The 115343-nt window shown below is 45.4% G+C and carries 100 protein-coding genes, 2 riboswitches and 1 other annotated feature (1 of these 103 running past the window's edge); of the genes, 88 read left to right on the top strand and 12 right to left on the bottom strand.

Annotated features, from left to right (window positions below; all coding sequences use genetic code 11):
- The 38 genes from cysK to AC58QT_RS24110 form a co-directional block, all read left to right on the top strand.
- Positions 1 to 479, top strand: partial view of a cysteine synthase A gene (gene cysK, locus AC58QT_RS24295; RefSeq protein WP_497411254.1) — the 3' portion only. It extends 442 nt beyond the left edge of the window; 479 of the gene's 921 nt are visible here — the last part of the coding sequence; the start codon falls outside the window, past its left edge; its stop codon occupies positions 477 to 479.
- A gap of 198 nt (positions 480 to 677) precedes the next feature.
- Entirely contained in the window at positions 678 to 1169 is a 492-nt protein-coding gene (locus AC58QT_RS24290; protein ID WP_171630068.1) for an Lrp/AsnC family transcriptional regulator, read from the top strand.
- A 15-nt stretch (positions 1170 to 1184) separates the two neighbouring features.
- Positions 1185 to 2387: an aminotransferase class I/II-fold pyridoxal phosphate-dependent enzyme gene (locus AC58QT_RS24285; protein ID WP_310501989.1), complete on the top strand. Its 1203-nt coding sequence runs from the start codon at positions 1185 to 1187 to the stop codon at positions 2385 to 2387.
- 77 nt (positions 2388 to 2464) lie between these two features.
- A complete protein-coding gene (locus tag AC58QT_RS24280; protein WP_310502022.1) occupies positions 2465 to 2722 on the top strand; it encodes an aspartyl-phosphate phosphatase Spo0E family protein in 258 nt (85 codons plus the stop codon).
- 64 nt (positions 2723 to 2786) lie between these two features.
- Positions 2787 to 3314 (top strand): hypothetical protein, encoded by a 528-nt coding sequence (locus AC58QT_RS24275; protein ID WP_310501988.1) that lies wholly within the window; start codon positions 2787 to 2789, stop codon positions 3312 to 3314.
- A 37-nt stretch (positions 3315 to 3351) separates the two neighbouring features.
- A riboswitch (cobalamin riboswitch) is annotated at positions 3352 to 3504 on the top strand.
- A gap of 152 nt (positions 3505 to 3656) precedes the next feature.
- Positions 3657 to 4673: an ABC transporter substrate-binding protein gene (locus tag AC58QT_RS24270; protein ID WP_497411253.1), complete on the top strand. Its 1017-nt coding sequence runs from the start codon at positions 3657 to 3659 to the stop codon at positions 4671 to 4673.
- Complete coding sequence (locus AC58QT_RS24265) at positions 4673 to 5710, top strand: FecCD family ABC transporter permease (protein WP_497411252.1); 1038 nt, start codon at positions 4673 to 4675, stop codon at positions 5708 to 5710. Before AC58QT_RS24270 ends, AC58QT_RS24265 begins: the two co-directional genes overlap by 1 nt.
- A 5-nt stretch (positions 5711 to 5715) precedes the next feature.
- Positions 5716 to 6492 carry an ABC transporter ATP-binding protein gene (locus tag AC58QT_RS24260; RefSeq protein ID WP_497411251.1) on the top strand — a complete coding sequence of 259 codons (777 nt, stop codon included), beginning with the start codon at positions 5716 to 5718 and terminating at the stop codon, positions 6490 to 6492.
- A 20-nt stretch (positions 6493 to 6512) separates the two neighbouring features.
- Complete coding sequence (locus AC58QT_RS24255) at positions 6513 to 7670, top strand: nicotinate-nucleotide--dimethylbenzimidazole phosphoribosyltransferase (protein ID WP_497411250.1); 1158 nt, start codon at positions 6513 to 6515, stop codon at positions 7668 to 7670.
- A 31-nt stretch (positions 7671 to 7701) separates the two neighbouring features.
- Positions 7702 to 8268 (top strand): bifunctional adenosylcobinamide kinase/adenosylcobinamide-phosphate guanylyltransferase, encoded by a 567-nt coding sequence (gene cobU / locus AC58QT_RS24250; RefSeq protein ID WP_497411249.1) that lies wholly within the window; start codon positions 7702 to 7704, stop codon positions 8266 to 8268.
- 42 nt (positions 8269 to 8310) lie between these two features.
- Positions 8311 to 9306 carry an adenosylcobinamide-phosphate synthase CbiB gene (gene cbiB, locus AC58QT_RS24245; RefSeq protein ID WP_497411248.1) on the top strand — a complete coding sequence of 332 codons (996 nt, stop codon included), beginning with the start codon at positions 8311 to 8313 and terminating at the stop codon, positions 9304 to 9306.
- Positions 9282 to 10106 carry an adenosylcobinamide-GDP ribazoletransferase gene (gene cobS / locus AC58QT_RS24240; protein WP_497411247.1) on the top strand — a complete coding sequence of 275 codons (825 nt, stop codon included), beginning with the start codon at positions 9282 to 9284 and terminating at the stop codon, positions 10104 to 10106. The genes cbiB and cobS overlap by 25 nt, the downstream gene beginning before the upstream one ends.
- Before the next feature lie 33 nt (positions 10107 to 10139).
- Positions 10140 to 11237 carry a threonine-phosphate decarboxylase CobD gene (cobD, locus tag AC58QT_RS24235; RefSeq protein ID WP_497411246.1) on the top strand — a complete coding sequence of 366 codons (1098 nt, stop codon included), beginning with the start codon at positions 10140 to 10142 and terminating at the stop codon, positions 11235 to 11237.
- Positions 11238 to 11239: 2 nt separating this feature from the next.
- On the top strand, positions 11240 to 12838 hold the full coding sequence (locus AC58QT_RS24230) for a cobyric acid synthase (protein WP_497411245.1): 1599 nt from the start codon (positions 11240 to 11242) through the stop codon (positions 12836 to 12838).
- A 1-nt stretch (position 12839) separates the two neighbouring features.
- On the top strand, positions 12840 to 13409 hold the full coding sequence (locus tag AC58QT_RS24225) for a cob(I)yrinic acid a,c-diamide adenosyltransferase (RefSeq protein WP_497281125.1): 570 nt from the start codon (positions 12840 to 12842) through the stop codon (positions 13407 to 13409).
- On the top strand, positions 13406 to 14347 hold the full coding sequence (locus AC58QT_RS24220) for an RluA family pseudouridine synthase (protein ID WP_497411244.1): 942 nt from the start codon (positions 13406 to 13408) through the stop codon (positions 14345 to 14347). Before AC58QT_RS24225 ends, AC58QT_RS24220 begins: the two co-directional genes overlap by 4 nt.
- A 127-nt stretch (positions 14348 to 14474) precedes the next feature.
- Positions 14475 to 14840 carry an arsenate reductase family protein gene (locus tag AC58QT_RS24215; RefSeq protein ID WP_497411243.1) on the top strand — a complete coding sequence of 122 codons (366 nt, stop codon included), beginning with the start codon at positions 14475 to 14477 and terminating at the stop codon, positions 14838 to 14840.
- Position 14841: 1 nt separating this feature from the next.
- On the top strand, positions 14842 to 15948 hold the full coding sequence (locus tag AC58QT_RS24210) for a site-2 protease family protein (protein ID WP_497411242.1): 1107 nt from the start codon (positions 14842 to 14844) through the stop codon (positions 15946 to 15948).
- Between the two features lie 31 nt (positions 15949 to 15979).
- Complete coding sequence (locus tag AC58QT_RS24205; protein ID WP_497411241.1) at positions 15980 to 17155, top strand: aminotransferase class I/II-fold pyridoxal phosphate-dependent enzyme; 1176 nt, start codon at positions 15980 to 15982, stop codon at positions 17153 to 17155.
- A gap of 90 nt (positions 17156 to 17245) precedes the next feature.
- A complete protein-coding gene (locus AC58QT_RS24200) occupies positions 17246 to 18412 on the top strand; it encodes a DNA sulfur modification protein DndB (RefSeq protein ID WP_310501974.1) in 1167 nt (388 codons plus the stop codon).
- Entirely contained in the window at positions 18412 to 19587 is a 1176-nt protein-coding gene (locus AC58QT_RS24195) for a DNA sulfur modification protein DndB (RefSeq protein ID WP_310501973.1), read from the top strand. Before AC58QT_RS24200 ends, AC58QT_RS24195 begins: the two co-directional genes overlap by 1 nt.
- A gap of 172 nt (positions 19588 to 19759) precedes the next feature.
- Positions 19760 to 19951: a hypothetical protein gene (locus tag AC58QT_RS24190; RefSeq protein ID WP_310501972.1), complete on the top strand. Its 192-nt coding sequence runs from the start codon at positions 19760 to 19762 to the stop codon at positions 19949 to 19951.
- Positions 19952 to 20119: 168 nt separating this feature from the next.
- Positions 20120 to 20347 carry a DUF7667 family protein gene (locus AC58QT_RS24185; RefSeq protein ID WP_497281138.1) on the top strand — a complete coding sequence of 76 codons (228 nt, stop codon included), beginning with the start codon at positions 20120 to 20122 and terminating at the stop codon, positions 20345 to 20347.
- 81 nt (positions 20348 to 20428) lie between these two features.
- Entirely contained in the window at positions 20429 to 23671 is a 3243-nt protein-coding gene (locus AC58QT_RS24180; protein WP_497411240.1) for a glycosyltransferase family 39 protein, read from the top strand.
- A 164-nt stretch (positions 23672 to 23835) separates the two neighbouring features.
- Positions 23836 to 24378 carry an NADPH-dependent FMN reductase gene (ssuE, locus tag AC58QT_RS24175; protein WP_497411239.1) on the top strand — a complete coding sequence of 181 codons (543 nt, stop codon included), beginning with the start codon at positions 23836 to 23838 and terminating at the stop codon, positions 24376 to 24378.
- Between the two features lie 276 nt (positions 24379 to 24654).
- Entirely contained in the window at positions 24655 to 25560 is a 906-nt protein-coding gene (locus AC58QT_RS24170; protein ID WP_497411238.1) for an ABC transporter permease, read from the top strand.
- 30 nt (positions 25561 to 25590) lie between these two features.
- Positions 25591 to 26466 (top strand): carbohydrate ABC transporter permease, encoded by an 876-nt coding sequence (locus tag AC58QT_RS24165; RefSeq protein ID WP_497411237.1) that lies wholly within the window; start codon positions 25591 to 25593, stop codon positions 26464 to 26466.
- Positions 26467 to 26530: 64 nt separating this feature from the next.
- Complete coding sequence (locus AC58QT_RS24160) at positions 26531 to 28144, top strand: type 2 periplasmic-binding domain-containing protein (protein WP_497411236.1); 1614 nt, start codon at positions 26531 to 26533, stop codon at positions 28142 to 28144.
- Positions 28145 to 28254: 110 nt separating this feature from the next.
- The gene (locus AC58QT_RS24155; protein WP_497411235.1) at positions 28255 to 30438 is read left to right on the top strand and encodes a helix-turn-helix domain-containing protein; all 2184 of its coding nucleotides are present in this window, start codon (positions 28255 to 28257) and stop codon (positions 30436 to 30438) included.
- 42 nt (positions 30439 to 30480) lie between these two features.
- Entirely contained in the window at positions 30481 to 32664 is a 2184-nt protein-coding gene (locus AC58QT_RS24150) for an alpha-galactosidase (protein WP_497411234.1), read from the top strand.
- A gap of 124 nt (positions 32665 to 32788) precedes the next feature.
- Complete coding sequence (locus AC58QT_RS24145) at positions 32789 to 33664, top strand: 5'-3' exonuclease (RefSeq protein WP_310501968.1); 876 nt, start codon at positions 32789 to 32791, stop codon at positions 33662 to 33664.
- Between the two features lie 242 nt (positions 33665 to 33906).
- Positions 33907 to 35247, top strand: a complete 1341-nt coding sequence (locus tag AC58QT_RS24140) for an ABC transporter substrate-binding protein (protein ID WP_497411233.1) — start codon at positions 33907 to 33909, stop codon at positions 35245 to 35247.
- Between the two features lie 193 nt (positions 35248 to 35440).
- The gene (locus AC58QT_RS24135; protein WP_497411232.1) at positions 35441 to 37258 is read left to right on the top strand and encodes a sensor histidine kinase; all 1818 of its coding nucleotides are present in this window, start codon (positions 35441 to 35443) and stop codon (positions 37256 to 37258) included.
- Positions 37233 to 38855 (top strand): response regulator transcription factor, encoded by a 1623-nt coding sequence (locus tag AC58QT_RS24130; RefSeq protein WP_497411231.1) that lies wholly within the window; start codon positions 37233 to 37235, stop codon positions 38853 to 38855. Before AC58QT_RS24135 ends, AC58QT_RS24130 begins: the two co-directional genes overlap by 26 nt.
- A 112-nt stretch (positions 38856 to 38967) precedes the next feature.
- Complete coding sequence (locus tag AC58QT_RS24125; protein ID WP_497411230.1) at positions 38968 to 40293, top strand: ABC transporter substrate-binding protein; 1326 nt, start codon at positions 38968 to 38970, stop codon at positions 40291 to 40293.
- Between the two features lie 63 nt (positions 40294 to 40356).
- Entirely contained in the window at positions 40357 to 41235 is an 879-nt protein-coding gene (locus tag AC58QT_RS24120) for a carbohydrate ABC transporter permease (RefSeq protein ID WP_497411229.1), read from the top strand.
- The gene (locus AC58QT_RS24115; protein WP_497411228.1) at positions 41235 to 42053 is read left to right on the top strand and encodes a carbohydrate ABC transporter permease; all 819 of its coding nucleotides are present in this window, start codon (positions 41235 to 41237) and stop codon (positions 42051 to 42053) included. Before AC58QT_RS24120 ends, AC58QT_RS24115 begins: the two co-directional genes overlap by 1 nt.
- A gap of 19 nt (positions 42054 to 42072) precedes the next feature.
- Positions 42073 to 44184, top strand: a complete 2112-nt coding sequence (locus tag AC58QT_RS24110; protein ID WP_497411227.1) for an alpha-galactosidase — start codon at positions 42073 to 42075, stop codon at positions 44182 to 44184.
- Positions 44185 to 44922: 738 nt separating this feature from the next.
- Here the strand turns inward: AC58QT_RS24110 and AC58QT_RS24105 are convergent.
- Positions 44923 to 45777, bottom strand: a complete 855-nt coding sequence (locus AC58QT_RS24105) for an AraC family transcriptional regulator (protein WP_497411226.1) — start codon at positions 45775 to 45777, stop codon at positions 44923 to 44925.
- Positions 45778 to 45954: 177 nt separating this feature from the next.
- On the opposite strand from AC58QT_RS24105, the gene AC58QT_RS24100 reads away from it, so the two are divergent.
- Positions 45955 to 47439, top strand: a complete 1485-nt coding sequence (locus AC58QT_RS24100; RefSeq protein ID WP_497411225.1) for a tagaturonate epimerase family protein — start codon at positions 45955 to 45957, stop codon at positions 47437 to 47439.
- 63 nt (positions 47440 to 47502) lie between these two features.
- Here the strand turns inward: AC58QT_RS24100 and AC58QT_RS24095 are convergent, their stop codons facing one another.
- Both AC58QT_RS24095 and AC58QT_RS24090 read right to left on the bottom strand, forming a co-directional pair.
- On the bottom strand, positions 47503 to 47814 hold the full coding sequence (locus tag AC58QT_RS24095) for a hypothetical protein (RefSeq protein WP_497281166.1): 312 nt from the start codon (positions 47812 to 47814) through the stop codon (positions 47503 to 47505).
- Between the two features lie 52 nt (positions 47815 to 47866).
- On the bottom strand, positions 47867 to 48160 hold the full coding sequence (locus tag AC58QT_RS24090) for a DUF3055 domain-containing protein (RefSeq protein WP_310501957.1): 294 nt from the start codon (positions 48158 to 48160) through the stop codon (positions 47867 to 47869).
- A gap of 201 nt (positions 48161 to 48361) precedes the next feature.
- Here AC58QT_RS24090 and AC58QT_RS24085 point away from each other — a divergent pair, with 201 nt between their 5' ends.
- Positions 48362 to 49375 carry an HRDC domain-containing protein gene (locus AC58QT_RS24085; protein WP_497411224.1) on the top strand — a complete coding sequence of 338 codons (1014 nt, stop codon included), beginning with the start codon at positions 48362 to 48364 and terminating at the stop codon, positions 49373 to 49375.
- Positions 49376 to 49442: 67 nt separating this feature from the next.
- Positions 49443 to 49703 (top strand) — a binding site (T-box leader).
- 56 nt (positions 49704 to 49759) lie between these two features.
- The gene (gene tyrS / locus AC58QT_RS24080; RefSeq protein ID WP_497411223.1) at positions 49760 to 51019 is read left to right on the top strand and encodes a tyrosine--tRNA ligase; all 1260 of its coding nucleotides are present in this window, start codon (positions 49760 to 49762) and stop codon (positions 51017 to 51019) included.
- A gap of 72 nt (positions 51020 to 51091) precedes the next feature.
- On the opposite strand, the gene corA is transcribed toward tyrS, so the two are convergent.
- A complete protein-coding gene (corA, locus tag AC58QT_RS24075; RefSeq protein ID WP_310501954.1) occupies positions 51092 to 52030 on the bottom strand; it encodes a magnesium/cobalt transporter CorA in 939 nt (312 codons plus the stop codon).
- A gap of 306 nt (positions 52031 to 52336) precedes the next feature.
- The gene (locus AC58QT_RS24070) at positions 52337 to 52564 is read right to left on the bottom strand and encodes a hypothetical protein (protein ID WP_310501953.1); all 228 of its coding nucleotides are present in this window, start codon (positions 52562 to 52564) and stop codon (positions 52337 to 52339) included.
- A gap of 244 nt (positions 52565 to 52808) precedes the next feature.
- Positions 52809 to 52935: riboswitch (SAM riboswitch) on the top strand.
- 112 nt (positions 52936 to 53047) lie between these two features.
- Here AC58QT_RS24070 and metA point away from each other — a divergent pair.
- The 9 genes from metA (at position 53048) to AC58QT_RS24025 (ending at position 64454) form a co-directional block, all read left to right on the top strand.
- Positions 53048 to 53992, top strand: a complete 945-nt coding sequence (gene metA / locus AC58QT_RS24065; protein WP_497411222.1) for a homoserine O-acetyltransferase MetA — start codon at positions 53048 to 53050, stop codon at positions 53990 to 53992.
- A 42-nt stretch (positions 53993 to 54034) separates the two neighbouring features.
- A complete protein-coding gene (locus tag AC58QT_RS24060) occupies positions 54035 to 55204 on the top strand; it encodes an aminotransferase class I/II-fold pyridoxal phosphate-dependent enzyme (RefSeq protein WP_310502020.1) in 1170 nt (389 codons plus the stop codon).
- On the top strand, positions 55201 to 56376 hold the full coding sequence (locus AC58QT_RS24055) for a trans-sulfuration enzyme family protein (RefSeq protein WP_497281176.1): 1176 nt from the start codon (positions 55201 to 55203) through the stop codon (positions 56374 to 56376). The genes AC58QT_RS24060 and AC58QT_RS24055 overlap by 4 nt, the downstream gene beginning before the upstream one ends.
- Before the next feature lie 136 nt (positions 56377 to 56512).
- Positions 56513 to 57649, top strand: coding sequence for a cyclic dehypoxanthinyl futalosine synthase (mqnC, locus tag AC58QT_RS24050; protein WP_310501950.1), 1137 nt, complete (start codon positions 56513 to 56515; stop codon positions 57647 to 57649).
- Between the two features lie 442 nt (positions 57650 to 58091).
- Positions 58092 to 59039 carry a putative sporulation protein YtxC gene (locus AC58QT_RS24045; RefSeq protein ID WP_497411221.1) on the top strand — a complete coding sequence of 316 codons (948 nt, stop codon included), beginning with the start codon at positions 58092 to 58094 and terminating at the stop codon, positions 59037 to 59039.
- Between the two features lie 347 nt (positions 59040 to 59386).
- Complete coding sequence (gene thrS / locus AC58QT_RS24040; protein ID WP_497411220.1) at positions 59387 to 61321, top strand: threonine--tRNA ligase; 1935 nt, start codon at positions 59387 to 59389, stop codon at positions 61319 to 61321.
- A gap of 184 nt (positions 61322 to 61505) precedes the next feature.
- Positions 61506 to 62159 carry a 3D domain-containing protein gene (locus AC58QT_RS24035; protein WP_310501947.1) on the top strand — a complete coding sequence of 218 codons (654 nt, stop codon included), beginning with the start codon at positions 61506 to 61508 and terminating at the stop codon, positions 62157 to 62159.
- Between the two features lie 315 nt (positions 62160 to 62474).
- The gene (locus AC58QT_RS24030) at positions 62475 to 63998 is read left to right on the top strand and encodes a methyl-accepting chemotaxis protein (protein WP_497411319.1); all 1524 of its coding nucleotides are present in this window, start codon (positions 62475 to 62477) and stop codon (positions 63996 to 63998) included.
- 75 nt (positions 63999 to 64073) lie between these two features.
- Positions 64074 to 64454, top strand: a complete 381-nt coding sequence (locus tag AC58QT_RS24025) for a hypothetical protein (RefSeq protein ID WP_497411219.1) — start codon at positions 64074 to 64076, stop codon at positions 64452 to 64454.
- A gap of 47 nt (positions 64455 to 64501) precedes the next feature.
- Here the strand turns inward: AC58QT_RS24025 and AC58QT_RS24020 are convergent, their stop codons facing one another.
- Positions 64502 to 65791 (bottom strand): ammonium transporter, encoded by a 1290-nt coding sequence (locus AC58QT_RS24020; RefSeq protein ID WP_497411218.1) that lies wholly within the window; start codon positions 65789 to 65791, stop codon positions 64502 to 64504.
- 272 nt (positions 65792 to 66063) lie between these two features.
- Between AC58QT_RS24020 and liaF the strand changes: the two genes are divergently transcribed.
- From liaF to AC58QT_RS23900, 24 genes are all read left to right on the top strand, one after another.
- Positions 66064 to 67182 carry a cell wall-active antibiotics response protein LiaF gene (gene liaF, locus AC58QT_RS24015; protein WP_497411217.1) on the top strand — a complete coding sequence of 373 codons (1119 nt, stop codon included), beginning with the start codon at positions 66064 to 66066 and terminating at the stop codon, positions 67180 to 67182.
- A gap of 9 nt (positions 67183 to 67191) precedes the next feature.
- Entirely contained in the window at positions 67192 to 68214 is a 1023-nt protein-coding gene (locus AC58QT_RS24010; RefSeq protein WP_497281192.1) for a HAMP domain-containing sensor histidine kinase, read from the top strand.
- Between the two features lie 12 nt (positions 68215 to 68226).
- Positions 68227 to 68877: a response regulator gene (locus AC58QT_RS24005; RefSeq protein ID WP_497411216.1), complete on the top strand. Its 651-nt coding sequence runs from the start codon at positions 68227 to 68229 to the stop codon at positions 68875 to 68877.
- 103 nt (positions 68878 to 68980) lie between these two features.
- Positions 68981 to 69394: a YugN family protein gene (locus AC58QT_RS24000; protein ID WP_497411215.1), complete on the top strand. Its 414-nt coding sequence runs from the start codon at positions 68981 to 68983 to the stop codon at positions 69392 to 69394.
- A 139-nt stretch (positions 69395 to 69533) separates the two neighbouring features.
- The gene (locus tag AC58QT_RS23995; RefSeq protein WP_497411214.1) at positions 69534 to 71123 is read left to right on the top strand and encodes a S1C family serine protease; all 1590 of its coding nucleotides are present in this window, start codon (positions 69534 to 69536) and stop codon (positions 71121 to 71123) included.
- Positions 71124 to 71243: 120 nt separating this feature from the next.
- The gene (locus AC58QT_RS23990) at positions 71244 to 71933 is read left to right on the top strand and encodes a response regulator transcription factor (protein WP_497281199.1); all 690 of its coding nucleotides are present in this window, start codon (positions 71244 to 71246) and stop codon (positions 71931 to 71933) included.
- A 1-nt stretch (position 71934) separates the two neighbouring features.
- The gene (locus AC58QT_RS23985) at positions 71935 to 73428 is read left to right on the top strand and encodes a sensor histidine kinase (protein ID WP_497411213.1); all 1494 of its coding nucleotides are present in this window, start codon (positions 71935 to 71937) and stop codon (positions 73426 to 73428) included.
- A 45-nt stretch (positions 73429 to 73473) separates the two neighbouring features.
- The gene (locus AC58QT_RS23980) at positions 73474 to 74430 is read left to right on the top strand and encodes a 4-hydroxy-3-methylbut-2-enyl diphosphate reductase (protein ID WP_310502018.1); all 957 of its coding nucleotides are present in this window, start codon (positions 73474 to 73476) and stop codon (positions 74428 to 74430) included.
- 36 nt (positions 74431 to 74466) lie between these two features.
- Positions 74467 to 75006, top strand: coding sequence for a DUF2062 domain-containing protein (locus AC58QT_RS23975; protein WP_497411212.1), 540 nt, complete (start codon positions 74467 to 74469; stop codon positions 75004 to 75006).
- Between the two features lie 155 nt (positions 75007 to 75161).
- Positions 75162 to 76205, top strand: a complete 1044-nt coding sequence (aroF, locus tag AC58QT_RS23970) for a 3-deoxy-7-phosphoheptulonate synthase (RefSeq protein ID WP_310501936.1) — start codon at positions 75162 to 75164, stop codon at positions 76203 to 76205.
- Positions 76206 to 76442: 237 nt separating this feature from the next.
- Complete coding sequence (gene glnA / locus AC58QT_RS23965) at positions 76443 to 77867, top strand: type I glutamate--ammonia ligase (RefSeq protein ID WP_236289511.1); 1425 nt, start codon at positions 76443 to 76445, stop codon at positions 77865 to 77867.
- Positions 77868 to 78026: 159 nt separating this feature from the next.
- Complete coding sequence (locus tag AC58QT_RS23960; protein WP_497411211.1) at positions 78027 to 78578, top strand: NADPH-dependent FMN reductase; 552 nt, start codon at positions 78027 to 78029, stop codon at positions 78576 to 78578.
- Positions 78579 to 78703: 125 nt separating this feature from the next.
- Positions 78704 to 80032 (top strand): DUF1800 domain-containing protein, encoded by a 1329-nt coding sequence (locus AC58QT_RS23955; RefSeq protein ID WP_497411210.1) that lies wholly within the window; start codon positions 78704 to 78706, stop codon positions 80030 to 80032.
- An 11-nt stretch (positions 80033 to 80043) separates the two neighbouring features.
- Positions 80044 to 81276 carry a DUF1501 domain-containing protein gene (locus tag AC58QT_RS23950; RefSeq protein WP_497411209.1) on the top strand — a complete coding sequence of 411 codons (1233 nt, stop codon included), beginning with the start codon at positions 80044 to 80046 and terminating at the stop codon, positions 81274 to 81276.
- A gap of 24 nt (positions 81277 to 81300) precedes the next feature.
- Positions 81301 to 81819: a mismatch-specific DNA-glycosylase gene (locus AC58QT_RS23945; protein WP_497411208.1), complete on the top strand. Its 519-nt coding sequence runs from the start codon at positions 81301 to 81303 to the stop codon at positions 81817 to 81819.
- Between the two features lie 70 nt (positions 81820 to 81889).
- Entirely contained in the window at positions 81890 to 82978 is a 1089-nt protein-coding gene (gene serC, locus AC58QT_RS23940; RefSeq protein ID WP_497411207.1) for a 3-phosphoserine/phosphohydroxythreonine transaminase, read from the top strand.
- 593 nt (positions 82979 to 83571) lie between these two features.
- Positions 83572 to 83931, top strand: a complete 360-nt coding sequence (gene nrdI, locus AC58QT_RS23935; RefSeq protein WP_310501929.1) for a class Ib ribonucleoside-diphosphate reductase assembly flavoprotein NrdI — start codon at positions 83572 to 83574, stop codon at positions 83929 to 83931.
- Entirely contained in the window at positions 83918 to 86002 is a 2085-nt protein-coding gene (nrdE, locus tag AC58QT_RS23930; RefSeq protein WP_497411206.1) for a class 1b ribonucleoside-diphosphate reductase subunit alpha, read from the top strand. The genes nrdI and nrdE overlap by 14 nt, the downstream gene beginning before the upstream one ends.
- 21 nt (positions 86003 to 86023) lie before the next feature.
- Complete coding sequence (gene nrdF / locus AC58QT_RS23925; protein ID WP_497411205.1) at positions 86024 to 87010, top strand: class 1b ribonucleoside-diphosphate reductase subunit beta; 987 nt, start codon at positions 86024 to 86026, stop codon at positions 87008 to 87010.
- 58 nt (positions 87011 to 87068) lie between these two features.
- A complete protein-coding gene (locus tag AC58QT_RS23920) occupies positions 87069 to 87482 on the top strand; it encodes a hypothetical protein (protein WP_497411204.1) in 414 nt (137 codons plus the stop codon).
- A 52-nt stretch (positions 87483 to 87534) separates the two neighbouring features.
- Positions 87535 to 88164: a YhbD family protein gene (locus AC58QT_RS23915; RefSeq protein ID WP_497411203.1), complete on the top strand. Its 630-nt coding sequence runs from the start codon at positions 87535 to 87537 to the stop codon at positions 88162 to 88164.
- Between the two features lie 13 nt (positions 88165 to 88177).
- Positions 88178 to 88858 (top strand): polymer-forming cytoskeletal protein, encoded by a 681-nt coding sequence (locus tag AC58QT_RS23910; protein ID WP_497411202.1) that lies wholly within the window; start codon positions 88178 to 88180, stop codon positions 88856 to 88858.
- Positions 88859 to 88883: 25 nt separating this feature from the next.
- A complete protein-coding gene (locus AC58QT_RS23905) occupies positions 88884 to 89624 on the top strand; it encodes a hypothetical protein (protein ID WP_497411201.1) in 741 nt (246 codons plus the stop codon).
- Between the two features lie 57 nt (positions 89625 to 89681).
- Positions 89682 to 91235 carry an MDR family MFS transporter gene (locus AC58QT_RS23900; protein ID WP_497411200.1) on the top strand — a complete coding sequence of 518 codons (1554 nt, stop codon included), beginning with the start codon at positions 89682 to 89684 and terminating at the stop codon, positions 91233 to 91235.
- Positions 91236 to 91297: 62 nt separating this feature from the next.
- Here AC58QT_RS23900 and AC58QT_RS23895 read toward each other — a convergent pair whose 3' ends face one another.
- Positions 91298 to 92011, bottom strand: coding sequence for a winged helix-turn-helix domain-containing protein (locus tag AC58QT_RS23895; RefSeq protein ID WP_310501922.1), 714 nt, complete (start codon positions 92009 to 92011; stop codon positions 91298 to 91300).
- 142 nt (positions 92012 to 92153) lie between these two features.
- On the opposite strand from AC58QT_RS23895, the gene trmL reads away from it, so the two are divergent.
- Positions 92154 to 92618: a tRNA (uridine(34)/cytosine(34)/5-carboxymethylaminomethyluridine(34)-2'-O)-methyltransferase TrmL gene (trmL, locus tag AC58QT_RS23890; RefSeq protein WP_497411199.1), complete on the top strand. Its 465-nt coding sequence runs from the start codon at positions 92154 to 92156 to the stop codon at positions 92616 to 92618.
- Between the two features lie 194 nt (positions 92619 to 92812).
- Positions 92813 to 93067: an AbrB/MazE/SpoVT family DNA-binding domain-containing protein gene (locus AC58QT_RS23885; RefSeq protein ID WP_171630099.1), complete on the top strand. Its 255-nt coding sequence runs from the start codon at positions 92813 to 92815 to the stop codon at positions 93065 to 93067.
- 321 nt (positions 93068 to 93388) lie between these two features.
- Here AC58QT_RS23885 and AC58QT_RS23880 read toward each other — a convergent pair whose 3' ends face one another.
- From AC58QT_RS23880 to AC58QT_RS23865, 4 genes are read right to left on the bottom strand one after another with little or no spacing between them, the layout of a single operon-like run.
- A complete protein-coding gene (locus AC58QT_RS23880; protein ID WP_497411198.1) occupies positions 93389 to 94462 on the bottom strand; it encodes a phosphodiester glycosidase family protein in 1074 nt (357 codons plus the stop codon).
- Positions 94462 to 94893, bottom strand: a complete 432-nt coding sequence (locus tag AC58QT_RS23875) for a hypothetical protein (protein ID WP_310501919.1) — start codon at positions 94891 to 94893, stop codon at positions 94462 to 94464. The genes AC58QT_RS23880 and AC58QT_RS23875 overlap by 1 nt, the downstream gene beginning before the upstream one ends.
- Before the next feature lie 53 nt (positions 94894 to 94946).
- The gene (locus AC58QT_RS23870) at positions 94947 to 96575 is read right to left on the bottom strand and encodes a response regulator (RefSeq protein ID WP_497411197.1); all 1629 of its coding nucleotides are present in this window, start codon (positions 96573 to 96575) and stop codon (positions 94947 to 94949) included.
- Between the two features lies 1 nt (position 96576).
- Positions 96577 to 98403 (bottom strand): cache domain-containing sensor histidine kinase, encoded by a 1827-nt coding sequence (locus tag AC58QT_RS23865; RefSeq protein ID WP_497411196.1) that lies wholly within the window; start codon positions 98401 to 98403, stop codon positions 96577 to 96579.
- 172 nt (positions 98404 to 98575) lie between these two features.
- Here AC58QT_RS23865 and AC58QT_RS23860 point away from each other — a divergent pair, with 172 nt between their 5' ends.
- From AC58QT_RS23860 to AC58QT_RS23840, 5 genes are all read left to right on the top strand, one after another.
- Complete coding sequence (locus AC58QT_RS23860; protein ID WP_497411318.1) at positions 98576 to 99445, top strand: carbohydrate ABC transporter permease; 870 nt, start codon at positions 98576 to 98578, stop codon at positions 99443 to 99445.
- Entirely contained in the window at positions 99445 to 100281 is an 837-nt protein-coding gene (locus AC58QT_RS23855; protein WP_497411195.1) for a carbohydrate ABC transporter permease, read from the top strand. Before AC58QT_RS23860 ends, AC58QT_RS23855 begins: the two co-directional genes overlap by 1 nt.
- Positions 100282 to 100441: 160 nt before the next feature.
- Positions 100442 to 101764: an ABC transporter substrate-binding protein gene (locus AC58QT_RS23850; RefSeq protein WP_497411194.1), complete on the top strand. Its 1323-nt coding sequence runs from the start codon at positions 100442 to 100444 to the stop codon at positions 101762 to 101764.
- Positions 101765 to 101868: 104 nt separating this feature from the next.
- Positions 101869 to 103098 (top strand): MFS transporter, encoded by a 1230-nt coding sequence (locus AC58QT_RS23845; protein ID WP_497411193.1) that lies wholly within the window; start codon positions 101869 to 101871, stop codon positions 103096 to 103098.
- Positions 103099 to 103167: 69 nt separating this feature from the next.
- Positions 103168 to 104118 (top strand): NAD(P)/FAD-dependent oxidoreductase, encoded by a 951-nt coding sequence (locus AC58QT_RS23840; RefSeq protein ID WP_310501913.1) that lies wholly within the window; start codon positions 103168 to 103170, stop codon positions 104116 to 104118.
- Positions 104119 to 104348: 230 nt separating this feature from the next.
- Here AC58QT_RS23840 and AC58QT_RS23835 read toward each other — a convergent pair whose 3' ends face one another.
- Positions 104349 to 105062, bottom strand: a complete 714-nt coding sequence (locus AC58QT_RS23835) for a DUF2161 domain-containing phosphodiesterase (protein ID WP_497411192.1) — start codon at positions 105060 to 105062, stop codon at positions 104349 to 104351.
- Between the two features lie 119 nt (positions 105063 to 105181).
- On the opposite strand from AC58QT_RS23835, the gene AC58QT_RS23830 reads away from it, so the two are divergent.
- From AC58QT_RS23830 to AC58QT_RS23800, 7 genes are all read left to right on the top strand, one after another.
- On the top strand, positions 105182 to 106480 hold the full coding sequence (locus AC58QT_RS23830; RefSeq protein ID WP_497411191.1) for a sn-glycerol-1-phosphate dehydrogenase: 1299 nt from the start codon (positions 105182 to 105184) through the stop codon (positions 106478 to 106480).
- Between the two features lie 212 nt (positions 106481 to 106692).
- The gene (locus AC58QT_RS23825) at positions 106693 to 108078 is read left to right on the top strand and encodes a family 4 glycosyl hydrolase (RefSeq protein ID WP_497411190.1); all 1386 of its coding nucleotides are present in this window, start codon (positions 106693 to 106695) and stop codon (positions 108076 to 108078) included.
- Positions 108079 to 108091: 13 nt separating this feature from the next.
- Complete coding sequence (locus tag AC58QT_RS23820; RefSeq protein WP_497411189.1) at positions 108092 to 109474, top strand: MATE family efflux transporter; 1383 nt, start codon at positions 108092 to 108094, stop codon at positions 109472 to 109474.
- A gap of 25 nt (positions 109475 to 109499) precedes the next feature.
- A complete protein-coding gene (locus AC58QT_RS23815; RefSeq protein WP_497411188.1) occupies positions 109500 to 111710 on the top strand; it encodes an alpha-galactosidase in 2211 nt (736 codons plus the stop codon).
- A gap of 4 nt (positions 111711 to 111714) precedes the next feature.
- Positions 111715 to 112089 carry a cupin domain-containing protein gene (locus AC58QT_RS23810; RefSeq protein WP_497411187.1) on the top strand — a complete coding sequence of 125 codons (375 nt, stop codon included), beginning with the start codon at positions 111715 to 111717 and terminating at the stop codon, positions 112087 to 112089.
- Entirely contained in the window at positions 112086 to 113864 is a 1779-nt protein-coding gene (locus AC58QT_RS23805; RefSeq protein ID WP_497411186.1) for a glycoside hydrolase family 36 protein, read from the top strand. The genes AC58QT_RS23810 and AC58QT_RS23805 overlap by 4 nt, the downstream gene beginning before the upstream one ends.
- A 39-nt stretch (positions 113865 to 113903) precedes the next feature.
- A complete protein-coding gene (locus AC58QT_RS23800) occupies positions 113904 to 114896 on the top strand; it encodes an aldo/keto reductase (protein WP_497411185.1) in 993 nt (330 codons plus the stop codon).
- The last annotated feature ends 447 nt before the right edge of the window (positions 114897 to 115343 follow it).

Raw genomic sequence — 115343 nt, 5'->3', positions numbered from 1 at the left:
AGAATCCGGCGAATCCGAGTATTCATCGCGTTACGACAGCACCGGAGATTTTGCAGCAAATGGAAGGGCACCTAGATGCCTTTGTCGCCACTTCAGGAACGGGCGGTACGATTACAGGAACAGGTGAGGTACTTCGGGAACAGCTGCCGAATATTCAGATTTATGTCGTAGAGCCAAAGGGGTCACCCGTGCTTTCTGGCGGCAGCCCAGGACCGCATAAGCTGGTGGGTACAAGCCCAGGCTTTGTTCCAGCCATTTTGAATACCAGCGTCTATGATGAAATTGTGCAAGTGTCGGATGAGGATGCCATCCAAACGATGAGAGATTTGGCGAGTAAGGAAGGCATTCTAGTCGGCCCTTCAGCTGGAGCCTCGGTATGGACAGGGATACAGGTGGCAAGGAAGTTAGGGGCAGGTAAACGAGTGCTCTGTATTGCGCCAGATACGGGCGAACGGTATTTAAGTATGGATCTCTTTTAGCTTGGTATAAGTTAAATATTGGAAGATAAGAGCCATGTGGAGGTCATCCAATGGCTTTTTATTTTGTCAATCGAAGTGGAATTTTCAAATATATATAAATATTCTGCCATTCTCCGCGATCAGTAATTGAATTAGGACATCGATTCATTGTAAGATGAATGGATGAATGAAACATATCTCAGAAAGGTAGGTTTAACCATGGATACTTTGAAGCTTAAAATTCTCGATTTACTAAAGGAAGACGCCCGCAGGAGCGCGGATCTGATCGCCACCATGTTAGGAACGGCGGAGGCCGATGTTGCGCGAGCGATAAGCGAGATGGAAGCGGATAAGGTCATTGTCAAATACGCGACAGTCGTGAACTGGAGTAAAGTAGATGACGAAAAGGTTACCGCCCTAATTGAAGTGCAAATTACGCCGGAGCGCGGACGCGGGTTTGATGCGATTGCGGAACGGATCTATTTATATCCAGAAGTCAAATCGGTTTATCTTATGTCTGGTGCATATGATCTGCTCGTTGAAATCGAGGGCAGCTCGCTTAAGCAGGTGGCTTCTTTTGTTTCTAATAAGCTGTCACCAATTGACCGCGTACTTTCTACAAAAACGAATTTTATTTTGAAAAAATACAAACAAGACGGCATTATTTTCGAAGATCAGGAAGATGATCACCGAATGCTTGTATCGCCGTAAGGGAGAGGTAGCGCTATGATCAAGGATGAGACTACGATTCAATCAAGCAAAAAATCAATGAAGGACTACCTCGCCCCTGCGGTACGAGAGATGAAACCGTCTGGCATTCGGAAGTTTTTTGATCTCGTAAGCAATAGTAAAGAGGATATCATCTCGCTAGGTGTGGGTGAACCAGACTTTTCAACCCCATGGCACGTTCGTGAAGCGGCTGTGCATTCCTTGGAGCGTGGTAGAACCAAATATACGCCAAACTCTGGTATTCCTGAGCTCCGCGAAGCAATTGCGAACTATTTGTATACGTCTTTTAAAGTAAAATATGAGCCATCCAATGAAGTGCTCGTAACCGTCGGGGGCAGTGAAGCTATTGATCTAGCGCTTCGCTCATTGATTACACCTGGGGATGAGATTCTGATTCCTGAGCCATGTTACATTTCATATTCGCCGATCACTGCCATTAGTGGTGGTGTGCCAGTAGGTATCGAAACATTTGCAAAGGATCAGTTCAAACTGACGGAGAAGGCGCTTCGCGATGCGATTACGCCAAAATCTAAAGTATTAATTCTCTGCTATCCTAGTAATCCAACTGGCGGTATCATGACATATGAAGACTGGCTGCCGATTGCGAAAGTTGTTGAAGAGCATGATCTAATTGTCATCTCCGATGAAATTTATGCGGAATTGACTTACGGCCAGAAGCATGTGAGCTTCGCAGCAGTTCCAGGGATGCAGGATCGGACGATTCTCGTTAGCGGGTTCTCGAAGGCTTTTGCCATGACAGGCTGGCGGATGGGATATGCGTGCGGACATAGAGAGCTTATCTCGGCGATGACCAAGATTCATCAGTATACCGTCATGTGTGCTCCAGTCATGGGGCAAGTAGCTGCCCATGAAGCGTTAACCAATGGATTGGAAGAGAAAGATCGGATGATTGAATCCTATAATCAACGGAGACGATTGGTTGTCAAAGGCTTCCGTGAAGTTGGACTCGAATGTCATGAACCCCAGGGCGCTTTCTATGCATTCCCAAGTATTGTCGCAACAGGGTTAACTTCCGATGAATTTGCACAACGTCTGTTGTATGAGTCTAAGGTTGCTGCAGTACCTGGCGATGTATTTGGATTAGGTGGAGAAGGCTTTCTACGGTGCTCTTATGCCTATAGTGTTTCCCAACTGAATGAAGCATTAGAGAGAATCGGTAATTTCTTGCGGAAATTATAATATTCTTAATAAATTCATATGTTCATAGGAGACGAAAACTGGTATTCTAAGAGTAAGGAGGGATGAGCGTGGCTTTTATGGAGTATCAGCTTACTAACTTTCAGAAGCAATTTCAAATTCGAGAGCAAGAGTTCGGACAGCGATGGCTGACCAGAAATGCCAAGAAGCAACATTCCCTAACTGTACTTGAAGAAGAGATCAATACGTTGCGAAGAAAAATGGAACAGATGGTCATGGAAGGTCGAGAAATGACATCTGATGCGGTTGTTGAATTAAGCACAATGCTGGATCACAAAATAAATGAATATATGACATCTGGAAAGAAAAGTCGGTGAAAACCGACTTTTCTGGCGACTATCGACAAAATAGAGAGAGTACTTAACGGAGGGAATTACATACATGAAGGCAAAATGGTTACTCGGTGTCATGTTAGGAATGATGCTCTTACTTACCGCTTGTGGTGGACCAAAAGCAGATGTATCGGTATTTATGATGGGACCTAACGGGTTTCCAAGTGAAGCGGCTGAGAAGTTGGAACTATCTTTGAAAGATAAGGTTGGGGAGCTTCCTACCGTAAAGCTGAATACATCTCCTATTTTTTCAATGGAAAAGATGATTGTTGAGCTGGCTGCTGGTGGTAACGGCATCTTCATCTTGGGAGAAGAACAGTTCAAGGGCTTGAGTAATCAAGCAGGATTCGTCTCTTTGGATAATACAATTAATCCTTCGGATTACCCGGATGGTGTTATCGAAATCAAAGAAGAAGGCAAAGCAGCGGAAAAGCACTTATATGGTATTCCGCTCGCAGGCAACAAATGGATGAAAGAGCAAGGTTATGAGGGCAAAGGTTTATATGCGTTCATTCCACAGAATGCTCCCAAAATGGACGAGGCCTTGAAAGTGATGAAGATTATTGCACAAAAGTAAGCGAGCGTCTATAATCGACCATAGCTTGATCGTATCCAAATAATTTGCAACTATAGGTACTAGTAAGCTTCCACACGGATGGTTATTAGTTTAGGGGAAGCCGGTTCAAATCCGGCACGGTCCCGCCACTGTAATTCAGTCTTGCGAAAGACGGAAGAGTCAGGATACCTGCCTATAGTGCCGATACAACATCCTTCGAGGAAAAGGATCGCGTTAAATCAGGAAGCAACGTATACGTGTTCGTTGCCCAATACCGCGATTTATCGTCCCCTTGTTCCTCGTGAACAAGGGGATTTTTTGTTTGGATTGAGGATGGAAAATAAAGAAAAGAGGGTTTATGTGATGACACAAAACAAGTTCAAAAAAGGTCTTATTCTTTCATTAGCGGTTGCGACAGCGATCTCATTGGCAGCATGTGCGAAAAAGGAAACGGAAATAACGGATCCATCGAAGCTTGGCGGTTCGGGTACCAAAGCACCAACAACGACAGCATCATCAGCGCCTGTGGCAGCGAAGAAAACGACGTATCCGTTGAAAGTGAAAGATGCGACAGGAAAAGAGTTTACGTTCGACAAAGCGCCAGAACGAATCGTTTCCGTGTCACCATCAGAGACAGAATCACTGTTTGCGATTGGGCTAGAAGCGAATATTGTCGGTGTATCGGATTTCGACGATTATCCGGAAGCGGCTAAAGCAAAGCCAAAGCTAGGCAGTATTACGAAGCCAAACATGGAAGCAGTCATTGCTTCGAATGCAAGCATTGTTTTCTCTGGTGTCTCCATGACGGCTAAAGTTGTTGACGATTTACGTGCAGCGAACATTAACGTCTTTAAAGTGGATCCCAAAACATTAGATGATGCCATGAGCAACATTCTAACATTCGGACAGATTACAGATCATCAAGAGCAAGCGGAGAAAGTTGTCAACAAAATGAAAGCAGACCGTCAAAAAGTAGTCGATGCTGTGAAAGATGTGAAACAAGAGAATAAGAAAAAAGTGTACATGGAGTTTGCACCTGGCTGGACTGTGGGAAGCGGTGTGTTCATGGATGAATTGATCACCCTGTCTGGGGGGATTAACGTTGCTGCGGATAAAGCAGGATGGTATGAAATCAGTGAAGAGAAAATCATTCAACAGAACCCGAACGTGATCTTATTCGCAAATGGAATCGTCGACATCAAAAGTAAGAAGCCGTTAGAAGAAATTATTCGTACACGCGGTGGCTGGGATGCCATTGATGCGGTGAAAAATAAACGTGTGATAGGTCTCGACCAGAACTCCGTAAGTCGCCCAGGTCCGAGATTGACGGATGGGTTGCTGGAAATGGCGAAAGGAATCTATCCTGAATTGGTGAAATAATGAAAAGAAAATTGATGCTTGGGGGAGGAGTAGGATTAATACTCCTTCTTCTTTCTATTGTGGTGAGTTTATCCATTGGCTCGGCTCAACTTCCGCTTTCCCATATTGTGGGGATATTAAGTAAGCATATGCCTTGGTTAGGCAGTCATATTGAAGTGACTTGGCCGCAATCCTCGGAACAAATCATAAATAAAGTGCGAATTCCTCGTGTGATACTGGGTATTCTTGTTGGGGCTGTACTCTCCATTGCGGGAGCTGGTTTCCAAGGGGTTCTTCGTAATCCACTAGCTGATCCCTACTCACTAGGTGTATCTTCAGGCGCCTCCGTAGGAGCTGCTTTTCTTATTTATTTCGGGTTGCAATTCGCTTGGTTCGGGCAATGGTCGATACCAGTTGTGGCTTTTGCGACAGGCCTAATTTCGCTGTTCTTAGTTTTGAAACTGGCACTGATTGAAGGAAAGCTGAAGATGGAAACGTTGATTTTATCCGGCGTCGTCATGCAAGCCTTTCTAGGCGCGATCGTGTCGTTCCTGGTATCGATTTCGAATCAAACCATAAATGAAATTATTTTCTGGCTCATGGGCAGTCTAGCAATGCGCGGATGGTCATATACGTATATGATTTCACCTTATCTCGTAATAGGCGTCGTGATTCTGTTAGGCTATGCGAGATCCTTAAATCTACTTGCACTGGGGGAGCGTCAAGCTGCTCATCTCGGTGTTCATGTGGAGCGTACCAAATTAATCGTGCTGATCGTATCGACTTTAATTACGGCCGCAGCCGTGTCTGTGGCAGGGGTGATCGGCTTTGTTGGATTAATCGTGCCGCACTTGGTGCGACTGTTGGTAGGTCCGGATTATCGACTAATCATTCCTTTATCTGCGATTTGCGGAGGGATTTATGTGTTGTGGGCGGACACGTTGGCTCGAACTCTCCTCAGTCCTACCGAAATTCCACTGGGAGTGATCACGGCGTTTCTGGGTGCGCCATTTTTTGCCTATCTGCTCCATAAAGACAAGAAAACGTTAAGAGGTTGATGACGATGATTAAAGTGGAGCAGCTTTTTCAGAGCTTTCGCGAGCAGCAAGTGCTAGAGAATATGAGCTTTGAGGTTGGGCAGGGAGAGTTTTTTGGAATCATAGGCCCCAATGGGAGCGGTAAATCAACATTGTTACGACTGCTATCTGGCATGGATCCTGTCATCAATGGGAGTGTGCTTTTACAAGGAAAGAAGGTATCCTCCTATTCACGAAAAGACCTGGCCAAGTGGCTTGCTGTGCTTCAGCAGGATGCATTGCCACCCGTTGGCTTTACGGTGCGTGAAGTTGTTGAGATGGGGCGTTATCCTTTTCAAAATTGGCTTGGTGAAGATCGAACAGAATCGAATGGACTCATTGATGCGATTATTAAAAAGCTGGAGTTAGAAACGCTCGTTGATCGAACGATTGAGCGGCTGAGTGGAGGAGAAAGACAGCGTGTTGCACTTGCCAAAGTCATGGCACAGCAACCAAGCTTGCTTATGTTGGATGAACCTACCACCTTTCTTGATATCGGTTATCAGATACAAATGATGGATTATATTCGAAGCTGGCAGGAAGAATCGGCGCTTACGGTTGTAGCCGTGTTGCATGATTTGAATTTGGCAGCGCAGTATTGTACACGATTAATGATCGTGCACGAGGGGCGGGTAACCGCCATTGGAACGCCAGCAGATATCATTACGAGTGAACAAATTGCTGACGTTTATGGAACAGAACCTATTGTTCTCAAACACCCAGTGAGTGAAGTGCCACAGATTTTATTACAGCCTGGTAAATAATGAAGGACCGGAGGAGAAAGATGATGAACCGAATACAACAATTAATTCATGCGATCAAACCTGTCGATCAAGAGTCTGCTCATCAAGCCAATGAGCATTTGAACCAATTGACGAAGCCCCAAGGAAGCTTAGGAAAGCTTGAGGATATTGCGCGCCAAGTTGCAGGGATAACGGGTGAAGTAATGCCGACTTTTGAAAAAAAAGCGGTTATCGTTATGGCCGGTGATCATGGTGTTTGTGAGGAAGGCATCAGTGCGTTTCCAGCGGCAGTGACACCGCAAATGGTGCTAAATTTTCTGTATGGCGGAGCTGCAGTCAATGTATTAGCAAGACATGCTGGAGCAGAAGTGGTTTGTGTGGATATGGGAGTCAATGCGGATTTGGAGCATCCGAATCTCGTGTCGCGCAAAGTTCGAAAAGGCACGCGCAATATGGCGTTAGAAGCAGCTCTTACGCTGGAAGAGACGATTGAAGCGATCGTAGCAGGCAGTGAAATTGTAGACGAATTAGTGGCAAAAGGGTATCGTCTTTTCGCCACAGGTGAAATGGGAATTGGTAATACGACGGCGAGTGCCGCGATCTTGTGTGCGTTGACGGGTGTCGATGCAGGTCTTGCTGTTGGCCGTGGGACAGGAATTGATGATGCCACTTGGCTGCATAAGCAGTCGGTTGTGAATAGGGCGTTGCATGTGAATGGGTTGACTGGGCGGGGTGTGAGTGCAGGTGCGAGTGCAGGTGCAAGTGCAAGTGCAAGTGCAAGTGCAAGTGCAAATGCAAATGCAAATGCAAATGCGAGTGCAGGCTCAAGTGGTGATTATGCACTTGAGGTGTTGAGCAAGGTCGGCGGGTTAGAGATCGCCGGACTTGTTGGGGTGATCCTCGGTGCAGCGAAGCATCGCTGCCCGGTTGTCGTCGACGGCTTCATCTCGTCGACAGCGGCGCTCGTGGCGAGCCGATTAGCCCCGCTAAGCGCGTCCTACATGCTCGCCTCGCACTTATCACAGGAGCAAGGGCACACGAAGGTGCTCGAGTCGGTTGGCCTCGCAGCGATGCTGCAGATGGATATGCGGCTGGGCGAAGGCACGGGCGCTGTGCTCGCATTCCACTTGATCGATGCCGCAGGCAAGATCATGCAGGAAATGGCGACCTTCGAAAGCGCAGGCGTATCGAGAGGGTAATGGTCATAGCAGAGAGAAGGAGGCGGGCACGATGGCGGTTCTGGTAACGGGCGGCGCGCGCAGCGGCAAAAGCTCTTTTGCAGAGAAGCTGGCGATGCAACGCAGCAAGCAGGGGGTGTACATCGCGACCTCCCACATCTACGATGAGGAAATGAGGGAGCGGGTGGAGTTGCACCAGCAGATGAGGCTTCAATCGGGATACCCTTGGGAAGCCCGGGAGGAGCCGTATGCGCTGGGGGCTTGTCTTGAACAGCTGCACGAGAGCAGCGAGAGTGAAGGGGCAGTGGTGTTAGTGGACTGTCTGACACTATGGCTGACGAACTGGCTCCTCCACTATGAAGGCATGAGTGATGCAGTGCAACTTGTTACGAAGCAAATTGACGAACTTGTGGAAGCCGTGTCCTCCTACAGTGGACAACTCATCCTAGTTACGAATGAAGTGGGCGATGGTATTGTGCCTGAATACCCGCTAGGCCGTCAGTTTAGAGATTTGGCCGGACGGATGAATCAGCGCGTGGCTGAAGTGTGCCAGCAGGTATTTTTGGTTACAGTCGGTATCCCGATCGAACTTAAGAGCAGAGCTTACGTAATTGAATAAGTTGTTGGATGCAAATGCAAAGTTTGGAATGGTGAAACCCTAATGTGGATTTATACATGGCAGGAAATCGTCTGGATGACGGCAGCTGCAATTGCTTTGGACTGGATGATTGGGGATCCCAAATGGCCCACTCATCCTGTTATTATAATGGGCCGCTGGATACGCTGGGTCGAGGATAGACTGCATCCCAAAGAAGAGACAAAGAATGGGCTAGTGGGGCAACCCAGATGGCTTCGAATGAAAGGTGCACTGCTCACGCTTTCTACCATCACACTGAGCTTTGTTGTTGTTCTTGTGCTCGTGCATTTTGCAAACGATATTCATCGCTGGTTAGGGTATGCGGTGTCAACCTGGCTGATCTCCACAACGGTGGCGATCAAAGGATTAAAGGACGCCGCGTATCTGGTCTACCGTCCGCTGCGCGAGGGCAATCTCGCGGATGCTCGCAAGTACACCGGCTACATCGTTGGCCGGGATACCGATGCGCTCCACGAGGAGGAGCTCACGCGAGCCGTCGTGGAGACGGTCGCGGAGAACATCGTGGACGCGGTCATCGCGCCCTTGTTCTATGCGCTCATCGGCGGTGCGCCGCTGGCGATGCTGTACCGTGCATCGAATACGCTGGATTCGATGGTCGGCTACCGAAATGACAGATACCGTCATTTCGGCACCGCGTCGGCCCGCTGGGACGACGCGATGAACTGGATCCCGGCGCGGCTCACCGGGATCCTGCTTGTCCTCGTGGCCCTGGCGAAGCCGGGCCTCTCAGCACCTCGCGCGGCGGCGGCAATTCGCCGTTTCGTGCATCTACACCCCAGCCCGAACAGCGGGATCCCAGAGTCGGCGGTAGCCGGGGCACTCGGGATCGAGCTTGGCGGGCTGAACATCTATGGCGGCGCGGCGAGTGAGCGCGCCCGCCTGGGCTGGCCGCTGCGCCCGCGTACGCAGCGGGATATTGTGCACGCCGTGAGCATGCTATACGGCGTCAGTTTTGTAGTGATGGGAGGACTCCTATGCGTCATACTCATGTTTGGGTAGACTGGCTGCGAGCTTGTCTAGCCGCCTTCCAATTCCTAACGCGTCTGCCGATTCCGGTGCAGATTGATTATAACGAGCGCGTGTTTCAGCGCAGCTCCATATTTTACCCCCTTGTTGGTTTTGTAATCGGACTCATTCTTCTGTTCGCTGGCAATCTACTATCCCACGTACTGCCAACCATGCCAGCAGCGGTCTTGCTCCTGACACTCTGGGTCGTTCTCACAGGCGGACTGCATCTTGATGGTCTAATGGATACCGCAGATGGGATTCTCAGTCATCGCCCCCGCGAGCAAATGCTCGAGATCATGAAGGATAGCCGCGTTGGTGCGATGGGCGTTATCGTGTGTGTCCTGCATGTATTACTAAAATTTTCCTTGCTTCATACCATGTTGGATGCGAACCATGCAGCGGAACGAGGAAGTCTCCTTATCCTACTGGCGGTCGTACCGATATGGAGTCGTTGGTTCATGGTGGCAGCCATTCGCATGTGGCCTTACGCACGGCCGAATTCGGGGTTAGGCAGCCTGTTCCGTGGCGTTAATATCACGCATGTCACGGTATCCCTTTTAGTAGCTCTATTAACAACTACGCTATTGATTTTCAGTAGCAGCAGCCTAACAACTTTACCCAACTGGAGCATGATCCTAAGCTTTTTGATCATGACTATGCTTGTAGGAAGTGGGATTGCAGCTTATATCAGCAGCAAGCTTGGAGGACTTACCGGAGATACCTATGGTGCGCTAAATGAGCTGCTGGAGAGCATACTTTTACTTGCCGTCATCATCCTCATTGGTGTGTAAGGTGGGCTCTAATCTTTTTAGAAAGGAATGACTATGATGTTAGAGCGGTACGGTCACGGAGGTGATCTGTGGACGGCGGAGGAAGCTTTCAATCGGCCAAAGGAGCAGTTTCTAGATTACAGCTCGAACATGAATCCACTTGGGCCTCCGGACGTGGTCAAAGAGATTCTGAAAGCGAGCTGGCAAGATATTGTCAAATATCCAGATCCGGCTGTTCGTGAGCTCCGCCGAAGCTTATCACTGAAATACGAGATTGACCCGGATAGTATTTTAGTTGGCAATGGTGCTGCAGAGCTGATTGATTTGATCATTCGTGTAGTGAAGCCAAAGAGGACGGGACTTGCAAGGCCATCCTTCAGTGAATATGAAGAGGCAGTTCACAAAACGGGGGGTCAGGTAACTAACATCCCTTTACTCCCTCAGCATCAGTTCGAACTACAATGGCAGGATGTCGAAGCAGCGCTGCCAGCCCTTGATTTGTTTTTCCTAGGCCATCCCAACAACCCGACAGGTAAACTACTTCCTCAGAGCGTGATAACCAATCTGCTCCAGAGTCAACGGAAGCTTATTCTCGATGAGGCTTTTATGGATTTTGTTCCTCAGGAGTCGGAGCATTCGCTGCTTAAGCTTGCTTCAACAAGCCACGACCTGGTCGTGATCCGTTCGATGACGAAGTTTTATTCCATTCCAGGCATTCGTTTAGGTTTTATGGTGGCTCATCCTGATCTCATCCGGCAATTGCGACAGCAGCAGGTACAGTGGAGCGTGAATTATCTCGCGCAACGAATTGGCTCAAAAGTTCTTGAAGATACGACCTTTGAACAATCCAAGAGAGAGTGGCTCTGCGTCGAGAAGCCTTGGCTTATCGAGCAGCTAGCAGCATTAGGTCTGGAAGTCGCCCAGAGCGATGTGAATTTCCTCCTATTTTCATTCCCTGAATCGATGGGAATTCATATCAAACAAGCGCAACAACATATGGGTCATCAAGGGATTTTGATTCGGGATGCTTCGTTATTCGAAGGGTTAAATGAACGTTATTGTCGCGTAGCCATACGACTTCGGGAGGATAATGAGCGTTTACTCCAAGCCTTACGAAAGATGATGAGTGACTTATCTAGGAAAGGGGAATAGCCATGAGTGAATCACAATCATCGGTTCTCATGATTCAAGGCACAGCTTCCGATGTGGGCAAAAGTATTCTTACGGCAGCCTTATGCCGTATTTTTGTACAGGACGGCTGGTTGACCGCACCTTTTAAATCGCAAAATATGTCCCTCAACTCCTACATCACGTTTGATGGTAAAGAGATCGGCAGAGCGCAAGGTGTGCAAGCTGATGCTTGCCGGATTGTTGCAACGACGGACATGAATCCGATTCTGTTGAAGCCTAAGCAAGACATGGTCGCACAAGTGATTGTTCACGGTAAGCCCTATGCAGATTTGGATGCTAGAACATATAGAGAATCTTATCTGCCACGAGCGGAAGCTATTGTGAAAGAGGCTTTGGCACGCCTGCGCAGTGGGCATGACATTGTCGTTCTGGAAGGGGCAGGCAGTCCAGCTGAGGTCAATCTCAAGGATCGTGATATCGTCAATATGCGACTTGCTGGTTGGGCAGATTCACCTGTCGTGTTAGTTGCTGATATTGATCGTGGCGGGGTTTTCGCTTCGATTGTGGGTACGCTTGAGATATTAACTCCAGAGGAAAGAGACCGTGTAAAAGGCTTTATCATTAATAAATTCCGCGGAGATGTCAGCTTACTGAAGCCAGGCTTGGATTGGTTGGAAGAGCGCACGGGGAAGCCAGTACTCGGTGTAATTCCGTATTTACAGCAGCTTGGTATTGAGGACGAAGACTCGGCATCACTTGATTCTAAACGTGCACAAACCAGAAGATCGCCGAGCCGTCAGGGCAAACAAGATGATCAGTTGGACGTTGCTGTCATTCGCCTGCCTCGCCTTTCTAACTTCACGGATTTTGATCCGCTGCAAGAAGAATCCGACATTCATTTCCGATATATCGATTCGTTAGCAGAATGGGGCGAGCCGGATGTTGTTCTGATTCCTGGAAGTAAGAATACAATGGAAGACTTGCACTATCTGAAGGAATCAGGCTTAGCTGCGAGACTCATTTCTTTTGCTCAAAAGGAAGACGGTTGGATCGTTGGTATTTGTGCGGGGTATCAGATGCTAGGGGTTACCCTTTCGGATCCAGGCAAGTATGAATCCGAGCACGCTGAGCTCGAAGGTTTAGGGCTGTTGCCGACACAAACGGTGTTCACACCGGATAAACGAACAGTACGGATACAAGGCGTAAGCACGATTTTTGCAGAACAAGGCTCGGAACTCCCAATCGATGGCTATGAAATCCATATGGGACGAACGAATTACTTGCAAGATGTTGTTGCTCCATTCCAAATTGTTGAAACCAACGCTGCTGCCTCCTTACCTCTAGAACCCAGCTTACATCCGGATGGAGCAGTCACGTTAGATGGGCGTGTATGGGGAACCTATATCCACGGTATTTTACACAACGATGATTTCCGCAGATCTTGGTTAAATCACATTCGTTTACATAAAGGCTTAACCCCAGTCTCACAAGGACTTCGTTATAAAGAGCGCCGAGAAGCGGCGTTTGATCGATTGGCTGAGCACGTACGAGCTCACTTGGATATGACGCGAATCTATGAGATGATGGGCGTAACACATTTTACGAGGCAGGAGGGGTTCTGAGATGAAAATATATACGCGTACTGGAGATGCGGGACAAACAAGTGTGATTGGTGGTCGTGTGGACAAGGATGATGATCGCGTTGAAGCCTATGGGACAACAGATGAGCTGAATAGCTTCCTAGGTCAAGCGATGAGCTTCATGGATCCTGACAAATACCCAGACTTGTTGCCTGATTTACTGCAGGTTCAGCATGAATTGTTTGATTGCGGTTCAGATCTTGCGCTGTTGAAGCAGGATTTGCGTCCCTACAAGGTAACAGCAGAAATGGTGGATGCGTTAGAGGGTTGGATTGATAAATACGATGCGGAGACGCCTGACATCACACGTTTTATTTTGCCAGGAGGCGGGACTGTATCTTCGACTTTGCATGTTTGCCGCACGGTATGTCGAAGAGCTGAGCGTCTTGTCGTCACATTGGCGCGCACACAGGAGATTAATCCCGAGGTGCGCCGTTATTTGAACCGATTGTCCGACCTGTTCTTCACAATTGCCCGCACAGCGAACTTCCGCGAGGGGATTGCAGATGTGGAATATATACGCAGCGCTGAGGTGTTTAAACGTAAATCATGAGTTATTATGAACCATTAGTATACATTGTTCCGCCAGAGGAAGAAGGCTTCATTCTCAAAACGGTGCTGCAAAAAAGATTGATGGTCTCACGTAAATTGCTGTCCCGCATCAAACTAACGGAACGTGGGATCACGGTAAACGGGGAAAGGCAGTACATCAATATTAAAGTAAAGGCTGGCGACCGAGTGGAAATTCGGATGGAGGAGGAGCAGTCGGAGGATATTCTACCTCAGGAACTTCCGCTGCACATTCTGCATGAAGACGAGCATCTGCTCATCCTAGCCAAGGATGCGGGGATTATCGTACATCCGACACATGGCCATTATGTAAATACGATTGCGAATGGAGTTGTCTACCATTGGCAGCAAGCTGGGATAACGTGTCGTTTCCGCCCTGTCCATCGTCTGGACCAAGAAACCTCAGGCGTGCTCGCTATTGCGAAAACGCCTTATGTGCATCAACAAATTTCCGAGCAAATGATTCAGCATCTCGTGAAAAAAGAGTATCTCGCCTTCGTCTGGGGCACAGTTGCTGCGCCAACAGGGACGATAGATGAGCCTATTGATCGTGATGACGATCAGCCGCATGTACGTATTGTTAGGCCGGACGGATACCGTGCGGTGACCCACTATGAGGTCGTGAAACAGTTCGAGAAGGCGGCTCTTGTCCGGATTTGGCTGGAAACGGGGCGTACGCATCAAATACGTGTGCATATGCGACACTTAGGTCATCCGCTGCTGGGGGATAAGATGTACACATTGCCTCAGTATGGGGAGTTTGCAGCGGAACTAGAAGCTAGCGAACGCTTAAATCGTCAAGCGCTGCATGCGTACAAACTGGGCTTTGTGCACCCAGGAACACGGGAATGGACGGAGTTTAACGCGCCTTTACCGGTCGATTTGTCGGAACTTGAGCAATGGTTAGAAGAAAAAAGGTAATAAAACCGAAACCATTCCAATTTTTGGATGGTTTTTCTTTGCAATTACTTGACTTTCCTTGATAATTAGCCCAAAATTTTAAGTAGTTCTATTTCATCAACATACAGCATAAAGGAGTTATTACAACGTGGGAATTAAAGTGTATGGTTACGATAAATGCGGGACGTGCCGGAGTACTGTAAAGTGGCTGAAAGCACATGATATTGAAATAACAGAGCAGGTCCCTTTATTTGAAACGCCGCCTTCAGCGATAGAACTTGCAGAATTACTTAAGCTCAGTGGTTTAGAAATTAAGAAGTTCTTCAATACATCAGGTGAAGTCTACAAAGAGATGAATTTGAAAGACAAGCTGCCCGGCATGTCACAAGAACAAATGCTAGAATTACTTGCATCGAATGGTCGCTTAATTAAACGACCGATTGTAACGGATGGCCACAAAGTAACAGTTGGCTTCAAAGAAGAGGCATTTAAGGACGTCTGGGCGAAAGGGTGATGTGGACGTGGCAGACAACAAGAAACCAGCACGTAAGAAGTCACCACTAGCCATTGGCGGATTTATCGCTGTCCTCCTATCGCAAGGCAAGCTGCTGCTTACCGCTTTGAAGTTTGGGAAAGTTGGCGGCGCTGTCATCTCGATGTTTATCACGATCTGGGCATACGCTTATTTAGCGCCATTGCCGTTTGCGATTGGCTTGGTCCTTATGATTCTTATTCATGAGTTAGGTCATGTGCTTGCAGCGAAGATGAAGGGATTACCCGTTTCTGCACCCGTCTTCATCCCATTCCTCGGTGCACTGATCACGATGAAGAAAAACCCAAGGGATGCAGCAACAGAAGCCTTTATCGGCATTGGAGGTCCTATTTTGGGGACTCTCGGAGGCGTTGCCGCTTTCGGTGTAGGTGTGTATTTGGATTCAGCGGTGATCGTTTCCGTAGCGTACGCTGCTTTTTACTTAAATCTGATCAACTTGTTGCCCATACATCCCTTAGACGGCGGACGAATCTCAACAGCCGTAACACGCTGGTTATGGTTGGTTGGTTTAGTTGGCGGGCTCATTCTTATTATCTATCTCGATAGTTATTTCTCGAGTAAGATTATTTTCTTAATTATTTGGGCGATGTTTGCCTGGGATTTGTACAAGAAATACGTGCGGTATCGCCATAAAGAAGAACGTGTAACCGTGGCTACACGATTCGAATTTCCAGCCAATCATTTGCTTCAGCAAGGTTATATGATTCCAGGTGAGAGTCATACGCGTGACTTGGACTATATCACCTATTCAGAGCTGCAAGGACCAGGTGCAGGCCGACAAACCTTACATATGTCATGGCCAGCAATTGGATTTGAAGGGCACGCCTATTTGCCTGTACAAGCGATTGTGAAGAGAGTGCAATTGGTAAAAGCAGAACGTATGAATAAAGAGGACGGCTTGCATCTAGGTCTCCAGGTTCAAGTAGAATACTCCCCACTAGGGATGCAAGAGAGTTATTATGAAGTACCCGTTAAAACGCGTTGGAAGTTTGGGATCTCGTATTTGGTATTAATCTTATTTTTACTCTATATGATAAGACTCGTTCATCAGGTCGGTATCATTACCTAACATCACATTTCATATAATGAGGAAGCAATCCATGACATTTAAAGGTTCTAAGCGACTGCAACAGCTAGGCTCGGCTATTTTTTCGGAAGTAGCAGAATGGAAGAGAGAGGTTATGAACCAAGGGGTGGACGTCATAGATTTAGGTATAGGAAGTCCTGACCTGCCTCCCTCTAATCGCATTTTGGAAGCGATGGCTGAGGCCGTGCGCAACCCTGCTTATTACGGATACCCAACTTCGGAAGGAAGCTTAGCCTTTCGAGAAGCTGTTGCTAAATGGTATAACTTTCGCTTCGGGGTGGATCTTGATGCAGAAACCGAGATTCTAACCCTAATGGGCTCACAAGATGGGCTCGCTCACTTAGCGCTTTCACTCTGTGATCCTGGGGATATTGCCATTGTCCCTGATCCAGGGTATCCCATATATTCGGCAAGCCTTGTACTTGCAGGTGTTGAACCCTATTTACTACCGCTGCGTGCAGCAAATGATTATTTACCCCAACTAGAGGACATTCCAGATGACGTGGCTGCTAAGGCGAAATTCATCTTGCTTAACTATCCCAGCAATCCGTTGTCTGCTGTTGCAGATCGTGCCTTTTTTGAGCATTTGATAGCCTATGCCAAGAAGCAGGATTTGCTTGTTGTACACGATCTTGCCTATTCCGAAATGGCTTTTGATGGCTATAAGCCTATGAGTATTTTGGAAATTGAAGGTGCTAAGGAGGTTGCCATTGAATTCCATTCTTTATCTAAAAGCTTCAATATGGCTGGCTGTCGCATTGCATTTCTAACAGGGCATGGGGATGCGGTCAAAGCGCTTAAGACGCTCAAATCGAATATTGATTACGGCGTATTCGGGGCCATTCAGGCAGCTGGTATTGCAGCATTAGAAGAAGATATGGAAAACGATCACACTGTCTCAAGTGTGTATGAGAAGAGACGAAATGGTTTTATTTCGGCATTAAATAATGCGGGTTGGATTATTCCACCACCGAAAGCAACGATGTTTATTTGGGCTCCAATTCCCAAGGGTTGGACGTCTCGACAAATTTCCCGGGAAATGTTATTTCAAGCAGGTGTAGTTGTTATTCCTGGTGATGCATTTGGCGCTGAAGGAGAAGGATTTGTCCGTATTGCTTTAGTGCAAGATGAAGCTCGATTACTTGAGGCAGCAAGGCGTATAGGAGCTTGGCTTCAATCCTTAGAATGAAAGTTAGATATTTTGGCAAAAATAGGAGAATGAGAGACATATTTAGGTGTAAGGTTATGAGAAAATTTATACGTTGAAAGGGGTAAGCATATGGATGCCATTTCTTCACTATCGGAGTTGTTAGCTGAACAGAAGCCGTCATCGTACGTTGAGATTCCCGGGATTTTAGGCCAAACGTTCGGTCAAGCGACAATAGCAGCAACACTACCTATTAGCAAACTATTTTCTATTTTTGAGGTGGATTTAGAAGTACAACGTGCGATTATTCCGCGGAACCTCTCCAAGTTAATTGACTATGTGAATCTATATTTAGAAGATCGCCAGCCTATCTATTTCCCTGGCATTATTTTCTCAGCAAGAGGCGCAGGGCATTATGATGAGGATAATCAGGCTCTTCGACTACAGCCAATCGAGAAATTGTATGTCGTTGACGGCCAACATCGTTTGGCAGCTTTCCAGCGCATTATGGAAACACTGCAAAGTCAGATGGCGCGTGCGAAGGATCGTCGTGAATACGATAAAATGGAAGAGATTACGGAAAAGCTGCGCCGTTTATATGCGTTCCCAATCTCGACTATGACATACTTGGATATCAATGCGCGTCAAGAACGTCAATTGTTCTCAGATATTAACAAGCTTCCTCGTAAGCTTGGTGGGAACTTAGCTGTACTTCGCGATCAACGCCGGTTCTACCATGTTGCGGCAACTGAACTTGCGGCGAAAGCACCAGCTATGCAGAAGTTGACTGTCGACATGTTCTCCGAGCGTGGGAAATCACCGGAGTATCTGTTCTCCTACCACTTGTTAATTGAGATTCTAGTGGGCTTGTTTGAAGGTAGAATGAAATCAGCTGCCCGCAACAACAATTATCAATATGCCGATAAAGATTTACAGGAGCTAATCTCCCTAGCAGGCGGATATTTTAACGGTTTGTTGACTCACCTGCCGTCACCAACAAAGGGTGAAATCGTCTGGTCTGAGAATATCCAAATTGCGTTAGCCCTGTTCATGCACGAAGAAGCAACGAAAACAGGCAGCTTTAATCGCTATGCGCTAGAGCATGCTTTGAAAATATTGCCGCATGTGAATTGGAACAGCATTTATGCTGGGGAAGAAAAAGACCGTCTACCAAGGCGCACGCGGATTATGAAAGCTTACAACCATATTAAAAGCTTCTATCAAGAGCAGAATGCATTCCTAATCAGTGACGCTGACGCTTATAAAGCTAGTTTTGGGAATAAGGAGGACGTGAGCTAATGGAAGGATTACGCCTAAAAATGACTATCCATCCTTTCTGCGAAAGGTTCGGTCTTGCGACTGTAGCCTTGCGCGTTCAGGACTTGCTGAACTATACGATGATTGATCCGATGGTTCAACGGAAGCTGAGTAATATGCAGCGCCGGAAGATCTCCACTTATTTGCAAGAACGTGAGTTGGACCATGTGTTCTTCGGTCCTGTTACGCTATCACTTCGCGAGGTGAACCAGCTCTCCAAAGGAGCGAAGGAGTTCCTCTTGCGTCATGGCTCGAAACTATCCATTCTAGATGGTCAGCATCGTATTCTAGCACTGGGTTATGTGAACGATCAGATGCAAAAAGAAGTACGCCGTTATGAGAAGAAGCTGGCTCTGCTGAAGATTAAACAACGGAAGTTTAGTGACGATGCGGAGATTAAGCAAGAGGTTGAGGAAACAGAAGGTACCATTAATCAACTTGAGGGTAGACGTTTGGACCTGATGGAAACACAGCTTGCTGTGCAAATCTATATCGGCTTAACGGAGGAAGAAGAGCAACAGTTATTCGGCGATATCAACTCCAAAGTGCAGCTAGTTAGTAAGGAACTAGGACATTCCTTCGATTCCATCGATCCGCTTAATCTGGTTATCCAACAAGTTGTAGACCACAACGTGTATTTGAAGGCAGCGGGTGTAGAGAGACGCAGTAACTTGACCTCCTTTAACCGCAACTTTACATGCTTCAGCTGGTTGTATGCGACGGCGACGATGTTATTCTCAGGTAGAATGCAGCCTTCCTATGAATTGCAACGCAAGATTCGACATGATCCATCGACTTATGTGGAAATCTTGCATCAATTCTTCAACACCATCTTGCCAATGATGCCAGAGCAGCCAGGATTAGCGCAATATACTTCCGCGAATCGTGTCATTCAGGAGAGTATTGCCCTGTATGCCAATCGTTTCTTATTCCCGAATGGTGAATATAACGAAGAGTGGACACAGTCCTTGCAGTTGTTAGATGGCTTTGATTGGTCACATGACAATGAAGAGTTGATCTACGTATTCGGTTCTTTGGATAATGGGAAAATCAACCTCATTCACGAGAAATCATTGAAAAAGCATGCAAAACTCGTGCAATTCTTCCTAGAAGGCACGGATTCGGCAACAGATTCAGAAGAAGTATCCTCCGCATAATTGGAGATTGGCGGAAACCTTTCTATCTCAATGAAAGTTGAGAGATAGAAAGGTTTTTTTGCGTTTCTATACCAGACTCTTAAAATATACGCATCTAATTCTGCATCCGTCTATATCAAAAGTTTGAAACTAGCATACGATATCATATAAAGATTGAAGGGAGGAAAACACAATGAGTTGCTCTGTATATGCTACTTTGGCTCATGTTGGACTTGGTACGGTTATTACAATTCATGCAGGTACTACACCGAATCATCAAGGAAGATTTCTTGGTATCCAAAATGGTAATGTTGTAATTGCTAATAATAACGGTGTTGTATTCTATTTCCCAATTGATAAAATTGCTGTCGTTCATATTCCTTAATAATTGTACCCGATGGAAGCAACACAATAAGCAAGAGAGCGGACGAGCTCTCTTGCTTTCTCTTTTCATAATTCATTCAAGTGCGATTACTCTTTTCTGTTTTGAGTCACCTTACTTTGTCCATACTAGCTAATGAAAGCGACTTCACCGGGCAGGGGGCTAAGAGCGATGTTAGCCGTTCATCAACGTATGGCGGAATTATGGACACTACGCAGAGCCCGAGAGTTAACTCGAGGCGAGCAAGAAGAATTAATGCTGTGCATGGAAGCGAATGCGACTTATGTGTGGAATCGATTAAAATTAGAAAATTTATCGCTCTGCGCTTCCATTACAGGAGACTATGAGTGGTTGCATGACATTTGTGAGCGCATCGAAAAGATTGAACCCAAGCACTGACCTAGCGTCGGTGCTTTTTTCCTTTTCTGCAAGAGTGAGGACAGGTATAATGAGAATAGTTCATAGCTAAGGAGATGTCGCATGGTCAGCTGGTTCAAGCAAAGGGGAGTAGCTCCCTCTACATTCGTTTTATTAGGATTCATGCTTCTAATTGCCCTCATACTTAGACTTACTTTGGCACCTACATGGGTGGGCTATGATACGGACGTGCGAACGTTCATGGCATGGGCAGATCGGGCCTATACGGTAGGGTTAAAGGACTTATATACGAATGCCAAAGATTATTTCTTGGATTATCCTCCTGGCTACATGTATGTCCTATATGTGGTTGGCTTTTTACATCATAAGCTGTCCATTCCTTGGGAGAGTAGTAGCTCCTTAATCATCCTTAAACTGCCCGCAATCCTTGCGGATCTTGGAACGGTCTATCTGCTGTTTCGACTAGCGATCAGCAAACACGAAGGGGCACGTACATGGAAGCAGGCGCTCTGGATTGCTGCTTTATTTGCCTTCAACCCTGCCATATGGGCAAATTCTGCGGTATGGGGACAAGTAGATTCTTTTTTCATGTTATTTATTGTGGCCACTTTGTTGATGCAAATGAAAGGCAAACTGCCTCAAGCGGCCTTCTTTATCGCACTTGCTCTTTTACTTAAACCTCAAGCGCTGTTGTTTGGTATCTTCTTATTGATTGATGTGATACGTGCACGCAACGCCATGGTTTGGATATTGAGTGTTTTGACAGGACTAGCTACAATGGCTGTTCTTTCCCTTCCTTTTGCAATTGGCCGAGGTTATGGCTGGATGATTGAATTGTATTCGGGCACGCTAGCTTCTTATCCCTATGCTTCGCTCAACGCGTTTAATCTGTTTGCACTGCTTGGCGGAAATTTTGTAGACATTAACAGCGGTTTCTGGCATATGACTTATAAGTGGATCGGGCTCGTTTTGATGGTGCTGTCCATCCTATACGTCTGTCTACTCTACTGGCTGGGTAAGCAGCGGCGCGGAGCCGTATTGTACATATCCTTCTTATTTATCACGGCAATGTTTATGTGTATGACCAAAATGCACGAGCGCTATTTGCACTATGGCTTACTGCTAGCCTTAACGAGTTTTATTTATATGAAGGATCGGCGGATTCTGTGGCTTTTTATCGGCTTCAGTATCACGCATTTTATTAATATCGGTGATGTCCTCTTGCGAAGCTTTCATCAAGACTATCACATTCCGCGATATAACCCATTGATGCTGACGGTTTCGTGGATCAATGTTATGATGTTTGTCTATGCATGTATATTGGGATGGAGGCTTTTCGTGAAATCAGATCAAGATGGCCATGTGGAGGAGACAATACCTCCGGCCAACGACAAGGTAGACATGTTTCAAGTGGAAGATGACCCTGAAGTGAAAGCAACGCATATCAGAGAGACCTCACTATGGAAAGCAATATTCCATCCGACAGAGGATCATATAGAAAGAAGTAAGCGCGGACGCTTCTTCTCGCGTAAAGATGTTTTATATCTAGGCGCACTTGTGGTAGTCTATACGATTATTGCGCTGTTCCATCTCGGAGGGCACAAAGATCCCACTACGTTCTGGCAGCCTACACGTGGCGGAGAAGCGGTCATTGCTGATCTCGGCTCGCCGCATCAGATTACACGCATTAATAGTTTTGCTGGGGTTGGGGAAGGCGCCTACTCGTATTGGTTCTCGAATGATGGTGAGCAGTGGCAAGATGCGATGGCTGTTAAATCGGACCATACGAAGGTGTTCACCTGGCATACGGTTGAAGCCAATAAAGCAGCTCGTTATGTGAAAATTGTGATCGACACACAAGAAAGCGCTAAGCTGCATCTTCATGAAATTGGTATTTTCGGAGACGGAGGAACGACGCCGTTACCGATCACTAGTGTGAAGGAAGTCGATGTCGATGCTTCTGATAAGGGGAGTACAGCTCATTTATTTGATGAGGCGAGTGTTGTTCCATATACACCTACTTATATGAATGGTACTTATTTCGATGAGATCTATCATGCGAGAACGGCGTATGAGCATCTACACAAGATCGAGCCGTATGAAAGCACGCACCCACCGCTTGGCAAAATATTCATTTCTATCGGTATTTATGTGTTCGGTTTAAATCCGTTTGGATGGCGTATTATCGGCACACTATTCGGTGTTGGCATGATTCCTATTATGTATGTATTCGCTAAGCGGATGTTCGGCCGTTCGGAATATGCCTTTATTGCGGCTTTCTTACTTAGCTTTGATTTCATGCACTTTGCGCAAACCAGAATTTCCACGATTGATGTGTACGGTGTATTCTTTATCATGCTGATGTTCTATTTCATGTATCGGTATACGACACTGAGCTTCTTCCGTGAAAAGCTTTGGACGACCCTGATTCCGTTGGGACTATCCGGCCTATTCTTCGGCATCGGTGCGGCTTCCAAATGGATCGTTATTTATGGCGGTGCCGGCTTAGCCGTCCTGCTGTTTATCTCGCTCTTCGAGCGGTACAGAGAGTACCAATTTGCTAAGAGAGTACTAAGAGAGAATAGGCGTGATGAACCTGAAGTAGATGAGAGCGCCGCGGTGTACGAAGATCTTCTATCCGGAGAGGAATCGACGAAGCTCCAACGGGTACAGAAGCTTTTCGTACGAAACACACTGCTTACGATACTTTGGTGTGTACTCATGTTTGTTATCGTGCCGTTAGGTGTCTACACCTTATCCTATATCCCTTTCATGATGGTTCCAGGTCCTGGGCATCAATTGAAAGATGTTGTTACCTATCAGGTACATATGTACAAATACCATAAGGATTTGGTTGCCACACATCCGTTCTCCTCACCTTGGTGGGAGTGGCCGATGATGCTGCGTCCAATCTGGTATTACCAAGCGAAGCTTATGCCGCCGGGCATGCTTTCAAGTATCGTTTCATTCGGCAATCCACTGGTGTGGTGGCCTGGCTTCATAGCGGTGTTAATGTCCTTCTACATCGCGATCAAGCGCAAAGATAAGTTGCTGCGCGTGCTGCTTATTGCCTATTGCTCGCAATATTTACCGTGGATGTTGGTGCCGCGACTTACGTTTATTTATCACTATTTTGCCATGGTGCCGTTCCTAGTCCTGATCTTAACGTATTACATCAAAGACTACTTGGAACAAGGATCTCTGCACAAAAGAAGATGGGTTTACGGCTACTTAGCCGCCGTTTTCGTGCTATTCGCACTGTTTTACCCGATTCTATCGGGGATGATTATTCCATCGAAATATTCGTTCTTTCTAAGATGGATGCCGGGCTGGAATTTCTTTTGAGTCGACGGATTGACGTCCCTCATAAGCCATGGTAATATAATCCCAAGTGAATTACTATGAATTAAAATAAGTCGACCGAACAGCAGGAGACTCCCACTATGTATCGAACACATGGAGGCGAGTCTCTTTTTTCACCCACAAATTGCAAATGGAGAGTGAATCACATGGCGAAAGTAGTCATCATTTCAGGAAGTCCAACCCCAACCTCACGCTTACATGGTGTTATCGAAGTTGCGAAGAGCGAGCTTCAACTAGCTGGACTGGAAGTCGATTGGATCAAGGTTCGCGACCTGCCCCCTGAGGATTTGTTGTATGCCAAGTTTGATAGCGAGGCGATTGTGGATGCGAGTAAGCGAGTAGCAGAGGCTGACGCTGTTTTCGTAGCTACTCCCGTCTACAAAGCTTCGTATACAGGTGTATTGAAAGCTTTCCTAGATCTGTTGCCACAGAAAGGACTTGAGCGCAAAATCGTATTGCCATTAGCGGTTGGAGGCACTTACGCACATTTGCTTGCCATTGATTATGCACTTAAACCCGTGTTGTCTGTCCTAGGCGCGCAGAACATTCTGCAAGGTGTGTACGTGCTTGATAAACAAGTGACTTGGGGCGAACAAGGACAAGCGATTCTCGATGATGAAATCTCTTCCCGCTTGAACGAATCCCTAACGGAATTCATCCAAGAAATTAAGTGGCATACGAGCCGCTAAACGCATAGCTTGGTTTACAGAATAGGAGTTGTCCCAGAGGTCCATCATGACCTTGGGGCACTCCTTTTTTTGTGTTTACGTGTAGGTGAGTAGCGCGAAGTACCAATAATCGCTATTTTGTTGATTTTCACCATTTTGGGAATAGGGGTTTACTAGTGTTGAAAATCGGGATTTTAACGGAAATTGGCGATTGAACAGGGAGATTATAGACGATATATTGAGTCCAGATAAAAATGAAAACGCTAACAAAAATAAACCGAAGGGGGAAGCCGAGGCATGCAGATGACATTTAGGAAATACATGTCGCACAAATATTTTTTCATGATGTTAGTGCCAGTGTTACTTTATTATCTTATTTTTCACTATGCTCCTATCTATGGTGTGCTGATTGCTTTCCAGGATTTCAAAATTTTAAAAGGCATAATAGGAAGTAAATGGGTTGGCTTTGATAACTTCAAAGATCTATTTACCAGTATGTACTTCCTCCCTGTGCTTAGAAACACCCTAATTATTAATTTCTATAAGCTGTTATTTGGTTTTCCCGCCCCCATCATACTTGCGCTGATGATTAACGAAGTGAGATTCACCATTTTCAAAAGAGTCGTTCAAACGGTTAGTTATTTGCCCTATTTCCTATCATGGGTGGTTCTGGCCGGTATTATTATTGAGTTTCTATCACCAAGTCGAGGGCCAATCAATGTTGCCTTATCCATGTTGGATTATAAGCCAATATTCTTTATCGCCAGTGTGGATTGGTTCCGCTCTGTGTTGGTGAGCACTGAAATTTGGAAGACGATTGGATTTAATGCCATCATCTATCTGGCTGCCATGTCGGGGATTAATCCTGAGATGTATGAAGCTGCAGAAGTGGACGGTATTAACCGCATTCAAAAAATATGGTGGATTACACTGCCTTCGATCGCACCTGTCGTGGTCATTCTACTCATTCTAACATCCGGACAGATCATTAGTGATGATTTCGATCAAGTCTATAACTTGCTTAACGCCAAAGTCATGAGTGTCGGGGATGTGATCGGAACGTACACCTACAATGAAGGAATTTCCAAAATGAATTACAGCTATGCTGCTGCTGTAGGCTTATTCAAGAATGTGGTCGCGTTAGCGGTGGTCTTGTTCACGAATACGTTAGCCAAGCGTTTCAGTGATGAAACGATCTTCTAATAGGGCACAGTTTATTGAAAGGAGCCTCATATGACTCGTACATCGTTCCGATTATCAGATGCCATTTTTATGACCATCGTTTATGCATCACTCCTACTATTGACCATCATTACGTTACTTCCCTTTATGCAGGTCGTGACGTTATCCATGAGTCCAGCGCAAGTCATCAATAGCTATGGCTTTCATTTTATCCCTACCCAATTCGATTTCTCAGGCTACAAGCAAGTGATGAACAATTCCTTAATCTGGACGGCCTATGGGAACACAATCATGCGGACGGTTTTGGCGACCTTGTTGACAGTGAGTTTGACGTTTCTAGGGGCGTATCCCTTATCCAAAAAAACACTGCCACATCGCACTTTCTGGACAGGATTTGTCGTGCTCACGATGTTTTTCTCAGGCGGGTTAATTCCCTCTTATATTCTAGTGAAAAATCTAGGACTCATGAACAGTATGTGGGCCTTAATTTTACCTGGAGCGGTGAGTACGTTTCTGCTGCTCATTGTGAGGAATTTCGTGCATGAAATTCCTGAGGCTCTGGAAGAGTCCGCTAAGATGGATGGCGCGAATGATGTGACGATTTTGATCAAAATTATACTGCCACTCTCGCTGCCTGTGCTCGCCACGGTTTCCTTATATACGGCGGTCTATCATTGGAATGCTTGGTTTGATAGCATGCTCTATATTCAAACGGAGAAGAAGCAAGTCCTCCAATTAATTCTGAGGAAAATTATTCTTGATGGCGAGCTCAGTGCAGCTGGAACAGAGTCAAGTCAGATGGTGGTCAATACCCAGACAATGAAGATGGCCACATTAGTTGTTTCCATTCTCCCGATTCTTTGTGTGTATCCGTTCGTGCAGAAATATTTTGTGAAAGGGACGCTAATCGGCTCCATTAAAGGGTAGTATCGGATTGGTTATATCCCGCAGGTTGCGGGTTTAACGTATAATTACAATAGGGAGGGTTTATATGTCGAAGCAAATGCGTAAAAGTTTTTCAGTGATTCTGGCTGCAACCGTACTGGTTGGGGTCATTGCAGGGTGCTCCAAAGAGACAACAACAGCCCTGGACACCAAGAAACCAGAAGCGACCACAAGTGCGTCTAAAGAACCGGTTACTATGGAATGGCTTGCCTACAACTCATTCTCCGAACCAGATCAGGATTCGAAGGTTGTGCAAATGGTTTCCGAGAAATTTAATGCCAAATTTAAGTTCTGGTTCGTCGATTCGCAGAAATGGAATGATAATTTGAACGTGAAGTTGGCTGCTGGAGAAATGCCTGATGTCATGCAGGTTAGAAGCCCTGTGGGTACCTATGTGTCCAATGGTGTGCTTGCTCCGATTGCTGATGAAACCATTCGTAAATTTGCACCGAACTATGCCAAGCTCATTGATAAATATAACTTATGGAATACGGTTAAGTACGAGGGTAAAATTTATGGTCTGCCGAGTCTGAATGTGAATGGCGACTATCCGACTGTCTTGGTCTGGCGTCAAGATTGGCTTACCAAGGTTGGTATTACGAAGGTACCTGAAACCATACAAGAATTCGAAGATGCGCTAGTCAAAATTCGCAATAATGATCCCGATGGCAATGGGAAAAAGGACACGTACGGATTCTCTGATTTTGCCCTTCCTGCCATTCTAGGGGCATTTGGTTCTCCTGGTCTCACAGAGGTGAAAAGCGCGGCTGTTCAGAACAAAGAGAATCTGATCTATATGGAGAAAGACGGCAAGATCACCTTCGCTGCGATTCAACCGGAAATGAAGGAAGCGTTAACCCTTTTAAGCAAATGGTACAAAATGGATCTGATTGATCCGGAGATGATTACATCGGAGAATACAGGGGGTTACGGCTTTGACTCCCAAGCCTTCTATAACAATCGCATTGGGCTCACAGGGAAAGGGATGTTCTATCACTGGCGTAATGTGATCGATGCTGCCAATCCGGAGGATAAAGGCGGCGGACAATATGTCAATCTTAAAAAGTCGCAGCCAACAGCAGAAATTGCTCTCGGTAAAGCGCCTGTTGGGCCTAAAGGAGCATCGGGTACACCGCAATGGGGTGTGAATTCAACGACACTTGGTATAACAGTAAAAGGAGCAAAAGATCCACGTAAAATGGAAACGTTCTTGAAAATGATTGAAGCAAGTGCAACGGATATCGAATATTACAAAACCGTATTCAGAGGCTGGAAAGGCGAAGCCTGGAAGGAAGAGAACGGCAGATTCATCAATTTAAGTGCTTCCGTACCAGCCGCAGAATTCATGAAAAAAGGCGGGCAAGTGTTTAATATTATTAACGTACCCGAATTCGATAAAAGCATGGATAAATTCAATTATGATTTCGGCGATAAGGTTAAACCCAAAGGCTATTTGAATATGGCAGTGCCTTCCGTGGAATCGCACGTTAAATATGCGACGAATTTAACAAAGTTGACCGTTCAAACGTATTTCAAGATCATCTTAGGCGAAGCAAGTCCAGACAGCTTCGATGACTACGTGAAAACGTTTAAAGCGAATGGTGGAGATGCGATTGAGAAAGAGGTCAACGAAGCTTATAAGAAAATGCTAGGGAAATAGAAGAGATTTATGCCAAAGGAAGAGGCTGACAGTTTAGCCAGCCTCTTCAATCCATAACCATTTCTTGCTATACTGAACTGAAAAACGGATAGAAGAAGTGTGGAGGGGCAATGAAACAAACTCTACTGATCCAGAAGAAGGTTTTCACACGGTTATATTGGACGAATATACTTACCGTCATTCTGATTACGGTTGTTCCAGTCAGCATTTATTATCAATATTTTGCAAAGGCTTACACAAGTGAATTAGAAAAATTTAATCAACAAACGGTCGTTCAGTTTCGGCAATCCATTGATCAGCAATTTGTGAAGGAAAGTATCTCTACTTTAAATCGCAGCGCTGTAGATGGGGGACAAGACTCTATTTTGCTCTATCCCATGAGCCATACCATTCGCAATGATTCCTCTACGATTATCGGGATCGTTTCCCAGTTAGATTTTATTCAAAGAGATTTAAACTTTGTGAAATCCATTGATGTCTACTACAAAACGGACAATGTTTTATTTTATGATAATAAATTTTGCTTTCTGAGTTCTAGTACGTGTGACATCGGCTCAAGGAGAGAGTGGTTGGATTGGTTTCAGCAGAATGATGTGCAGATTTCGTGGATGCCGCCTCGGCCCATTCAAGGACAGGGCTCTGACAGAGTGATTACGCATGTTCGCAGTGTTCCTTATTTTGCTGCCTTCGGAAATCGAAAAGCTATTGTGGCCATTAACATTTATGAAAGTGCGCTCAAAAAATCCTTGCAGTCTGTCATGAATGCATCGGATGGTGTGTTAATTATTATTGATGATCAAGGCAACTTCATAGCGGATAACCAAGAAACGAATGGGATCGAGGATATCCAGAAGGATCAAAGTGGTTGGCTTCAGAAAGTGCTAGCTTCGGACCAAAGCAACATGTTTATCAATCAAATCGCTGGCAAATCGATGATGGTTTCATCGGTCCACTCGGATTATAACAGTTGGCGCTATGTGGCTTTAGCTAATACAGATGTTTTTTACAAAAAGGCGAATGAATTAAGGAATTGGACACTTTCAATCGGGATCTTATTTCTGCTCGGGAGTATTACATTCACGATTCTGCTTAGTCGCCGCGCGCATAGACCCTTACGCAGTGTGTTAAGTGATTTACATCAGAAAGTTGAGAACAATAAGCCAATTATTAGACACAACCTCATTATGAGCTTGCTGTATGACGATCTCCCAATGAATCGTGAAGAGCTTGCTGATATGCTGGATACACAGCCTGGTTGGGAGCAAGTTTTTTGTTTTATTGTGAAGGTACCTCAGAAAGAAGATTTTGAGAATGAACAGCTGCTCTCCTATCATCTCATTGATCTATTCCAGGTGGAACAGGACCTTGGATTTCAAATCTGGGCCATTAAAGATTATGGTCGACGCATTATTGGTATTGTGAATTGCACGGTGAATCAGAAGCATGCAGCGATAGCTTATGTAGAAGAGAAAGTTAAAGTCGTGTATGAAAGTGATTTTGTAATCGCCTATGGCAACGAACATAGCAGAGATGCTCGTCCTGTTTCCGCTTCTTACCGGGAAGCCCTTGAGGCCCTTTCCTATACCTTTATACTTCCGGAAGAGACAATTATTTCGTATGCCAAACTGGATGTTGCTGGTCGAAAGCGTACAGGGAGCTCCGTTCTCATTTTGGATGAAATTGAAGATTGCATTCGTGCCTGTGATGGTAAAAAAGCTTATCAGCTACTTAGCATGATGTCCGAAGATATCAGAAATGACCACTATTCGATCACCTATTGCAAAAACTTGCTATCTGATATCGTAACGACGATTCGTAAAGTTGTGAAGTCGATGGGGTTTAGTTCAACGCAACTATTCGGTTATGACATTCGAGAAAAGCTGGAGGAAGTTCCTCATATCCATGACTTTACGGAATGGGCGAATGAATTACTTCAAACCGCTATTGCAACCATTGAAGATAGAAAGATGAGCATCGACCACAATCTTGAAATTAGGGTGAAAAGCTATATCGAAGAGCATTTGTTCGAAGATATCAGCTTGGAGATGGTTGCTGATCACATGAAAGTAAGTGCAAATTATTTAGGGAAGCTTTTTAAGAAAATTACAGGGGTTAAATTTACGGAATATATGACGGAACGGAAACTTACAGAAGCCGTTAAATTGTTAAGAGAAAAACAGCTCGCCGTGAATGAAATTGCTAGCAAGTTAGGTTATAGCTCCGCGAACCATTTTATTCGCATTTTTAAGGAGAAATACGGAGAAACACCGAAGCAATATCAGAAGTGGTTATAAGTGCTGAGATAGGAAGAGTCAGCTTCATAAGGAGAGATTAAAGTGCCTAATACCGATTATGATCAAGTCGTTTTACAGAGCGGACTCCTTACTCGTATTCTGGATTTGTCTGAGGCGGGAATTGTTACTACTAGTTTACTTGTCAATGGAACCGAGTGGTTGGACGCAGGGAAAGAGTTTAAGGTGTCTCTTCGCTATCAGACAACGGATAAGCCACCAATGGGGATACAAGGAAGCGAGGATAGCATCATAGAAACGACGGCTACATTCAGTAAGACAGATGAATTGGCTGTATCTGATACCGGGGAATGGAAAGCGGATGATGCGAATTGGAGCGATTCATTCCTTATTGACGGTAGCGCGGAGAGTCAATTATTTCCTCGGTCTAAGAAGGTTACAAATGAGATTCAGGGGAATGGCATTGAATGTTGGAACGTGGAGTTGACGGACTGGAATGATCCTACTTTTGCTCAAGTTCGCATTATCCTTCATTATGAATTGTATTCACATCATTCTGCTATCCGTAAGAAGTTGATTGTGCACAATGAAAGTGCCAACTGGCTTAAGATGGATGAAGTCATGATTGAAGGGCAACGTTTGCTTAACTGCCGTCCTGCAACTGAATATACGCCATCTGGGAGAGGCGCACAGTCTAGCATTTTGGCACTTGAGAACACGGATCATACGCAAGGTATTATCTTAGGCAGTGAGATTCCTTCGGCGCTTCGTTATGTAGATGGCAGAGGCGCGATGGGCTATCATCCAGACTATTTTGAATGGGTGCTTGGACCAGGGGAGCATTTTGAAAGCGAAGGAACGTTCTACTACGGATGTTCTGGTAAGACATGCGATACGGGAGCGGGCTTGTCCAAGCCAGTAGATAGGGCAATAGAAAGTGAGTTTCAATCTTTCTTGCGTCATGAACTGCAATTGGCGCGTGCTCCCATTGAACGAATCGCACCTCTGTGGTGTACATGGTCCAATTTCGGACCGAACATTGACCAGTCTATTATCCTAGAGTTAGCCGATTTGGCAGTACAAGCAGGATTTAAAACGATGCAAATTGATGATGGTTGGCAGCGTGGGCGTCTGGGGACAGAGCCTGACCTCGCGTTATTTCCTGATTTTAAAGGCATGTGTGAGTCTATCAAGGCTTCTGGTCTAGAGTTGGGACTGTGGGTGTCCACATTCCGTGATGAGCAATCGAAGGATCTAAGAGATGTTCCTGAGGGACTCAGCGTCCCGTGGCTCAAACGATTAGGTGGTTATGGGATGAGCTTTACAAGCCCGTGGCGAGACTATTATGCGGATGATCTTGTGGCGCTCTCCGAGAAATATGGCGTATCGTATTACAAACAAGACTTCACCAATATTAAATTCGGCGATATCGCACAAGGCCATGAGAGCCGAACACGCAAGGAATCCTTGCTCCGCGGTCTCCGCGGCCTTCTAGCGGCGCAAGATCGCATTCGAGCAGGAAGCCCTGGCATTACGCTTGAAATAACCCATGAAATTTATTGGGGAACACCAGGGGTACCTTGTGATCTTGCGGCACTTCAGCATGCGGATACGTATCATATTCCACCTAATGACTACTCCGGAGTAGGTCATTGGAAGGAGCGTTATCGTGAGGACTGGGACTACGATCCGAAGCAGCTTAGCGAGCAACTGATCGCAGGTTGTTACCAGGCACGTGTTCAGCTGTATGCTCACCGCGGATTACCGTTGCAATGTATTGAATATTATGGTGCAGCAACCGTGAATGTGCGAGGAAGCTTGACTACACAAATTCAGGATAGACAAATCTGCTCTTGGTTGATGGGAGCGCCGCAGCTATTTGCCGGAGATTTGACCTCTTTGAGCGAAGAGAATCTTAACCATTATAAACAGCGGTTTGACTTGTTAAAAAGGTTGCAAAAGGATTATGATATTTACCGCCACTTTCAGTTTAGTGGAGTCCCAGAGCCTACTGACAAGGATTGGCATTGGTGGGGGAAACTGAATTCGAGTGGCGAAGGTGTTGTCGTAGCGCTGCGGGGAGACGTGAAATCGGAATCGTGCGTTATATGTATCCCTTGGGTGAAGCCTGAGTGTACCTATCAAGTGAGGCTGTTATTTGTAGATTTCGAAGTAGGAACATTCACAGGGCGTGAATTGCAAGAAGGGGCTTGTGTCTTAACGCTGCCTATCTATGGTCAGGAGATTATTGAACTCAAGAGGTGCTAGATAGTTTACTACCCGTCATTGGTAACTTTTACTGATGACGGGTTTTTGCGTGTCGAGAGCATATGTCCCGTGCTATACTACTCGTAACGAATTCATATTTTCACAGGAATAGGAGCTATTATCAATGTCACAAAATTCATCTGAATCTGTGCTGCTCGTAGACGGCATGGCCTTATTATTTCGCGGTTATTATGCAACATCATCAAGTGGTTATATCATGAGAACGGATCACGGTGTGCCGATTAACGGTGTTTATGGATTTCTGAAATATTTGCTTGATGCGATCGGCACATTCAAACCGACACACGTTGTGTGCTGCTGGGATATGGGAAGCAAGACCTTCCGGACGGAGAAATTTGACGCCTATAAAGCGAATCGCGGCCCTGCTCCTGAAGAATTAATTCCCCAATTTGATCTGGTCAAAGAAGTGACAGCCAGCTTTAATATTCCGAATGTAGGCGTTGTTGGCTTTGAAGCGGATGATTGTATCGGCACATTGGCTCGTACATACAGCCCGGAGACGAAAGTGCAAATCTTAACGGGCGATCATGATATGCTCCAGCTTGTCAATGAGAACACGGAAGTCATTATTATGAAAAAAGGGCAATCCAACTACATGGTGTACACGCTAGAAACGCTCATGGAGGAGAAAAGCCTAACGCCAGCTCAAATCATTGATTTGAAGGGATTAACGGGGGATACCGCGGATAATTATCCAGGGGTTAAAGGCATTGGGGAGAAAACAGCAACGAAGCTGCTTAACGAATATGTGAATATTGCTGGAATCCTCGAGAACTTAGCTGCACTTCCGAAGGGCGTGCGTGCGAAGATCGAAGCGGAGCTGGATATGCTGCATCTTTCGTTGGATTTGGCGACGATTCGCTTGGATGCGCCTGTTGCTTGTGCGCTGGAAGATTGCGCGTGGGCGATGGATCGGGAGAAGGTCATTAGCAAATTTGATGAAATTGCGTATAAAGGATTAGTCAGATTGATCGGATGAGAGATCGGATGAGAGTTCTGATAAGAGACAGTGCCTGTAATCGGGTATTGTCTTTTTTATTATCCAATATATGGAAAAGTAGAAGCAAGATAGGGAGTAAGTTGACCGAGTTCACACACAGCGTAAACGGAAAATTGAACAAAGAAGACGGTTTTTTTAATTACGGGATGTTAATTTTTAGCAGATAATAGAAATGTAAGCGATTACGGTTTTGAAATGTACGTACAAAGGGGAGAAAAACCATGAAAAAGGCAGTAGTTACATTAATGTCATTATCCATGATTTTTACAGCAACCGCTTGTTCTTCGGGTACTTCGAGTAACCCAAGTGGAGGAGCTACAACAGCGCCAACAACAACAACGACTCCTAGTGCAACAGTAAGTGCAAGTAAGGAACCTGTAAAGCTTCGTATGGCCTGGTGGGGTGGTCAAGCGCGCCACGATTATACGCTGAAAGTAATCGAAATGTATGAGAAATCACATCCCAATGTGAAAATCGAAGCTGAATATGCAGCTTTCGATGATTACTGGAAGAAGCTTGCTCCTCAAGCAGCTGCGAATCAACTCCCAGATATTATACAGATGGATATCTCTTATTTGACACAATATGGTGGAAGAAACCAATTAGCAGATTTAACAACTTTTACGAAGAATAAAATTCTTAACGTGGACGACGTAAGCCCGAATGCAGTTTCAGGTGGTCAAGTCGGCGGGAAGCTCGTCGCTATGAACTTAGGGGTTAATGCTTTAACCAGCATTATGGACTTCGAAATGTTGAAAAAAGCGAATATTACGCCTCCTGAAAAGAACTGGACATGGAGTGATATGGACGCGATTACGGCCAAAGCGAAAGCTGCGGGCAAAATTACGGGCGGCTTCCGAGATGACGTTTTCTTCCCGTATTACCTGCGTACGCTTGGCCAAAAAATGTACAACGCAGAAGGTACAGCTCTTGGTTATACCGACGATAAGCTGTTTGTTGATTATTTTAACCGCTCTCAGAAATATTATGACGCGGGCAGCGTACTGGCGCTTGATAAAGCTGCGCAGAAGAAAGGTACACCTGAAGATGACGAGTTGACATTGGGTAATTCTATTTCCTCCAATGGTTGGTCTAATCAGTTTATTGGTCTAGCTACGGCGTCTAAACGTGAGCTTGTCTTGCAGCCAATGCCAGGTCCTGATGCAAACAAAGGGTTATTCCTCAAACCGAGTATGTATTGGTCCATCGCAAGCAGCTCCAAACAGCAAGAAGAAGCAGCGAAATTCATCGATTTCTGGATCAATGATATTGAAGCGAATAAAATCATTAAAGGCGAGCGCGGTGTACCTGTAGCTTCCAAAGTGAAAGAAGCTTTAAAACCGTTATTGAGCCCAAATGAGATCAAAGTATTCGACTATGTCGCATGGGCTGAGAAAAACAGCGCACCGATGGATCCTCCGAATCCAGTCGGTTCCATCGAGATCGAGAAGCTGCTTAAAGATACTGCGGAGAAAATCATGTACAAGAAAATGACCGTGCAAGAAGGGGCAACATCTTTCCGTAAAGAAGCTACAGCTATTTTGGACAAAAATAAAAAATAATATGAGGTTTTAATAACAGGTACCCAACCTAAACACGTCCAAAATGTGTTTAGGCATGGGGTACCTGTTTAACTTTTTCAAAAATTTGAACATGAAGATTACAAAAAGTTGAATTGTAAGAAGCAGGATTGATGTTAAAATGTGGTATAATCGAGTGCATTTTAAGATGAACAACAGGGGAAGTTGGGATCGCATGATCAGGTGGCTATTTATTAATCGGAGTATCCGCACCAAAATTGTATGGAGCAGTGTCCTGATTTCCTTGATCCCTATGCTTGTACTCTCCATGAATTTCTATAAGTCGAGTACCCGTTCTTTGGAAAACGCGATGTTCCGAAGCTCGGACCAGAATGCAGCCTATTTATCGGGGTATTTAGATCAATATTTTAATAATATTTCTTCGTCGGCCTTACAAATATATGGTTTCGAACGGATTCTAAATCTCATGGAGCATGGGGCCAACTATAATGATGCGGACATCATTTTGCTCAGAGAATCCATCAAAAATTATGATTTGCTCATTCAAAATAAAAACAAAGACATCATTAAGATCATGATTTTCGGGAAAGAAAATAAACTGGAAGACTCATGGTCAAGAGCAGCCAGCTATGAGTCTGTCAAAATAGATCAGAGCATTCCTCATTACAAGGAGATGCTCGATTTGCCATTTCAGCAGGCGCTTATGTTTACGTATAAAGACATCACCTTGCAACAGGATTTCTTTGTGTACTCGATTCCTATTTATGATCCGTTCTATAGAACGAAGTTCGGTACGCTTGTTTTTTATATACAAAGTAAAGAATTAGCAAAAATGATTGAAGAAAACAATCACACGCCGAACGTCATCGTCTTACAGAATGCAAGCGGGGAACCTTTTTATCAGACAAATGGTCAATTTGCGGATATCATACCCAAATATGAAAAGCCAGAGTTCAACACGCAAAATAATCCTAAGCATATCACATTCATGAAGAAGAAAGATTTACTCGTCGGTACCTCTCGTCTCAATTATGGGAATATTGCGCTTTCGATCGTGTATCCGAACCCTGAACTGGAACAGAACCGCAGGAACATACTGCTTACGACGATTGGCGCGTTCATTATCGTGATGCTGAGCATTTCCTTGCTTTCTATTCTTGCGCAGCATTATATTACTAGACCTATTAAGTTACTCGGAAAAGCGATGAAGACTGTTCGCAAAGGCAACTTTCATGTCAGTCTGCAGCAGAATACCAATTATCGGGACGATATTTCGGAGCTAACGAGCAATTTTAATTTCATGACGGATAAAATCCGTGAACTGATTGAATCCAAATACGAAATGCAGCTGCTCAATAAAGAAGCACAAATTCTTGCCCTGCAAATGCAGATCAATCCGCATTTTCTGTACAATACGCTGCAGACGATCGGTGGGAAGGCTGTACTTATCGGCGATTATGAAATTCACGAGATGTGTCGTGCTTTAGGCGACATGTTTCGGTACAGCTTCTACGAAGGTATTGCAGCGTCGACCATTGGTCAGGAGCTTGCGCATGTGAATAATTACTTGTACATCCAACAGCTTCGGTTTGAGGAAACGCTGCAGATCGAGTTCGATGTCGCCCCTGATCTGATGAACTGTGCCATTATTCGCTTCGTCATGCAGCCGATTATCGAGAATGTGATTGTGCATGCGTTCAGCAAGCGGGAGGTGGAGCAGTCTCTTCGGATTGGTGTACGTGTGCTGCGGGAATCGGATTCCGTAGTACTAGCAGTTCAAGATAACGGACCGGGCATTGAAAGGGATAAGCTCGTTGCTCTTCGGTCGTCTTTTGACAACAAATCGTCTGACGTCTTCTACGGGGTATCCATCGGACTTAAGAACGTTCATGAACGATTAAGACTGGTGTATGGATCACCATTTGGCTTGGACATCGAGAGTGAACTGGGCATCGGAACGACGATTCGTATACGAATTCCTTACAATCCTAATGGGGGTGACAGCTTTGTACAAAGTAATGGTCGTGGATGATGAATCGCTAGGCAGGAAGTCTGTTTGTAAAATGATAAGTGAACTCTCTCTCGACGCGGAAGTTATCGCGGAAGCGCGGCATGGAGAAGAAGCATTAGAGCTAATGCGAATCAGCAAGCCGCATATTATTGTGACAGATATGAACATGCCGGTCATGAACGGTCAACAGTTTCTCGAAGCCTTGTACACGAACTATTCGGAGATTAAAGTGATCGTCATTAGTGGGTACTCCCAGTATGAATATATGAAAGCTGCAGTAACGTATCAGGCTTGTGAGTACGTGCTGAAGCCGATCTCCTTAACGGATTTGAAGAGTGCCTTGGTGAAAGCTATGGAGGCAAGTCACAACCATTTGACACTGAAGCAGCAAAAGAAATTTACGCAAGACATGTGGCAACTCCGCAGAGAGGTGTTCCTTCAGCATGTGACCAGTCGTCGCATCACGAATGTGATGGATATTCAGTCCCAAGCGGAGGAACTTTCGATATCCTGTGCTAGAGGCAGTTTTAGACTAGCGCTCTGTATGTTTCGTAAATTCCAAGACATTTCAACGATGAAATTTCATGGCAATGCAGATTTGTTGATGTACAGCATCGAAAATATATTGTCCGAAGTGCTCTCCTCAGCCAGTCAGGATGCTGCTCCGTACATCTACAAATCAGATGACAGGATGAGTCTCTGTCTGTACATATCCGAGTCTGACTACAAGGAGTCGCAAATTCGAGATCTACTTGTAACCTTCCATAACGTGATCAACCAGATGCTGAAGCTTGACGTGGTTGCAGGTTTGAGCAGTGTATTTCATAATTTGGAACGATTGCCGGACGCCTTTGACATGGCTAATGAGCAGTTGAGAAGCAATGTGCTGCATGCGACTAGTTTCTCTCTAAGCTCGCCAGAATTACCCGTTGCTTCGACGTCATCTGTGTCGGAGTTGTTAACGGTGTTTGAATTGAAGAGTCTACAGCAAGCGTTTGCTGCAGGGAATGGGAGCGAGAGTCGCGAGCTGCTGCGGAATGTCCTTTTGAAGGCGGAGAAAATAAGCGGATTGACCATCCGTGAGGGTCAACGAGCACTTAAAAAGCTAACTGAGGTCGCCGCTGCTGAAATGGCAGAAATGGTGCTATCGTATCCGCAGATTTTTGATGCGCGTTTGATATCAGGTATCGTGAATCATAGTCAGTTTAGCGACTTCCTGAACCAGTTCACTGAAGCTATCGAGGAGTTCCATGCGAGCAAGGGAATGACACCATCTGTTCATTCTATTCACGAGATCGCTGCTTATTTGGATGCGCATTACTTTGAAGACATCAGTCTAATTGACATCGCCACACGCTTTCATCTGGATCCGAGTTACTTAAGTAAGCAGTTTAAATCGGTGACCTCTGAAAATTTCATCGAGTATGTGACACGCAAACGGATGGAAAAGTCGTGCGAGCTGCTGAACATGTCTGAATCCAAAATCAGTGAAATTTCCGAGCTTGTGGGCTATGAAAATCAGCGTTATTTCAGCCAAGTGTTCAAAAAATTCACGGGACAAACGCCGTCTGAATACCGAGAGAGGCATGGGACGAAATCCTTCACACCAAAATTTTGAACATCAGAACGACAATTTATTTTATTACGATTCCTTCTTTCCACGCGTAAGATAGGATTCAGAACGAGAGACGATTGTTCTAAACCGAAAACGAGGAAGAGGGGTAAAAGATATGAACAAGTTAGTAAGTGCAGGTGTTTCGGCAACGATGGTGGCGCTTTTATTGTCAGCATGCGGCAGCGAGAGCACATCAACAAGTACTGCGCCGGCTGCCAGTAGTGAGACGAAGCCTGCTGCTACCGCAACGGCAAAAGTAGAGAAGCCTGTTACGATTTCCTTTATGCATTTCAAAAGTGATGTTACGGACGGAGTAGCCAAAATCGTTGAGCAGTTCGAAAAGCAAAACCCCAACATCAAAGTTGAGGTACAGCCTGTTAAATATGATGATTACTACACGTTACTCAAAACGAAAATAGCTAGCGGCGACATCGTTGACGTATTTACATTAAATGCGGGCAGCAATACGAAGCTACTGCATGATGGCGGTTACCTTGAAGATTTGACGGGGAAGGATTTCATGTCGAACTTCGATCCTAGCGTATTGAAAGCACAAGCAACCGACGGCAAGAACTATATCATGCCGGTTAATGCTACACCAATTGCTGTTTTTTATAATAAGAAAATATTCAGTGACCTCGGCCTCCAGGTTCCTAGAACGTACGATGCGATGATTGCTGCTGCCAAAAAAATAAAAGAAGCGGGCAAAACACCTTTCTCCCTCGGGTGGAAAGACAACTGGACACTAGGTATGTGGTTGAGTCGAGATCTGCCAAGTAACACGGTGCTGGTAGAGAAACAAGCGGACTTTTTCACTAAAGTGGAAAAGGGCACGGCGAAATTCGCTGATAATCCTGCGTCCAAAACGGTTATCGCACATGCGCAAGATTTGTTTGACCTCGGTAACAAGGATCAGCTTGGTGTCGATTACAACGGTGTTGTTGACCTCTTCTCCAAAGGCGATGTAGGGATGATGTACATGGGAACTTGGCCATTAGCGGATATTCAAAAGAAGAATCCAGATTTGTACAAAACAGGCATGGGCTACTTCCCGTATCCATTCAGCAATGACGAGAGCTTGAATAAGCTTGAGTTTAACCCGGATGCTTCTCTTGCGGTGAACAGCAAATCAGCGAATAAAGAAGCTGCTTTGAAATTCCTTGCTTTCATGGCTAGCAAAGAAGGTGGAGATGCTTGGGTGAAAAATATTAATTCACTCAGCTTTGTCAAAGGCGCGTCAACGGACATTGCTCCAGCGGTTAATGATCTTAAGCCGTATTTTGATAAAGGACTTACGTATGATTCACAATCCTTTATAACAACGACAATTGATTGGAATTCTCAATTCACACAATACGTCCAGAAGGTGTTTTTCAAAAAATCTACGCCTGAACAAATCATTAAGGATTTGGATGACTGGGTTGCCAAGAACCACAAATAACGACAGAGTTATAACGGCATAGGCGACTGCCTGTGCCGTTATTCATCAGGAAGGGAATAACTTATGGGAAACATGAAACGAATGATCCGTGGTGAGTTCTGGTATGTTCTGTTCCTTATTCCGGGTATTCTTTTATTTACGTTAGCCGTCCTTCTTCCATTTGTGATAGGAACGCGATATTCCTTCACCAGTTGGGATGGTGTTTCACGCAAGCTGACGTATATTGGGTGGGAAAACTACGTGCATGCTTTTCATGACTCGGACGTATGGGCCGCGCTTGGAAATACGTTTAAATACGCATTTATTCTCATGGTGCTTGTGAATGTATTATCGCTTCTGTTGGCATTGCTGCTGGATTCTTACTTGAAATTGAAGAATGTATTTCGGACGATTTTCTTCCTGCCGAGCGTTCTGTCTATTGTATTATCTGGATTTATTTGGAAATACAATTTCAGCACGGGATTTCCCAAATTGTTAAGCGTGTTCGGTCTGGATGTGACAAGTCCGCTTGGCAATCCTGATCATGCTTTATTTGGATTGATTATCGTAGCCCTCTGGCAGGGCGTGGGCGCGCCAATGATTATCTATATCGCCGGTTTACAGGGCATTCCAAGCGAGCTCGTGGAGAGTGCCAAAATGGATGGAGCAGGAGCGGGTCGAGCGTTCTGGCATGTGACATTACCTTTGCTTGCACCGTCGATTACGATCAATCTGCTGCTGGTATTGACGGGTTCACTCAAAGTGTTTGATCTCGTTTGGGTAACCACCCAAGGAGGACCAGGCTTTGCAACAGAAGTGATTACAACGTTCATCTACAAAACAGCTTTTAACTCTTTTAAAGCAGGGTATGGCATGGCCTTATCCATGATATTCTTCGTCATTCTGGTCATCGTGACCATTGTACAATTATCCATTTTCAGAAGACGGGAAGTGGAAATGTAATGAAAATCACACGATATAGCACATTCGCTGCCGTGGCTATTCTGGCTATTCTGTTTGTGTTTCCGATGTATGTTGCACTACTGATGTCGCTCAAGACTGCGAAGCAAACTTTCGATTCCTTTTATGCGTTGCCGACAAGCTTGAATTTTGCGAATTACACGCATGCGTGGAGTACATCCAAGTATCCCGCAGCATTTATGAACAGCATGATTGTTACCGTCATCTCTGTGGCGCTCATTATCTTCGCTTCAGCACTTGCGGGGTATGCCATTGCGCGCCGAAGTAAGCCATTTTATAACTTCATTTTTATCTTGTTCCTGTCTGGGATGATGGTACCCTTTCAAGTCATTATGCTGCCGTTGTACCAAATCGGTAAATCCTTTCACCTCGTGAATTCGCATTGGGGGTTAGCGCTAATCTACGGCGGATTCGGCGTACAGATGGGCGTACTGTTTTACACAGGTTTCGTGAAAGGCATTTCGCGTGAGATTGAGGAAGCAGCTAGAATTGATGGCTGTTCGACACCGGGTATATTTATCCGAGTTGTAATGCCATTGCTCAAGCCGGTTACAGCTACGGTTCTCGTACTAAATGCGTTGTACATTTGGAACGATTTTTTACTTCCACTCCTATATCTGCAGGATAAAAACTACCGAACGATCCCGCTACAGCAGTACTTTTTCTTCGGTCAATATAGCAGCGACTTAAATCTGGCTTTTGCTTATGCGGTTATGGGCATGATTCCGATTATCATCTTTTTCTTGTTCATGCAGAGATTCATCATCAAAGGGATTGCCGCTGGCGCGATCAAAGGATAGTAACAAGGAGGCAATTGAGGTGCCTATAACCTATTTGGACAAAGAAAACATCTTTGAAATTCGCACGGATAGATCATCGTATGTGTTTGGGATCAATGAGAAAGGTACCATTCAGCACTTGTATTGGGGAAACCACATTGAGGCTTCGGACTGCGGATATTTACTGGTGAGCAGGTTACATAGCTCCTTCGATGCAGAAATCGATAGGGAGACAGAGGAGTATGGAGGCTGGGGCGGATGCCATTATGCGGAACCGGCGTTGAAAGTTTCGTTTGCAGACGGCGTTCGGGACTTGAAGCTGAAGTATGAGGGACATCGATTTGTAAGCGAAAATGAAATCGTATTGCGGATGGTGGATGCTTACTATTCGTTAGAAGTTGATGTTCATTACAAGGCGTTGCCCGTGTATGATCTCATTGAACGATACGTACAGGTGAAAAATGGGGTGAACGAGTCCATTTGCATTGAGCAGATTATGGCAGCTGTTTGGACGGTACAGGCTCTGCCGGATTACCGCATGACGCATGTGACAGGTCGCTGGGCAGGTGAATATCAATTAAGATCAACAGTCTTATCCGAAGGTAAAAAAGTACTGGAGTCGCGCAGAGGCTTCACGGGTCCACACGCCAACCCATGGTATGCCATTGATAATGGCAAAGCGGACGAGACGTCGGGGCACGTGTGGTTCGGAGCTCTTGGCTGGAGCGGCAATTGGAAAATCGTTGCAGAGAAAACGACTTTCGGGCATGTGCGAATTGTCGGAGGCGTGAACGATTTTGATAGCCCCTTGATGCTCGCTCCGGGGGAAGTATATGCTTCTCCTGTTTTTGTCGGCGGCTTCACATCTGGTGGATTCGGTCAGATGAGCCGTAATCTGCACCAGTATCAAAAGAATTGCGTACTGCCAACTAGTACGCTGCGCAAAGTGCTGTACAACTCATGGGAGGCAACAGAATTCGCTGTAACCGTGGAAGGGCAAAAGGAACTTGCTGAACAGGCTGCTCGCTTGGGAGTGGAGCGTTTCGTCGTTGATGATGGCTGGTTCGGCCAGCGCCATAGCGATCGAGCGGGCTTAGGTGACTGGTATGTCAATGCGGAGAAATTCCCCAACGGTCTTGAGGAGTTAATCGACCACGTAAAGGGACTGGGCATGGAATTCGGGTTATGGGTCGAGCCGGAGTCAGTCAATCCGGACAGTGACTTGTTCCGAGCGCATCCGGAATGGGTGTATCAATTTCCGACACGCGAAGGTACGCAGCTGCGCAATCAATTATTGTTGAACTTGGGGCTGCCTGAAGTGAAGCAATTCGTTCTCGACTTCATGACGACCTTGCTTACTACCTATGATATCCGATTTATCAAGTGGGATATGAACCGAACTGTGACAGAGCCAGGCACGATTGCCTCGGGGCACGATGCTAATGCAGCCATTTGGATCAAGCATGTTGATCATTTGTATGCCATTTGGGCGGAATTAAGGGCGCGCTTCCCCGATGTGGAATTTGAGACATGCGCGGGCGGCGGCGCGAGAATTGATTTGGGTATTTTGCGCTATGCGGACCAAGCATGGATTAGTGATAACACGGATGCGCGCGATCGTTTAGCAATTCAGGAGGGATTTTCTTTCGCCTACAGTCCGTCTGTCATGATGTGTTGGGTAACGGAGTCGCCGCATGGCTTTAACGGGAGGAGTCTCCCTCTATCGTACCGATTCCATAGTGCGATGATGGGCGGCTTGGGCATTGGGGCGAACATAAGTAAATGGTCGCACGCAGAATTAGAGGAAGCGAAGAGCTATGTAGAACTGTACAAGGAGATCAGGCCTATTATTTTAAAAGGTGACTTGTACCGGCTGTCCTCACTGCGAGATTCGAATGTAGCTGCTTGTCAGTACAACAGCGCGGATCGAAGTGAAAGTGTTGTATTTACTTTTTTGCAATCGCAGCATTTTGGCACGGAAGTTCGGCATTTACCTTTGCAAAACCTTGTGTCTCATGCCTCCTATGAAGTGAGATTGGATGGAGAAGAACCTGTCATCCGTCATGGCTCAACACTCATGAACTTAGGCATTCCTGTGACATTGCGCGGGGATTATCAAAGTAGGCTGATACGAGTAAAACGTTTGGATTAGTTTGGAAGTGATGCCCGCATGGTGCGGGCTTTTTCTGTGATTGGATTGAAGGTAATGTCACAACTACACCTCCGCTCAGGAGACCGTGTTCCTCTGATGATCGTAACTCGAAAAAATCGAGTTACACATCGCGAAAGCGCCCAAAGCAGCTCCGTAACTCGAAAAAATCGAGTTACGCATCGCGAAATCGCCCAAAGCAGCTCCGTAACTCGAAAAAATCGAGTTACGGATGATGAAAGTAGCAAAGTGAGTAACGTAACTCGAAAAAATCGAGTTACGCATCGCGAAATCGCCTAAAGCAGCTCCGTAACTCGAAAAAATCGAGTTACGCATCGCGAAAGCGTCAAAAGCAGCTCCGTAACTCGAAAAAATCGAGTTACACATCGCGAAAGCGTCAAAAGCAGCTCCGTAACTCGAAAAAATCGAGTTACACATCGCAAAATCGCCCAAAGCAGCTCCGTAACTCGAAAAAATCGAGTTACGCATCGCGAAATCGCCCAAAGCAGCTCCGTAACTCGAAAAAATCGAGTTACGCATGATGAAAGTAGCAAAGTGAGTAACGTAACTCGAAAAAATCGAGTTACGGGTGACGAAAGTGGTCAAAGGAGTAACGTAACTCGAAAAAATCGAGTTACGCATGATGAAAGTAGCAAAGTGAGTAACGTAACTCGAAAAAATCGAGTTACGCATGACGAAAGTGGCCAAAGGAGCAACGCAACACGAAAAAATGGTCTTTTTCTACCTAACTATTCCACTAGCCGACTGCCGATAACGAAGCGGCGTCATTTTCGTCATCTGGCGGAATACACGCCCGAATTGCACAAGGGAGCCGAAACCTACTTGCTCAGCAATCACGATGACTTTTAGCCTCGTCGTGGCTAGAAGTCTCTGAGCTTCCTGTACGCGCACGAGATTCACATATTCAACAAGTGAGAATCCGGTGATTTCTTTGAACATCCGGCTTAAATAAGCAGGGCTGATTTCAAACTGTTCAGCTAGCTCCTCCAATCGCACCGATTCAGCAGAATGGTCATTGATATATCGGACGATGGTGGATATTTTTCGATGTAAAGGCGAAACATGTTCGGGTGAAGTAACTGGATGTACGCGAACGAAACGTGCTGTGAATAGAAGCAGTTCAATCAGATAGTGCTTAATAGCAAAGGATTGTCCAATATGTGGCTCCTTCGCTTCATAAAGCAATTTCCCGAGAATGTCTTCTACGAGACGCCGGGTAGGCAGATCTAACCGCAGTACAGGCGTAGCATGTGTAAAGGCATCGAGCAGAAAGGGGGCTTCCTCTTTTCTATTTTCCAAAAGGCTGTCACTAAAGTTAATCACGACTCTTGCATGTCCTAATCGATCTGAATCGGAAGTTGCATGGAGTTCACGACGATTGATGAGAACCAAATCTCCCGGAAGAATGAGATACGACCTATCCCGGATAAAATACATACGCTCTCCTTCGTATAAATAATACAGTTCATACATTTCATGCATGTGCTGAGTTCTCTCGAAGGGACCGGAACGATGAACATGCTGAATATAAAAGGGGCCTTCATCTTCATTGCCGAAGGTGACGGTACGTGACATATGAGAATGCTCCTTATTTTGAAATGAGGTAACTGAAGTATAGCATAGAATTAGTGAAAAATATGAATAGTTTTCGCTAAAAATAGGAATAGATGAAGAGAAAACGCTCCTTACTTGCGATAAAATGAAGCTATAGAATGATTAGCAAACGCTTGCAAAATTAGGAGGAAATGAAACATGAACGCACTTATAGAGGCAGTACGCGCAGGAAAAGTAAACGAGTTCTCATCCGAGGTAATTAAAGTTTATGCGTCTTCCTTAACGCAAGTGGGAGATACAACATTGCTGATGGTACGCACAACAGAGGGCAAGCAGCTAATCGTCGTAGGCTCCGGAGATTTGTTCGACCAATTGCAAGGTGAAGTCGTAGAAGGCGGAAAAGTAGCGCCATTAACACATGCAAACCGACTGGTAATCAATCAGTTTTTACCTTACACAGCTCCACAAGCCTTCGGTACACAAGTAGCAACGATGGGCTTAGGTGATCGTCTTGGTATCGCAAGTCCTGGTCATATCCAAACGATTCGCGGTAAAGATATTCGCCCGGTTCTTGCGCAACAAAGCATTCGTGAGCTTGCTCTAACTGGTCGCACCTATGAGGATGTTCTGGATGCAGCGGCTTATGCCGTCCTGCAAGAAGGATACACAGATGGATATGGCGCTGACGGCGACCACTTGAAGAAAGAAACTGACATCGAATACGCGTTGCGTCTTGGGTTTACGATGTTGACATTGGATTGCTCCGAAAACATCGACAATACCATTGAATCGTTGTCTGAAGCAGAAATTGCAGCGAAATACGAACAATTACCTACTAGCTTGCGCAGCCGCTATGAAGAACGCTACCTGCAAACGGCAGCTAATGTTCCAGGAGCCACACTTGCTTACACGGCTGAAGCCTTGAAAAAAGATGTACTGATCTATGATGCAGCGATTAATTTCATGGAAGCGATCTACCGCAAGTATATCGTTACCCTTGATCGTGCGGTTGATTTCGAGATTTCCATTGACGAAACAGCGACGCCGACATCACCTGAGGCCCATTACTTGGTAGCTAATGAACTGCGTGACCGCGGTGTTACCATTTTCAGCATGGCGCCACGTTTCTGCGGCGAATTCCAAAAAGGGATCGACTACATTGGCGACATCGCACAATTTGAGCGTGAGCTAGCTAGTCATGCAGCGATTGCTGTCCATTTTGAATACAAGCTAAGCATCCATTCCGGCAGTGATAAATTCAGTGTGTTCCCGTTGATTGGGCAATACACGAATGGCTTATTCCACATCAAAACAGCGGGCACTAACTGGCTGGAAGCGGTACGTGTTGTAGCGAAAGTAAATCCTACGCTCTATCGCCGTATGCACCAATACGCACTTGATCACTTCGTCGAGGCGACAGCATACTACCACGTAACGACAGATATTAGCGCAATTGCTCTGCTTAGTGATGTAACGGATGCTCAGCTGCCTGATTACATGGAAGAGAACAATGCGCGTCAATTGCTGCACATTACGTATGGTCTGCTCCTTCAAGCGAAAAATGAAGACGGAAGCCGCACGTTCGCTGATGAGTTTTTCCAAACATTAGCAGAGCAAGAAGATACATTCGCAGAAGGTCTTCGTCACCATATCGGCAGACACTTGGAATTGCTAGGCAAATAATAATCAAGTGAACAAAAAAACGCCACGAACATCCCTATGACGGGTGTTCGTGGCGTTTCTCATTTAGGACAAGCCCTCAGTAGACTCGCCGTTCGCATCATCTGCTCCCGGATAGTCCCTTGTGATACCCTCGTGCAATTCGCGATTCTCATAAGCGAATCGGTTAGTCGGACGTTGATCTTCTCGCCAAGGGGTGCTCTTCCCAAGTGACTCAGACATCATGCTTGTCCCGTAGGCCCCTTCTGGGAACTCCTCGGGAATCATATCGTTCCGTTGGGATTCTACGGTCTTGAGGTCCGTGTACGCGGCGAGGCGGTCCTCTGAGAGGAAGCCTAATCCTTCTACGTGGTTATTCTGTGATGACTTTTTGGGCATGGATAAGCCTCCTTTTCAGGTTATGCTTTTTCCAGTGTCCCCCGCCAATCCCTTAAATATCCGTGAAATGTATGGATCCAATAATTTGGGATAAAAATTCCGTAAGCTCTTGAGCTTGTTCTTCGTTGATCTTAAACACATGCTCGAGGTAGCCTTCTTCGTCCAAATCGTCCGGTCCAATAACAGCACTGCGTCCTGATTGTAAATCAATGACCAATTTTTTCCCGTAATAACGGGTAGTTGTCATAATAGCGAGGTCAAATCGGTGCAAGGCATTACCAACAAAACACACAAATCGTGTTGTTGTTTCTTCTTGATGATCGTATAAAAAGTCATAATCAGACATGAGGACACTCCATTCTCTTTCTAGTATGCACCCATTATAACCGATAAAAGGTGGCGGGCAAAACTGTCTTGCGCCTAACTGACAAACATGGTATGATTTGGATATTGGAAATGGGAAGCACCTTTTCTGCCCTAGCGGGCGGTAGAGGTGCTTTTTCGTTTTTCTCATACTCATTTCATAAAATCGTCGGGAGGCATGGCAATGAACATTGTATTTTTGAACACGTTGGAGAAGAATTCGGGGGATGGGCAAGTGATTTCCGCACAGGTTTCTATTGTGGAGGAGCAGGGGATTTGGAGCGTGTATTGGAGTGAACCTGACTTCGCTGGTAAGCTGGAGCAGGATGAATGGTTCCAAGGCATTAGTTGGGATGAAATGCTATTTGCGTTCCGTCAAGGCTTACGCGAGAAGATTCGGATCGGCTTCCGGCCATTAGTTCACACAGAATTAGATCTGACGAACGGGCTTACTGGCAAAGCGAAAATGACCCAAATGCTAACGTATTACTGTGAGGAAAATCCGAATGATGCGATGTACGAGTCTTTGCGTATATGGCGCCGCGAACAGTCCAGCCGTGAGAAGAAGGCTCCCTATATCCTTGCAACGAACCGCGTTCTACGGATGATTTCGGTCTTCTTGCCTCAGACCAAGGAAGAGCTTCAGCAAATCCCTGGCTTTGGCGAGCAAAAAACCGCGATGTATGCAGAACAATTGCTTAGACTGATCGGTGAAAGCACACGCACCAACGGTTTTCCGTTGGATTGGGTAGCCAACTATGTGGATACGATGAAATTCGAAAGCTGGCTGCTCGCACAGAAGGAACAGAAGCTGCGTATCGAACAAGATCGCGAGATCAGTAAACGTAAACTGCTTGAAATCGTTGCTGGTGGCGGCAACTTAGCCGATCTTCAAGCCAATTTAACGATGCCGCGAAGAGAATTACTGCTGTGGGTGGAAGAATTGGATCGTGAAGGCTATGATATGGATCCACTCGTGGAGGCTGAGCTTGCTACGATCCCAGAAGAAGAGCAAATTAAGGCTTGGAATGCGTATGAATCCGAAGGTGACCGCTATTTGAAGCCAGTTCTCAAGAGCCTTACGGGGACGGATGAATTGAAAGGTAAAGAGTTAGACCGTGCCTATGAATGGCTGCGTCTGCTTCGGTTGCGTTTTCGCAGGGAGAAGGAAAGATTTACGTCGCAAGCCGCTAGTTGAGGCGTATTGACAAGAACTAACCGGATATGATTAAATGGTCAATAATCTAATAACCGTTAATGCGATGACGAACACGGGCGATGGCCCAAGTAGGAGAAATGCCGCTGCTGCAGAGAGTCGGTGGAAGGTGCAAACCGATGCAAGCATGTTTTCCGAATTACAGTTCTGAGTTGGTGGAGGGAACGTACTCATGCGAGTATCAGTAGCTTACACCCGGCAATTTTATTGTCGTTATTCTTCTAAGTGAAAGAGAAGTGACATGCTGTAAGGCATGGAACCCCTCTCTTTAATTAGGGTGGTACCGCGAGACAACCTTCTCGTCCCTTTGTGGACGAGGTGGTTGTCTTTTTTGTTTTCTTTTAACCAATTGAACGGAGGGATCGTATGGTTTCATGGGATAAGCTTACGGAAGAGCAACAACAACAAGTGGAACATCAATTAAGTATTCTTCAAAGAGGCGCAGCAGACATCGTGCCCGAGGAAGCGCTAAAGCAGAAAATAATGAAGGCAGTTGTGACAGGAATTCCCCTCAAAGTTAAGCTTGGCTTAGACCCATCTGCACCCGACATTCATATCGGACATACCGTTGTCCTACAGAAGCTCCGTCAATTTCAGGATTTGGGCCATGAGGTTCAGCTCATTATTGGTGATTTTACCGGACGAATCGGGGATCCGACGGGGAAATCGGAGACGCGTAAACAGCTTTCAGAGGAAGATGTCAAACGTAATGCAGAAACTTACCAAACACAGTTAGCCAAAGTGTTGGATCTGAATAAAACAACATTTCATTACAACTCTTCTTGGTTAGGAGAGCTTCGTTTTGATGATGTGCTAAGACTTGCAGGTAAGGTAACGGTTGCTCGCATGCTCGAAAGAGATGATTTTGCCAAACGGTATGCGGCGAATCAGCCAATTCATGTACACGAGTTTTTCTACCCGCTTATGCAAGGCTACGATTCGGTTTCACTGGAAAGTGACATCGAATTAGGTGGAACCGATCAGACGTTTAACATCTTGATGGGCCGCACGCTTCAAGGTGCTTATGAGATCAAAGAAGGTCAAGTGGCGATTCTGATGCCTTTGCTTGAGGGGCTGGACGGTGTTCAGAAAATGAGCAAAAGCCTGCGCAACTACATCGGAATCGATGAGTCACCGACTGATATTTTCGGCAAAACGATGTCCATTCCGGATACGTTGATGCTCAAATATTTCGAGCTGACGACAGCCTTGTCGAATGCGGAAATCGAAGGGCTGCGAGAAGGGCTTGAAGCGGGTACGATCCATCCTAGAGACGCCAAGATAAAACTTGCGAAAGGGTATGTGGAGATGTACCACGGCACTATAGCCGCTGAGGAAGCTGAACAGCATTTCATTACTGTTTTTCAGAAGCGGTCTTTACCTGATGAAATTGAGGAGGTTAACCTAAGTTCCGAGCATTTGGATGAAGGACGGATCTCAATTATCAAGCTGTTGGTTCATCTAGCTCTGCAAGCATCGAATGGGGAAGCAAGACGGAGCGTGGAGCAAGGCGCTGTCAAAATCAACGAAGGGAAGCTAACCGACATTCATGCGCAAATTACACCAGCAGATGGTGATATTCTGCAAGTTGGGAAACGGAAGTTTGTCAAAATTAAGCTATCCTAAGTGAGATATAAAAAAAGGTGACTTCCCAGCAACATGCTGCTTGAAGTCACCATCTTATTCCATCGGAAAGGCTCATAACCATTCTTTCTTGCGGAAGAGGATATACATGGCGATGCCGAGTACGCCCATAAAGGCTAGCACAATTTCATCCCCATGATCGGTTAGATGCAGACCAAGAATGTTATCGAAATTCATCCCGAACACACCGGTAATAAACGTCAATGGCATGAAGATTGTCGTCAACGCGGTAAACACACGCATGATATCATTCGCGCGGTTCGCCAAGCTGGATTGATAAGCTTCTCGTAAGTTCCCCATAAGATCGCGCAACGTATCGAAGGTATCGACGATTTTGACAGCATTCTCATAGATGTCGCCAAAATACTTTTGAAGCTGGTGATCAATCAGTCTCAACTCTTTTTTGCCTAGCGTCCCGATGACGTCACGTTGAGGCACTAGCATCTTTTTCAGCCATAGAATCTCAGAACGGAGACCAATAATCTCATTCAAATGGGATTTTTTCGTCGCCATGAGAATATCTTCTTCCAGCTTCTCTATTTTCGCTTCAATCCGGTCACCGACAGCTACATAGTTATCGACAACAAGATCGACCAAGTGATATAAGAATCGATCAGCGCTATTCACTTCTTCTTCCCAAAGGAAAGGCTTAAGCGCGCGAAGTTCATTTATTTTTTGCCGTGTTACGGTAATGATGACATGTTTACTGAGGAATAAATTAAGTGCGCGAAGGAAAATTTCTTCATCATCGAACCGAATGCTATTAATTACAATGAAATAATGAGAATCATAAAATTCAATCTTTGGACGCTGTTCTTCCTCACTCAGACAGTCTTCTACGGCCAAATCATGCAAATGGAACAGAGGCTGTAATAATTCTAAATCCTCAATCCCCGCATCAATCCAATAGAAACCTTGGCTTGGAGGTAATAGCGCAGTGGTCACATCTTCTACTAACGTAAAAATACCATTTTGAACCAACCGTGTTTTCATCTGCCCACCCCTTTGAATGGAATCAGCCGGTTAGTTCATCTATCTAGAAGAGCAATACTCTGGATGATGGAATAACCGACTTCATTCCTACACTTTGAAATTGTTTACTAAAGACTTTACAGGTTCTACTCCTCGGTTCTCCGTCCAAGCGTATGCCCTCCTTTTCCGTCCGTGTCGAATACTTGTCTAGTATACCCGTTCATATATCACGTTTCAAGCCATAAAGTCACATGAATAAGGGGAAATGTCGTTTAGATAGCGTATGGGAAATAGGCTAGGTCGGTGTCAAAAAAATAACCGCCAAATTTACTTGGCGGCATTCAGGATTTTATTTTTAATGTCCGTGTACATTTGAATCAGTTCAGGGCCGCCGCGCTTCATCAAGTCATCTTCATTGACAGCGCCGTAGACGAGAGGAAGCTGTGAAACAGCGATTGCTGCTTGCTGGGGGGTAGGCTTGTCACTTTCAATTAAGGCGAAGTAGCGATGTAGGGAAGCGAAAGCTGAGAAATTATCCGAGGTTTGGGTTGACATAGTAGCCCTCATTTCTTTGCTATGATTAGGAATTAAATGTGCTTTGTGGTGCGATAGCTTATCCTACTTATATAACCTTCTCTTCAACTATTGAAACACAGTCCGTTTGATACAAATTGTATCACATTTTTTTATTTCTCTGCAAATGCAAAATCTTAAATATTTCTAATGAGAAATACAAGCAGAACCATCTTGACTTTCACCTAATTTATAGTATGATAATCCTAATCGCATACGTTACGTTTTCTTATCAAGAGTAGGTGGAGGGACTAGCCCTATGACACCCGGCAACCGACAAACCTTTGTAAAAAGGGGAGCACGGTGCTAATTCTTGCGGAAACGCTGTTTACAGCGAATCTGGGAGATAAGGAAAGGACATTGACTTTGATTTTCCATGGCCTTTCTCTGATCCCAGAGAGGGTCATTTTTGCGTTTCTATAGATATTTTTACCTAAACTAAATTAAAGAAGAGGAGTGAACAGGATGCCGATCAAGATTCCTGACAACCTGCCTGCCAAAGAAATTTTAAACCAAGAGAACATCTTCACCATGGACGAATCTGTCGCGTATCACCAGGATATACGTCCACTTCGCATTGCCCTGCTCAACTTAATGCCGACCAAAGAAACAACGGAGACGCAGCTGTTGCGCTTGATCGGAAATACGCCGCTGCAAGTGGAGTTCGTGCTGCTGCATCCCAAAACCCACACTTCCAAAAATACATCTCTCGAACATTTAGATATGTTTTACAAAACCTTTGATGATATCAAAGATGATAAATTAGATGGTATGATCATAACTGGCGCACCTGTAGAGCAAATGGACTTTGAAGATGTGAATTACTGGGAGGAGCTAACACAAATCCTTGAATGGAGCAAACGTAATGTTACCTCCACTTTGCATATTTGCTGGGCAGCACAAGCAGGACTATACCATCATTTCGGTGTACGCAAATATGGTCTTGAGAAGAAGACTTTTGGTGTATTCCCACATACAGTGAGTGTTCCGAACACGAAGTTGCTGCGCGGCTTTGATGAAGTATTCAACGTTCCGCAATCACGTCACACTGATGTTAATCGTGAAGATATCGAGCGATGTCCGGATTTAGAAATTTTATCTGAATCGGATGAATCAGGCGTATATATTGTAGCAACGCGCGATGGCAAGCATATTTTCGTAACTGGACATTCGGAATATGATGCTTGTTCTTTGAAATGGGAGTATGACCGTGATGTGGCTAAAGGGCTGCCGATCGAGATCCCGAACAATTATTACCCGAATAACGATCCGAGTAGAATGCCTTACAACACTTGGAGAGCACATGCGAATTTGCTGTTCTCCAACTGGCTGAACTATTATGTATATCAAGAAACACCTTTTGAATTGACGACTCACATCAATGAAAGTTTGGCAAGTTCGCAATTGTAATCTGTACTCATTGAACCCACATCCATAGGAGGAATTCCCTTGTTGAAAATCGAAAGTCGTCTCGCTCAAATTGGCTCCATTGAAGAACCTGTTACAGGTGCTGTAAGCTTTCCAGTGTATCAAGCAACTGCGTTTCGCCATCCTAAGCTTGGACAGAGTACAGGATTTGATTATGCTCGCACGAAGAGTCCGACCCGTAAAGTGCTAGAAGACGCCATTGCTGGGCTTGAATCCGGAGATGCAGGATTTGCTTGCTCTTCAGGTATGGCAGCATTGCAAACGATTTTCGCCTATTTCAGCCAAGGAGATCATCTAATTGTATCCTTGGATCTATATGGGGGTACGTATCGTTTATTAGAAAGAATTATGTCCCGGTTCGGTGTAACGGCTACGTATGTAGACACGAACGATTTGGATGCCCTAGAGGGTGCCTATCAGTCCAATACAAAAGGTCTTGTTATTGAAACGCCAACGAACCCGTTGATGATGATTACGGATCTTGAGCTTGTATGTACTTGGGCCCGTAAAAAGGGCATCGTTTCTATCGTTGATAACACATTGCTTACGCCTTATCTGCAACGTCCAATTGAACTTGGTGCGGATATCGTTATCCACAGCGCGACGAAGTATTTGGGTGGTCATAATGACGTGCTAGCTGGTTTGATTGTTACAAAAGGAAAAGAACTTTCTGAACAGATGGCCATTCTTCATAATTCAATTGGTGCGGTACTTGGACCTCAGGATAGCTGGCTTCTGATGAGAGGGATGAAAACTCTTGCACTGCGTATGGAACGTCATGAGCAGAATGCAACAGCCATTGCGAACTTCTTGCTTGCGCACCCGCTGATTTCAGACGTGTACTACCCAGCATTAGAGTCTCATCCGGGTTATGAAATTCAAAACAAACAATCGAACGGGAACACAGGGATTTTCTCCTTCAAAGTGAAAGATGCGAGATTGATCGAACCGATTCTTCGTCACATTAAGCTCATTGCTTTCGCTGAAAGCTTAGGCGGCGTGGAGTCCTTGATGACATACCCTGCGGTACAAACACACGCGGATATTCCGCTGGAAATTAGACAACAAATCGGCGTAGACGACCGTCTGCTTCGTTTCTCCGTAGGTATCGAGCACATCGATGATTTGATTGCAGATTTGTCGAACGCACTTGAGGCGTCACAAGCCGAACTGGAAGGAGCTCCACAATCATGAGCCATTCCTCGGATAAAGACAAACGCCAGCCGCAAGGCAAATTTGCAACAAGACTAATCCACTTTGGTGCTGAAATTGATGAAGCGACAGGGGCATCGAGCGTGCCCTTGTATCAGGCTTCTACCTTCCATCAGGCTGATTTGGAAGCCAACCAAGAGTACGACTACACGCGTTCTGGTAACCCGACACGTCAGGCCTTAGAAGATTATATTGCTTTGCTGGAAGGCGGAACGCGCGGCTTTGCGTTCGCCTCTGGAATGGCGGCAATCTCATCGGCATTGATGCTGTTGTCTCAAGGGGATCATGTCATCTGTACAGAAGACGTGTACGGTGGTACGTATCGTTTGCTGACAACGATTATGAATCGCATGGGTGTGGAATCCACTTTCGTGGATATGACGGATATTGCTCAAGTGAGAGCGGCCCTTCGTTCGAATACAAGAGCTGTCTTCATCGAGACCCCTTCTAATCCAACGCTTCGCATCACGGACATCGGTGAGATTGCAGCCTTTGCGAAGGAGCATGATCTACTCACGATGCTCGATAACACATTTATGACGCCTTACCACCAACGTCCAATTGAACTTGGAATCGACATCGTGCTGCATAGCGCGACGAAATTCCTAGGCGGGCACAGCGACGTATTAGCTGGACTAGCTGTTGTTGCAAATGACAGTTTAGGCCGTCGTATGAAGCAAATTCAGAACGGTATGGGGAACGTCCTAGGCATTCAAGATTCATGGTTGCTCATTCGAGGCATGAAAACCTTGCAAGCTCGCATGGAAATGTCCGAGAAGGGCGCTCGTAGATTAGCACAATGGCTGACTGAGCAGCCAGATATCGACGTGGTTTACTACCCAGGTTTGCCTAACCACCCAGGTAGAGAAATTCATGAAAAGCAATCGCTCGGTTACGGAGCTGTCGTCTCATTTGATGTAGGTTCAGGGGAGAAAGCGAAGAAATTGCTAAGCAAAGTGAAGATTCCACTCGTTGCGGTGAGTCTAGGTGCTGTTGAGAGTATTCTATCGTACCCTGCGATGATGTCACACGCGGCGATGCCGAAGGAAGTTCGCTTGTTGCGCGGTATTACGGATGGTCTCGTGAGATACTCCGTAGGACTGGAAGATATCGAAGATATTATTGAAGATTTGGAACAAGCTCTACGCGGTTAAGCGTTACTGTATTCAGAAATTATTCATATTTACAAAGGAATAACGTCTGGAAAAAGCAGCCCTGTGCTGCTTTTTTGGCATGAATATGGTACGATTAATGGATACGAGCCTTCAGAAAGTAAAGGAGTGAGTTGCAATGAAACCGATTGATCGCATATTAAGTAAAGCACAAGCAGGCGGACGAATTGATGTAGAAGAATGTATTACGTTATTCGAATCCGATCAAATAGAGAAAATTGGCGACACCGCCAATATTATTATGAAGAAGTGGCACCCCGATCCGATCACGACCTTCGTAATTGGGCGTAACATCAACTACACGAATATTTGTGATGTGTATTGTAGATTCTGTGCATTCTACCGACCTCCGGGTTCGAAGGAAGGTTATGTATTGCCTGATGAAACGATTTTCCAGAAGATCCAAGAGACTTTGGATGTTGACGGTACCGAGATTTTGATGCAAGGTGGTACGAATCCGAATCTACCATTTAGCTATTATACGAACATTTTACGCGAAATTAAGAAGCGTTTCGATATTACGATGCACTCCTTTTCACCCGCTGAAATTATGAAAATGAAAGATGTCTCCGGCGGTTTATCGCTGGAAGAAATCGTTCGTCAATTGCACGAAGCAGGCTTGGATTCCTTGCCAGGCGGCGGAGCAGAAATCCTTGATGACCGTACGCGTCGCAAGATCTCCAAGCTCAAAGGCTCTTGGCGCGATTGGATGGACGTCATGCAGACAGCGCATAAGCTAGGCATGCACACGACGGGGACGATGGTTATCGGCTTCGGCGAATCCATGGAAGAGCGTGCGCTGCATATGCTGCGTATCCGCGATGCACAAGACGATGTGTTGCTGCAGAAGCTGAACACACCAGGCTTCCTGGCGTTCATTCCGTGGACGTTCCAACCGGACAACACGAATATGAAGGCGGAGAAAGTGACGCCTGAAGAGTACTTGAAAACGTTGGCGATCAGCCGCATTATGCTGGACAACGTGCCAAACTTCCAATCCTCATGGGTCACCATGGGACCTGAGGTAGGCAAGCAGACGCTTAGCTACGGTTGTAACGACTTCGGCAGCACTATGATTGAAGAGAACGTTGTGTCCGCGGCGGGTACGACGCACAAGGTCAACGTTAGCTCGACGCTGGACATAATCCGCCAAGCAGGCAAAATTCCTGCGCAACGGAACACGAAATATCAAATTCTACGTGTGTTTGATGACGTGAATGCGAAGATTGATCGTGATTTTGTGATGCAAAACTAAACACATAGGAACGTTAACGCTTATCTATGCTTAAATCCACTGGTGGGATTTGAATGGATAAGCGTTTTTGTCGTCAATTTCCGCACCACTTTAAGGTAAAATTAATCTTAGCTTCAGGTAACCAATGGTCAATAGGAGTAGAATAAAGGAACACCACAATATGAGATTGAAGATCGGAGTGATTTTTGTGAAGCTGCTTAAAAATTTTATGCAAGGATTCCTTTTTGCTTTCATCTCTATCGGTGCTCTCCCATTCTTACTGGTTAAGACTCTGCTAGAGCAGTTGTAACCTGTCATCCTTTCTTATGAGAGGAGCAGCCTTGTGCTGCTCCTTTTTTGCATTTATTCCCCTTCCGTAAATGGCAAATTGTTCGTTGTATATCTCCATCCTCAGGGCCATATACTCTTAAGAGGAGGATGCATAGACGGAAGGAGTGAGCACATGGAACTGTTTACAATTACCCTTATTCATGTTGAGGAATTCTATGTACGTTCGCTGAGTGCACAGTTGAATCAAGCGCTACAGCATTTACATATCGCCCAAAATGGTTTGAAGGCTACTTATACTTGGTGTGAAACACGTGCTTTTATTTATGTGGAGGCAGAAGCCGGAAGTGTGATCCACGATCCTGTTATCCATGAAGCTCAAGTGAGATCTTGTCTGGCTGAAGTGCTGGCGAGCCACATCGTAGCGGACAAGGAATCGGGCATATTGCGTAATCTGATTACAAAGGATTTTAAATATGAAAAGCAGTCGGATATTGAAGCCATTGAAGGCTACTGTAAGCAGTCCTTGAAGCAAGAAAGCGAACTGGAAGGGTTACCGCTGGTGAACAGCAGCCCAAGCCGGCTTCGTCGCATTCAAATGCTGAAGGAGCAAATCGTCATTTTGCTTGAGGAGAATCCACAGTTCAGCTTGGATGGGTTTCTTAAATTTCGCATTCAGGAATACAAGGAAGAGTTGCGGGAAATTGCTGAATATGCGATTGATGAATTTATGATGGATCGCCAATATCAGGAATTTATTTCGCTCTTGCAATATTTTGTGTATATCCAAGAGGCCAAAATTCCAGCAGCACATCTGATTCATAAAGGCGGCCATGAGTTTGTCATTTTGAATGATCGTATGGAGCCGATTGATGCGAACGAATTTGATGCAAGTTTCCGTATGGAGATGCTGGAGAAGGACATTAATTTCGAGGATATGATCGTGAGTACACTGATCACGGTATCGCCTGCGAATATTTATATTCATACGCGAGATCCTGAATTGACGATTATCAAAACGATTCGACAGATCTTTGAGGACCGTACATCGGTGTGCAGTTACTGCCGAACTTGCGACCTCTATCTTGGAGATGCCAAAAAGCAGGATCAACTATCCCCTTGACCTTGCCCTTCTCGCCATTTATAATAGTGATCGAAGGCGTTAGTATCAAAGACATGAACTTTCTGTATGAACTGCTCAGAGAGAGGAGACCAGGCTGCAATCTCCTTCAGCAAATCGGATTGTTTACCCCTTTGTAGCCGTATTGTGGAATTCGACCTGACTTGCAGGTGCGATACTATACAGTACCGGAATCATTCCCGTTAACGAATGCTGATGAGGATTCGGCTTATCTTTAGGTAGGAACGAATCGAACTAGGGTGGAACCACGAGCTGAGCGCACTCGTCCCTTTATGGGATGCAGTGTGCTTTTTTGCGTTCAATTCACTAACACAATAGGAGGCAAGGACATGGTTGTACAAGTAAAATTACCAGATGGCGCAGTGAGAGAGTATGCAGTAGGGACGACCATTGAACAAGTAGCAGAGTCCATTTCATCCGGTCTGAAGAAAAATGCAGTGGGCGGTAAAGTAAACGGGAAATCCGTTGATTTATCTTTCGCTTTGGACAATGATGCTGATGTTGAAATCCTAACGCTCGATAGCGAAGCAGGTCTAGAAATGTACCGTCATAGCACGGCGCATTTGATGGCACAAGCAATCAAGCGCATTTATGGCAATAAAGCAGTTAAGTTAGGGATCGGACCTGTCATCGAAGACGGCTTCTACTATGATATTGATTTGGAAACACCGCTTAACCCTGAAGATTTGATCAAAATCGAGAAGGAAATGGAACGTATCTCCAATGAGAATTTGGCGATTACGCGCCGTGTAGTATCACGTGAAGAAGCGATCCGTATTTTCACAGAGCTAGAGGATCCGTTCAAATTAGAATTGATCCGTGATCTTCCGGAAGATTCCGTTCTTACAATTTATGATCAAGGTGAATTCTTTGACCTCTGCCGCGGACCGCATTTGCCGTCAACAGGACGCATTAAAGCATTCAAATTGCTGAGTGTAGCTGGCGCTTACTGGCGCGGAGATGCTAAAAACAAAATGCTGCAACGTATATACGGAACAGCTTTCCCTAAGAAAGCGCAATTGGATGAGCATTTGCACTTGCTAGAAGAGGCTAAGAAGCGGGATCACCGTAAACTAGGCCGCGAACTCAAAATGTTCGCATTCTCGCGTGAAGTAGGTCAAGGCTTACCGCTTTGGTTGCCAAATGGTGCGAAACTAAGACGTACAATGGAGCGTTATATCGTGGATTTGGAAGAGCGTTTAGGCTACCAACACGTATACACGCCTGTGCTAGCTAACGTTGAGTTATACAAAACTTCCGGACACTGGGATCACTACAGCGAAGATATGTTCCCGAAAATGGTTATGGACAATGAAGAGCTTGTCCTTCGTCCAATGAACTGTCCGCACCATATGATGGTATATAAGAGTGATATGCGCAGCTACCGTGACCTTCCGGTTCGTATTGCTGAACTGGGCACAATGCACCGTTATGAAATGTCAGGTGCACTGACTGGTTTGCACCGTGTTCGTGCCATGACGTTGAATGATGCTCATATCTTCTGTCGTTTGGATCAAATTAAAGAAGAATTCTCCCGCGTTGTTACTTTGATTCGTCAAGTGTATGCGGATTTCGGAATTACGGATTACCGTTTCCGTCTTTCTTACCGTGATCCGAAGGATACGGAGAAATACTTCCAAGATGATGAAATGTGGGAAACTTCCCAACGTATGCTTCGCGAGGTTGTGGAAGAGCTTGGTTTGCCGTTCTTTGAAGCCGAAGGTGAAGCAGCATTCTATGGTCCTAAATTAGATGTTCAAATCAAGACAGCATTGAAAAAAGAAGAGACGCTTTCGACAGCGCAAATCGATTTCTTGCTGCCAGAACGCTTCCAGCTTGAATACACAGGGGAAGATGGTCAGAAACACCGTCCGGTGGTCATCCACAGAGGAATCATCTCGACAATGGAGCGTATGACTGCTTTCTTGCTTGAGAATTTCGCTGGTGCTCTGCCAACCTGGTTGATGCCTACACAAGCAAAAGTAATTCCGGTATCTCCAGCATTTGAAGAGTTCTCCAATCAAGTAACAGACAGATTGAGAGCTGCTGGCATTCGAGTTGAAGCTGACAATCGCAATGAGAAGCTAGGGTACAAGATCAGAGAAGCGCAGCTGGAGAAAATTCCTTTCATGCTCGTTGTTGGTGAGAATGAAGTGAAGAATGACAGCTTGTCCATTCGTAAACGTGGACAAGGGGATTTAGGTACGCAGCCGATTGATCAAGTCATTAGCATGATTACCGATGAGATTAATCAAAAACTATAATTGCTCCAATAATAAGTAGGAAGCCGAGATGTGAAAACGCATCTCGGCTTTTTTGTATTCAAAATAGGGAAAGTTGGTGAATAAGTAGTTAAAAGTAGGACATGTTATACATGGAATCTAGATGTGGAGGTTTATTGATGATAGGAAATGGACAGCCTACTTTAGTAGGGGGAGGCTTAAAACAATGAGAATAACCGATGCGCAGGTACAATCCAAATGGATTTTGGCGTGGATGGTGCTTACCGTTTTGGTCGTGATTTTTGGAGAAGAGAAGGTTAGTCATTCAGGTACAGACAGGGCGGCAATTACCGATACCCATATACAAGTTCAGCAAGGCAAACAACCCGGGATCGTTGAACCTGTGGCATTGCCTGTAGCTCAAGAGCATCAGCAGCAAGTGAGTTACCGTTTTGTACCCAATCTTGATTCAGATTTGTCGAAATACACAGCAGTCGAAGTGACTGCCACAGGTTACTTTGCAGGCAAAGAATCGACGGGGAAAACCCCAGATCATCCTACCTATGGAATTACATATTCAGGTATTAAGGTCAAACGTGATGATAAAGCTTTGTCAACGATTGCTGCAGACACGAAGGTGTTTCCATTAGGAACTGTTTTGTTTATCCCTGGTTATGGTTACGGGGTTGTCGCGGATACAGGAAGTGCGATTAAGGGGAAGAAAATCGATCTGTATTTTGATACGAAGGACCAAGTTTACAAAGAATGGGGTAAGAAAACCGTTAAGGTTTTTGTAGTGAAAAAAGGGAATGGCAAAGTGACAGAGGTCATTTGGAAACAGCTAAAAGACGAAATTTTGGCACCTGCCAAAGCGCTGTAATGGCCAAATTGGTAAAAAATATATTCATAAAAAATCCTGTTTGGGAAAAGATACTCATACAGGAGGTGATTGACATGGCAAAGAACAAGAACAACAAGAAAGCAGCGCAAGACGCTGAATTTGCTACTGAAGTAGCGGTACCTAACAAGCAGCAACAAAACAACACACAAAACCAAAATAAATAATAAAATAGCTGATATCAAAAACGGAGATCCGAATGGGTCTCCGTTTTTCTCGTTTCTTTTCCCGCGCTCCTACGATATAATGTAACAAAAACTAACATTATGTTCCTTTTGGGAGGAGTTTCGGTTGCGCATGTGGACGGATTCAAGGCAGAAAGCTTGGTTCTACGGTTTTGTCGTTATAGGTATTGGTTTGAATGCATTCGCTATTTATTCAGCTTCAAAGTGGGTTACCGTAGTGAGTGTTGCTATTTTTATGCTTATGGGTGTAAGCGCATTACTAAGCTCTAGAGCGTCAGGTAAAGCTCGAGAGCAGGGTACGCTTGATCACGAAGAACAATTTCGTACCTTTATCCAAGAATCGCAAGTTGTTGCGGATCGTCTAGCTGCGGCCGTTGAAGAAGTGAATCGCTCCATTGGCCATTTGCTTCAAATTGCGGATGCTTCTATCCAAGGCGAAGAGGAATTGAAGGGGCGCAGCCAGCATGCCGCTGGACAGCTCCAAGAGGCCTTTGCTGCGATTCAGCAGGTGTCTGCCGCTGCCGATCAGATCTTGGATTCGTCGTTACATATGCATCGTGAAAGTGAACAAACCAAAGATACCGTAGTTGATGTGTGTCGCTCCCTGAATACGACAGATGAAGTAATGAATGATCTGCACGTGAACAATGATACGATGCAGAAGAAAATTCAGGATTTAACAGCACATACCTCCAAGATTGAAGAAATCAATACTTTCATTACCGAAGTCGTTGCTCAAACATCCTTGCTCGCCTTAAATGCATCTATCGAAGCGGCTAGAGCTGGTGAACATGGAAGAGGCTTTTCAGTCGTAGCCCAGGAGATTAAGAAGCTAGCTGCGCAAAGCTATGAAGCCGTTCAGAAGTCTTCAGAGCTTCTAGCTGACATTGAGAGCGGCGTATCGCAGGTTGTCGCAGCGGTTGCTGAGGAGAAAGCCTCAGTTACGCACGGAATTGATGAGATGAAGGTGATGAAGGGCAAGATTGATACGATCTTCTCATTGATCCTCAACGTCAATAGCTTAGTGGCAAGCACAACGAGCTCAACGAAGCATCAATCTTCTCTGGTTTCGGGGACAAGGTCATCACTAGGGGAAGTTGTGGACTTGATGGAAGATACGATGTCGAGTGTTGAGCATACCTTGGATCAGATGAAAAAGCAGCGTCATGAGGTAGCGAGATTGCAGCATATTAATGAGAATTTAGATCGCTCTTCTGCAGAGCTCATCCAGGCAATCCAAGCAGTTGGCTTGAAGAGTAAAGCGGGAACCGTTCATGTGAATATTGAAGAAATGAAGCAATTGTTGAACGCGCTTGTTCGCGTACCTGACATCAGATCATTGCTGGAAGATAAGCATACCTCTCATTTACATGGCATCCTGAAGAAAACAGCAGGAGTTGAAGCGATTTGGTCTAATCGTGGTGATGGCACCTTTATTTACTCGGAACCAGAGGCAGGCTTAGTAAATGCCAAAGGCAGAGAGTGGTGGAAGCGCGCGATGGCTGGTGAACTCTTCATTTCGGACGAGTACGTGTCAGCTATTACGAAAAAACCATGTATTACGTTATCAAAAGCTGTCATAGATGACATGGGAAATCCAATTGGTGTCGTTGGAATCGATTTAGTGTTAAATTAATGGTTCTCAAACCGCTCTTTTTAGTGTAAAATAAGATTACTGTTATAAATCTTGACACGGAGAGATAGGTGACGGATGATGCTACAAGCATTGCGATCGGATGGAAAGCCCTTAAGAACACCAAGGAAAGCTGCGGAGGTACTTCCCTTCTTGGAAGCTTTTATTACGCGGAAAGAACAGCAGGCTCGGGAAATTGAGCAGGTTGTTGAGCGTTATGAAGTTAAGAGAATGAAGGAAGAACGGGCTTATCAAACCATGTCATCGTTTCGGCGCATGTTCTCCGGTAAGAAGCCTGATCATCATCTTGCTGTTGAGTATATCCATTATGTAAAGAAACCGATGGAGCAAGTAAGAAAGCTTCGTGCCGAAATCGAGCAAGCGAGACAAATCATGAATGATTCGAAGCCAGGGGAAGATATTACTTTCCCAGAAGAATTCGAAGATATATTTTCATAAAAGGAAGAGGACACTGCGAGTGCAGTGTCCTTTTCTATGTAGCTCTCTTATTGGTTATTCTTTAGATTCTGTAGATCTAAGAATCCTTCTTCTTGGCTATACGCGGGAACACCGTGTGACCCGACATCTAGACCTACTAGTTCCTCATCCCGAGTTACACGTAAAGGAACAATGAGCTTAATGAGCTTCAGGAATGCCCAAGTGATGAAGAAGCCCCATGCACAGACCGTAAGTAGACCTAGCGCTTGAACACCTAGAAGATCAAAGCCGCCGCCATAGAATAATCCAGCAGTTCCTTCGCGGATCGCGTCTGGTTTCGCGCATAAGCCAACTGCGAGCGTACCGATGCAACCGCTGATTCCGTGTACGGGGAAGGCCCCAACCGGATCATCAATTTGTTTGGATTCCAAGAATTCTGTTGCGTAGACCATGGCAATACCGCATATCGCACCGATGCAGATGGCAGCAGCATCACTTACAAAGGCGCAGCCTGCGGTGATCCCGACGAGCCCGGCAAGCGCACCATTGATAACCATCGGTGGATCAGCTTTACGATAGCGCATCATGGTGAAGAGGATACAAGCGGCACAACCAGCCGCAGCGGATAGCATCGTGGTGACCGCGATGTGCCCGATGGAAGCGTTGGTAGCGCTTAATGTGCTGCCGGAGTTAAACCCAAACCAACCGAACCACAGGATAAATGCGCCTACAGAGGCAAGTGGCAGGTTAGATGGAGGGACGATGTTAGCTTTTCCATCCGCAGAGAATTTGCCGATCCTTGGCCCGATAATCATCGCTGCAGCTAAAGCGGAGAAACCACCAAGACCATGAATGACAGCCGATCCGGCGAAATCAACCATGCCGAGCTTGCCAAGCCAACCATTGATGCCCCATACCCAGTGGCCAGCGACAGGATAGATAATTCCCGTCATGGCAATCGTATAAAGGATATAAGCGCGGAAATTGATGCGTTCTGCAACTGCACCAGATACAATCGAAATGACCGCGATAACAAAGGCGCATTGGAATAGCCAGTAGGTGTCATGTGAGATCGTTAACGCGATATGTGATAGATCTCCTCCCATGAAGAAGCCCGTTGTACCAATGATTCCTCCAACATCCTTGCCATACATAAGAGCAAATCCAAAAAAGTAAAAAATAAGAGCACCAAATGAGATATCTACGAACACTTTCATGATGATACTTACAGCATTCTTTTGTCTGACAAACCCTGCTTCAAGTAAGGCGAAGCCGCCTTCCATTAATAAAATCATAGCAGCAGTTAATACAACCCAAATCGTGTCTAAACCAGAAGTTAGTTGTTGGATTTGATCCATCCCTGTAATCTCTCCTTATAATACTAGCATTCTCAGCACCAATTATACGGTTCTGATGACATGGGTGTCAACGAATTACGTAAGAATACATGACATGAACATAGAATTGTTCGTCTTATACGACAGTCATGTGAGGTTTGGGAACCGCAGCCTCTAAAAAATCAGTCTCGAGACGGAGGGAGCGGTCAATCTAACGTCTCTTTTCATATTTCCTTGGATCTTATAAACTAGAGTTATCTTAACAACGCTTTACACAAATGGAGGAAGAACGTATGAATCCGCATATGCTTCAAAGAGTGATCTGGGGGCTAGTTCTCGTGTCCGCGGGGACACTCTTTTTACTAAATCAATTGGGAATCGTTCAAGTAGACATCGGATATTTGTTTTCCACGTATTGGCCAGCCATTCTTATTTGCTACGGTCTTATTGGTTTTGTCTCACAGCGCAAATACCATTGGGGTGGTTCCATCGGCAGCTTGCTGATGTGCGGGGTTGGTACCATTTTTCTACTGAAAAATTTAAATCTAACCGATCTATCCATTGGAGAAATGTTTAAGTTTCTAGCTCCGGTTGCATTAATATTCTTTGGCTTACATGTGATTTTTAGACCTGGCAAGAAAGAGTCACCTGATTGGCCTTCTATTAAGAAAGCCAAAGAGGAAGAAAGACAAGCGCGAAGAGAAGCGCATCGCATGCGTCATGCCCATCATAAGAAGAATTGGGAGTCAGCTGCTTGGAATATGTCCAATGATGTATCCAGCAATCCGAAAGAGTATAGCGACCATTCCGCAACAAGTAACGTGAAACATGGGCTAACAGAAGAAGAAAAAGAAGTTCTGAAGGATATTCACGGTACCTATCCGCTAGATAACCAACGTGATGACTGGCAGATTTCTGACGAAATTGATGCTAAAGAAAAAGCAGGCAGGGCTGCTCAGCCGAAGACAAACAGCTTTGATAACGATCACCAACATAAATATGATGGTTTTGTTCGTAATTTTGATTCAGGGAATGTGCTTCACCGTCATGGTTTTATAGGCGATGTTCATCTTGGTCAAGAAGCATGGGAATTAAAGCCTGTTCAAATCTCACATTTTATCGGTGACTCGGTTATTGATTTAACGCGTGCCTCAATACCTCGTGGAGAAACTACGATTCATGTTACTGCTTTTATTGGCGATGTGAAGATTTTCATTCCTAATGACATGGATGTAGAGGTGCGCGTCATGGCTAGCTCCTTTATCGGTGATATGAAGGTGCTTGATCGTCGAGAGAGTGGATTCCTGCGCAACATTCGAACACAAACTTCCCATTATGAAGAGGCTGAACACAAGATTGTTGTTACGACAAGCATGTTTATCGGTGATATCACAATTAAGAAGATAGGTTAAGGATGGAGTATGTATAAATTGCGAATGTTCAATATGAAGTGGCAGCTGCTAAATTACTTTCTCATCTCGAGCGTATTAACGGTTTCAGGTATTTATATCGTACTTGAGTATTACGAGAAGGAACTGAGTTCTTGGGACTTCCGATTGTGGTTCGCTATCGCGATACTTGTCGTGAGCTTGACCGTAGGTTTCATTGCAACTAGAAGATGGCAGCGTAAGGTAGACGAACTGCATGTCGCGATGTTGGAACTATCGAAAGGGAATTTCTCGGTTCGCATCGATATGGAGCCCGTTGAGCCATTCCTATACTTGTATGATGCTTTTAACAGCATGGCGACTTCAATTGAAAAACGTGTACAGCTGTTGCAGAAGTTAGGGGAAGCTGAAGCAATTCGGGATCAAGAGTTAACAGAAAATGCCGTGATGGAGGAGCGACGTCGGCTTGCCCGTGATCTCCATGATACGGTCAGTCAAGAACTGTTTGCTATTCATATGTCGGCTTCTTCTCTTCCTAAAATATTGGAAAGAAACCCATCGGCTGCACCAGCTCTGATGAATCAGCTCATCGAGATGTCCCATCACGCTCAGAAGCAGATGCGAGGTCTCATTTCACAACTTAGACCGATCGAATTAAAAGATATGAGCTTACAAGAAGCCCTGGAGAAATGGTTTCCGGAATATTGCCGGACGCATGAACTTCAGGGTCAACTTGATGTTTCGCTGCCTGAACTCATCTCAGAAGCGATTGAGCATCAGTTTTTTCTCATTATTCAAGAAGGACTTGCGAATGTCATTAAACATGCTTCAGCCAAGCAGGTTCGACTCGCGATTTATGAGCGGGAGCACCAATATGTGCTGCAATTACAGGATGATGGTCAAGGCTTTGAACGAAGTGATATTCCTTCTGCTTCCCACGGCTTGTCAACCATGAGAGAACGCGCACAAAAGCTTGGCGGCGAAGTAGAAATCGATAGCAAATTAGGCTCTGGAACGCGTGTGCGTGTGCGAATTCCGCGATTTTCTGGGCAATAGGGGGAAATAAGAATGAATCCGAACATTAAAGTGATGATTGTTGATGATCATGACATGGTACGTGTAGGTTTACGCACTTACATATCGCTTGAGCCTGGATTAGAAGTTGTAGGTGAAGCATCGAACGGTCAAGCGGCTTTTGATCAGTTGAATAAAGTTGATGATGATTTACTGCCAGATGTTGTTCTGATGGATTTAACGATGCCGGTATTAGATGGGATTGGCGCAACGAAGTTGATTTGTGACAAGTTTCCGCAGATGAAAGTGATTATGTTAACTTCCTTTCTAGAGGAAGCCAAGGTGTTGGAGGCTGTAGAATCTGGCGCCATTAGTTACATGTTGAAGACGGTTTCTTCTGATCAATTGATTCATGCGATTCAGAGCGCGTACCGCGGGATGCCGATTATGAATGCGGAAGTGTCTCAAGCGCTAACGAGAGGGATTAGACAGCGCAATGAATTGCCCGAGCAAGAGGGACTAACTGCGCGGGAACGAGAAGTGCTCCTCTTAATTGCCGAAGGGAAAAGCAACAAGGATATTTCCGAAGAGCTTTTTATTAGTATCAAAACGGTGAAAACACACGTCAGCAACCTGTTGATGAAGTGTGAGCTTGAAGATCGTACGCAATTGGCTATTTTTGCTCATCGTAAAGGATTGGTTTAGTACAATCGAACAAATAGAGGGATTATTGCACATAAAAACGTCAATTTGGCACATTCTATGCGTAAGCAAAATAATATGAGCGCTTAAGGAGTGTCCAATAGCTATGAAATCACTATCTTCCTCTTTGGAACAGGTTCAAGAAACATTTGACAAGGTGCGTGCCCAACTTGAACAGTTTGATTTTAACTTGGGTGGCGGTTGGGATTACGACCATGGCTACTTTGATCGTTCTTTAGATGAAGCGCATAAAGTGTGGCTGCGAATTCCGGTACAGGTGATCACGGGGAGAATTGACGGTGATGTCGAAGCGACCGATGCGCTTGTTGAAGTAGGTACCCCTTTTGTGCTAAAACATGTCTATAATGAAGGGCTAGATCCAGAGGCTGACCTCGAAACAGCAGGCGCGCTAATTGATCAGTTCCAAGCACCAGTGGATTCAGATGCGGGGATCGAAGAAAAATGGGTGAAAGAAGCCGCGAACGTACTCCAAAAAGTTGAACAAGCTTGGATTCACTAAAATATGTCCTATTTTTACCTCCATTTTATTGTTTTTTAATATTCGTTTAAGGTTGTGAGTGCATGATAGACACATAGAGAACAACATGATCCTTCAAGAGAGCATGCACTTATCATTTTAATCAATGGAGGTAAGACCCATGGACGAGAATAAAAAAGACTATAGCGACTTTTTCAAGCCGCAGAATAATGATAACAACGATGATACGAAGCGAGAACATACGCAAGGGAATGAAGGGCAAGAGGCTAACAAAGAAAGACCTTCCTACTATTATTCATATGGGCCATACAAATCTGCTTTTAATGAAGAAAGTGAAGGGCAAGCCTTAACGACGTCTTCCTCCAACTCGGAAGGAACTTCGAATGTTGAAGTAACACCTCCTAAGACACTGCGTCCTTTCAGCTTTGGGCCAGAGAATTCACCGCAAGGGCCGGCAGCTTGGGATCCGAATGCGAAGAAGCGTTCCTCGGTCAAGAGCATATTTGCTGCCTTCATGGCAGGGGCGATCGTTGTCGGTGGTTTGATGTTTACTGCGGATAAGACGAACATGTTCTCAGGTAATCAACCGCTTGCTTCCAGTGCGAGTTCAGCGACAGCCGTAGCAAGTGGTTCGAACAATGGCGATGTGAAGAAGGCAGCATTAGATGTAGTGCGCCCTGGTAACATTGCGGAGATTGCTCAAAACGCAGGACCTGCCATCGTAAAAGTGGAATCGCTTGTAAAGCCGAAGACTTCCAGCCGAAGCAATGGTGGTAATTCGCTTTTTGATGATCCATTCTTCCGTCAATTCTTTGGTGATAATGGCGGTGGGCAGACGACTCCGAAGAGTAATCAAAATGACGCAGGAAGCGGACAGCTGCAACCAGCGGGGATGGGAACTGGCTTTATTTTTGAGAAAACAGGTTATATCCTAACGAACGAGCATGTGGTTGATGGTGCAGATGAAATTCAAGTGACCGTAGAAGGCTATGACAAACCTTTCAAAGCCAAATTGTTGGGTAACAGCTATGACTTAGATTTAGCCGTGCTCAAAATTGAAGGCGACAAAGATTTCCCTATCCTTCCTCTTGGTAAAGCAGACGACGTTAACGTAGGGGACTGGGTTGTTGCGATTGGGAATCCGTACGGATTTGACCATACGGTAACCGTTGGTGTGCTTAGTGCGAAGGAACGTCCAATCAGTATTCCTGATGAGAAGGGTACGCGCGAATATAAACATCTCTTGCAAACGGATGCTTCCATTAACCCTGGTAACTCAGGCGGACCTTTGCTTAATTTGAACGGTGAAGTTATTGGAATCAATACAGCAGTAAGCTCGCAAGCACAAGGGATTGGCTTCGCGATTCCGACAAGTACGATTTCCTCCGTCCTTGAGAACTTGAAAAACAATGTTACGATTCCGAAAGAACCAATTCCTTACTTAGGGGTTGGCCTGCAAGATATCGGCAAAGACTGGGTTAGTGAATTGAAGCTGTCGAATACAGATGGTGCTTTGGTTGGTAGTGTGACACGCAAGACACCAGCTTTCCAAGCAGGTCTTCGCCAATATGATGTGATCGTAGATTTGAATAGTACGAAGATCAAGAATTCACAAGACTTAATTACGAAAGTTCAAACCTTAAAGGTTGGGGAAAAAGTGACATTGGGTATTATTCGTGATGGCAAACGCATGGAAGTCCCTGTAACAATTGGTGATAAAAACACACTTGCCGAGACGCCAGCTGAGTAACCTGCACGTATACAGAACTAAATGAAAGGAGTAGAGTCCGCGGCCTCAAGCTTGCAGGCTCTGCTTCTTTTTGCTAACCAGTAATTTTGTTACAATAGGATGTAGAATGGGGGCGGAGCAATGAGAGAAAATATTATGGTTATTGATGATGATGAGAAAATCACATCCATGCTCAGACGAGGACTTGCTTTTGAAGGCTACTTAGTCACGACGGCTGCGAATGGATTAGAAGGTCTTAAGCAAATGTTGGTGACCGAACCACAGCTTATTATTCTTGATGTCATGATGCCGCATATTGATGGCTGGGAAGTCGTTCGTCGCATTCGTGAAAGCGGCAGCGAGGTGCCAATTCTCATGTTGACTGCGAAGGACGATATTAGTGATCGCGTAAAAGGGTTGGATCTCGGTGCTGATGATTATTTGGTCAAGCCATTTGCATTGGAAGAACTCCTTGCCAGAGTCCGTGTATTACTTCGTCGAAGAGCAGAAAGGCCTGAACAGATGAACAACCGGCTCAGCTTTGAAGATGCTGTGTTGGATTTAGACACACGTGAGGTTTTCCGTGGAGATAAGTTGATTGAGTTAACGACGAAAGAGTTCGATTTATTGCATTTGTTCATGCAGAATCCCAAACGAGTGCTTTCGCGAGATATTATTATGGAAAAGATATGGGGCTATGACTACAGTGGAGAGTCCAATGTTCTGGAGGTTTACATAGCGCTGCTTCGCCAGAAGACAGAGGAGTTTGGTCATAAACGTCTGATCCAAACAGTTCGAGGAGCAGGCTATGTATTGAGAGGGGAAAATTAAAATGTCGCTTCGTTTGCGGCTAACGCTCTGGTATTCAGGCATTTTGGCCATCACGATGCTGCTTTTCGGTATTGTTCTTTACTTCTTCTTGAACTATTTTCTATATGATCAAATTCGTCAAGATGTAAAGAGGGAGGCCGTTAACAGCTCCTCACGTATCCAAAAAAGCATTGCTCTTTCTCAGAAAGGGCTCGTAGTCGATCTTGAGTTAGAGAGTAGAGATTTCTTTACTACGAATACTTTTTTGCAATTATATAATATTGCGCTGAAAAGCTATAACCGATCACAGAATTTGCAATATTATGATCAAACGTTACCGATGGATCAGTCCATCATTGATAAGCTGCAACGGCAGGTGGATAAACAGGAAGATGAAGTGGGGCTTTTTCAGAAAACGAAGATCCTGGGGCAAGATTTCTTAATCTACAATTTAGGCATCATCTCGGATAATCAGGTTAAACTCATAGGAGTTCTGCAGTCAGCGGTGCCAATTGGCAGTTACGAGCGAACGGCTGTTACGCTGCGTTACACCCTCATCATATGGGCTATCTTAACCATCATTGTCGCAGCTTCGTTAGGTTGGTTCTTGGCACGTAAGGCACTTAAACCAATCGAGCGTGTCATTGACGCGGCGAACCAAATCGAGAGTGGTGACGATCTTGAGAAGCGCATTCACTATGATGGACCTCTGGATGAAATAGGGCGGTTAACAAATACGATTAATGGGATGCTGGCGCGTATCCAAATTACGTATGTGGAATTAGATGAGGCTTACCGCGCACAGCGTAGATTCGTATCGGATGCTTCTCATGAGCTTAGAACGCCATTAACGACAATTCGCGGCAATGTGGATTTGTTGGAGAAAATGTGGAAGCAAACGTCAGGGACGAAAGCGTTGGCGACGCCGGAGCAAGTTCAGATGTCCTTGGAAGCGATGCACGATATTGCCGGGGAAGCACAGCGAATGAGCAGATTAGTCAACGACTTGCTCGCACTTGCGAGGGCTGACGCGGGTGTTCTCATGGAGAAACAACCCATTGAATTTAAGCCTTTAGTGCATGAGGTAGTACGGAGGGCGCAGTTGCTCGAACATACGGCAGAATGGCAGGTTGGCAATCTAGATGCGCTTGAGGATGCGATTGTGCAAGGGAATCGTGATTACTTGCAGCAATTGCTGTTTATTTTTATTGAAAATGCCTTTAAATACACGCCAGCTGGGACTGTTTCAATTGAAGCGATACGGAGGAACACCTTTATTGGCATACGTATATCCGACACCGGCATAGGGATGGATAAAGAAGATATTCCCCATATTTTCGATCGATTCTATCGCGCTGACTTGTCTAGAGGCGTAACAACAGGGACTGGATTAGGACTTTCCATTGCCAAGTGGATCATTGATGAACATGATGGTTCTGTTGAAGTTACTACACGGAAGGATGAAGGAAGTACATTTTTAATATGGATCCCGGCAAACTTCCCTCATGCCATATAATCAGATATAATTAGAAGAAATACGATGGCTAGGCAGGTGGAAGAAATGGAAGTTGTTCGAATATCCCCCAGAGGCTACTGTTATGGGGTTGTTGATGCAATGGCGCTCGCTATGCAAACTGCTAAAAATTTAAATCTTCCGAGACCTATATATATCTTAGGCATGATCGTTCATAATGCGCATGTCACGGATTTCTTCAAAGAAGAAGGCGTTATTACACTCGATGGCGAGAATCGTCTAGAGATTTTGGAAAAAGTCGAAACGGGAACTGTTATTTTTACTGCACACGGGGTTTCTCCTGAAGTTAGACGGATGGCGCGTGACAAAGGTTTAACCGTTGTTGATGCGACGTGCCCGGATGTGACGAAGACACACGATTTGATTCGTGAGAAAGTCGCAGATGGTTATGACATTATTTATATTGGTAAAAAAGGACATCCTGAGCCGGAAGGTGCAATCGGCGTAGCTCCTGAACATGTTCATCTGATCGAGAAGCTTGAGGAAGCTGAGTTGCTTAAGCTGAAATCCAATCGCATTATTATTACGAACCAAACAACGATGAGCCAATGGGATATCAAGCATATCATGAATCGGTTGCTAGATCTTTTTCCAAAAGCCGAAATTCATAACGAAATTTGTTTAGCTACGCAGGTTCGTCAAGAAGCTGTCGCGGAGCAAGCCAAGGAAGTTGATCTTGTTATAGTTGTCGGAGATCCCAAAAGCAACAATTCGAACCGTTTGGCACAGGTTTCGCAAGAGATCGCTGGTGTCATGGCGTACCGAATTTCGGATGTCTCCGAATTGAACTTAGCTTGGTTAGCCAACGTTCGTAAAGTCGGTGTAACCTCGGGGGCTTCCACGCCAACACCGATTACCAAAGAGGTAATTACCTACTTGGAGAACTACGATGCGAAAGATGAAACCAGCTGGGAGATAAAACGTACTATCAATATGAAGAAGCTAATTCCCACTGTTAAATCCAAAGCAGCAAGTACCGTGTAGTTCCTGCTTATTCCACTCGACGGGATTGAAACTAGCATGCAAAGTACTCAGAAGGTGAAAATGATGAAAGCTCGCTACGATTGGAAAAGTACCAAACGTTGGTTTAAGTTCAAATATTTACTTCTTTTACGTGCTAAGGGTGGACCTTCCATGGTAGCAAGAGGATTTTCGATTGGTCTATTCGTTGAGATGTTCACTTTACCGACAGCAGGATTTGCGTTCGTTCTTATTTTTCCTTTGGTTTATCTACTGAGAGGGAACTTGCCTGCGGCATTAATTGGCTTTGTGTTCGGTAAAGTCATCTATATACCTTTTTCCATTCTTAATAAGCAGGTCGGGGAATATTTAGTGCCGAAGCATTTTAAGATCTATCTGATCCATCATCTGCCACATCTGCTCTCTAATATAATTCGCAGCGGTTTGGATTTAATTGTCGGTGGGATGGTCGTTGGTCTTATTCTTGGTCTTATTGCTTATTTCCCTGTCGTGCTCCTACTTAAATACCACACGAATCGCCGTAAAGAAAAACGTAGAATCCGTAAGGATCAGTTGGCTCCTGCGGAAACAAATGAATAGATAATAAATTTGCGCTTGACGAAATATCGTCAAGCGTTGTATATTTGCTTTAGTGGTTAAAAGCATAAAAGCGTAGAAGCGAACAAGCGTTGAAGTGTGTAAGCGAAATTTATAATAAATTATCCCATATCATATGAATTAGGAGCGTGGATCACATGATCGCAATTACATCGAACAAAACGTCAGATGAGCGTATTCAGGAAATTGTCCAATTTATCGAGAAGCAAGGGGTTCAAGCTCATGTTTCCAAAGGTGAGGATCGCACAGTAATTGGGATCATCGGTCAAGCGGATCCGAAGTTAGCTGAACAGCTTCGTCAGATGTCTGGTGTAGAGCAAGTAGTTAAAATTTCGAAATCATACAAATTGGCTAGCCGCGATTTCCACCCAGCCGATACTGTTATTTCTATTAAAGGTGTTGAAATCGGTGGCGAACAACTTGTTGTCATGGGTGGACCTTGTGCTGTAGAAACACCAGAGCAAATCGATGAGATTGCGCGCTTAGTAAAAGCAGCTGGCGGACAGGTGCTTCGCGGCGGTGCTTTTAAACCAAGAACAGGCCCTTACAGTTTCCAAGGTGTAGGCGTTGAAGGTTTGATCATGATGGCAGAAGCAGGTAAAAAACATGGTCTACTTACGATTACAGAAGTTATGACGCCGGAGTACGTAGATGTCTGTGCGCAATACGCGGACATTCTTCAAGTAGGAACACGTAATATGCAGAACTTTGATCTTCTTCGCAAATTAGGAACGATTCAAACCCCAGTTTTGCTGAAACGTGGATTTAGCTCTACGTATGACGAATTCTTGAACGCAGCGGAATACATTCTTGCTGGCGGCAATCCGAACGTTATGCTTTGTGAACGCGGAATCCGTACATTCGAGACTTACACACGTAACACGTTAGATTTATCGGCGATTCCTGTACTTAAACAATTAAGTCACTTGCCAGTCATCTCCGATCCAAGTCATGGCACAGGACGCAGAGAGCTTGTAGTGCCAATGACGAAGGCATCTGTAGCAGCGGGTGCGGACGGATTAATTATTGAAATGCACACGGACCCTGATAATTCAATGACAGGCGACGGCGTACAGTCGTTGTTCCCAGATCAATTTGCCCACTTGCTGAATGATCTTGAGAAGCTGGCTCCATTACTAGGTAAGAAGTTTGATACGAAGAAAGAGCCTATTTTGGCCTAATATACGGATTCACACCAACGGATTCCCAAGAAATAGGGGAATCCGTTTCCTGTTTTTGGATATATGAGAACTATGTGAAATTGTGTAAGCATAGCTTACACATCTTTAAAAAATACCTGACATAAGTATTGACTGTCTTAGAGGAATCGCTATATAATATGTGAAAGAAAACAAGCAAAAGTTGAACATTAATCATGCAAAGTACGTTGAATGTACGGAAATGGGAGGGTTTTTTAAATGTCAGTTCAAAACGTGTTGAACCTTATCAAGGAAAAAAATATTGAGTGGGTAGATTTTCGTTTCGTTGGTCTTTCCGGTAAAGCGCAACATATCTCTTTGCCTTCTACAGAAGTAGATGAAGAAACATTCGTAAATGGCGTAGCTTTTGACGGTTCATCCATCCCAGGATTCCGTGGTATTGAACAATCTGACATGGTAATGATGCCAGATACGGAAACTGCGTATGTAGATCCTTTCACAGCACACCCTACACTAGTAATTATGAGCAACATCCATACACCTGAAGGCGACCGTTATGACCGTGATCCACGTAGCATCGCTCAAAAGGCTGAAGAGTATTTGCAAACAACTGGTGTTGGTACAACTGCATACTTCGCACCAGAATCCGAATTCTTCATTTTTGATGATGTACGTTTCGAAAATGGTATGAACAAATCTTACTTCGAAGTTGACTCCGAAGAAGCTGGTTGGAACACAGGCCGTAAAGAAGAAGGCGGTAACCTTGCTTATAAAGTTCCAGTTAAAGGCGGTTACGTTCCAGTAGCTCCAATCGATTCTCAACAAGATATCCGTTCCGAAATGTGTAATAAGCTTGCTGACGCAGGTCTACGCATCGAACGTCATCACCACGAAGTGGCAACAGCTGGTCAAGCTGAAATCAACTTCCGTTTTGACACATTGACTAAAACAGCAGACAACCTGCTTAAATACAAGTACATCGTTGCTAACACAGCGAGAGAATACGGTAAAGTAGCTACTTTCATGCCGAAACCACTATTTGGTGACAACGGTAGCGGAATGCACGTTCATATGTCCATTTTCAACGAAGGTAACCCTTTGTTCTACGAAAAAGGTTCATATGCTAACTTGTCCGAAATGGCTATCAACTACATCGGTGGTATCCTGTATCACGCTCCAGCGTTGATCGCGATCACGAACCCAAGTACAAACTCCTTCAAACGTCTAGTTCCTGGTTACGAAGCTCCGGTAAACCTTGTATTCTCCAAAGGTAACCGTTCTGCAGCAGTTCGTATTCCAATCGCAGCTGTGACACCAAAAGGTTGCCGTATTGAGTTCCGTACACCTGATAGCACAGCTAACCCATACCTTGCTTTCGCAGCAATGTTGATGGCTGGTCTTGACGGTATCAAAAAGAAAATCGATCCACGTGCTCTTGGATACGGTCCTTTCGATACAAACATCTATGAAATGTCCGATGCTGAGAAAGCTGAAATCCGCAGCGTTCCTGGTACATTAGACGAAGCTTTGGATGCTCTTGCAGCTGATTCCGACTTCTTGCTTGAAGGCGGCGTATTCACACAAGACTTCATCGATAACTACATCGACTTGAAACGCGGCGAAGCGAAACAAGTTGCAATCCGTATTCACCCGCACGAGTACAACCTTTACTTCGATTGCTAATTTTTAGCACTTATCAAGTATGATCATAGAAACTGCCCCTTCATAGGACGCTATGGAGGAGCAGTTTTCTTTTTATTAATTACTAAACATAAGTATATACAAAGTATAATTGTCAGGTATAATTAGCGAGAGATGTTTAGCAAAGGAAGGATGACATTAATGAAAATTACGATTGTTGCGGGAAGTAATCATAGCGCTGCTACAAGTACACGACTTGCTGCATATATTCAGCATTTGGCTATGCAGGAACAACATGAGGTAGCACTCCTAGATCTATACCGAACACCATTACCGTTTTATTCGCCTGAAGATGAAGGGGACACTCACCCAGCCTTGGAGGCATTTAAACATGCGATGCTGTCCGCCGATGCGATTGTACTGGCAACCCCAGAATATCACAGCGGCATGTCGGGCGTATTGAAAAATGCGCTTGATCATGTTGGGCAGGATCATTTCAAGAATAAAGCTGTGCTATCAATCAGCTCTTCTGGTGGAGCAGTTGCTGTCAGCTCACTGACACAGATGCAGACGACGATTCGCAATCTACACGGAATTAACTGTCCGGAATGGATTTCCATTGGCGGGGATCAGCGGAAGAGCTTCCGAGTAGATGCTAGTTTCGAAGACATTCAACCCGATATTGATAAGAGAATACGTCGTGTAGTTGGCTCTTTTCTTACGCTTGCTGAGCAGCTTTCGGGACGAGCATAAGGGTAACGCGTAGGCATACATATCAAAATAGGACCAAGTCATTAGACTTGGCCTTTTTGTATTTCTACACACTTTTGACACATTTATATGGTACAGTATGGTAAAAAATGAACGGTGGGGAGAATATGGGAGCCCAGTGGACAAACACAGAAGTTGTTCATTTGTTACGGCGTGCAGGTTTTGGTTCAACGAAAGAGGAGGTTGCGGCTTGCTTGTCGTTAGGCAGGGAGGAAACAGTTCGGCGTTTAGTCAGGGGTGAGAAATTGCTTGATAAAGCACCGGATCCCGTTCCTTTCGATCAATTTCATACGGATGGTAAGAAAGCCTTGGACCCGTTGCAACTCGTGGATCAGCAGATATATTGGCTTTATCGCATGGTCAATTCCCCTACGCCGCTCATTGAGAAGATGACGCTGTTTTGGCATGGGCATTTCGCGACAGCTAATTATAAAGTGAAGGATGCCTCACTTATGGCGAAACAAAATGAACTTTTTCGCACCTATGCCCTGGGGAACTTCAAAGAGCTGCTTACTGAAATCGGCAAGGACCCTGCCATGATGATTTGGCTGGATGTGAATCAGAACAAGAAGGGCAAGCCGAATGAAAATTATGCCCGTGAGGTGATGGAGCTATTCACGCTAGGTATCGGCCATTATACCGAGACGGATGTGAAGGAGTCGGCGCGGGCGTTCACTGGCTGGTCGTATAATAAGAACGAACAAAAGGTGAACTATAATGCGAAGCAACACGATAACGATGCCAAAACATTGCTGGGAGAAAGCGGTAAGTTAGATGCAGATGATGTGATTGACATTTTATTTCATCAAAAAGCTTTGCCAATGTTCTTAGCTGTTAAGTTGTTGCACTATTTTGCAACCGATACACCTTCGGAGAGCTGGGTTCAGAGCCTAGTAGCATTAATCACACAAAAGCAAACCGTGGGGGAAGTGCTGCAAGAACTATTCCTATCCGATGAATTCTACGCAGAGAATCATAGAATGGCGCTCATCAAAACACCGGCGGATTATGTAGCAGGTATTCTCAAATGCTGCAAGCTCTCTGTCGCCAAGGGGCACGCGCAAGCGATGCGCAAGATGGGGCAGGAGCTATTCGTCCCTCCTGACGTTGCGGGCTGGAGAGGCGGCGCCTCATGGCTCACAACGAATTGCTTATTGGCGAGATATCAGTTCGCGGAGGGCATTGCAAAGCAAATGAACGGACAACAGCTGAACGCGCCAGAAATGAAACCTGATCAAGGGGAATCCTCATTGGCCTGGGCGAAGATTTATGCAGAGCGCATAGGAGTTGCGGATTTATCCGAACAAACACAGCGAAGCTTAAGTGCTTATGCAGACGATACCATTGTACATAACGCGCAAGTGAAGCAAAAGCTGACAGGCTTGCGTGGTCTCTTGCAGCTCGTATTGATCAGTCCAGAAGCTCAAATGAAATAGGGGGGAACTTTGTGAAATTAACGAGAAGAGATTTTCTAATTAAAGGTACGGCGTTATTCGCAACCCTGGGGCTTGGCGGTGCACTGTTCACAGAAACAGGGAAATCTATATGGGCTGGTAGTTCCGAACCCGACGTGGATGAACCGGTGCTGGTTGTTGTGCAATTAAGCGGCGGGAATGACGGTATCAATACGTTGATTCCATATGGACAAGGTATATACTATGATACGCGACCAACGCTTGCATATGCGCAAAAAGAAGTCTTGACGCTTAATAATCAAGTTGGCCTGCATCCCAGTCTCACGGGCTTAGCAGCGTTGTATAAATTAGGAAAAATGGCTATTATACAAGGAGTCGGTTATCCAGAGCCTAATCGTTCCCACTTTCGCTCTATGGAGATCTGGCAAACGGCAGAACCTGCAAAGATGAGCCGCAGCGGCTGGTTGGCCAGATACGCGGAGTCTTCCTTGCCGCATAATCCAAACCCGCTCAAAGTGATTCAAATCGGCGGTTCAGGCAGCAAAGCATTCGCCTCAGATCGATCCAGCTTTCCTGTAATTCAATCCCTGGAATCCTATCATGTATTTGATCCTAAGACGGCCCTCATGGACAAGAATAGAATAACTAAAGCCTTCTTGGATATGTATGGGGCATCCAATCCGTTGGAACAGCTGCGTGTCGCATCAGTTAGAGGGTCAGAAGCCTATAAGAGCGTCGAAGCGATTCAATCACTTGCCGCCACCTATACGAAGAAAATAGAGTACCCGAATTCGAATTTTGCGAGAGACTTGCAGCTTGTGACGAAGCTGTTGGCTGGAAAGTCGGGTACGCGACTCTTCAATGTAGAGGTAGGTGGATTTGATGATCATGCGGATGAAAAGCAGCAGCATGCACAAATGCTTACTCAGGTCGATGAAGGGCTGACGGCCTTCTATCAGGATTTGCAGGCACAGGGATTACAGGATCGTGTGACTGTGATGGTGTTTTCCGAGTTCGGTCGTCGCGTGAAAGAGAACGGAAGCGGTGGGACAGACCACGGTACAGCGGCGCCGATGTTCGTTATTGGCGGTAAAGTAAAAGGCGGGCTGTATGGCGCTTATCCCAACTTGAGTAACCTAGACAATGATGATTTAAAATATGAGGTGGATTTCCGCTCCGTCTATAGTACGTTAATTGACTCGTGGTTAAAAGGAGATACAACCAGCGTGCTGGGCAAATCTTATGAGAATTTAAAATTTATTTAATGAGAGATAGAAGGTGGTGCCTGCTTGGAATTAGCGGCAATATCAGATCATATCGCGGAGGGGCTGCAAATTCTCTTCGTTGGTTATAACCCGAGTATCCGATCTGGTGAAACGGGGCATCATTATGCGAATCCGAGTAATCGATTCTATCGCATCCTGCTGCAGGCAGGTTTAACGCCTAGGCTCTACAAACCACAAGAGGATGGCGATCTCCTTCAAATTGGGTACGGCTTCACGAATATCGTAGCACGCCCCTCGCTAACCGCAGCAGAAATCACGGTGGAGGAGTATCGAGAAGGCAGACGTATTTTGAAAGAGAAAATCGAGTACTTCCGACCTAAGGTGGTGTGCTTCGTGGGGAAAGGTGTTTATGAGCAATATAGCGGCCGCAGAGGTATTGCATGGGGGATTCAACCGAACCCGATGGTAGACGGTGTTGTCGATTATGTATGCCCGTCTTCGAGCGGTCTTGTTCGGATGAAGCTGGAGGAAATGGTTGCGATTTACAGCGGTATTCGACCTGCGCTTGGAGAGCTTGTTTGAGGTTTTACTTGATGCTTGATCAGAATATTGCTATCATAGCCATAATACAAAAGCAAAGGTGTGGTCACTCATGGGAAACAGGGCCTATAACTTTAACGCAGGGCCTGCGGCGTTACCGCTCGAAGTACTTCAAAGAGCGCAAGAGGAATTTGTTGATTTTAAAGGTATTGGCATGTCCATCATGGAAATATCTCACCGTAGTTCGGAATATGAGCAAGTACATAATGAAACACAAGCGCTGTTGAAGCGTATTTTCGGTATTCCAGATGGATACCAAATTCTCTTTTTGACAGGTGGAGCGAGCTCTCAGTTCTCCATGATACCTATGAATTTCTTAAAAGCTGGCAAGGTTGGCAGCTACGTGTTGACAGGCGCTTGGGCCGAGAAGGCTGTACAAGAAGCAGCGCTATTTGGAGAAGTTTCTCTTGCAGCTAGTTCGAAAGAACAGAAATTCATGAAAATTCCTGCTCTAAGTGAAATTAACCTTGATCCGAATTCAGCTTATCTGCACATCACTTCCAATGAAACAATTGAGGGTGCGCAGTTCCAAAGCTTCCCGGATACAGGCAACATACCTTTAATCGGTGACATGTCCAGTGATATCTTGAGCCGCCCGGTTGATGTGTCGAAGTTCAGCATGATCTATGCGGGAGCACAGAAGAACCTTGGACCGTCTGGCGTGACTGTGGCGATTATTAAAGACGATTTACTCGTTGATCTGCCGAAAACAATCCCTACGATGATGCGTTATGAAACGCATAGCAAAAACAATTCCCTTTATAACACGCCACCGGCTTATTCCATTTACATGGTGAATCTGGTGTTGAAATGGATTGAGGAGCAAGGCGGATTAACAGTTATTGAAAAGAATAATATCGAAAAATCAGGCCTCATTTACAGCGCAATCGATAGCAGCAATGGCTTCTATCGTGGACCAGTGGATCTAGGAAGCCGTTCTAACATGAATATTACTTTCCGCTTGCAAGATGAAGAGCTGGAAAAGAAATTCATTAAAGAAACCGAGCAGCAAGGTTTTGTTGGTTTGAAAGGTCACCGCAGCGTTGGCGGTTTACGTGCATCCACGTATAACGCTGTACCTTACGCTTCATGTAAAGCACTTGCTGAATTCATGACTGATTTCCAACAACGCAACAGCTAATACAAAAGAAGGAAGCTATTCATGGCACCCTCGTGTGCGCATGGATAGCTTTTTTTTGTCGGAGGCATAGAGTTTCAATCGAAGTGTTCTGAAGCCTCTAGAGGGTCTCTGAGAAGGTTTAAAGAGGATGATTGAGAGAGAAGTTGCAACTAGATCTAGTGGGTGATAATGGTCCTAGGCATTTCGACATTTCTGAAAAAATCAAGTGAAAAATTAAAATATTTTTTCTAAACCTATCGAGCCACGCCCCGTCTAGGGTTTGGTGTTTTGGAAATGTAAATAGGCCTTTTACCTCGTTGACAAACACAATATATTGATATAAATTTGAAACTATCAACTAGATGTCGTGATAAAAAGCGCGTTGCGAGATTGCTGGCTGAAGGCTCAAATAGCGGCGGAAACCAAGTAATAACGCAGGTTTTAAGCTTTTTTGACCGCGTACGGAGTCGTTACGAAAACGCAGATTCTGTCGATTACAGGGTAGTATCACCCACGAGTGGCAGACGATAGAATGAGCATTTTTACTACATATAGGTTACTAGCAAGTGTTGGCACAAGATAGAGAGAATTGATAATGATAGGAGACGGAAGCTATGATAATTGCTTACGATTCGAAGACTGGAAATGTTCGCCGTTTTATTGCGAAACTCCAAATGCCTGCAGTTCAGATTGAGGAAGCGATGACGATGGACGAGCCATTCGTTCTCGTGACGTACACAACTGGTTTTGGTCAAATTCCTCCCAAGGTAGCTTCTTTCCTAGAAAGTAATTCTTCTCGTCTTCAAGGCGTAGCAGCTAGCGGTAATCGCAACTGGGGTGATGGCTTCGCCAAAAGCGCAGATACGATCTCTGCACTTTACGATGTTCCCGTATTAACGAAATTCGAATTATCTGGCACCAAAAATGATGTAGAACGATTTGTTCAGGGGGTACAAGCAATTGCGGCACATTGAACTTAATAATGAATTAATGCAACGCGGTATGGATGGTTTCTTCCAATTAGAGAAGGATAAAGAAGCTGTTGAAGTGTTTATGAAGGAAGTCCACAGCAAAAGCCTCACATTCCCCGATACCTCTTCGAAGGTTCGTTACATGATCGACAATAACTTCTACGAGAATGTTTATGACAAATACACCGAAGCTGAAGTAAACAGCGTGTATCAAGTGGCACATGACAATCAATTCGAGTTCGCATCGTATATGGCAGCTTCGAAATTTTATACAGATTACGCTTTACGCAGTGATGATAAGACGTTATATCTGGAGCATTTTCCAGATCGCGTAGCGATTGTAGCCCTGTACTTAGGTCGCGGAAATGCCGAGACAGCACGAGTACTGGCCCTGTCCATGATGGAGCAACGGTTGCAGCCAGCGACACCTACATTCCTGAACGCAGGTAAGAGTCGTCGAGGTGAAATGGTATCTTGCTTCTTATTGGAAATGGACGATTCCTTAAATTCCATCAACTATGTACTCGCAACGTGCATGCAGCTTTCCAAAATTGGCGGCGGGGTAGCCGTGAATTTATCGAAGCTTCGTGGTCGTGGTGAAACGATTAAAGGTGTTGAGGGCGCGGCAAAAGGAATTATACCTGTCCTTAAGCTGATGGAGGATGCGTTCTCTTATGCGGATCAGATGGGACAACGCAAGGGTTCAGGCGCGGCGTATTATAATATTTTTGGCTGGGACGTATTGGAATTCTTGGATAGCAAGAAAATTAACGCGGATGAGAAATCCCGTTTGAAAACTCTTTCGATCGGACTTATTGTTCCGAATAAGTTTTATAAGCTGGCGGAGGAAAACAAGCCTCTACATATTTTTGCACCTTATACCGTTCTTCAAGCCTATGGCAAGCATCTCGATGACCTGGATATGGATGAGATGTATGATGAACTCCTAGCGAATCCGAAAGTCAAAAAGAAAGTCGTCATGCAGGCACGTGATATGCTGACCAAAATTGCGACAACTCAACTGGAATCCGGTTATCCATATATGATGAATCGTACGAATGCGAATAAGGATCATGCCCTGAAAGGGATTGGGACGATCAAGATGTCTAATCTCTGTACAGAAATTTTCCAATTGCAAGAAACATCCGAAATTAATGATTACGGTCAAGATGACGTTATTCTTCGCGATATCAGCTGTAACCTAGCTTCCATGAACATTGCCAATGTGATGGATCGTAAAAAGCTGCGCGAAACCGTCCATGAAGGCATGATTGCTCTAACTTCGGTGAGTGATATGACGACGATCCATAATGCGCCAGGTGTTGCGAAAGCGAACCGTGAGCTGCACTCTGTCGGTCTTGGCGTTATGAACTTGCACGGCTATTTATCCAAGAACAAAATTGCTTATGAGAGTGCTGAAGCGAGAGATTTCGTTCGCACCTTCTTTGCAGCGATGAATTTCTATTCCATTGAAAAAAGTATGGAGATTGCCAAAGAATCCGGGCAAACGTTCGAAGGCTTTGAGCTATCCGAGTATGCCAATGGGAATTATTTTACCCGTTATACAGAAATAGATTACCGTCCGCTGTCGGACAAAGTGAAAGGTTTATTCGAAGGCATGCCGATTCCGTCTCCAGACGACTGGAAAGCGTTGCAAGCGAACGTTCAGAAGCATGGGCTCTATCATGCATATCGTTTGGCAGTAGCGCCGACGCAAAGCATCTCATATATCCAAAATTCAACCTCCAGCGTTATGCCGATTGTTGAGCCGATTGAGACACGTACGTATGCGAACTCAACAACGTATTATCCGATGCCATTCATGGCACGTGACAATTTCTTCTACTATAAATCTGCTTATCAGATGGATCAGTTCAAGATTCTTGACCTCATTTCGGAGATTCAAACGCATGTGGATCAAGGGATCTCGACCATTTTACACGTAAACAGTGATGTTTCAACAAGACAACTTGCTAAATTATACCTGTATGCGGCACACAAAGGACTTAAATCGCTCTACTACACACGAACCAATCAGCTATCCGTTGAGGAATGTGTAAGCTGCTCGGTATAATTAGGAAGGGGATTACCAATCATGACAAGTGCACCTACTCTAAATAAACCAATCGTTCGTAAAGCGGTAAATTGGAACCGACCTGATGATGATTTTACGAATACGTTCTGGAATCAAAATATTATGCAATTTTGGACAGATGAAGAGATTCCATTGTCTGATGATAAAATGTCTTGGATTACCTTGAGCGCTGTGGAGCGCGAGCTGTATATGAAGGTGCTAGGCGGTCTGACATTGCTCGATACGATGCAAGGCGGCGTTGGGATGCCGAAGATTCTTGAGCATGTGGATGGGCTGCAGCGCAAAGCTGTGCTTAGCTTCATGGGGATGATGGAGCAGATTCATGCGAAGTCTTACAGTTCGATTTTCACGACGCTGTCTACGACTGAGGAGATCAACGAGCTGTTCCAATGGGTGGAGCGCAATCCACACTTGCAGTTTAAGGCGAATAAGATTTCACACTACTATGAGAATATTAATACGACCAAAGAGCTGTATCTAGCGATGGCATCGTCTGTATTGCTAGAAAGCTATTTGTTCTATAGCGGTTTCTATTATCCGTTGTACTTGGCTGGCCAAGGTAAAATGACGAGCAGCGGCGAAATCATTGATTTGATTCTACGCGACGAGAGCATCCACGGCCTGTACATCGGCGTGTTGGCACAAGAGGTCTACGCGGAGCTTAGCCCAGTTGAGCAAGATGAGGCGTACGCGACGCTGTGTGCGCTGTTGAAAGAGCTTCATGCGAATGAAGAAGGCTATACAGATAGTCTGTACGGACCGCTCGGTCTAGCAGACGAGGTGAAAGCATTCTTACGCTATAATGCGAATAAGGCGTTCATGAATCTGGGTGTTGAACCGATGTTCCCGGAAGAAGAGATCAACCCGATTGTATTGAACGGACTGAGCACGAAGACGAAGCAGCATGACTTTTTCTCCAAAAAAGGCAATGGTTATGTGCGCACGATTCACGTCGAGGCTTTGACGGACGATGATTTTATATTTTAATAAGTGAAACATAGAAGTGAAGAAATGAACCACTCAGCGGTTGCTGGGTGGTTTTTTTGTGGTTATGCGCCTAGCTAATCGGGTCGATAAGCCCGTAACTCGAAAAATTCGAGTTAGGGGAAGGGAAAGAGGCGATATAGTCGCCGTAACTCGAAAAATTCGAGTTACGGGAAGGGAAAGAGTCGAAGTATTCGCCGTAACTCGAAAAATTCGAGTTACGGGAAGGGAAAGAGGCGATATATCCGCTGTAACTCGAAAAATTCGAGTTACGAGAAGAGAAAGAGACGAAGTAGCTGCTGTAACTCGAAAAATTCGAGTTACGGGAAGAGAAAGAGACGAAGTAGCCACTGTAAGTCGAAAAATTCGAGTTACGGGAAGAGAAAGAGGCGATAAAGCCGCTGTAACTCGAAAAATTCGAGTTACAGCGATCGAATCGTATCCAGGACTGATTGGGGTTCAGTCTCAAGGCTGATGTCAACGTAACAATGTTATGTTAAATTAAATTTGCAAAGGAGGGATGTCGTTTGGAAGAGGATTTGATCTCCAAAAAAGAGCTATTAGAGCTAACAGGAATATCCTATGGTCAATTATACCGCTGGAAACGGAAAAACTTAGTTCCTGAGGAATGGTTTATACGGAAATCAGCGTTTACGGGACAGGAAACGTTTTTTCCGAAGGGGCAGATGCTGGCGCGTATCGATAAAATTTTAAATATGAAAGATGATCTATCTCTGGACGAACTAGCGGATGTGTTCTCTATCGTTCCGAGTGATCTGAGAATAGACAAATTAGAGCTTGTGAATCGTAACATTGTTTCACTAGCGACGATTGAATATGCTTCCCCCTTTTTAGGTGCGACTGCGGTGTACAGCTTTGAAGAAACGTTGTTTCTGTTCCTATTAGAGGATTGCTTACAAACTGGGGAGATGAGCCTCGATGAAGGAAAGCACCTGCTTCTGACGATGAAAGAGCAATATGCCAAGTTTGAGGGAAAGCCTTGTGATTTAATTTTTATTCGCAAGATGGGCTTAACTTTGTTCTTCCTTGTTACGACAGGCTGTGAACTGTTTTGCGAGCGTGGTGCTAAAGTCGTGCTCCGCGTGCAGGTAGCGAAGAAAATTGAAGAGTTGAAGCTAAAAATAACAACAGTGTAAGGAGGTGGCACCCATGCAGACAGCGGAACTGAAACGTAATTTGATGATTTCTGGGATAGGTTCTTCGAATGGCGGGAGCTTTCGTACCGTGAAAATTGATGGAATAGGACGCCTGGAAGGGGACGTTATTTGCTCGCATTTTACGCTAAATGGTCGTGGAGAAGTGAATGGCAGCATCCAATCGGAAACGGCGGAAATGAATGGGACCCTTACGATTCAGGGGGATTTGAAGGCTAAGCGTACACGGATTCACGGGAGAGTGAAGGTCGAGGGAAATTATTTTGGCGAGAATATTGAGATACACGGTGCATCCACGATAACCGGCAGTTGTGAAGCAGAGAAGTTTCATGCAAATGGCAAGCTGCAAGTGGGCACACTCAATGCGGATACCATCCAAGTTACCTTACACGGTCATTGCAAAATAGCGGAAATCGGTGGAGAACGAATCCAAATTCGTAAGCAGTCGGGAATTAGCTTTGCTAGTTTGTTGAAGATTCTGCCTGCAGCTATCGGCAATCATTTGACGTGCCAGACGATCGAAGGCGATCATATTTATCTGGAGTACACGACGGCAGATGTAGTAAGAGGGGCGAATATTACGATTGGGCCTGGTTGCGAGATCGGACTCATTGAATATACAGTCAAGCTCGAACAAGATAAGAAATCCAAAGTGAAGATCAGCGAAAAAGTGTAGCGGAGAGAGGAGGGTTTGATGTACAATGGAATTGAATGCAAACAAACGTTCGTCAATTAGTAACTTGAACATTACAGGCAGCTCCACTGTGGCAGGTGGTCTTTACGATCGTGTGAAAATTGTTGGAGAAGGCATCGTAGAAGGAGATATGAAATGCCGTCTGTTGAAATGTATCGGAACCATAGAGATGGATGGTGATCTGCAGGCAGGCCAAACAGGCATTGTAGGCACATTTTCATTGACGGGCAATGTTCAAAGCGATACAATGAAAAATTCGGGGACGGTGAGTATCAGTGGTGATGCCGAAATTGGCTCATTAACTGGATCAGGGACGATTGAAGTGAAAGGTCATATGTTAGGCAACCGGATCGCATTGAAGGGCCAAGTCACTGCAGGAGGGGATTGCGAAGTCGATGTGTTTCACTTGAAAGGGATGTTTGATATTGGAGGACTGCTAAATGCAGGGGATGTCGACGTTAGACTATTCCAAGATTCAACAGTGAAAGAGATCGGCGGAGAGAAAATTAGAATTCGTAAAGCGAGTATGCTGCATCCGTTAAGTTTCTTCTTTAGACCCTCACCGCACGCAAAGGTTATGGTTTCGGTGATTGAAGGGGATGATATTTACCTGGAGCATACGAGAGCGAAGGTAGTCCGCGGTAACCAAGTTGTCATTGGTCCTGGCTGTGAAGTCGAACTGGTTGAATACAAGGGGCATCTGGAGAAAAAGAAGGGTGCCATTGTGAAAGAATCACGCAAGTTGTAGTACGCCTGTCCGTTTAAAGTGGACAGACGAAACGAAATAGTAAAGGAATGTGTAAGAATGACGAAAGCAAATAATAAAGTAGGCTTTGTTTTAGCAGGTCTGCTCTTGGCAATGCTGATGGCATCGATGGATAATACGATTGTCGCTACAGCAATGGGAACGATCGTAGGCGATCTTGGCGGACTAGATAAGTTCGTTTGGGTGACATCCGCGTACATGGTTGCTGAAATGGCCGGTATGCCGATTTTTGGTAAGTTATCCGATATGTTCGGGCGTAAACGATTTTTTGTTTTTGGTTTAATTGTATTCTTGCTTGCCTCCATCCTGTGTGGTACTGCAGAAAGTATTGTTCAGCTTAGTATTTACCGTGCGCTTCAAGGGATTGGCGGCGGAGCGCTTATTCCGATTGCGTTCACGATCATGTTTGATACCGTCCCTGTTGAACAACGCGGGAAGTTAGGCGGTTTGTTCGGTGCGGTATTCGGTTTGTCGAGTATTTTCGGACCGTTGCTTGGCGCGTATATTACAGATTATATTAACTGGCATTGGGTCTTCTATGTGAATATTCCTCTTGGTATTTTGGCCCTTATTTTTATTGCAGTCTATTATAAAGAATCACCTATCCATACGAAGCAGAAGATCGACTGGTGGGGTGCCGTTACGCTTGTTGGTGCTGTTGTCAGTATGATGTTTGCTCTTGAGCTAGGCGGCAATAAATATGCATGGGATTCGAGCTTAATTATTGGATTGTTTGCAGCTTTCGCGGTGCTTACAATCTGCTTTATCATGATTGAAAGAAAAGTCATCGAGCCTATTATTTCATTCCCCATGTTTAAGAACCGTTTGTTTACGACGAGTAATGCGCTTGGTTTATTGAGCGGGATGGGCTTCATCACAGCATCTGTGTATATCCCTATTTATATTCAAGGGGTACTTGGCGGTACAGCTACGAATTCGGGGCTCGTCTTATTGCCGATGATGGTAGGTTCCGTATTTTCAGCGGTCGGCGGCGGTTTCTTAATGAATAAGATGCCCTACCGGAACATTATGATGATCTTTGTTGTAATTCTAGCAGCGGGTATGTTCATGCTGACACAGCTTGAACCGGATACAAGCCGCTTGTATGTGACAATGTGCATGATCGTCGTTGGTGTTGGGATCGGCGCGAGCTTCTCTGTACTTTCCAATGCGGCGATTCATCACTTTGATCCGTCCCAGCGTGGTTCAGTGAATGCAACAGTCTCATTCGTTCGTTCCCTAGGTATGACGCTAGGGATTACACTATTCGGAATTATTCAACGGAATGATTTTACAGCGAAGCTTAAGGACATTTTCGCTGGAAGCGGGCAAGGGAACATGGCTGACAATCCAGCGTTTAGTGATCCTAGGGTATTGCTGGCACCTGAAATGCGTGCCCAAATTCCAAAACCTGCTCTAGATAAAATTACTGCCGGATTATCATCCTCGATTTCCTATACATTTATGTGGGCATTGATTCCAACAGCGTTGGCTGTTATAGCAGCAGTTCTCATGAGTAAAGAGCGATTAACCGAATCCTTGGAGCATAAGCAAGCTGAGCAAGCGGCAGCAGAGCTGAAAGGAAAATCTTAACCAAAAAAACATCCCAAGACATGATTCATGTTCTGGGATGTTTCTTTAATTGAGCTCGTGCATTAAGCGTAAGACTCTTTGATGACAGGCTCAGTCAATTTGTAACCTACGTTGCGAATCGTCATGATATATTCCGGATGACGTGCATTCTGCTCAATCTTGTCACGCAGATGCGAGATATGGACGTCTACGATGCGCGTATCCCCGAGGAAATGATAGTCCCACACGCCGTGAAGCAGCTGTTGTCGACTAAGGACTTTGCCGCGATGCTTGCAGAGGAATAGAAGCAATTCAAATTCCTTCGGTGTAAGCTCGATAGGCGTGCCATTCATCGTTACTTCCCGTTGCTCTGCTTTGACGGAAATTTGACCGATCGCGATCGGTGCTTCTTCTGTCGTTGAAGGCAAGGTTTGAATACGGCGATGAATCGCTTGGATACGTGAGACAAGCTCAAGCGGTGAGAAAGGTTTTGTCATGTAATCATCGGCTCCGTTGTCTAAACCGGCAATTTTATCGGTTAGATCCTGCATAGCCGTCAACATAATAATCGGAACAAGGTTGTTCTGGCTTCTCAGCTTGCGGCATACTTGTAAGCCGTCCATTTTGGGCAGCATGAGATCAAGGACAATAAGGTCAGGGCGAAAGGATTGAATAGCGCCGAAGACAGCTTCTCCGTCGAACACACAGTGTACTTCGAAACCAGCAAGCTTTAGGTTAAATTCAATTAGCATGGAAATTGAAGGTTCGTCATCAACAATAAGAATTTTCTTTTTCATTGTTAGGTATCTCCTTTTAATGAAGGATATCTCTAGTATGACGTACCTCTATCATCGTGATATTAAGATAAAGTTAACCCTGTGTTAAATTGCAATCGGAATCAGGTTATAATAGGATAGAGAATGAGGTGAATGAACAGAGATGGCTTTTCATATTGTATTGGTAGAACCCGAAATTCCTGCGAACACAGGTAACATTTCTCGCACATGTGCAGCAACAGGTACGCATCTTCATTTGGTGAGACCCCTTGGCTTTGATACCGATGATAAGACGCTGAAGCGAGCTGGTCTTGATTATTGGCATTCCGTAAAGATTGACTACCACGATTCATTCGATGAGGTCTTGGCAGCGTATGAGGGTCATAGATTCTTCTTCGCATCAACGAAGGCAAAACTACGTTACTCCGATTTTACTTTCCAAGATGGCGATTTTTTCGTGTTTGGTAAAGAGACTAAAGGTCTGCCTGAGGAACTGCTTCGTCAACATCCAGATACCTTAATACGGTTGCCAATGTCCGACGCGGTAAGATCATTAAATCTATCCAACTCAGCGGCTATTATTTTATATGAGGGATTACGACAAACTGGATTTGTAGGTCTCGAGTAGGAATACTCCTGACCTACGTTTTTTAGTACTCAAGCGACATTTCTGACAAGAAAAGAAAGTTTTTAGGGCTTTGGCAGAAGGAATTACATGAATGACGGCGAATAGTATCGGTAAGCTCGATATGGTTAAGATGGTCGAAGTGAAATCGCCGGAAATGTAGAAAACGTCTGGGAAAAGAGAGGTGAAGTCCTATGATGAAGCCAGCTGGAGTCGTACGTAAAGTCGATCAATTGGGACGAATCGTATTACCTAAATCGTTAAGAAAGCGATACCAAATGAATGAAGGAGATCCTGTAGAAATTCTAGTACAGGGAGACCATATCATTCTTGAGAGATATCGTCCAAAATGTGTATTCTGCGGTAGCATGGAAAGTGTCAGTGAATTCAAAGATCGCTATATTTGCGGCGTTTGTATAACTGAAATGAACCTGCTTAAGGCGAGAGCCTAGTAGTTTAACAAATGAAAAAAAGCATCGTTTTCTCCAACTGGAGAAAGACGATGCTTTTTTTCTTGGCTTTTATAGGCCTTTTGTTTTGTCCTCGTTATAGGAAGCCGTCAACATAGCGACGATGAATAATAGAAAAACCGAATTAACGAGCCAAAATGTTGTAGATAAACCGAACATTGCTGCACCTCCTAAAAGTTTTCGGCAGAAAACTGACTTCGTAAGCATCCACTATAGGGTTAAAGAACATTTTTGCACATAGTTAAGGCTTATTATACCCAACCATCCCCAAAAAAGAAACGAATATTGTGTGAATAATTTGGGTCATTTGAAAAACAAGAAGTTCGTAGCGAGTGGCCGGAGTCTTCCATCTGAAGGACGATTGATTACGCTGCCACCCCAGACGAGTGTGGTAGAGCCGCCTCCATCCAGATTATAAGCATCAACGACGCCTAGCTGTTGCATCTTGTCCTGCAGCTCAGCCAGTGTAGCACCGGAATTGCCGCTCTCATCGTAGCCATCTGTGACAAGGAATAAGAGCTGATCATGTTTGTAATTAGCCATCACGGTTCGTGCAGCTCTTGCTGGTGAGCTCTGCCATTGATACGGAATGGACATTTTACTGCCGTTCTTCATCAACACGGGGACGAAAGTCGACCCCATCAGAGGATTCAACTTATCAAGCTCCGACTGCGAGCTGAACTTGCCGCCGATCAGCTTACGGTCCTTGTTCAAACCGATGAAAGCTGTGTCATTGTTGGTAGGGAAGAAGCCGTTGACATATTTCCCGTTCATCACGGTGGTGTCCAGCGGATAGCGTTTTCCACGATTATCGTCCGCGAAGCCGCCAGCGTTAATGCCGACAACAGCGCCATAGCGCGAAGCTGCGGCTAATGTCGTTTCACTCGAACCGAGCTTATCATTCCCTAACACAAGCTTAATCGCTTTATCGCTTTTGAGGTTCACTTTAAGAGCATAACCTGAATAATGTTTTTCATTCAAAGCGAACAGCTGAATATCGATATTGCCAGAAGTGGCTGAACGGATGGGACTTCCAAGCTTGGCTGTAATCCTTGTATCATAGATAAGTCCGGGTTTGACGACTTGCGAAGCCGCACTTTGGAGCATGGCGGTTACTTCTGCCGTGCTTTTCTCGTACAGCTGGAAATACTGTTGAATAATGGTTTTGGTTTGAACGGCATCATTATTCGCCTTGGTCAATAGGCTGTTCAAGTTATTCGTCTCTTGCTCTAGCTGGAGTGGTGTTGACGCTATAGGTGAATTGACTGGAATAGAAATATGCAGGGAGACGAAGAGCAGCCAAATCAGCATGCCCAGGAATGGGGCACACACAAGCAACATCATACGATTGATTTGCTGAATCGAATTTGCTGTCATTATTTCAACACATCCAGATTCTTAGTCAGCTCATCTAGCTTCTTTTTGACGTCTGCAAGCTGCGTATACAATTGATTACTATTATCGGTCTTGCTGTTAGCGCTATCTTTGGTGAATGCCAGTAGTTCATTCAATGAATCTACTTTGGCTTGCAAAGTCTTCATATCGGTAGTTACACTATCCTTCAATTGAGAGACTTGCTTCTGATAATCTTGTTGAATTACCTGTAATTGCTGCTGGGTTTGCTGTGCGATATCGGTTGATATTTGTTGCCTCAGATGTTCCGTGTACATCATCGTAGCTGTTACTCCGACTGCGATCAGCATGACCCAACCCACGAATAGGTAGACATACGTTTTCTTCTTGACCCTTGTTGCCTTCGACGTGCGGGGAAAAGAATTCGCCGTTGCGCTTTCAATGGGCATACTCATGAAAATCACCTCTTACATACTAGTATAGCATATTCCATTATTTTCTCGGAACTTTAGATAGAATTCGCTGTTTTTCGATATTCATTGGGGGTCATCCCCGACATTTTTTTGAAAACCTTACTGAAATACTTTTCATCCTGATAACCAACCATCTCAGCGACTTGGGAAATGCGCAGATTGGGGTTGCAGAGCAGCACCTTCGCCTTGCTCATCCGAATTTGTCCTAAGTAATCAGATAGATTGACTTCGAACTCCTGTTTGAACTTGCGAGAGATATACTCGCGGCTTAGATAGAATCGACTGGCAATATCCGCAAGCGAAATATCCTCGTGGTAGTGTTTTTCTAGAAAACTAGCGATTTCGAAAATAACATTGTTCCCTTTGTGCTGACTCTCAAGATGGAGCTTGGATAGCTGAACGAGGCTGCGAGTTAGCTCTTGCTGCCAGAGAGACAAAGAGAGGATGCCCTTCTCGTCGAGTGTAATAATCGTAGCAACGCTATCTTCTAGGAGCAACGGATGAATCTCTTCCTCGCGGCTGTTCGGCAGCAATTGCTGGACCCAACGACGCATCATCACCCGGTATTCTCCCCACCAGTGCTCCAGCTGCTCAGGCGTAATCACTTCACAGCTTCGGATGGCGTCGATCCACAGCTGTACGATCTCTTGGATCTGCTCGACATTCCCACTGCGCAGCGCCAGAAAGATCTGCTCTTCAAACTGGTGAAAGGTTAACGTTTGTGGTGTGACCTTGGCAGGCAGCCAATTCATATGAATCCAGGTTTCTTTGGATTTCAGATTCCGTTGACGAAGGGCATCGCGCGCTTCCTGATAGGAAAGCTTCAATTGACTTGGGAAACTATGCTCACGCCCTATCCCGAAGTCCACACGGGCATGTAAAGCAGTGCGAATCCCATCATTAATCGTTGTGAGCAAATCCTCAGCTTGGGAAGGCTCAGACCATAAAAAGAGGACAATTTCGTTCGAATTATGCAGGTGTCGGAAAGCGTAGCCGCGCTGATGCGGAACAAGAAATTCATTGCAAATATTAATCAGGGAGAAAAGCAGGAGATCCATATTTTGACTGAATTTATTCTTGATACTAGCCTCCATCGTATCTAGCGAGAGAATGGCAACTCGACAGGTCGTGACATGTCTGGATAAATGAAGCTCACGCTCCAGCTGGTCAGCGACAGGTTCGTACGTATTCGGTTCGGCAATTAACGCGGAAAGCAGCTTGTCCCAGTAAATCGGCTTGAATTGGTTCACTTCGATGTTCAGCTCCCGACTGGCATGCCGCTGTTCTTCATCTTTAAGCCAAGTCTGAATGGCTTTGTCCAAAGCCTCGTTCAACTGATCTTGGTCTATCGGTTTCAAAATATAATCCGTTCCACCGAACTTCACCGTATGTCGAAGTAACGAAAAGTCGTCATGACCACTGATAACGATCGTCTTGGCATCAGGGGCATAACGATGCAGCCACTCTAGCAGCTTCACGCCATTCATGCCGGGCATCATCATATCGGTCATAATGATTTCAGGATGCTCACTGCCAACCAAGGCAACGGCGTCTTCCCCGTCAGATGCTTCTAATATGGTATCAATGCCATAATGCTTCCAATTCACAAGCAATCGGATGGCATCACGAACATGCTTCTCATCATCTACAAGTAATACTTTCATTTCAGGTAACTCCCTTTTTCATCGGAATAAGAATGACAATTCGCAGGCCTTGGGGTTGGACATGGTCGATCTCCAATGTGGCATCATCATTGAAATAGAGCTGGACGCGCGTAAGAACATTACGTAAACCGATATAGGAATCATCTGCTGCAGTTGGCGTTTTCAAGCGACTTCGGACTTCATGGATCCGCTGCTCCGTCATCCCAATGCCATTATCAACAACGGTGAGCTTCAAAAAGTCACCTTCTGCGGTGATCAGTTTCGCAGTTTCGATACGCAACAGACCAACGTCTTGCGATTGGCTAGGTTTAAAGCCATGCTTGAAATAATTTTCGACAAGCGGTTGTAGCATCATTTTAGGAACGGATAAGGTCTGAGTGCCTTCCTCAATCGCATAAACAATTTCAAATTGATGTTCAAAACGCTGCTTCTGCAGCTCCAAATAGGCTTTCGTATGTTCGATTTCTTTACGAAGCGGAACCACCGATTCATTCGTGTTCATGCTGTAGTGCATCATTTTGGCCAAAGAATTAATCAAGGTGTAAATCTTAGGGGCTTCGTGCTGCAAGGCTAAGGTACCGATCGATTGCAAGGCATTATTCAGAAAATGCGGGTTAATTTGCGCTTGCAAGGCCATGAGTTGATTCGATTTATTCGCTAGCTCCAACCGATATTCACGCATAACCATTTGATCTAGATCTTGCATAAGCCCGTGGAAGCGGTTTGCGAGAATCCCCATTTCGTCCACGCGGGTTAACTCAATGTCGCTTTGCTGATCACCTAGTCCAGCTTGTCCAGTTTGAATACGTGTAATGTAACGAATTAACTGTTTGATTGGGGCAGTAAAACGAATACTAATATAGACCGTACCAGCCATGACAATCAGCATGGAGAAACTAAGGATTAGTGCGTTAATGAAGGTCAACTGGCGAGCATTCTTGGTTAACAGCTCATAGGGAATACGTTTGACAATGGTCCAGTTCAAATAGTCTGTGCGCATTTTCTCATACATATTAATCCCGGCAAAAGCACCTTTCGTCCACTCGTAGCTGCCTCTATCAAGTGAACTATGAATCGCTTCATTCCCCCAACTGTCACCTAAGGGAAGCCCCCATTTGCTCGCATCTGGGCCGAAGACGATCCGCCCTTTGTCATCTAAAATATAGAGCTCCTCTTGATCATGGGTGAAAAGGCTTTGGGAAATGTCGGAAATGAGGTCTAATTTCAAATCAATAACCAGCTCGCCAATGGATTGATTACTTGGTGAGTACATGACGTTTCGGTGCATAGAAATAACTGGCGTTGGGATAGAATACGCAGTAAGCGACATCCCGTATAAGTTGCTTTGGTGTGTCGTTTCAAAATAAACAAGCTTGTCCGCTGGGAACGGCTGCAGTCCTTCATATTTACCTACCATGCCTACTTGGATGTCATTGTTGGAGAGATAAGAACGGTTGCTCACTGAGGCATACAGGTAAATTTGTTTGATTTCCTTCACGGAGTGTGACATTACCTGGAGCCCGCTTTTGATCACTTTATCGCTCTGATAGTCGATTTCACGCTGCGTTTGAATAATATCATAAAATTGACCAAGCTCAGCCAGATTTCTTCCTGTGTAAATCGTAGAGGAAGCCTGAACAAGGCCGTTCAAATAGTTTTCGATGTTTGTTTTACCCTGTGTAAGCAGCACGGAGTTGTTCGTGAGCGTATCCTCGGTAACCTTCTGCTTCGTAAAAAAGTAGGACACAACAAGGGAGGTGAGGAAGGGGATTAACGTGGCGATGAGCAAAAATAAGATGAGTTTATTGCGGATACTATGTCGAATCACACTTCATCAACTCGGTTTCTGTATTAGGATTTTCCCCTACATTGTAGCAGGAGAGGTCAACAAATTCCACCTAATGCGTCACCATTGTCTGTGTTTTGGGGTACTGCAGCACTCTATACTTGGGGTATAGTAGCAAAATGGTAAGGGGGACTTCCCAGTGAAAACAAAAAGAATGCTTTCTGGATGGCTTCAGCAATGGGTTTTTATCGGACCTGCGTTAGTATTTTTTACCATCGTAGTCTTGATTCCATTTCTGATGAGCATCTATTATTCGTTTACTGAATGGAATGGCGTAACAACGGAAGTAAAATTCAATGGGTTGGAAAACTTCAAACAAATCCTATTCCATGATAAGGATTATCGCAATGCTTTTAACTTTACTTCACGTTTAACCGTGACGAACGTTATTCTGACAAACCTAGTAGGTTTCTTACTCGCCTTATTGCTGACGCAAGCACTGAAAACAAGAAATGTGCTGCGCACCATCTTTTTCATGCCTAACGTAATTGGTGGTTTGTTGCTTGGTTTTATTTGGCAGTTTATTTTTGTAAAAGGATTTGCGACTCTTGGCAATCTTACACATATCGGCTTTTTCGAATTACCTTGGTTGGGCGATTCAACGACAGCTTTCTGGGCGATCGTTATTGTCAGTGTGTGGCAGGGTGCAGGATATCTCATGATCATCTACATAGCTGCCTTGTCGAATGTACCGAAGGATATGCTGGAAGCAGCTTATATTGACGGTGCATCACGTTTACAAGTATTGCGAAGCATCATCGTTCCACTCATTATGCCAGCAGTGACAGTCTGTTTGTTCCTGACGATTTCATGGTCATTCAAAATCTTTGATTTGAATTTCTCTTTGACAAAAGGCGGACCATTCAATTCTACGGAGTCCGTATCCATCAATATTTATCAAGAAGCATTCCGTAATAATCGCTACGGCTTAGGTACGGCCAAAGCTCTCGTATTCTTCATCGTGGTTGCCATCATTTCAACCATCCAAGTGATGTACACCAAGCGCAAGGAGGTTGAGGTCTAATGGCTTCCGTCAAAAAATATACAGGTCGATTATTTGCTCTCGAAGTGCTGGGCATTCTAGTTGCCTTACTGTTCTTAATTCCGTTTTACTTTGTTATCGCAAATTCCTTGAAGACGTTCCCTGAGCTTGCAGCGAATACAGCGAAACTTCCAAACTCTCTTTACCTAGATAACTACACGAAAGTGTGGAGTATCATGAAGTTTCCAAAGGCGTTCTTTAACTCTTTGTTCATTACCGTTTTGGCTAATGTGGGCCTTGTGGTGATCTCATCCATGGCAGCTTATCGCATGGTGAGAAAATCTAGTAAATTCAATAACTTGGTGTTCTTGGCTTTCGTAGCTGCGATGGTTATTCCTTTCCAGTCGATTATGATTCCGCTAGTACGTGTAGCTAGTCAAATTGGCTTCATGGATAGTAAGCTGGGATTGGTTGCTTGTTACTTCGGTTTCGGTGTTTCATTAAATGTGTTCTTGTATCATGGTTTCATCAAGTCTATTCCGCTGGAAATTGAGGAGTCGGCAAAAGTCGATGGCAGTTCAGCCTATGGTGTGTTTTGGAAAATCGTATTTCCACTGCTCAAGCCAATGTCGATTACGATTATTATTTTGAACAGCTTATGGATCTGGAATGACTACTTGCTTCCATCTCTCGTACTGGGCAATCCGGAGCTGCGAACGATTCCGCTCGCAACCTTCTCTTTCTTTGGACAATATACGAAACAATGGGATTTAGCTCTTGCTGGGTTAACATTAAGCGTACTGCCAATCGTTATTTTCTTCTTGTTCTTACAGAAACATATTGTCGAAGGGATTACGGCAGGTTCAGTAAAAGGATGACAGAATTGCAAATAAGTTCAAGATATTCCACCTTTATGTTCAATATACTCGGTGTTAAGGCACGATGTAAGTGTTTACAATGAATCATGTAAGGAAGCAAGTTAAGGGCAAGTAAGCGGGGAACAAACGAAGAAACAAGTTAAAGGGAGGCATTACCTAAATGAAAAAATTAACGATGGTTTCAATGGCGGCAGTATTATCCTTATCCGTATTAGCAGCTGGCTGCGGGAAAAAAGACGAGACAGCAAGTCCAGCTCCAACTACGGGCGCTTCAACAGCTACAACAACACCTGCTGCTGGCGGTAAGCCAGTCACAATTAAAATCTTCCAATTCAAAGTAGAGATTGCAGATCAACTTGGTAAAATGGTGCAAGAATATCAGAAGCTGAACCCGAATGTAAAAATTCAAGTCGACACTGTCGGTGGTGGTGCTGATTACGGTGCAGCCCTGCTAGCGAAGTTTAATGCAGGTGACAAACCGGATATTTTCAACAACGGTGGTTTCACGGATCTAGATAAATGGATCGATAACTTGGAAGATCTATCCGATCAACCTTGGGTGAAAGATCTTGTAGATGTTGCGAAAGAGCCTATGACAAAAGGTGGCAAGCTATACGGTCAGCCGCTTAACCTTGAAGGTTATGGCTTCCAATACAACAAAGATCTATTTGCTAAAGCGGGCATCACAGAGCTTCCAAAAACATTCTCTCAATTAGAAGCAGCGGCTAAAAAGTTGAAAGATGCGGGAATCACGCCATTTGAAACAGGATATGCTGAGTGGTGGGTACTTGGAAACCATTTCGTGAACCTTCCATTTGCTTATCAAAAGGATCCGAATGCGTTCATCGATGGCTTGAACAAAGGTACATCGAAAATTACAGGTAACGAAGTGTTCAACCAATGGGCGAAATTGTTCGACCTTCAATTGCAATATGGCAACAAAAACCCACTACAAACCGACTACAATACTCAAGTAACGGATTTTGCAACGGGTAAAGCGGCTATGACGCAACAAGGTAACTGGACACAAGTTCAAATTTCCAAAACAAACCCTGATATCAAAATTGGTTTCTTGCCAATGCCGATCAGCGATGATGCAACTGCGAACGACAAATTGTTCGTAGGCGTACCGAATAACTGGGTTGTTAACAAAAACTCTGCTGTGAAAGACGAAGCTAAGAAATTCTTGAACTGGATGGTTAGCTCCGATATCGGTAAGAAATACATTACAGATGAGTTCAAGTTTATCCCTGCTTTCAAATCGATTCCTGCAGACGAGAAAGTACTTGGACCATTAGCAGCAGACATTATCGCATACAGCAAAGCTGGCAAAACATTGAGCTGGAACTGGTTCAAATTCCCAGGTGGAGAAGCATCCAGTAAGAAATTCGGCGATATCATGCAAGGTTATGTAGCGAAGAAGTATACCAAGGATCAAATGTTGGAAGAATTCCAGAAAACATGGGATAGCCTTAAGAAGTAACCCGAATCTAGACGTACGTCAAGCCTCAGCGCTAATGCTGGGGCTTTTTGCTGTTTAACAGTTCGCGCAATGGCTGTTACAATGTAGAAGACTGGGGGTTCACCATGAATCATAAAATTAGAGCATGGCTGCAGAACAGAGGGAATGCGCTTCCGCTAGAGAAAAAGTTGTCTCGCGATGCGATTATTTCCTTGATTATTCATACTATTTTTCAATTCGGAGCTTCCATGTCAGGGGTGTTCCTCAATTTATACTTATGGCGGTTAACGCATAGTGTAGTCGTGAATGGGACTTACAACATCATCGTGTATATCTTAACACCGATAGGGTTCGCCATTGGCGGTTATATGATTAAGAAGAAGGATCGTATGGTCGCGTACCGGCTTGGTATCGTACTAATCGGTCTCTTCTATTTAAGTGTGAGTATTGCAGGGGAGCGGTTGGTCGATTATTATGTGCTTTTTGCCATATTTAATGGACTTGCTGGCGCTTTCTACTGGGTTGGCTATTTAACACTGATGTATGATGTGTCGACGGAACAGAATCGGATTCGCTATCTCGCGTTCAATATGATGTTCTTCACAGCGGCTACGCTTGCAGGGCCGGCACTTGCTGGTTTCATTATTCGGTTAAAAGAAGGATTAAGCGGATATACCATCGTCTTCTCGATCGCATTCATCATGTTTTTATTGGCCGCGTTAATATCATTGAAAATCAAGGCGTCAAGCGGGCATCATCGGGTGTATTATTTGAAATACACAGGGCTCATTATGAAGAAAAAGCAAGAGTGGTTGAAAGCGTTGTTTGGCTTCTTTGGTATGGGTTTGCTGCAAGGCACGATGATGTTTCTTCCGAACATTCTCTTATTCAAAGTACTGCCTCGAGAAGATTTGGTCGGTTATCTCGGTGTCCTCTATTCGAGTCTAAGTATCGTGATGGGGATTTTTATTTCGAAGTACGCGAATGCAGGCAGAGCAAGAATGTATTTGACCATTTCGACGGTAGGTTACCTTGTGGGTGTCTCCTGTATAATAGGAAGCTTAAATGTGTGGTCGGTCGTCGGCTTCATGATTCTGTATTCGATATTTGCACCTCTGCAAGGGAATACAATGACAGGTTTCTATTATAGCTTAATTGCGAGACTTCCTCTCAAGGGGGAATTAAAGGTCGAAAGTGTTGTTGTTCGGGAGTTTTTCCTGAATGTGGGGCGGGTTATTTCCATTCTAGCTCTAATCACTTTCGGGAGCGATTTGGACAGCGGCCTCATTCCATGGATTCTGTTGCTAGCCGCAATGACGCAATTTGGTTTGATTTGGTCGATTAAGAATCGATGAAAAGGATGATTGTCCCACAATTCGGTTATCCTAGTTGGTAGTGAATTGAAGAAGAGGGGCACTGTGGACATGGAGAAAGTGGATGCTTTGATCGTCGGAGGCGGCATTGCAGGGCTTCAAGCGGCGATTCAATTAGGCAGATATGAGCATAAAGTACTTGTGATTGATGCGGGTTACGGGCGTTCAACACTGTGTAGGAGCTATCATAATATTCTTGGTTGGCCAGACGGCGTATCGGGGGAACAATTACGACAATTAGGCAGATTGCAGGCGGAGCGGTTAGGCGTTGTATTTGTCCAAGATGAAGTTGTCCAAGCTGTCGCCAAAGGAAGAATAGGTGATGGCTTCGAGCTATGGGGAAAAAGTGGCCGAGGTTACGAAGCGAATACGCTTCTACTAGCGACGGGCTTGATCGATCGTATGCCTGAAATCCCGAACCTGAAGGAGTGCTTGGGATTAACCGTATATGTGTGTCCCGATTGCGACGGCTATGAAATTAAGGATCGCAGTACGGTGGTGATGGGCTCAGGTGATGCAGGAGCAGCAATGGCGATTAAGCTGCGCCACCGAACAGAGAGGATAACGTATGTAAATCACCAAAGCTGTGCTGTGAAAAGCGAGCATCTTATGGAAATGAAGAATAAAGGCATCACCTATTTGACAGAAGATCTTGCCGAGGTTATTGCCGATTCACCGGGGCGTTTTAAAGGTATTGTGCTCAAAGATGGCAGTAAAGTTGAAGCAGAGAGAGGCTTTATTGCCTTCGGAGGGAATGAGGTCAAGTCCGATCTAGCACGTCAGCTGGGTGCAGAACGCATGGAGAATCGACACATTATGACCGACCCTCGGAGTAAGATGACGAGCGTCCCATTCGTATGGGCGGCGGGTGATGTGGGTGTCCATGCTGAGCAAGTGACGATTGCCATGGGTGAAGGCTCACAAGCCGCGATATGGATGAACAAAGCACTGCTGCGGATGAATGAGGAGTCCAATGTTCATCGGGTTGTGATTCGGTCTTAGGAGGGATGCCCTAAGTCGAAAAAATCGACTTCGGGGAGTGAAAAGAGCCTTGAGAGATGTCCTAAGTCGAAAAAATCGACTTAGGGAAGCGAGAAGAGCCTTGAGAGATGCCCTAAGTCGAAAAAATCGACTTAGGGGGGCGAAAAGAGCCAAAAGGGATGCTCTAAGTCGAAAGAATCGACTTCGGGGAGTGAAAGAGCAAGTAGGTAGCTCCTCAGTCGAAAAATCTTTTAACTCGGGTCAATTCTTGGGAAAGCTGTTGCTACGTGTGCATAATCTACCAAAGCTTTCTCGCCTGCAGGCGTAAGATGATAGATGCCGCGGCTTTGTCGGACAAACCAACGATAGTAGTTTTGCTGCAGAAGTGAGCTCACGTTCATATTGCTGGTCATCTCACGCAGCTTACGCGGACTTAGTGGGCCGTGCTGCTGCATAAGATAAGCGCAATGGAGTGATTTCTCGCGGTAGGCGGTCATCAGCTTCTGCTGGGAGCTGCCGCCAACGTTGTAGTCACCGCTGCGCTCATGAAATTCGGTCATTAATTTGCCAGAGGCCCGTTTGTTAGGTCGTAAGGTATATGGTGTAGGCTCACAGACGAGATCGACTGTGGGCTGTTTGCGTTTGTAGAATTGGACCGTTAACACACCTAGTCCAAGCATGCGACAAAGTCGACGAATGTCCTCCCATTGTACACGATGGGGGGCTTTCCCCTTGTTAGGGAGTTCGAAAGCGACGTACACATCCTGTGTGAGCCGTAAACGATCAATCCCTTGAATGAGAAGCGGGATATTAAAGCTCTTCTTTAATTCAACAATAAGCGGTGGTTCTTCGCCGCGAATGGCCACCAAGTCACAGTGCTTAACTTCCCCGCGGACGGTATAGCCACGCTGTTCGAAGAAGTGTTTGATCGGTGCATATAGCTCGGTTTCGGATTGGATCGGCATGAGGGATTTGTCTCCTCTTTTCGTGCGAAAAGTCTACTAGAATGGCTTTCATTATAGCATAGGTTGAGCTAGAATAGGAGGAAGGATCACTTGTACGTACGAGTTAGGAGATGAGAGATATGAGTGAATTATTACAAGGGTGGTTGGGAAAAAGACTAGATTGCGCCTGCGGGCAAAAGCATGAGATTCCGATTCGCCGTATTGTCATAGCTCAAAATGCTTTAGCTGACGTTGTTGCTTATGTGAAGGAAACAGGGTATGAGGAAATAACGCTGGTAGCCGATGCGAATACCTATGCGGTGGCTGGTGAAAAGCTGCGTTCGCTGCTGGAAGACGGACAGGTGAAGGTTGGCACTTGTGTCATTCGGGAGAATGAGATGGGCGAAGTCGCAGCTGACGAGGAAGCCATCGTACAATTGATGTTGGACACGTCGACGACTTCACAAGTTCTGATCGCCGTAGGCACAGGGACGCTGCATGACATTGTACGCTTTGTAAGCCATCGAACGAATCGGCCTTTCCTCTCTGTGCCGACAGCGCCGTCCGTTGATGGGTTTGCCTCAGTGGGCGCACCACTCATCGTTCGCGGCTTCAAACAGACGATTCCCTGCTCTGCGCCAGAGGCACTGTTCGCTGACTTGGGCATACTCGCTGCAGCGCCCCAAGCCATGATTGCAGCTGGCGTTGGCGACATGCTCGGCAAGCACACCTCACTCGCGGACTGGGCACTCGGCCGCGTGCTGTTAGACGAGCACTATTGCGAGCTGAGTGCTCGCTTGACTTTGGAGGCGGTGGAGCTGACCACCGCCCATCTGGAAGAGATTGCGCAGCGCACCGAGCTGGGCATGCGCCGATTGATGGAAGGCCTGATCCTATCCGGCCTTTCCATGCTATTGGTCGGCCACTCCCGGCCGGCCTCTGGGGCTGAGCACCATCTCTCCCATTATTGGGAGATGGTGCTCCTGCAGCAGCGCCGCCGGGCGCTGCTGCACGGCGCGAAGGTCGGCGTCACGACCGTGCTCATGGCGCAGCGCTATCAGGCGCTGCTTGAGCTTACGGCCGAGGAGGCCGCTGCGCGCCTAGCGAACGGGCAGGCCCCGAGTGCGCAGACGGATGCGGAACGCATCCGGGCGGCCTACGGGGCCATGGCCGAAGCCATCATCGCCGAGAATGCGTCGGCGATGGGGGTTGATGCGCATGCGCTGCAAGCGCGCATCGCGAAGCATTGGGGCGATGTGCAGAGCATCGCCCGGGCGGTTCCGCCGCCAGCGCAGCTTGCTGCGTGGCTCGCGGCGGTGCAGGGGCCGATCACGCCGGACCAGCTTGGCGTGGAGCCGGCGTTGGTGGAGGCATCGCTGCAGGATGCGTTGTTCGTGCGCAACCGGTTTACGATCTTACGTTTACAGCGGCTGCTGTAAGCAAGGCAAGCGGTCAATGGTTTTTCATAACCGATTTTGTCATCTTTCATACAACGCCAGTCCTCTAAAATAGGACTGGCGTTTTTTACTTTCTCTTTTTGCAAAAGTGTAAAAAATCACAACCCGACTTAATTTTTGCCATCCCCTAATGTGGAATTGTTTTCTATACTGATAGCTAATGTGGGTGTTGAAAGATATGAGGGAGGAACAACATGAAATTTGCTAATGAGAAAGTCAGCGATATACAAATCGCTTATATTGGCGGGGGTTCGATGTATTGGGCTAAAAATCTGATTGCCGATTTGGCGCTGGACGGTCAATTGTCGGGTACGATTCGGTTGTATGATCTTGACTATGGGAAAGCCCGAAACAATGAAAAACTGGGTAACTCGGTTGCTGATTATCCAGAGACGAAATCCAAATGGACGTACAAGGCGTATCCGACGCTCCAAGAAGCGTTGAGTGGCTGCGATTTTGTGTTTATTTCGATTCTACCTGGTACTTTTGAAGAAATGGAATCCGACGTTCATGCCCCTGAGAAATACGGCATTTATCAGGCTGTTGGTGATACAACGGGACCAGGGGGGCTGCTCAGAGCTCTTCGTACCATTCCGATGTATGTGGAAATTGCACAAGCAATCGAGCGATATTCGCCTGATGCCTGGGTGTTTAATTACACGAACCCAATGACACTCTGTACGCGGACACTTTACGAAGTGTTTCCGAAAATTAAAGCAATTGGCTGCTGCCATGAGATTTTCGGGGTACAAGGCCTTCTGATTCGCATGTTGCGCGATATGGAAGGCATGGAGGGTGTACATAGGGATGAAGTGAAAGTGAATGTGCTGGGGATTAACCATTTTACATGGATCGATCAAGCGACGTATCAGAATAGGGACTTACTTCCGATGTATCGTAAGTTTGTTGATAACTATTATGAATCTGGATTTGAACATAACAAAGATGCTTGGATGACGAACACATATACGGCGGCTAACCGCGTGAAGTTTGATTTATTTCGGCGTTATGGTGTAATTGCTGCTGCGGGCGACCGTCACTTGGCAGAATTTATGCCTCCTTGGTATTTGAAAGATCCTGAGACGGTTCGATCATGGAAGTTTGGGTTAACGACGGTTCAAAGTCGTGTTGACAAGCATGCTGCAACCGAGCTTTTTTACGGAAAGCTGCTAAGTGGCGAGGAGAAACTGCCGCTCAAACCATCAGGCGAAGAAGAAGTGAGACAGTTAAAAGGTCTCATCGGACTTGAGCAATTTGTCACCAATATTAACGTGCCTAACGTTGGACAAATGAAGGGTATTCCCATGGGGGCAGTTGTAGAAACGAATGCGGTGTTCGCTGCAAACAGCTTGCGTCCGGTTTACGCAGGTGAGCTTCCGATGGAGGTTAATAATCTGGTTCTACAGCACACGATGAATCAGGAGTTAATTCTGAAGGCGGCTCTTCAAAAGGACAAGGACTTGGCATTTAAAGCGTTTATTAACGATCCGCTAGTGACGATTGATATTCACGATGCAGAGGTATTATTCGATCAGATGCTGCACAATACAAAAGCGTATTTGCCTGGATGGAACATCTAATGGCAGGCCAGCCATGAGTGCAGATGCAGCGATATCCAGCGAATCCGCCTCGATAAATCCGCAGGATGATAAAGCGCTACGCCGGATAATTTTCAAATTGGCAGGTCCATCATTGACGGAAATGCTGCTCATGAATGCAACTCAAATGGTGATGATGATGCTAGTCGGACATCTCGGGGCTGTTGCCGTGGCAGCAGTTGGCTTAACAAGCCAGCCTTATTCCTTATTGACTGTGCTTTTTGCAGCACTGAATTCGGGTACAACCGTGATCGTTGCTCGTTCCACTGGAGCGGGGAAGATGGGGGACGCGAATTTAGCAGCTGGGCAGTCGCTTATGCTAGGTGCTGTCTTATCTGTCCTTATAGTTTCGATTGGCGTGACCTTTGCGGAGAGTCTGCTACAACTGATGGGCGCTAGTGATGAGGTCATTCAGCTTGGACTAACCTATGCAAAAATGATGTTTTTCTCAATCGGTTTCTCCTCAATTTCATCTGCTATATCTGCTATTCTGCGAGGTTCAGGCGACACCCGAACACCGATGATAATCAATGTGCTCGCAGGCTGCGTGAATGTGACCCTCGGGTTCTTGCTGATTTATGGTCATCTCGATTTTCCGCAAATGGGCATTACGGGTGCGGCAATTGCTACGCTGGTTGTTCAGTTCGGAGCGATGATTTGTTTTATCGTTGTTATGTTCAGCGGGAGGTTTACAGTTCGAATCGGATGGTCAGAGATCAGCCGTTTGGATCGCGTCATGATCAGTCGAATGTTGAGGATTGGCATACCAAGTAGTCTAGAGCAATTGATCATGCGATTAGGGATTATGACGTTTGTGAAAATTTGTGCGGGATTAGGGACTGTTGCCATCGCGGCATCGCAAATTGTAACGAGCATTATTGGCATCTCGTTTATGCCAGGTGCTGCATTCGCGATAGCAGCTTCAACGTTAGTTGGGCAAACCTTAGGTGTAAGCAAACCCGATCTTGCCGAACGATACGTGTGGCAGGTCCGAAAGTACGGCATGATGGTGGCCGGCTTTATGGGGGCGCTTTTTATTGTGTTCGCACCGCATATCCTTAGGCTGTATACAAATGACGAGACGATTATTCGTGAAGGGGCCTGGGCTCTTCGCATCGTAGGTTTTATTCAAGTATCACAAATATCGCAATTTGTTCTTGGAGGCGCCTTACGAGGCGCAGGAGATACGCGCTATCCGTTGTATTCGACTTTTATTGGTGTATGGGGAATCAGAGTTGTACTCAGCTACTTGTTCGTGTATGTCTTTCATTGGGGCATGATCGGATTATGGAGTGCGGTGGCAAGTGATCAATTTCTTAGATCTAATCTTATTTATTTGAGGTTTAAACGAGGGGCTTGGAAGCATTTGAAGGTTTAATTTATATAAAGGGGACGCGTCAACAATGGGGATTGTTTACGATTCAATTTCGCAAACCTTCCATCTTCAAGGGAAGTCGTCGAGCTATATCATGCAGTTGATCAATTCCAACTATATAGCTCATGTTCATTGGGGGCGCCGAGTACGTGGAAGCAATCCAGGAGGGTTGCTCGTTAGGCGACGTCGCTGCTCGTTCTCTCCATCCACGGATCCGGATGATTTGACACTGTCTTTGGACACATTGCCGCAGGAGTTTCCGGGATATGGAGCCAGTGATTTTCGAGTTCCGGCCTATCAGGTTCAAATGGAAGACGGAACGACGGTCAGTGAGCTCGTCTATGAGTCCCACCGGATTTATGCTGGAAAAGCACCTTTAACAGACATGCCGTCCACTTATGTGGAGGATGAAAATGAAGCGGAGAGTCTCGATATTGTATTGGCAGATTCAGTGATCGGATTAAAGGTGATACTTACGTATACTGTTTTTCGTGATTTGGATGTGATCACAAGGTCTGTTCAATTCTTGAATGTGGGGAACCGATCCATGAAGCTGCTTCGAGCATTGACCTTCGGTATCGATATGCCTTCTAGTGATTTTGATATGCTTCATTTATCTGGCACTTGGGCGCGTGAGCGTCATATCGAAAGACGTTCCCTGGTAACAGGCGGTTCTGTAATTGAGAGTCGTAGAGGGTCTAGCAGCCATTCACTTAACCCATTTGTGGCGCTGCTTTCCAAGCAGGCGGATGAAGATCATGGCGAAGTCTATGGTTTTAGTCTTGTTTATAGCGGGAGCTTTGTTGCACAGGCTGAGGTAGACCCTTATGGAACGACCCGTGTCGTGATGGGCATCAATTCGTTTGATTTTTCATGGCTGCTGGAGCCAGGGCATACCTTCCAGACGCCAGAGGCAGTTCTCGTTTATTCGGCAGAGGGCCTCGGTGGAATGTCGCGCACGTATCATAAGCTGTACCGCACACGTCTATGCCGTGGACATTTCCGTGATCGTCATAGACCGATTCTCATCAACAACTGGGAAGCAACGTATTTCAATTTTAACGGGGATAAAATCGAAGAGCTTGCCCGAGTGGGTAAGGAGCTCGGTTTAGAGCTTCTCGTGCTGGACGATGGTTGGTTTGGCAAGCGGGACAATGACAAAAGCTCACTCGGCGATTGGTTTGTCGATCGAAATAAGCTCCCACAAGGCATGCCGGATCTGGTTAACCGTGTGAATCAGCAAGGGCTGGAGTTCGGCCTATGGTTTGAACCAGAAATGGTATCGCCAGATAGTGATCTGTATCGGGCTCATCCTGACTGGTGTCTGCACGTTCCGGGTAGGCGGAGGACAGAAGCACGGCAGCAGTTAGTTCTAGACTATTCGCGACAAGATGTTAGAGACTACATCGTGAAGGTCATCACTGATATTCTTGCGAGCAGTCCTATCACGTATGTGAAGTGGGATATGAACCGCAATATGACGGAAATCGGTTCTGCTCAGCTCCCGCCAGAGCGACAGCGGGAAACGTCCCATCGGTATATACTCGGGCTTTATGATGTGATGGAACGGATAACTTCGGCTTTTCCGAACGTATTATTTGAAAGTTGTTCTGGCGGTGGAGGAAGGTTCGATCCAGGGATGCTCTACTACATGCCGCAGACATGGACAAGTGATAATACGGACGCCGTTGAACGGCTCAAAATTCAATATGGCACGAGTCTCGTGTATCCAATCAGCTCGATGGGCGCTCATGTTTCCGCTGTCCCTAATCATCAAGTCCATCGGACGACACCGCTTGATATGCGCGGGCATGTGGCGATGTCGGGGAACTTCGGCTACGAGCTTGATTTGACAGCTTTTTCGGAAATAGATAAGGAAGCTGTGAAGGGGCAAATTGCGCTATATAAACAATTGAGGCCTCTGATCCAGTTCGGAGAATTCTACCGACTGATTAGCCCGTTTGAACACACTAGCGCGGCCTGGATGTTCGTTTCCGAGGATAAGAAGGAAGCTTTGGTTGCTTTTTTTCAAGTGCTGTCAGAGCCGAACGCACCTCTCAGGAAAATGCGATTGAAAGGCCTTGCACCGGAGAGCAATTATTTACTCTATGATGCGGGAAATCAGGATGAGTGTGTGGAAATATTTGGAGGAGACGAACTCATGCACGTAGGTCTTAATTTACCGATCTGGAAGGGCGATTTCCGAAGTCGCCTTTACCGCTTAAAAATGGAGGAATAACCAGATGATAAAGCTGCGTTTGAGCGATTTGCAGGATAAGAGGAACGGTCATATTTTACAGGATGTATTACCAGGTGCTTATTTATCGTCAGGCGGTCTGTCTTTTGCAAAACGGGGCGAACGCAGCCATACGAATGATGGTCCAGAAGGAAGAGACTACCATGTTCACAGTGATTGTGAAGCATTTATGATTTTGCAAGGAACTGGAACGATGGAATTGAATGGTGAGTTTATACCAGTAACAACCGGAGATATCGTGATTGTTGAGCCAGGAGAGGATCATCATCTCATTTCGAGTGAGGAGGACCCGATTGTCACTGTGTGGTGCCATGCGGGTGCGAATCGAAATAAGAATCAACAGCAGGAGGAAGTTGTGTGAACAAAATTATAAACACGGATACCCATACTTTCAATTTATCTAGTGAGGACAATGGGTTTAACGTCACGTTATTAACGGAGAAGCTGCAGGAGGGCATAGATCTCATTACTTTGCGATTGGAAGCGGACGAGGCGGCAACGCCTCCCGTCTTCACCCTGCGTTGGTCACATCCTGCTTGTGATATTCAAGGCAGCTGGCATCCCGCTCAGGACCGGAATAAAAGCTTTAAGGCCGATTGGATGCGCACGTTGCGTTCCAATGCTGCTGCGTCTGCACCTGTCTACGCCTTGTTCAATAGTTTGGGTCGCAACAGGTTGACTTTTGCTTATTCAGATGCCCTTAACACGGTACACTATTCGGGTGGCATCAGTGAGGAAACGGCTGATTTTCATTGCTGCGTCCAATTGTTTACAGAGACGACGGCGCCATTTCAATCGTATGAAGCGAAGCTTCTCGTAGATACAAGAGATGTACCTTACTATGAAAGTCTTGATGGCGTTCAAGTGTGGTGGAGCGAGATGCCGGAATATCAACCAGCATACGTGCCAGAGGCTGCCAAAGAACCGATGTATTCAACGTGGTATAGCATGCATCAGAACGTCACAGATGTGCAAATCGAAGAACAGTGCCGTATCGCCAAGCAGTTGGGGATGGAAGCTGTTATTGTGGATGATGGCTGGCAGACGGCAGATAACCGCAGAGGCTATGCCTATTGTGGAGATTGGGAGACTTATGAGGGCAAATTCCCCGATATGAAACGCCATGTGGATGCGGTTCATGCATTAGGCATGAAGTTTATCCTTTGGTACTCGGTACCTTTTATAGGAAAATATAGTCAGGTTTGGAATCGGTTTAATCATAAAATTCTGCGATTTAATGAGGGACACGGAGCGGCTGTGTTGGATCCAAGATATCCGGATGTTCGAGAATATATCATCAATACCTATGAGAAAGCGGTCAAGGAATGGGGCCTAGACGGCTTCAAACTTGATTTCATTGATACGTTCTATTCACCTGAGCTGCAAATACCTTCGACAGTGGAAGGGAAGGATTATGAGTCCATACCTGCTGCGGTTGACCGTCTATTGACGGACGTGATTGGCAGATTGCGAGAATTGAACCCTGCCATGATGATCGAGTTTCGTCAAGGTTATATCGGTCCTGCGATGCGCAAATATGGCAACATGTTCCGAGCTTCCGATTGTCCGAATGATAGCATTCAGAATCGTGTGCGAACGCTGGATCTCAGGCTGATTTGTGGAAACACAGCTGCGCATGCCGATATGATCATGTGGCATCCGGAAGAGCCTGTGGAAAGCGCCGCTTTACAGTTGATTAATTGTTTGTTCTCGGTGCCGCAGGTATCCGTTCTTTTGGATAAACTGCCTTCTGATCATTTGAAAATGCTTACCTACTGGCTGGCCTTCTGGAAAGAGAACCGTGACTTGTTGCTAGACGGCTCTATCGAGCCTATGAATCCGGAATTGTTATATCCATTAGTTCGTGCGGTTCATGAGGATCGCGGGATTATCGTCACCTATCAGGAGCAGATTGTGACTATCGATGCAGCGGCACCGGTGTCTCAATGGATCGTCGTAAATGGCAGAAGACTGGACGGACTTTATATAGAGGTTACAGGTGAGATGGGGGTAGTGAAGGTGACGATTCGTAATTGCTGTGGGGAGATTACAGAGGAGTCGTCTGTTGAATTGACGGCAAGTATGCATAAAGTTGCGATTCCGGCGTCAGGTCTTGCAACTATTACCATGAGATAAAAGAGATGACATCGGCAGTCATATGGAGGGGGAACAGCGATGAACTATACAGCAAATGAAGGCAGATATGCAGGCATGCCCTACAATCGAAGCGGAAAGAGTGGCCTTAAGCTGCCGCCGATCTCTTTAGGATTGTGGCACAATTTTGGCGGCGTAGATCTCTTTGAGAATAGCAGAGCGTTAGCGCGTCATGCCTTTAATCTAGGAATTACGCATTTTGATCTTGCGAATAATTATGGTCCACCGACGGGATCAGCAGAAGAAGTGTTTGGGCAGATTTTGAAAAAGGATTTGCAGCCGTATCGTGATGAGCTGATTATCGCCACAAAGGCAGGGTACCGCATGTGGGACGGCCCATACGGAGAGCGTGGCTCCCGCAAAAGTATGCTCGCCAGTCTTGATCAAAGCCTGAAGCGACTAGGCCTGGATTATGTGGATATTTATTATTCGCACCGTTTCGATGCGGAGACACCTTTGGAAGAAACGATGAGCGCTTTGGATCAGGCTGTACGCCAGGGAAAAGCGCTGTATGTCGGCGTGTCTAATTATAATGCAGAGCAAACGGAGCAAGCTGCAGCTATTTTGAAAGGTTTGGGCACCCCATTCATCATCCATCAAGTGCATTATTCCATGTTCGAAAGACGCTTGGAGCAGGGGCTGCAGGATATTTTGCTAAGAGAAGGTGTGGGATCTATCGCCTATAGTCCACTTGCGAGAGGGCTTCTGACGGATCGTTATTTGGAACACATTCCGGCAGATTCCCGTGCGGCAGGGGGCAGTGTATTCTTAAGACCTGAAGATATTACGGAGGAGAAGATTGCTAAGTCTCGTCTTTTGCATGCACTAGCTCAGGAACGAGGTCAGAGTCTTGCTCAGATGGCCCTAGTTTGGGTTCTTCGCAAGGGGCATGTGACGTCTGCTCTTATTGGCGCAAGCAAAGTCAGTCAGTTAGATGATAATGTGGCGGCCTTGAAGCAGCCTGATTTCACGCAGGAAGAATTGGATCGTATCGATTATATTTTGAGTAAATAAACTAAGAGCACCGGGGGGACAGGGGATGTCCATTCGGTGCTTTTTTTGCATATCTGAAAGTACAAGAGTGGAGCTAGTCGATAAATGGGGCCTTAAATCCAAGCGAGCCACGCTCGATGGTGGAAATAGCGCCCCAAAGGGCGCTAAAGCCTTGCTTCGCCCACCGAATGGGCGGGACCACAGGATTTAACGCCCGAAAAGGGCCTTAAATCCAAGCGAGCCACGCTCGGTGGTGGAAATAGCGCCCCAAAAGGGCGCTAAAGCCTTGCTTCGCCCACCGAATGGGCGGGACCACAGGATTTAACGCCCAAAAAGGGCCTTAAATCCAAGCGAGCTACGCTCGGTGGTGGAAATAGCGCCCCAAAAGGGCGCTAAAGCCTTGCTTCGCCCACCGAATGGGCGGGACCACAGGATTTAACGCCCAAAAAGGGCCTTAAATCCAAGCGA

The organism is Paenibacillus sp. J31R109 (assembly GCF_059692055.1).
The sequence above is the reverse complement of the archived record's forward strand: the minus strand, read 5'-3'. Positions and strand labels throughout refer to the sequence as shown.

Coding starts and splice junctions, on each gene's coding strand:
- AC58QT_RS24290 (WP_171630068.1), top strand. CDS start 678: ATGGATACTTTGAAGCTTAAAATTCTCGATTTACTAAAGGAAGACGCC.
- AC58QT_RS24285 (WP_310501989.1), top strand. CDS start 1,185: ATGATCAAGGATGAGACTACGATTCAATCAAGCAAAAAATCAATGAAG.
- AC58QT_RS24280 (WP_310502022.1), top strand. CDS start 2,465: ATGGAGTATCAGCTTACTAACTTTCAGAAGCAATTTCAAATTCGAGAG.
- AC58QT_RS24275 (WP_310501988.1), top strand. CDS start 2,787: ATGAAGGCAAAATGGTTACTCGGTGTCATGTTAGGAATGATGCTCTTA.
- AC58QT_RS24270 (WP_497411253.1), top strand. CDS start 3,657: ATGACACAAAACAAGTTCAAAAAAGGTCTTATTCTTTCATTAGCGGTT.
- AC58QT_RS24265 (WP_497411252.1), top strand. CDS start 4,673: ATGAAAAGAAAATTGATGCTTGGGGGAGGAGTAGGATTAATACTCCTT.
- AC58QT_RS24260 (WP_497411251.1), top strand. CDS start 5,716: ATGATTAAAGTGGAGCAGCTTTTTCAGAGCTTTCGCGAGCAGCAAGTG.
- AC58QT_RS24255 (WP_497411250.1), top strand. CDS start 6,513: ATGATGAACCGAATACAACAATTAATTCATGCGATCAAACCTGTCGAT.
- cobU (WP_497411249.1), top strand. CDS start 7,702: ATGGCGGTTCTGGTAACGGGCGGCGCGCGCAGCGGCAAAAGCTCTTTT.
- cbiB (WP_497411248.1), top strand. CDS start 8,311: ATGTGGATTTATACATGGCAGGAAATCGTCTGGATGACGGCAGCTGCA.
- cobS (WP_497411247.1), top strand. CDS start 9,282: ATGCGTCATACTCATGTTTGGGTAGACTGGCTGCGAGCTTGTCTAGCC.
- cobD (WP_497411246.1), top strand. CDS start 10,140: ATGATGTTAGAGCGGTACGGTCACGGAGGTGATCTGTGGACGGCGGAG.
- AC58QT_RS24230 (WP_497411245.1), top strand. CDS start 11,240: ATGAGTGAATCACAATCATCGGTTCTCATGATTCAAGGCACAGCTTCC.
- AC58QT_RS24225 (WP_497281125.1), top strand. CDS start 12,840: ATGAAAATATATACGCGTACTGGAGATGCGGGACAAACAAGTGTGATT.
- AC58QT_RS24220 (WP_497411244.1), top strand. CDS start 13,406: ATGAGTTATTATGAACCATTAGTATACATTGTTCCGCCAGAGGAAGAA.
- AC58QT_RS24205 (WP_497411241.1), top strand. CDS start 15,980: ATGACATTTAAAGGTTCTAAGCGACTGCAACAGCTAGGCTCGGCTATT.
- AC58QT_RS24200 (WP_310501974.1), top strand. CDS start 17,246: ATGGATGCCATTTCTTCACTATCGGAGTTGTTAGCTGAACAGAAGCCG.
- AC58QT_RS24195 (WP_310501973.1), top strand. CDS start 18,412: ATGGAAGGATTACGCCTAAAAATGACTATCCATCCTTTCTGCGAAAGG.
- AC58QT_RS24190 (WP_310501972.1), top strand. CDS start 19,760: ATGAGTTGCTCTGTATATGCTACTTTGGCTCATGTTGGACTTGGTACG.
- AC58QT_RS24185 (WP_497281138.1), top strand. CDS start 20,120: ATGTTAGCCGTTCATCAACGTATGGCGGAATTATGGACACTACGCAGA.
- AC58QT_RS24180 (WP_497411240.1), top strand. CDS start 20,429: ATGGTCAGCTGGTTCAAGCAAAGGGGAGTAGCTCCCTCTACATTCGTT.
- ssuE (WP_497411239.1), top strand. CDS start 23,836: ATGGCGAAAGTAGTCATCATTTCAGGAAGTCCAACCCCAACCTCACGC.
- AC58QT_RS24170 (WP_497411238.1), top strand. CDS start 24,655: ATGCAGATGACATTTAGGAAATACATGTCGCACAAATATTTTTTCATG.
- AC58QT_RS24165 (WP_497411237.1), top strand. CDS start 25,591: ATGACTCGTACATCGTTCCGATTATCAGATGCCATTTTTATGACCATC.
- AC58QT_RS24160 (WP_497411236.1), top strand. CDS start 26,531: ATGTCGAAGCAAATGCGTAAAAGTTTTTCAGTGATTCTGGCTGCAACC.
- AC58QT_RS24155 (WP_497411235.1), top strand. CDS start 28,255: ATGAAACAAACTCTACTGATCCAGAAGAAGGTTTTCACACGGTTATAT.
- AC58QT_RS24145 (WP_310501968.1), top strand. CDS start 32,789: ATGTCACAAAATTCATCTGAATCTGTGCTGCTCGTAGACGGCATGGCC.
- AC58QT_RS24140 (WP_497411233.1), top strand. CDS start 33,907: ATGAAAAAGGCAGTAGTTACATTAATGTCATTATCCATGATTTTTACA.
- AC58QT_RS24135 (WP_497411232.1), top strand. CDS start 35,441: ATGATCAGGTGGCTATTTATTAATCGGAGTATCCGCACCAAAATTGTA.
- AC58QT_RS24125 (WP_497411230.1), top strand. CDS start 38,968: ATGAACAAGTTAGTAAGTGCAGGTGTTTCGGCAACGATGGTGGCGCTT.
- AC58QT_RS24120 (WP_497411229.1), top strand. CDS start 40,357: ATGGGAAACATGAAACGAATGATCCGTGGTGAGTTCTGGTATGTTCTG.
- AC58QT_RS24115 (WP_497411228.1), top strand. CDS start 41,235: ATGAAAATCACACGATATAGCACATTCGCTGCCGTGGCTATTCTGGCT.
- AC58QT_RS24105 (WP_497411226.1), bottom strand. CDS start 45,777: ATGTCACGTACCGTCACCTTCGGCAATGAAGATGAAGGCCCCTTTTAT.
- AC58QT_RS24100 (WP_497411225.1), top strand. CDS start 45,955: ATGAACGCACTTATAGAGGCAGTACGCGCAGGAAAAGTAAACGAGTTC.
- AC58QT_RS24095 (WP_497281166.1), bottom strand. CDS start 47,814: ATGCCCAAAAAGTCATCACAGAATAACCACGTAGAAGGATTAGGCTTC.
- AC58QT_RS24090 (WP_310501957.1), bottom strand. CDS start 48,160: ATGTCTGATTATGACTTTTTATACGATCATCAAGAAGAAACAACAACA.
- AC58QT_RS24085 (WP_497411224.1), top strand. CDS start 48,362: ATGAACATTGTATTTTTGAACACGTTGGAGAAGAATTCGGGGGATGGG.
- tyrS (WP_497411223.1), top strand. CDS start 49,760: ATGGTTTCATGGGATAAGCTTACGGAAGAGCAACAACAACAAGTGGAA.
- corA (WP_310501954.1), bottom strand. CDS start 52,030: ATGAAAACACGGTTGGTTCAAAATGGTATTTTTACGTTAGTAGAAGAT.
- AC58QT_RS24070 (WP_310501953.1), bottom strand. CDS start 52,564: ATGTCAACCCAAACCTCGGATAATTTCTCAGCTTTCGCTTCCCTACAT.
- metA (WP_497411222.1), top strand. CDS start 53,048: ATGCCGATCAAGATTCCTGACAACCTGCCTGCCAAAGAAATTTTAAAC.
- AC58QT_RS24055 (WP_497281176.1), top strand. CDS start 55,201: ATGAGCCATTCCTCGGATAAAGACAAACGCCAGCCGCAAGGCAAATTT.
- mqnC (WP_310501950.1), top strand. CDS start 56,513: ATGAAACCGATTGATCGCATATTAAGTAAAGCACAAGCAGGCGGACGA.
- AC58QT_RS24045 (WP_497411221.1), top strand. CDS start 58,092: ATGGAACTGTTTACAATTACCCTTATTCATGTTGAGGAATTCTATGTA.
- thrS (WP_497411220.1), top strand. CDS start 59,387: ATGGTTGTACAAGTAAAATTACCAGATGGCGCAGTGAGAGAGTATGCA.
- AC58QT_RS24035 (WP_310501947.1), top strand. CDS start 61,506: ATGAGAATAACCGATGCGCAGGTACAATCCAAATGGATTTTGGCGTGG.
- AC58QT_RS24030 (WP_497411319.1), top strand. CDS start 62,475: ATGTGGACGGATTCAAGGCAGAAAGCTTGGTTCTACGGTTTTGTCGTT.
- AC58QT_RS24025 (WP_497411219.1), top strand. CDS start 64,074: ATGATGCTACAAGCATTGCGATCGGATGGAAAGCCCTTAAGAACACCA.
- AC58QT_RS24020 (WP_497411218.1), bottom strand. CDS start 65,791: ATGGATCAAATCCAACAACTAACTTCTGGTTTAGACACGATTTGGGTT.
- liaF (WP_497411217.1), top strand. CDS start 66,064: ATGAATCCGCATATGCTTCAAAGAGTGATCTGGGGGCTAGTTCTCGTG.
- AC58QT_RS24010 (WP_497281192.1), top strand. CDS start 67,192: ATGTATAAATTGCGAATGTTCAATATGAAGTGGCAGCTGCTAAATTAC.
- AC58QT_RS24005 (WP_497411216.1), top strand. CDS start 68,227: ATGAATCCGAACATTAAAGTGATGATTGTTGATGATCATGACATGGTA.
- AC58QT_RS24000 (WP_497411215.1), top strand. CDS start 68,981: ATGAAATCACTATCTTCCTCTTTGGAACAGGTTCAAGAAACATTTGAC.
- AC58QT_RS23995 (WP_497411214.1), top strand. CDS start 69,534: ATGGACGAGAATAAAAAAGACTATAGCGACTTTTTCAAGCCGCAGAAT.
- AC58QT_RS23990 (WP_497281199.1), top strand. CDS start 71,244: ATGAGAGAAAATATTATGGTTATTGATGATGATGAGAAAATCACATCC.
- AC58QT_RS23985 (WP_497411213.1), top strand. CDS start 71,935: ATGTCGCTTCGTTTGCGGCTAACGCTCTGGTATTCAGGCATTTTGGCC.
- AC58QT_RS23980 (WP_310502018.1), top strand. CDS start 73,474: ATGGAAGTTGTTCGAATATCCCCCAGAGGCTACTGTTATGGGGTTGTT.
- AC58QT_RS23975 (WP_497411212.1), top strand. CDS start 74,467: ATGCAAAGTACTCAGAAGGTGAAAATGATGAAAGCTCGCTACGATTGG.
- aroF (WP_310501936.1), top strand. CDS start 75,162: ATGATCGCAATTACATCGAACAAAACGTCAGATGAGCGTATTCAGGAA.
- glnA (WP_236289511.1), top strand. CDS start 76,443: ATGTCAGTTCAAAACGTGTTGAACCTTATCAAGGAAAAAAATATTGAG.
- AC58QT_RS23960 (WP_497411211.1), top strand. CDS start 78,027: ATGAAAATTACGATTGTTGCGGGAAGTAATCATAGCGCTGCTACAAGT.
- AC58QT_RS23955 (WP_497411210.1), top strand. CDS start 78,704: ATGGGAGCCCAGTGGACAAACACAGAAGTTGTTCATTTGTTACGGCGT.
- serC (WP_497411207.1), top strand. CDS start 81,890: ATGGGAAACAGGGCCTATAACTTTAACGCAGGGCCTGCGGCGTTACCG.
- nrdI (WP_310501929.1), top strand. CDS start 83,572: ATGATAATTGCTTACGATTCGAAGACTGGAAATGTTCGCCGTTTTATT.
- nrdF (WP_497411205.1), top strand. CDS start 86,024: ATGACAAGTGCACCTACTCTAAATAAACCAATCGTTCGTAAAGCGGTA.
- AC58QT_RS23910 (WP_497411202.1), top strand. CDS start 88,178: ATGCAGACAGCGGAACTGAAACGTAATTTGATGATTTCTGGGATAGGT.
- AC58QT_RS23905 (WP_497411201.1), top strand. CDS start 88,884: ATGGAATTGAATGCAAACAAACGTTCGTCAATTAGTAACTTGAACATT.
- AC58QT_RS23900 (WP_497411200.1), top strand. CDS start 89,682: ATGACGAAAGCAAATAATAAAGTAGGCTTTGTTTTAGCAGGTCTGCTC.
- AC58QT_RS23895 (WP_310501922.1), bottom strand. CDS start 92,011: ATGAAAAAGAAAATTCTTATTGTTGATGACGAACCTTCAATTTCCATG.
- trmL (WP_497411199.1), top strand. CDS start 92,154: ATGGCTTTTCATATTGTATTGGTAGAACCCGAAATTCCTGCGAACACA.
- AC58QT_RS23885 (WP_171630099.1), top strand. CDS start 92,813: ATGAAGCCAGCTGGAGTCGTACGTAAAGTCGATCAATTGGGACGAATC.
- AC58QT_RS23880 (WP_497411198.1), bottom strand. CDS start 94,462: ATGACAGCAAATTCGATTCAGCAAATCAATCGTATGATGTTGCTTGTG.
- AC58QT_RS23875 (WP_310501919.1), bottom strand. CDS start 94,893: ATGAGTATGCCCATTGAAAGCGCAACGGCGAATTCTTTTCCCCGCACG.
- AC58QT_RS23870 (WP_497411197.1), bottom strand. CDS start 96,575: ATGAAAGTATTACTTGTAGATGATGAGAAGCATGTTCGTGATGCCATC.
- AC58QT_RS23860 (WP_497411318.1), top strand. CDS start 98,576: ATGCTTTCTGGATGGCTTCAGCAATGGGTTTTTATCGGACCTGCGTTA.
- AC58QT_RS23855 (WP_497411195.1), top strand. CDS start 99,445: ATGGCTTCCGTCAAAAAATATACAGGTCGATTATTTGCTCTCGAAGTG.
- AC58QT_RS23850 (WP_497411194.1), top strand. CDS start 100,442: ATGAAAAAATTAACGATGGTTTCAATGGCGGCAGTATTATCCTTATCC.
- AC58QT_RS23845 (WP_497411193.1), top strand. CDS start 101,869: ATGAATCATAAAATTAGAGCATGGCTGCAGAACAGAGGGAATGCGCTT.
- AC58QT_RS23840 (WP_310501913.1), top strand. CDS start 103,168: ATGGAGAAAGTGGATGCTTTGATCGTCGGAGGCGGCATTGCAGGGCTT.
- AC58QT_RS23835 (WP_497411192.1), bottom strand. CDS start 105,062: ATGCCGATCCAATCCGAAACCGAGCTATATGCACCGATCAAACACTTC.
- AC58QT_RS23830 (WP_497411191.1), top strand. CDS start 105,182: ATGAGTGAATTATTACAAGGGTGGTTGGGAAAAAGACTAGATTGCGCC.
- AC58QT_RS23825 (WP_497411190.1), top strand. CDS start 106,693: ATGAAATTTGCTAATGAGAAAGTCAGCGATATACAAATCGCTTATATT.
- AC58QT_RS23820 (WP_497411189.1), top strand. CDS start 108,092: ATGAGTGCAGATGCAGCGATATCCAGCGAATCCGCCTCGATAAATCCG.
- AC58QT_RS23815 (WP_497411188.1), top strand. CDS start 109,500: ATGGGGATTGTTTACGATTCAATTTCGCAAACCTTCCATCTTCAAGGG.
- AC58QT_RS23810 (WP_497411187.1), top strand. CDS start 111,715: ATGATAAAGCTGCGTTTGAGCGATTTGCAGGATAAGAGGAACGGTCAT.
- AC58QT_RS23800 (WP_497411185.1), top strand. CDS start 113,904: ATGAACTATACAGCAAATGAAGGCAGATATGCAGGCATGCCCTACAAT.